General features: G+C 59.0%; 101 protein-coding genes, 1 pseudogene and 1 riboswitch (2 of these 103 only partly in view). Of the genes and pseudogenes, 51 read left to right on the top strand and 51 right to left on the bottom strand.

Annotated features, from left to right (window positions below):
• From ABHT90_RS03005 to ABHT90_RS02990, 4 genes are all read right to left on the bottom strand, one after another.
• Positions 1–803: the 5' portion of an iron-containing alcohol dehydrogenase gene (locus ABHT90_RS03005; RefSeq protein ID WP_346981543.1), read on the bottom strand. The gene continues 361 nt to the left of window position 1, outside the view; the window shows 803 of its 1,164 coding nt (coding positions 1–803); it begins with the start codon at positions 801–803; its stop codon lies beyond the left edge, outside the window.
• 44 nt (positions 804–847) lie between these two features.
• Positions 848–1,699 carry an aldo/keto reductase gene (locus ABHT90_RS03000; protein WP_346981541.1) on the bottom strand — a complete coding sequence of 284 codons (852 nt, stop codon included), beginning with the start codon at positions 1,697–1,699 and terminating at the stop codon, positions 848–850.
• Between the two features lie 105 nt (positions 1,700–1,804).
• The gene (locus ABHT90_RS02995; RefSeq protein ID WP_346981540.1) at positions 1,805–1,939 is read right to left on the bottom strand and encodes a flavodoxin; all 135 of its coding nucleotides are present in this window, start codon (positions 1,937–1,939) and stop codon (positions 1,805–1,807) included.
• Positions 1,940–2,010: 71 nt separating this feature from the next.
• Positions 2,011–2,859 (bottom strand): aldo/keto reductase, encoded by an 849-nt coding sequence (locus ABHT90_RS02990; RefSeq protein WP_346981539.1) that lies wholly within the window; start codon positions 2,857–2,859, stop codon positions 2,011–2,013.
• Positions 2,860–2,988: 129 nt separating this feature from the next.
• Here ABHT90_RS02990 and ABHT90_RS02985 point away from each other — a divergent pair, with 129 nt between their 5' ends.
• Complete coding sequence (locus ABHT90_RS02985) at positions 2,989–3,888, top strand: LysR family transcriptional regulator (protein ID WP_346981538.1); 900 nt, start codon at positions 2,989–2,991, stop codon at positions 3,886–3,888.
• 231 nt (positions 3,889–4,119) lie between these two features.
• Here ABHT90_RS02985 and ABHT90_RS02980 read toward each other — a convergent pair whose 3' ends face one another.
• A complete protein-coding gene (locus tag ABHT90_RS02980) occupies positions 4,120–4,560 on the bottom strand; it encodes a MerR family transcriptional regulator (protein ID WP_346981537.1) in 441 nt (146 codons plus the stop codon).
• A gap of 276 nt (positions 4,561–4,836) precedes the next feature.
• Here ABHT90_RS02980 and ABHT90_RS02975 point away from each other — a divergent pair, with 276 nt between their 5' ends.
• From ABHT90_RS02975 to ABHT90_RS02965, 3 genes are all read left to right on the top strand, one after another.
• Entirely contained in the window at positions 4,837–5,601 is a 765-nt protein-coding gene (locus ABHT90_RS02975; protein ID WP_346981536.1) for a carboxymuconolactone decarboxylase family protein, read from the top strand.
• 2 nt (positions 5,602–5,603) lie between these two features.
• Complete coding sequence (locus ABHT90_RS02970; protein WP_346981535.1) at positions 5,604–6,575, top strand: alpha/beta hydrolase; 972 nt, start codon at positions 5,604–5,606, stop codon at positions 6,573–6,575.
• Positions 6,576–6,720: 145 nt separating this feature from the next.
• A complete protein-coding gene (locus ABHT90_RS02965; protein ID WP_346981534.1) occupies positions 6,721–7,251 on the top strand; it encodes a flavodoxin family protein in 531 nt (176 codons plus the stop codon).
• Between the two features lie 108 nt (positions 7,252–7,359).
• On the opposite strand, the gene ABHT90_RS02960 is transcribed toward ABHT90_RS02965, so the two are convergent.
• The 5 genes from ABHT90_RS02960 to ABHT90_RS02940 form a co-directional block, all read right to left on the bottom strand.
• On the bottom strand, positions 7,360–8,454 hold the full coding sequence (locus ABHT90_RS02960) for a P-loop NTPase family protein (RefSeq protein WP_161160552.1): 1,095 nt from the start codon (positions 8,452–8,454) through the stop codon (positions 7,360–7,362).
• A gap of 247 nt (positions 8,455–8,701) precedes the next feature.
• A complete protein-coding gene (locus ABHT90_RS02955) occupies positions 8,702–10,942 on the bottom strand; it encodes a DNA gyrase subunit A (RefSeq protein WP_346981533.1) in 2,241 nt (746 codons plus the stop codon).
• A gap of 45 nt (positions 10,943–10,987) precedes the next feature.
• Positions 10,988–12,985, bottom strand: coding sequence for a DNA gyrase/topoisomerase IV subunit B (locus ABHT90_RS02950; RefSeq protein WP_055309971.1), 1,998 nt, complete (start codon positions 12,983–12,985; stop codon positions 10,988–10,990).
• Between the two features lie 391 nt (positions 12,986–13,376).
• Positions 13,377–17,744, bottom strand: coding sequence for a hypothetical protein (locus ABHT90_RS02945; RefSeq protein ID WP_346981531.1), 4,368 nt, complete (start codon positions 17,742–17,744; stop codon positions 13,377–13,379).
• A 155-nt stretch (positions 17,745–17,899) separates the two neighbouring features.
• Positions 17,900–18,904, bottom strand: a complete 1,005-nt coding sequence (locus tag ABHT90_RS02940; protein WP_346981530.1) for a helix-turn-helix domain-containing protein — start codon at positions 18,902–18,904, stop codon at positions 17,900–17,902.
• Positions 18,905–19,013: 109 nt separating this feature from the next.
• Between ABHT90_RS02940 and ABHT90_RS02935 the strand changes: the two are divergent.
• Positions 19,014–19,079: pseudogene (locus ABHT90_RS02935) on the top strand (hypothetical protein); the annotation flags it as partial.
• Positions 19,080–19,152: 73 nt separating this feature from the next.
• Here ABHT90_RS02935 and ABHT90_RS02930 read toward each other — a convergent pair.
• Both ABHT90_RS02930 and ABHT90_RS02925 read right to left on the bottom strand, forming a co-directional pair.
• Positions 19,153–20,304 (bottom strand): sensor histidine kinase, encoded by a 1,152-nt coding sequence (locus tag ABHT90_RS02930; RefSeq protein WP_346981529.1) that lies wholly within the window; start codon positions 20,302–20,304, stop codon positions 19,153–19,155.
• Positions 20,301–20,993 carry a response regulator transcription factor gene (locus ABHT90_RS02925; protein WP_430393360.1) on the bottom strand — a complete coding sequence of 231 codons (693 nt, stop codon included), beginning with the start codon at positions 20,991–20,993 and terminating at the stop codon, positions 20,301–20,303. The genes ABHT90_RS02930 and ABHT90_RS02925 overlap by 4 nt, the downstream gene beginning before the upstream one ends.
• 129 nt (positions 20,994–21,122) lie before the next feature.
• Between ABHT90_RS02925 and ABHT90_RS09985 the strand changes: the two genes are divergently transcribed.
• The 4 genes from ABHT90_RS09985 (at position 21,123) to ABHT90_RS02905 (ending at position 26,580) form a co-directional block, all read left to right on the top strand.
• Entirely contained in the window at positions 21,123–21,212 is a 90-nt protein-coding gene (locus ABHT90_RS09985) for a CD1871A family CXXC motif-containing protein (RefSeq protein ID WP_022094046.1), read from the top strand.
• Positions 21,205–22,107: a 4Fe-4S binding protein gene (locus ABHT90_RS02915; protein ID WP_138341636.1), complete on the top strand. Its 903-nt coding sequence runs from the start codon at positions 21,205–21,207 to the stop codon at positions 22,105–22,107. Before ABHT90_RS09985 ends, ABHT90_RS02915 begins: the two co-directional genes overlap by 8 nt.
• A gap of 29 nt (positions 22,108–22,136) precedes the next feature.
• Entirely contained in the window at positions 22,137–23,108 is a 972-nt protein-coding gene (locus ABHT90_RS02910) for a TlpA family protein disulfide reductase (protein WP_346981527.1), read from the top strand.
• Positions 23,109–23,325: 217 nt separating this feature from the next.
• Positions 23,326–26,580, top strand: coding sequence for an ABC transporter ATP-binding protein/permease (locus ABHT90_RS02905; protein WP_346981526.1), 3,255 nt, complete (start codon positions 23,326–23,328; stop codon positions 26,578–26,580).
• Positions 26,581–26,623: 43 nt separating this feature from the next.
• Here the strand turns inward: ABHT90_RS02905 and ABHT90_RS02900 are convergent, their stop codons facing one another.
• Positions 26,624–27,757 (bottom strand): hypothetical protein, encoded by a 1,134-nt coding sequence (locus ABHT90_RS02900; protein WP_346981524.1) that lies wholly within the window; start codon positions 27,755–27,757, stop codon positions 26,624–26,626.
• 251 nt (positions 27,758–28,008) lie between these two features.
• Between ABHT90_RS02900 and ABHT90_RS02895 the strand changes: the two genes are divergently transcribed.
• Positions 28,009–28,968, top strand: coding sequence for a tRNA dihydrouridine synthase (locus tag ABHT90_RS02895; protein WP_346981523.1), 960 nt, complete (start codon positions 28,009–28,011; stop codon positions 28,966–28,968).
• Between the two features lie 80 nt (positions 28,969–29,048).
• Here the strand turns inward: ABHT90_RS02895 and ABHT90_RS02890 are convergent, their stop codons facing one another.
• The 3 genes from ABHT90_RS02890 to ABHT90_RS02880 all read right to left on the bottom strand — a co-directional run bounded on the left by ABHT90_RS02890 (position 29,049) and on the right by ABHT90_RS02880 (position 31,134).
• On the bottom strand, positions 29,049–29,933 hold the full coding sequence (locus ABHT90_RS02890) for an SIR2 family NAD-dependent protein deacylase (protein ID WP_346981522.1): 885 nt from the start codon (positions 29,931–29,933) through the stop codon (positions 29,049–29,051).
• Positions 29,875–30,660, bottom strand: a complete 786-nt coding sequence (locus ABHT90_RS02885; RefSeq protein ID WP_346981521.1) for a protein-ADP-ribose hydrolase — start codon at positions 30,658–30,660, stop codon at positions 29,875–29,877. Before ABHT90_RS02885 ends, ABHT90_RS02890 begins: the two co-directional genes overlap by 59 nt.
• Before the next feature lie 141 nt (positions 30,661–30,801).
• Positions 30,802–31,134, bottom strand: a complete 333-nt coding sequence (locus tag ABHT90_RS02880; protein ID WP_117862845.1) for a winged helix-turn-helix transcriptional regulator — start codon at positions 31,132–31,134, stop codon at positions 30,802–30,804.
• A 198-nt stretch (positions 31,135–31,332) separates the two neighbouring features.
• Between ABHT90_RS02880 and ABHT90_RS02875 the strand changes: the two genes are divergently transcribed.
• The 3 genes from ABHT90_RS02875 to acgM are packed head-to-tail and all read left to right on the top strand — an operon-like array spanning position 31,333 to position 33,315.
• A complete protein-coding gene (locus ABHT90_RS02875) occupies positions 31,333–31,578 on the top strand; it encodes a hypothetical protein (RefSeq protein WP_346981520.1) in 246 nt (81 codons plus the stop codon).
• 24 nt (positions 31,579–31,602) lie between these two features.
• Positions 31,603–32,223 carry a 4Fe-4S binding protein gene (locus ABHT90_RS02870; RefSeq protein WP_346981519.1) on the top strand — a complete coding sequence of 207 codons (621 nt, stop codon included), beginning with the start codon at positions 31,603–31,605 and terminating at the stop codon, positions 32,221–32,223.
• A 45-nt stretch (positions 32,224–32,268) separates the two neighbouring features.
• Positions 32,269–33,315: a radical SAM/SPASM domain protein, ACGX system gene (gene acgM / locus ABHT90_RS02865; protein ID WP_346981518.1), complete on the top strand. Its 1,047-nt coding sequence runs from the start codon at positions 32,269–32,271 to the stop codon at positions 33,313–33,315.
• 215 nt (positions 33,316–33,530) lie between these two features.
• Here the strand turns inward: acgM and ABHT90_RS02860 are convergent, their stop codons facing one another.
• From ABHT90_RS02860 to ABHT90_RS02845, 4 genes are all read right to left on the bottom strand, one after another.
• On the bottom strand, positions 33,531–33,797 hold the full coding sequence (locus ABHT90_RS02860) for a ribbon-helix-helix protein, CopG family (protein ID WP_346981517.1): 267 nt from the start codon (positions 33,795–33,797) through the stop codon (positions 33,531–33,533).
• A gap of 332 nt (positions 33,798–34,129) precedes the next feature.
• Complete coding sequence (locus ABHT90_RS02855) at positions 34,130–35,416, bottom strand: hypothetical protein (RefSeq protein ID WP_346981516.1); 1,287 nt, start codon at positions 35,414–35,416, stop codon at positions 34,130–34,132.
• A gap of 317 nt (positions 35,417–35,733) precedes the next feature.
• Positions 35,734–35,979, bottom strand: coding sequence for a glutaredoxin family protein (locus tag ABHT90_RS02850; RefSeq protein WP_346981515.1), 246 nt, complete (start codon positions 35,977–35,979; stop codon positions 35,734–35,736).
• 52 nt (positions 35,980–36,031) lie between these two features.
• The gene (locus ABHT90_RS02845; protein ID WP_117757265.1) at positions 36,032–36,859 is read right to left on the bottom strand and encodes a TipAS antibiotic-recognition domain-containing protein; all 828 of its coding nucleotides are present in this window, start codon (positions 36,857–36,859) and stop codon (positions 36,032–36,034) included.
• 140 nt (positions 36,860–36,999) lie between these two features.
• Between ABHT90_RS02845 and ABHT90_RS02840 the strand changes: the two genes are divergently transcribed.
• Both ABHT90_RS02840 and ABHT90_RS02835 read left to right on the top strand, forming a co-directional pair.
• The gene (locus ABHT90_RS02840) at positions 37,000–37,737 is read left to right on the top strand and encodes a tRNA (N6-threonylcarbamoyladenosine(37)-N6)-methyltransferase TrmO (protein WP_233524950.1); all 738 of its coding nucleotides are present in this window, start codon (positions 37,000–37,002) and stop codon (positions 37,735–37,737) included.
• 112 nt (positions 37,738–37,849) lie between these two features.
• The gene (locus tag ABHT90_RS02835) at positions 37,850–39,061 is read left to right on the top strand and encodes a MalY/PatB family protein (protein ID WP_346981514.1); all 1,212 of its coding nucleotides are present in this window, start codon (positions 37,850–37,852) and stop codon (positions 39,059–39,061) included.
• Positions 39,062–39,158: 97 nt separating this feature from the next.
• On the opposite strand, the gene ABHT90_RS02830 is transcribed toward ABHT90_RS02835, so the two are convergent.
• The gene (locus tag ABHT90_RS02830; protein WP_346981513.1) at positions 39,159–39,638 is read right to left on the bottom strand and encodes a pyridoxamine 5'-phosphate oxidase family protein; all 480 of its coding nucleotides are present in this window, start codon (positions 39,636–39,638) and stop codon (positions 39,159–39,161) included.
• A 41-nt stretch (positions 39,639–39,679) separates the two neighbouring features.
• Positions 39,680–42,484, bottom strand: coding sequence for an ATP-binding protein (locus ABHT90_RS02825; RefSeq protein WP_346981512.1), 2,805 nt, complete (start codon positions 42,482–42,484; stop codon positions 39,680–39,682).
• 213 nt (positions 42,485–42,697) lie between these two features.
• Between ABHT90_RS02825 and ABHT90_RS02820 the strand changes: the two genes are divergently transcribed.
• The 3 genes from ABHT90_RS02820 (at position 42,698) to ABHT90_RS02810 (ending at position 45,117) form a co-directional block, all read left to right on the top strand.
• Complete coding sequence (locus tag ABHT90_RS02820) at positions 42,698–43,123, top strand: potassium channel family protein (protein WP_055252221.1); 426 nt, start codon at positions 42,698–42,700, stop codon at positions 43,121–43,123.
• Between the two features lie 36 nt (positions 43,124–43,159).
• Complete coding sequence (locus tag ABHT90_RS02815; protein ID WP_346981511.1) at positions 43,160–43,693, top strand: LOG family protein; 534 nt, start codon at positions 43,160–43,162, stop codon at positions 43,691–43,693.
• 125 nt (positions 43,694–43,818) lie between these two features.
• Positions 43,819–45,117: a chloride channel protein gene (locus tag ABHT90_RS02810; protein ID WP_346981510.1), complete on the top strand. Its 1,299-nt coding sequence runs from the start codon at positions 43,819–43,821 to the stop codon at positions 45,115–45,117.
• Between the two features lie 82 nt (positions 45,118–45,199).
• Here ABHT90_RS02810 and ABHT90_RS02805 read toward each other — a convergent pair whose 3' ends face one another.
• From ABHT90_RS02805 to ABHT90_RS02790, 4 genes are all read right to left on the bottom strand, one after another.
• The gene (locus tag ABHT90_RS02805) at positions 45,200–45,937 is read right to left on the bottom strand and encodes an SAM-dependent methyltransferase (protein WP_346981509.1); all 738 of its coding nucleotides are present in this window, start codon (positions 45,935–45,937) and stop codon (positions 45,200–45,202) included.
• Positions 45,938–46,215: 278 nt separating this feature from the next.
• Positions 46,216–46,914 (bottom strand): ABC-2 transporter permease, encoded by a 699-nt coding sequence (locus ABHT90_RS02800; protein ID WP_346981508.1) that lies wholly within the window; start codon positions 46,912–46,914, stop codon positions 46,216–46,218.
• Entirely contained in the window at positions 46,911–47,792 is an 882-nt protein-coding gene (locus ABHT90_RS02795; RefSeq protein WP_118333974.1) for an ABC transporter ATP-binding protein, read from the bottom strand. Before ABHT90_RS02795 ends, ABHT90_RS02800 begins: the two co-directional genes overlap by 4 nt.
• 23 nt (positions 47,793–47,815) lie before the next feature.
• Complete coding sequence (locus tag ABHT90_RS02790) at positions 47,816–48,196, bottom strand: GntR family transcriptional regulator (RefSeq protein WP_346981507.1); 381 nt, start codon at positions 48,194–48,196, stop codon at positions 47,816–47,818.
• A gap of 215 nt (positions 48,197–48,411) precedes the next feature.
• Here ABHT90_RS02790 and ABHT90_RS02785 point away from each other — a divergent pair, with 215 nt between their 5' ends.
• The 3 genes from ABHT90_RS02785 (at position 48,412) to ABHT90_RS02775 (ending at position 51,594) form a co-directional block, all read left to right on the top strand.
• The gene (locus tag ABHT90_RS02785) at positions 48,412–50,025 is read left to right on the top strand and encodes a peptide chain release factor 3 (RefSeq protein ID WP_117820856.1); all 1,614 of its coding nucleotides are present in this window, start codon (positions 48,412–48,414) and stop codon (positions 50,023–50,025) included.
• 156 nt (positions 50,026–50,181) lie between these two features.
• Positions 50,182–50,904 (top strand): VUT family protein, encoded by a 723-nt coding sequence (locus ABHT90_RS02780; RefSeq protein ID WP_346981506.1) that lies wholly within the window; start codon positions 50,182–50,184, stop codon positions 50,902–50,904.
• Positions 50,905–50,913: 9 nt separating this feature from the next.
• Positions 50,914–51,594 (top strand): SDR family NAD(P)-dependent oxidoreductase, encoded by a 681-nt coding sequence (locus ABHT90_RS02775; protein ID WP_346981505.1) that lies wholly within the window; start codon positions 50,914–50,916, stop codon positions 51,592–51,594.
• A 55-nt stretch (positions 51,595–51,649) separates the two neighbouring features.
• Here ABHT90_RS02775 and ABHT90_RS02770 read toward each other — a convergent pair whose 3' ends face one another.
• Both ABHT90_RS02770 and ABHT90_RS02765 read right to left on the bottom strand, forming a co-directional pair.
• Complete coding sequence (locus ABHT90_RS02770) at positions 51,650–52,375, bottom strand: uracil-DNA glycosylase (RefSeq protein ID WP_346981504.1); 726 nt, start codon at positions 52,373–52,375, stop codon at positions 51,650–51,652.
• An 88-nt stretch (positions 52,376–52,463) separates the two neighbouring features.
• Positions 52,464–53,372, bottom strand: coding sequence for a DMT family transporter (locus ABHT90_RS02765; RefSeq protein WP_346981503.1), 909 nt, complete (start codon positions 53,370–53,372; stop codon positions 52,464–52,466).
• Between the two features lie 158 nt (positions 53,373–53,530).
• Here ABHT90_RS02765 and ABHT90_RS02760 point away from each other — a divergent pair, with 158 nt between their 5' ends.
• Positions 53,531–54,397, top strand: a complete 867-nt coding sequence (locus ABHT90_RS02760; protein ID WP_346981502.1) for a LysR family transcriptional regulator — start codon at positions 53,531–53,533, stop codon at positions 54,395–54,397.
• 27 nt (positions 54,398–54,424) lie between these two features.
• Here ABHT90_RS02760 and ABHT90_RS02755 read toward each other — a convergent pair whose 3' ends face one another.
• Positions 54,425–55,807, bottom strand: coding sequence for an MATE family efflux transporter (locus ABHT90_RS02755; protein ID WP_346981501.1), 1,383 nt, complete (start codon positions 55,805–55,807; stop codon positions 54,425–54,427).
• 178 nt (positions 55,808–55,985) lie between these two features.
• Between ABHT90_RS02755 and ABHT90_RS02750 the strand changes: the two genes are divergently transcribed.
• Entirely contained in the window at positions 55,986–56,801 is an 816-nt protein-coding gene (locus ABHT90_RS02750) for a putative RNA methyltransferase (protein ID WP_271737594.1), read from the top strand.
• Positions 56,802–56,929: 128 nt separating this feature from the next.
• Here the strand turns inward: ABHT90_RS02750 and ABHT90_RS02745 are convergent, their stop codons facing one another.
• Positions 56,930–57,331 carry a hypothetical protein gene (locus tag ABHT90_RS02745; RefSeq protein ID WP_055286664.1) on the bottom strand — a complete coding sequence of 134 codons (402 nt, stop codon included), beginning with the start codon at positions 57,329–57,331 and terminating at the stop codon, positions 56,930–56,932.
• A gap of 434 nt (positions 57,332–57,765) precedes the next feature.
• On the opposite strand from ABHT90_RS02745, the gene ABHT90_RS02740 reads away from it, so the two are divergent.
• Positions 57,766–58,470 (top strand): class I SAM-dependent methyltransferase, encoded by a 705-nt coding sequence (locus tag ABHT90_RS02740; RefSeq protein WP_346981500.1) that lies wholly within the window; start codon positions 57,766–57,768, stop codon positions 58,468–58,470.
• 48 nt (positions 58,471–58,518) lie between these two features.
• Here the strand turns inward: ABHT90_RS02740 and ABHT90_RS02735 are convergent, their stop codons facing one another.
• Positions 58,519–58,836 carry a hypothetical protein gene (locus tag ABHT90_RS02735; protein WP_346981499.1) on the bottom strand — a complete coding sequence of 106 codons (318 nt, stop codon included), beginning with the start codon at positions 58,834–58,836 and terminating at the stop codon, positions 58,519–58,521.
• 56 nt (positions 58,837–58,892) lie between these two features.
• On the opposite strand from ABHT90_RS02735, the gene ABHT90_RS02730 reads away from it, so the two are divergent.
• From ABHT90_RS02730 to ABHT90_RS02715, 4 genes are all read left to right on the top strand, one after another.
• A complete protein-coding gene (locus ABHT90_RS02730) occupies positions 58,893–59,381 on the top strand; it encodes a GNAT family acetyltransferase (protein ID WP_022093963.1) in 489 nt (162 codons plus the stop codon).
• A 255-nt stretch (positions 59,382–59,636) separates the two neighbouring features.
• Positions 59,637–61,640: a GTP-binding protein gene (locus ABHT90_RS02725; protein WP_346981498.1), complete on the top strand. Its 2,004-nt coding sequence runs from the start codon at positions 59,637–59,639 to the stop codon at positions 61,638–61,640.
• 93 nt (positions 61,641–61,733) lie between these two features.
• Positions 61,734–62,852: an AAA family ATPase gene (locus tag ABHT90_RS02720; RefSeq protein WP_346981497.1), complete on the top strand. Its 1,119-nt coding sequence runs from the start codon at positions 61,734–61,736 to the stop codon at positions 62,850–62,852.
• Complete coding sequence (locus ABHT90_RS02715) at positions 62,845–65,358, top strand: excinuclease ABC subunit UvrA (protein WP_430393359.1); 2,514 nt, start codon at positions 62,845–62,847, stop codon at positions 65,356–65,358. Before ABHT90_RS02720 ends, ABHT90_RS02715 begins: the two co-directional genes overlap by 8 nt.
• 29 nt (positions 65,359–65,387) lie before the next feature.
• Here ABHT90_RS02715 and ABHT90_RS02710 read toward each other — a convergent pair whose 3' ends face one another.
• The 6 genes from ABHT90_RS02710 to ABHT90_RS02685 form a co-directional block, all read right to left on the bottom strand.
• Entirely contained in the window at positions 65,388–65,987 is a 600-nt protein-coding gene (locus tag ABHT90_RS02710; RefSeq protein WP_195404294.1) for a tRNA (cytidine(34)-2'-O)-methyltransferase, read from the bottom strand.
• A gap of 101 nt (positions 65,988–66,088) precedes the next feature.
• Positions 66,089–67,219 carry a GTP-binding protein gene (locus tag ABHT90_RS02705; protein WP_117797701.1) on the bottom strand — a complete coding sequence of 377 codons (1,131 nt, stop codon included), beginning with the start codon at positions 67,217–67,219 and terminating at the stop codon, positions 66,089–66,091.
• Between the two features lie 86 nt (positions 67,220–67,305).
• Positions 67,306–67,647, bottom strand: coding sequence for an arsenate reductase family protein (locus tag ABHT90_RS02700; protein ID WP_022093957.1), 342 nt, complete (start codon positions 67,645–67,647; stop codon positions 67,306–67,308).
• A gap of 11 nt (positions 67,648–67,658) precedes the next feature.
• Complete coding sequence (locus tag ABHT90_RS02695; RefSeq protein ID WP_346981495.1) at positions 67,659–68,282, bottom strand: flavodoxin family protein; 624 nt, start codon at positions 68,280–68,282, stop codon at positions 67,659–67,661.
• 111 nt (positions 68,283–68,393) lie between these two features.
• Entirely contained in the window at positions 68,394–69,923 is a 1,530-nt protein-coding gene (locus ABHT90_RS02690) for a diguanylate cyclase domain-containing protein (protein ID WP_346981494.1), read from the bottom strand.
• Between the two features lie 127 nt (positions 69,924–70,050).
• Complete coding sequence (locus tag ABHT90_RS02685) at positions 70,051–72,768, bottom strand: bifunctional diguanylate cyclase/phosphodiesterase (protein WP_346981493.1); 2,718 nt, start codon at positions 72,766–72,768, stop codon at positions 70,051–70,053.
• Positions 72,769–73,087: 319 nt separating this feature from the next.
• Here ABHT90_RS02685 and ABHT90_RS02680 point away from each other — a divergent pair, with 319 nt between their 5' ends.
• Positions 73,088–73,957, top strand: a complete 870-nt coding sequence (locus ABHT90_RS02680) for a patatin-like phospholipase family protein (protein ID WP_346981492.1) — start codon at positions 73,088–73,090, stop codon at positions 73,955–73,957.
• Positions 73,958–74,058: 101 nt separating this feature from the next.
• Here ABHT90_RS02680 and ABHT90_RS02675 read toward each other — a convergent pair whose 3' ends face one another.
• Genes ABHT90_RS02675 through thiM form a run of 3 tightly spaced genes read right to left on the bottom strand, consistent with a single transcriptional unit; the run spans position 74,059 to position 75,935 of the window.
• A complete protein-coding gene (locus ABHT90_RS02675; protein ID WP_006234517.1) occupies positions 74,059–74,754 on the bottom strand; it encodes a thiamine phosphate synthase in 696 nt (231 codons plus the stop codon).
• Positions 74,751–75,092 carry a thiamine-binding protein gene (locus ABHT90_RS02670; RefSeq protein ID WP_346981491.1) on the bottom strand — a complete coding sequence of 114 codons (342 nt, stop codon included), beginning with the start codon at positions 75,090–75,092 and terminating at the stop codon, positions 74,751–74,753. The genes ABHT90_RS02675 and ABHT90_RS02670 overlap by 4 nt, the downstream gene beginning before the upstream one ends.
• Positions 75,093–75,095: 3 nt before the next feature.
• The gene (thiM, locus tag ABHT90_RS02665) at positions 75,096–75,935 is read right to left on the bottom strand and encodes a hydroxyethylthiazole kinase (RefSeq protein ID WP_346981490.1); all 840 of its coding nucleotides are present in this window, start codon (positions 75,933–75,935) and stop codon (positions 75,096–75,098) included.
• Between the two features lie 51 nt (positions 75,936–75,986).
• Positions 75,987–76,097: riboswitch (TPP riboswitch) on the bottom strand.
• A gap of 163 nt (positions 76,098–76,260) precedes the next feature.
• On the opposite strand from thiM, the gene ABHT90_RS02660 reads away from it, so the two are divergent.
• The 4 genes from ABHT90_RS02660 to ABHT90_RS02645 all read left to right on the top strand — a co-directional run bounded on the left by ABHT90_RS02660 (position 76,261) and on the right by ABHT90_RS02645 (position 80,823).
• Positions 76,261–77,169, top strand: a complete 909-nt coding sequence (locus ABHT90_RS02660) for an HAD-IIB family hydrolase (RefSeq protein WP_346981489.1) — start codon at positions 76,261–76,263, stop codon at positions 77,167–77,169.
• Positions 77,170–77,179: 10 nt separating this feature from the next.
• Complete coding sequence (locus ABHT90_RS02655; RefSeq protein ID WP_346981488.1) at positions 77,180–78,076, top strand: LysR family transcriptional regulator; 897 nt, start codon at positions 77,180–77,182, stop codon at positions 78,074–78,076.
• Between the two features lie 155 nt (positions 78,077–78,231).
• Positions 78,232–79,365, top strand: a complete 1,134-nt coding sequence (locus tag ABHT90_RS02650) for a 5-methyltetrahydropteroyltriglutamate--homocysteine S-methyltransferase (RefSeq protein ID WP_346981487.1) — start codon at positions 78,232–78,234, stop codon at positions 79,363–79,365.
• A gap of 123 nt (positions 79,366–79,488) precedes the next feature.
• Positions 79,489–80,823, top strand: a complete 1,335-nt coding sequence (locus ABHT90_RS02645) for a uracil-xanthine permease family protein (RefSeq protein WP_346981486.1) — start codon at positions 79,489–79,491, stop codon at positions 80,821–80,823.
• A gap of 60 nt (positions 80,824–80,883) precedes the next feature.
• Here ABHT90_RS02645 and ABHT90_RS02640 read toward each other — a convergent pair whose 3' ends face one another.
• Both ABHT90_RS02640 and ABHT90_RS02635 read right to left on the bottom strand, forming a co-directional pair.
• Positions 80,884–81,549, bottom strand: a complete 666-nt coding sequence (locus ABHT90_RS02640) for an alpha/beta hydrolase (RefSeq protein ID WP_346981485.1) — start codon at positions 81,547–81,549, stop codon at positions 80,884–80,886.
• Positions 81,550–81,686: 137 nt separating this feature from the next.
• The gene (locus tag ABHT90_RS02635) at positions 81,687–83,000 is read right to left on the bottom strand and encodes an NCS2 family permease (RefSeq protein WP_346981484.1); all 1,314 of its coding nucleotides are present in this window, start codon (positions 82,998–83,000) and stop codon (positions 81,687–81,689) included.
• A 193-nt stretch (positions 83,001–83,193) separates the two neighbouring features.
• Here ABHT90_RS02635 and ABHT90_RS02630 point away from each other — a divergent pair, with 193 nt between their 5' ends.
• From ABHT90_RS02630 to ABHT90_RS02620, 3 genes are all read left to right on the top strand, one after another.
• Entirely contained in the window at positions 83,194–83,613 is a 420-nt protein-coding gene (locus ABHT90_RS02630; protein WP_346981483.1) for a peptide deformylase, read from the top strand.
• A 131-nt stretch (positions 83,614–83,744) separates the two neighbouring features.
• Positions 83,745–84,710 carry a choloylglycine hydrolase gene (gene bsh, locus ABHT90_RS02625; RefSeq protein WP_099431374.1) on the top strand — a complete coding sequence of 322 codons (966 nt, stop codon included), beginning with the start codon at positions 83,745–83,747 and terminating at the stop codon, positions 84,708–84,710.
• A gap of 351 nt (positions 84,711–85,061) precedes the next feature.
• Positions 85,062–86,612 (top strand): hypothetical protein, encoded by a 1,551-nt coding sequence (locus ABHT90_RS02620; RefSeq protein WP_346981482.1) that lies wholly within the window; start codon positions 85,062–85,064, stop codon positions 86,610–86,612.
• A 211-nt stretch (positions 86,613–86,823) separates the two neighbouring features.
• Here ABHT90_RS02620 and ABHT90_RS02615 read toward each other — a convergent pair whose 3' ends face one another.
• Both ABHT90_RS02615 and ABHT90_RS02610 read right to left on the bottom strand, forming a co-directional pair.
• On the bottom strand, positions 86,824–89,073 hold the full coding sequence (locus ABHT90_RS02615) for a KUP/HAK/KT family potassium transporter (protein WP_346981481.1): 2,250 nt from the start codon (positions 89,071–89,073) through the stop codon (positions 86,824–86,826).
• A 139-nt stretch (positions 89,074–89,212) separates the two neighbouring features.
• A complete protein-coding gene (locus ABHT90_RS02610) occupies positions 89,213–90,124 on the bottom strand; it encodes a DMT family transporter (protein ID WP_346981480.1) in 912 nt (303 codons plus the stop codon).
• A gap of 118 nt (positions 90,125–90,242) precedes the next feature.
• Here ABHT90_RS02610 and ABHT90_RS02605 point away from each other — a divergent pair, with 118 nt between their 5' ends.
• From ABHT90_RS02605 to ABHT90_RS02580, 6 genes are all read left to right on the top strand, one after another.
• Positions 90,243–91,100 carry a LysR family transcriptional regulator gene (locus ABHT90_RS02605; protein ID WP_117757314.1) on the top strand — a complete coding sequence of 286 codons (858 nt, stop codon included), beginning with the start codon at positions 90,243–90,245 and terminating at the stop codon, positions 91,098–91,100.
• A gap of 202 nt (positions 91,101–91,302) precedes the next feature.
• Entirely contained in the window at positions 91,303–92,784 is a 1,482-nt protein-coding gene (locus ABHT90_RS02600; RefSeq protein ID WP_117757320.1) for an aminotransferase class I/II-fold pyridoxal phosphate-dependent enzyme, read from the top strand.
• 227 nt (positions 92,785–93,011) lie between these two features.
• Positions 93,012–94,046: an amidohydrolase family protein gene (locus ABHT90_RS02595; RefSeq protein WP_346981479.1), complete on the top strand. Its 1,035-nt coding sequence runs from the start codon at positions 93,012–93,014 to the stop codon at positions 94,044–94,046.
• Positions 94,047–94,071: 25 nt separating this feature from the next.
• Positions 94,072–95,319, top strand: a complete 1,248-nt coding sequence (locus ABHT90_RS02590) for a hypothetical protein (RefSeq protein ID WP_147343545.1) — start codon at positions 94,072–94,074, stop codon at positions 95,317–95,319.
• Between the two features lie 18 nt (positions 95,320–95,337).
• Positions 95,338–96,456 carry a neutral/alkaline non-lysosomal ceramidase N-terminal domain-containing protein gene (locus ABHT90_RS02585; RefSeq protein WP_117647440.1) on the top strand — a complete coding sequence of 373 codons (1,119 nt, stop codon included), beginning with the start codon at positions 95,338–95,340 and terminating at the stop codon, positions 96,454–96,456.
• 193 nt (positions 96,457–96,649) lie between these two features.
• The gene (locus ABHT90_RS02580) at positions 96,650–98,092 is read left to right on the top strand and encodes a PTS transporter subunit EIIC (RefSeq protein ID WP_346981478.1); all 1,443 of its coding nucleotides are present in this window, start codon (positions 96,650–96,652) and stop codon (positions 98,090–98,092) included.
• Positions 98,093–98,215: 123 nt separating this feature from the next.
• Here ABHT90_RS02580 and ABHT90_RS02575 read toward each other — a convergent pair whose 3' ends face one another.
• From ABHT90_RS02575 to ABHT90_RS02565, 3 genes are read right to left on the bottom strand one after another with little or no spacing between them, the layout of a single operon-like run.
• Complete coding sequence (locus ABHT90_RS02575) at positions 98,216–98,641, bottom strand: LysR family transcriptional regulator substrate-binding protein (protein ID WP_346981477.1); 426 nt, start codon at positions 98,639–98,641, stop codon at positions 98,216–98,218.
• The gene (locus tag ABHT90_RS02570) at positions 98,536–99,138 is read right to left on the bottom strand and encodes a LysR family transcriptional regulator (protein ID WP_346981476.1); all 603 of its coding nucleotides are present in this window, start codon (positions 99,136–99,138) and stop codon (positions 98,536–98,538) included. The genes ABHT90_RS02575 and ABHT90_RS02570 overlap by 106 nt, the downstream gene beginning before the upstream one ends.
• Positions 99,139–99,174: 36 nt before the next feature.
• Positions 99,175–99,585 (bottom strand): peptide deformylase, encoded by a 411-nt coding sequence (locus tag ABHT90_RS02565; RefSeq protein ID WP_346981475.1) that lies wholly within the window; start codon positions 99,583–99,585, stop codon positions 99,175–99,177.
• A 270-nt stretch (positions 99,586–99,855) separates the two neighbouring features.
• Here ABHT90_RS02565 and ABHT90_RS02560 point away from each other — a divergent pair, with 270 nt between their 5' ends.
• Positions 99,856–101,205 (top strand): MFS transporter, encoded by a 1,350-nt coding sequence (locus ABHT90_RS02560; RefSeq protein ID WP_346981474.1) that lies wholly within the window; start codon positions 99,856–99,858, stop codon positions 101,203–101,205.
• A gap of 152 nt (positions 101,206–101,357) precedes the next feature.
• A complete protein-coding gene (locus tag ABHT90_RS02555) occupies positions 101,358–102,269 on the top strand; it encodes a hypothetical protein (RefSeq protein ID WP_346981473.1) in 912 nt (303 codons plus the stop codon).
• A 388-nt stretch (positions 102,270–102,657) separates the two neighbouring features.
• On the opposite strand, the gene pdxT is transcribed toward ABHT90_RS02555, so the two are convergent.
• A complete protein-coding gene (gene pdxT, locus ABHT90_RS02550; protein ID WP_117736778.1) occupies positions 102,658–103,245 on the bottom strand; it encodes a pyridoxal 5'-phosphate synthase glutaminase subunit PdxT in 588 nt (195 codons plus the stop codon).
• 20 nt (positions 103,246–103,265) lie between these two features.
• Positions 103,266–104,156 (bottom strand): pyridoxal 5'-phosphate synthase lyase subunit PdxS, encoded by an 891-nt coding sequence (gene pdxS / locus ABHT90_RS02545; RefSeq protein ID WP_346981472.1) that lies wholly within the window; start codon positions 104,154–104,156, stop codon positions 103,266–103,268.
• Between the two features lie 145 nt (positions 104,157–104,301).
• On the opposite strand from pdxS, the gene pdxR reads away from it, so the two are divergent.
• Positions 104,302–105,717: a MocR-like pyridoxine biosynthesis transcription factor PdxR gene (pdxR, locus tag ABHT90_RS02540; protein WP_346981471.1), complete on the top strand. Its 1,416-nt coding sequence runs from the start codon at positions 104,302–104,304 to the stop codon at positions 105,715–105,717.
• A gap of 72 nt (positions 105,718–105,789) precedes the next feature.
• Here pdxR and ABHT90_RS02535 read toward each other — a convergent pair whose 3' ends face one another.
• On the bottom strand, positions 105,790–106,350 hold the full coding sequence (locus tag ABHT90_RS02535; RefSeq protein WP_022094328.1) for a ferritin family protein: 561 nt from the start codon (positions 106,348–106,350) through the stop codon (positions 105,790–105,792).
• 256 nt (positions 106,351–106,606) lie between these two features.
• Here ABHT90_RS02535 and ABHT90_RS02530 point away from each other — a divergent pair, with 256 nt between their 5' ends.
• From ABHT90_RS02530 to ABHT90_RS02505, 6 genes are all read left to right on the top strand, one after another.
• The gene (locus ABHT90_RS02530; RefSeq protein WP_346981470.1) at positions 106,607–107,827 is read left to right on the top strand and encodes an iron-containing alcohol dehydrogenase; all 1,221 of its coding nucleotides are present in this window, start codon (positions 106,607–106,609) and stop codon (positions 107,825–107,827) included.
• An 8-nt stretch (positions 107,828–107,835) separates the two neighbouring features.
• Positions 107,836–109,215: an aldehyde dehydrogenase gene (locus tag ABHT90_RS02525; protein ID WP_346981469.1), complete on the top strand. Its 1,380-nt coding sequence runs from the start codon at positions 107,836–107,838 to the stop codon at positions 109,213–109,215.
• Between the two features lie 264 nt (positions 109,216–109,479).
• Positions 109,480–109,659 carry a hypothetical protein gene (locus ABHT90_RS02520; protein ID WP_117799919.1) on the top strand — a complete coding sequence of 60 codons (180 nt, stop codon included), beginning with the start codon at positions 109,480–109,482 and terminating at the stop codon, positions 109,657–109,659.
• Positions 109,660–109,725: 66 nt separating this feature from the next.
• Positions 109,726–110,271 (top strand): metallophosphoesterase, encoded by a 546-nt coding sequence (locus tag ABHT90_RS02515; RefSeq protein WP_346981468.1) that lies wholly within the window; start codon positions 109,726–109,728, stop codon positions 110,269–110,271.
• 64 nt (positions 110,272–110,335) lie between these two features.
• Positions 110,336–111,100, top strand: coding sequence for a ChbG/HpnK family deacetylase (locus ABHT90_RS02510; RefSeq protein ID WP_346981467.1), 765 nt, complete (start codon positions 110,336–110,338; stop codon positions 111,098–111,100).
• Between the two features lie 139 nt (positions 111,101–111,239).
• Entirely contained in the window at positions 111,240–112,997 is a 1,758-nt protein-coding gene (locus ABHT90_RS02505; protein WP_346981466.1) for a DUF2130 domain-containing protein, read from the top strand.
• 79 nt (positions 112,998–113,076) lie between these two features.
• On the opposite strand, the gene ABHT90_RS02500 is transcribed toward ABHT90_RS02505, so the two are convergent.
• Positions 113,077–115,343, bottom strand: partial view of a DEAD/DEAH box helicase gene (locus ABHT90_RS02500; RefSeq protein WP_346981465.1) — the 3' portion only. It continues 415 nt past the right edge of the window; 2,267 of the gene's 2,682 nt are visible here — the last part of the coding sequence; its start codon lies beyond the right edge, outside the window; the stop codon is at positions 113,077–113,079.

The raw sequence follows: 115,343 nt of genomic DNA, 5'->3' as shown, positions 1-115,343 counted from the left end.
ATGTGCGCCTGGAAGTCCGTTGACTTGCCGATCTTGAGCACGCCGTTCTCGGCCATGGCGGAGTCGTATACGAGCTCGCTTCTGGCATCGAGGTTCTGGTCGTCGTCCGCGATAATCCGCATGTTGCGGATGACGTTACGCTGGATGGCGAGGTTGATGTCGTCGGTGACATTGCACCCGCGCGGGCTTCCGAAATAGCTCTCCATGCAGTGCGAGAGCGTGTCGAACGCGCCGCTCATGAACTGCGCGTGCGGTACGGTGAGCGTGAGTGCCGGGTCGAGCGCCGCCCACATGGGCATCGCCCCCAGATAGGCGCCCTTCACGTGCGTCTCCTCGTTGGTGATGACGGCGCCGTTGTTCTGCTCGGCACCCGTGCCGGAGAGCGTAACGATGCAGCCCATGGGGATGAACGAGCTCGGCATCTTGCCGTCGACGTGCTCGAACGTCTCGATGTCGTCGTCAAGCATCGCCTGCGCGGAGACCACCTTGCAGCAGTCGAAGACCGACCCGCCGCCGACGGCGAGAATGAAGTCGACCTGCTCCTCGCGTGCGAGCGCGGCGCCTTCCTGGCACTTCTCGTAGGTCGGGTTGGGCATGATGCCGCCGAAGTCCACCACGCGCTCGCCCACGCTCGTGAGCTTATCGACCACGTGGCCGTAGACGCCGGTTCGTTTGACCGAGCCTCCGCCGTAGGCGAGCATCACTGTCTTGCCCATGGCACCCATCTCGGCGTCGAGCGCCTGGTCCATGGCCCCCTCGCCGAAGTAGTTCCTGACCGGGTAGTCGTACGTGAATGAGTTCATGGCAATTCCTCCTAGTAAGTTATCAGTGCGGTCTGACCGCTCGGCTACACGTTGCGCACGAGCCCGGACATCCATTCGATGGTGGCGGGGTCGTGGTGGTCGAAGAACGCGCTGCGCCCGGTGTCGAGCGCGGCGATGGCGACCATCTCGTCGTCGCCCAGCGCGAAGTCGAAGACGTCGAAGTTTTGCTCCATGCGATCGCGGTGCGTGCTCTTAGGGATACAGACCACACCGCGCTGCAGCAGCCAGCGCAACACGACCTGGGCGACCGTCTTGCCGTGCGCCTCGCCGATGCGAGCGAGGACCTCGTTGCGGAAGAGGTCGTTTCTGCCCTCCGCAAAGGGCGCCCAGCCCTCCATGGCTACCTCCTTGCCGACCATGTACTCCTGCGCCTCGCGCTGCTGGAAGAACACGTTGCACTCGACTTGGTTCACGGCGGGGGCGATGCGGTTGAACGAGATGAGGTTTGCGAGATGATCGGGGTAGAAGTTAGCTGTGCCTATGGCGCGGATAACGCCCTGCTCGTAGAGCTCCTCCATGGCGCGCCACGCGCCGAAGACGTCGCCGAACGGCTGGTGGATGAGGTAGAGGTCGACGTAGTCGAGCCCCAGCCGCTTGAGCGACGCGTCGAAGCCGCGCTTGGCCCCCTCGTAGCTCACATCCGACATCCACAGCTTGGTCGTCACGAACACCTCGTCGCGCGGCAGGCCGCTCGCACGAATGGCGGCCCCGACCGCCTCTTCGTTGCCGTAGCTCGCGGCCGTGTCGAGCAGCCGGTAGCCGACCGAGAGCGCGTCCTCCACGGCGCGCTGACATTCCGCGGCGTCCGGGATCTGGTACACGCCGAAGCCGAGCTGCGGCATCCTGACGCCGTTGTTCAAGGTGATGTAGTTCATGGTGCCTTCCTTTCTCGCAACTTGACGTATCCACCATACGAGGGGAGCCGCGTCGGCGGAAGTTTCCGTTGGTGAGGGTTCTATAACGCTGGGGTGCGCACGGTGTTATAACCCGCGGGTTCTAAGTGTCACCTCAAAGAGATCGGCGCCGAGCTCGTCGGCGATGGCCTGAGCTACGACAGCGGTGTGGCCCTGTGCCGAGTAGTAGGCCACGAGGACGTTGCCGTCTGCAGCGGGCACTGCGGCGGGCTCGTCCTCGACAGCCGACTGGTCCTCGGCGGCGGCTTGGTTGGTCCGTTATCGTCTGAGCGCTACTCCTGCGCGTCGAAATCGGGGCGCATGGCCAGGTAGCCCTCGAGTGCTTCCTCAGTGGCGGTGTAGTAGGTCATGGTCCCGTCGAGCTTGGCAATCTCGGCCATCTCGTCTTCGGTGAGGGAGAAGTCGAAGATGTTCGCGTTGTCGGCGATGTGGGCGGGGTTCTTGGAGCCGGGGATGATGGAGGTGCCCATCTGCACGTGCCAGCGCAGGATCACCTGGGCCGGGGTCTTGCCGTGCTTCTCGGCGAGAGCGACGAAGACGGGCTCCTCCAGAAGACCTTTGTCGCCGTGGCCGAGCGGGTACCACGCCTCGATCACCGTGCCGTACGGCGCGAGGTAGGCGCGCGGGCCGCGCTGGGCGTGGTAGGGGTGGCACTCAACGGTCACGAGCTGCGGCTTGATGTCGGCGACCTCGATGACCTCGGCGATCTTGTCTTGCGGGAAGTTGGAGAGGCCGAGGGCGCGCACCTTGCCTGCGCGGTACGCCTCTTCCATCGTGCGCCACGCGGCCAGGTAGTCGCCTACCGGCTGGTGCAGGATGAGCATGTCGACGTAGTCGAGCCCCAGGCGCTGGAGCGTGGCGTCCACCGCCGACATGCCCGCGTCGTAGACGCTCGGCCAAAGCTTGGTGGAGACGAAGATCTTGTCGCGCGCGACGCCGCTCTTGGCGATGGCACGGCCTACGGCGCGCTCGTTCATGTAGGCGTTGGCGGTGTCGATGTGCTCGTAGCCAGCCGTGAGCGCGGCGGTTGCGGCCGCCTCGGCCTCGGCCGGGGTCATGAGGAAGGTGCCCAAACCCTCGATGGGCATCTCTACGTCGTTGTTGAGCTTCAGATACTCCATGGTCTCCTCCTTAATGGTGACTTTTCGAATACAAGGCTACGGCGTTTACTGACGTGCGAGAAGTTCACGTTGGAATGATGGATATAACCATGGGGTATATACGGCACATAATGCGTGACAGGAGGATCGATGTACAACCCACAGCTTGACACTTTCATCCGCGTGGCGGAGGCGGGCAGCTTCTCCAAGGCGGCACAAGAGTCCTTCATCACGCCCACGGCCGTCATCAAGCAGATGAACCTGCTGGAGTCGCGGCTAGGCCTTACGCTGTTCCACCGATCGCATCAGGGGCTTTCGCTTACGCGAGCAGGCAGGTCGCTGCTCGCCGACGCCCGCCATATCGTGCAGTACTCTCAAGAATCAATCGCACGCGCCCGCGTCGCCGAGCGTGGAGAAAAGCGCATCATCCGCGTGGGAGTGTCGCTCATGACGCCCAGCACGCCGCTCACGAAGCTGTGGCCGAAGGTGAAGGAACGTTGCCCTGGCATGAGCCTTCAGGTGGTCACGTTTGAAAACACACCCTCGGCGGCGCGCGGTTTGGCGAACCTCGGGCAAGACATGGATATCGTGGCGGGGATTTTCGACGATGCCTTTCTTAAAGAGCGCGGGTGCCTGGGCCTCGAGCTTTCGCGCGAGCCGCTCTGGTGCGCCGTTCCCGTCGACAGCGAACTCGCCAAACGCGACATCGTCACATTCGACGACCTCCACAATCACAGTCTTATGCTTATACGCCGGGGCTGGAACGCCGAAATCGACCGCGTGCGCGACGAGATACTCTTGCATCATCCTCAAATCGCGCTCGTAGACTTCCCGCAATATCGGGCGGAGGTGTTCAATCGCGGCGCGAACGAGGACCTCGCGCTTGCGACGCTGCCGTTGTGGGCCAACGTCCACCCCATGCTCAAAACCGTCCCTACCGATTGGGACTGTCTCGTGTCTTACGGGCTACTTCATTCGTCGCACCCCGCAGACCATGTGCGGGAGTTCCTCGATGCGGTGTCTGCCGTGCTCGAGACAGAGCATCGATAGGCAATCGCGAACAGATGCGCTTATGCCTATGGGAATAACGGGAACTGGCTTCTGAACTCGCGTTTTGATACCGTCGAGTACCGCCTGATGCTGTTTCGGCGTCGCCATAGAGCAAAGCCATCAGCGAAATAACGGGAATAACGGCCTCCGAACCTTCTGGTTCGGAGGCTTTCTTTTTGCATGTCTGCCTAAAACGACTCCTTGCCAAAGCCCCTTGAGCATCGGGCGGCATTATTGAGTGTGGGCGTTATCGTAGGTATCTTTGATTTCTTCCGGCAAATTGTCGGGAATCAGCGCCTTCACTCTATCCTCGTTGCCATCTTGGATCGCCTGCTCGTAGTACCAGCATTTGAACTTCAACATATCCAGCGCACGGTTCATGTTCGCGATCTCCGATTCCATGTGGGCCTTCCGCTCCTCGAACATGGCCTTGCGCTTGGGATATGTCGATGGGCCCTCCGCGCACCATTCCATGAACAGCCGGATGTCCTTGATCTCCACCCCAGCCTTCTTCAGGCATTCGATGACCCGAAGCGCCTCGAGTTCCGTATCGCCGAATCGGCGAATGCCGGACGTTCGCTCCAATTCCGGGAACAATCCCTGCTTGTCGTAATAACGCAGCGTGGAAACGGGCAGATCGAACATCTCCGCCACCTGTCCGATTGTGTACATGGTCCCTCCGGACAAATCTCGAATTTACTCCTTGACCTAAAGTTAGGTTTAGGTATTACCTTTATTTTCGTCAATACAAATCGGGAGCGCAAGGGATTTTCGCCAAAGGCGCACGCTTGCCGGAACGGTATTCGCCGGCGGCTTGAACGGCGTGGGCGAAATCGGCGGGCATCCCGCTCTTGAGCAGGCGCGACGAATGGGCACAGGAGTCTAGGCGCGGCTTAGCTGGACGGAAGCAGTTTTGCACTCAAAACCATCGACAGGAGGAAATCGATCATGGCAATCAAACAGACAGCGGGCAGAGATGCCCTGGGGGACTTTGCTCCCAAATTCGCACAGCTCAATGACGATGTGCTGTTCGGCGAGGTATGGAGTCGAGAAGACGGGCTTTCCCTTCGAGATCGCAGCATAGTGACGGTGGTTGCCCTAATGGCGCAGGGCCTGACGGACTCTTCGTTTCAATATCATCTGATGTCCGCAAAGAACAATGGCGTGACCAGGGCTGAGATAGCGGAAATCCTTACGCATGCGGCGTTTTATGCGGGATGGCCCAAGGCGTGGGCGGCCTTTCGCATGGCGAAGGAGGTCTGGGCGGATGACAATGCCGCTGATGCAAGAGCTAAGCATCAAAACGAGATGGCCTTTCCCATCGGTGCCCCCAACGACGCATTTGCGAAGTACTTTATCGGGCAAAGCTACCTCGCGCCCCTTTCCACCGAGCAGGTCGGCATTTACAACGTTACGTTTGAGCCCGGCTGCCGCAACAACTGGCACACACATCACGCCAAAAGCGGTGGCGGACAGATCCTCGTCTGCGTGGCTGGTCGAGGGCTTTATCAGGAATGGGGCAAACCGGCACAGGAGCTGTGCCCTGGCGATGTAGTAAATATTCCAGCGGGCGTAAAGCACTGGCACGGTGCGGCGCCCGACAGCTGGTTCTCCCATCTCGTGATGGAGGTTCCGGGCGAGGAGGCCTCCAACGAGTGGTTGGAGCCCGTGGATGACGAGCAGTACCTTAAAGCGACTGACAAGGAGGCTTAGGCATGGAGCAGTTGAAACTGACGCAGGAATGGGACAAGGTGTTCCCCAAAAACGACAAGGTTGAGCACAGCAAGGCGACCTTCAACAACCGATACGGCATCACGCTGGCTGCTGACGTGTACGTGCCTAAGAACGCGGATGGCAAGCTGCCCGCCATCGCTGTTAGCGGCCCGTTTGGCGCTGTGAAGGAGCAGTCCTCCGGTCTGTACGCGCAGAAAATGGCGGAGCTGGGCTTTTTTGCAATTGCCTTTGACCCGTCCTATACCGGCGAGAGCGGCGGCACGCCCCGCTATGTAGCATCGCCGGACATCAACACCGAGGACTTCTGCGCAGCGGTGGATTTCCTCTCTGTGCAGGAAAGCGTTGACCCGGAGCGTATCGGCATCATCGGTATCTGCGGTTGGGGCGGCATGGCGGTCAATGCGGCGGCCATCGACACCCGTATCAAAGCTACCGCGGCTATGACCATGTACGACATGACCCGTGTGACCGCCAACGGCTATTTTGACGCCGAGGATTCCGAGCAGGCGCGCTTTGAAAAGCGGAAAGCGCTGAATGAGCAGCGCACCGAGGACTATAAAAACGGCAGCTATGCGCTGGCGGGCGGCGTGGTCGATCCGCTACCGGAGGATGCGCCGCAGTTTGTAGCGGACTATTACGCCTACTACAAAACTCCGCGAGGCTATCATCCCCGCAGCCTGAACTCCAACGGTGGCTGGAATGCGACGTCTTCGCTGTCATTTTTGAATATGCCGATTTTGCAATACAGCAGCGAAATCCGCTCTGCTGTGTTGCTGGTGCATGGCGAGAAGGCGCACTCCCGCTATTTCAGCGAAGCCGCGTACGGCAAGCTGACGGGGGACAACAAGGAATTGCTCATTATCCCTCGTGCCAGCCACACCGACCTTTACGATCAGATGGACATCATCCCGTTTGGAAAGCTGAAGGCATTCTTTGAGGAATATCTGAAATAAGGCGTGCCTTGATTCAATACCAAGTTTCCAGCGACGATTCTTCTAAAGAGTGGGAGTAGCTGAAACGAGGCGATTGATTAACTCCATTCGTTTTGGCTACAAGAAAACATGCCGTGCGCCTGCGGCATGAAGGAGGGAGATTTCTATGAATATCGTTGTATTGAGTGGTAGCCCGCGCAAGGGTGCCAATACCGACACCATGGTCGAGGCGTTTGCCGAGACCGCGCGTGAGGGCGGCAATACGGTCGAGGTCGTTCGCGTTGCCAGCAAGAAGATCGCTGGTTGCCTGGGGTGTCAGTATTGCTTCGCCCACGAGGGCACCTGTGTGCAGAAGGACGACATGGCCGACGTGATCGAGTCACTGAAAGACGCCGATATGGTTGTCTTCGCTTCGCCTATCTACTGGTTTGATATCACTGCGCAGGAGAAGGCCGCCATCGACCGCCTGTACGCCTTCGGTGCCACGGGATTCCCGTTCACCAAGACGGCACTTTTGCTCGATAGTCACAGTGAGGGCGTCTATGATGCGGCGATCGCTATGTACAAGTCGGCCTGTGCGTACTGCAAGTGGGAGGACCAAGGCATTGTCACCATCAGCGGTATGACCGAGCGCGACAGCATGGTATCGTCGCCCAAGTTGGAAGAGGTGCGAGAGCTCGCTCGCAAGCTCGCCTAAGGGCAAGAAGAACGCATGGCAACCAGCGTTATTTGAAGCACTTGCCGTCCTTGCCAGGTGAATCGTTGATTGCCGTGCGCCGTTGCCCTTGCGGACAATCTTGGCGTGCTAAAACGCCTTCTCGTTCAAGAATTCCCTGAACGCGGGAATGTCAAAGCCAACGAGGCCACGCCCGCGCTCTCCAATGACGCCGTCCTCCAGGAGGCGGCGTTTGTATTGGCTTGCGTAGTTGCTGGCGACGCCCATGCGTTTGGCTATCTCCGAGACCCTGCTGGGGCCAGAATCGGGTAGCATCGCGAGCAAAAACTCAATGTCTTTATCGGAAAGCTCCCGATAGGTCGTTTCGAGAATTCGATCGCGCAGCTCCATGCGGGCAAGCAGAGAACCCTGCTGTACATCAGGTGCACTGATTTTGGGCGAGTTCTCCGAAACATCCCATGTGCGATATCCGACGAGCTGCATCATATAGGGAAATCCGTCGACGGCCTTCACGGCATCCTCGAGCGCTTCTGGCGTGATTGAGCGGCCTCCGGCCTCAACGGTTTTGCGGAATGCGTTTGCAATTTCAACGTCAGTGATTCGTCCCAACTGATGATATTGGGAACGCCTGAGGAACGAGACGGAATCGTTACGCAGCAACGCCGATACTTTGTAGGGCAGTCCTGCCATGAGTAGGGCAACTTTTTTACCTTCGCGTACAAAGTGCTGGTAAACAGAGGCAAATTGAAGCATTTCTTCGAGATCGACGGTGACTTCATCGATGGTGATGAGAAGTCCGATGTCATGTTTTTCGAGTTGCTTAAAGATGCCATTCATGCGCGTGCGCCAGTTGCCCTGAGCCTCTTGAGCATATGTCCAATCGATGCCCACTGGGCCAATTTGAACACCGTTTATGCGCGCGTGAGGCTGTGAGAGGTAGCTATCTGCGGCTTCTTTGGTTCGCTCGATAATATCTTCGAGCATGCCTGGCATGGCGGAGACATTTGCTGCGATCCAGCCGTGTTCAAGCGCCGTTTCTGAAAGGAGCGAGAGAAGCGCCGTCTTGCCCGTTCCCCTTGCGCCAGTAAAAATGGTTGACAGGTTGGGATCTCCCGGGCCGTTGATAAAGCCACGGTTGATGTCACGCAGGATATGCTCGCGACCCGCTAGAAAGGGAGGGACGCTTCCGAACGTCGGGGTAAAGGGGTTCTTGCTGTACTCCATGGTAGCTCCTTTGCAAGTTTTGCTAATTTTTGCAAGTTTTGCTAACTTTTGCAAGTTTTGCTAACGACTGACCAAAGGGCATCGAAGCAGTGGCGCTGACATTTTTTACGCAGAAAAATAAGCAGAAATCAATTTATCTGCGTTAAGAAATAGTTGAGAAGAAAAACGACGAGTCCCGGGCGCAATGCCGTTGCGCTCCGGGCCTCGTTGCTTTGCGAAGTATCTAACGGTCTCGTTGCCGTGGTACCTAGTCAAACAAACTCGGCATGTCGTTTTCTTTCATGAGGGCACCGGCAGAGGGTAGGCTCTGCGCGGTGAACTTCTCGGCCGAGACGCCGGCGCCAAGGATCTCCTCGGTCGTGCCGACGGTGGTGACCGAGCGGCCCTTCTTGGCCGTGAAAGCCTGGACGCCCTGCGTGTTGGTGGTCGTCTTGGTCTTGAGCAGCGACGTGTTGAAGTTCATCAGGCGGTAGTCGCTCGAGACCAGTGCGATGTCGCGATCTTCCTTGAGCACCTGCGCATATAGCAGCTTGCTGCCGCCGTAGATGGCGTTCTTGAGGCGCTTGCGGTTGGTCTTGGTGACGTATCCGGCAAGTGCGACGCGCACCACGCGGCCGTTCTCAAAGACGAACAACACGTCGGCCTTGTAGTCCTCGGGGTCGATGACCCAGATGACGCTCTCGTCGGGTTCCATCTCAAGATCGGTCGGCAGGTACGAGCCCAGCTGGGCCGACTTGGTGTCCTCAAACGCGGCAACCTTGCACTTGTACACCTGGCTCTTGTTGGTAAACACGAGCAGCTCGTGCGCGTTGGAGGACGGGAACTCGATAAAGGGTTTGTCACCGTCCTTGTACTTGAGCGTGGTCGCCTTCTTGAGCACGCGGTCCGTCATCTTCTTAAGGTAGCCATCGCGCGAGAGCATGATGGTGACCGGGTACTCCTCGACCTCGGGCTCCAAGCTTACCTCAATAACCTCGTGGGGCTCAATCCTGCCCGTGCGGCGCGGCATCACGTGCTTCTTGTTGACCGCGGCCAGCTCGTCGCTGATGACCTTCTTGATGTTCTCCTCGCTGGAGAGGATCTCCTCAAGCTCGGCAATCTCGCCCTCAAGCTTGGCAATGTCCTTGGTGCGGTTGAGGATGTACTCCTCGTTGATGTTGCGGAGCTTAAGCTCGGCAACAAACTCGGCCTGGGTCTCGTCGATGTCGAAGCCGCGCATAAGGTTGGGCACGACCTCGGCCTCGAGCTTGGTGCCACGGATGATGGCGATCGCCTTGTCGATGTCGAGCAAGATCGCCTCGAGGCCGTGCAGCAGGTGCAGGCGCTCGGACTTTTTGCCCAGGTCAAAGTTAATGCGGCGACGCGTGGACTCAATACGCCACTTGACCCACTCGTGCAGGATCTGGCGCACGCCCATGACACGGGGATAGCCGTCGACGAGCACGTTAAAGTTGCACGAGAACGAATCCTGCAGCGTGGTCGAGCGATAGAGCTTGGCCATGAGCTTGTCGGGGTCGACGCCGCGCTTAAGGTCGATGGCGATGCGCAGGCCCGAGAGGTCGGTTTCGTCGCGGATATCGGCGATCTCCTTGACCTTGCCCTCCTTGGAGAGCTTGACGATGCGCTCGATGATGACATCGGTCTTGGTGGTGTAGGGGATCTCGTAGACCTCGATGATGCGCTCTTCGGGAATCCAACGCCAGCGGGAGCGGATCTGGAAGCTGCCCAGGCCGGTCTCAATAATCTTCTCCATCTCCTCGCGGTGGTAGATGATCTCGCCGCCGGTCGAGAAGTCGGGCATGGGCATGTACTCGAGCAGGTCGCAGTCGGGATCCTGCAGGTAGTGCATCGTTGCGGTACAGACCTCGTTGAGGTTGAAGCCGCAGATGTCGGACGCCATAGCGACGCCGATGCCCTTGTTGGCCGAGACGAGGATATTGGGGAACGTGGTGGGCAGCAGGCGCGGTTCCTTCATGGCGCCGTCGTAGCTGTCGACGAAGTCGACCGGGTCCTTGTCGATGTCCTTGAAGATCTCGGCGCTGATGGGGGAGAGCTTGGCCTCGGTATAACGTGAGGCGGCGTAGCTCAGGTCGCCCGAATAGTACTTGCCAAAGTTGCCCTTCGACTCCACGAAGGGGGCAAGCAGCGCTTCGTTGCCCGTCGCCAGACGCACCATCGTCTCGTAGATCGCGGCGTCACCGTGCGGGTTGAGCTTCATGGTCTGACCCACAATGTTGGCGCTCTTCTGGCGCTCGCCCTTGAGCAGACCCATCTTGTACATGGTGTAGAGCAGCTTGCGGTGCGAGGGCTTAAAGCCGTCGATCTCGGGGAAAGCACGCGAGACGTTGACGCTCATTGCGTAGGGCATGTAGTTGACCTCGAGCGTCTGTGTGATCGGCTGGTCGGTGACCTCGGAGTGCAGGCCGATGACGTTCTCGGCGTTGACCTGCTTTTTCTTTGGCTGGTTCTTCGTCTTCTTCTTTGCCACGATTTCCTCTTGAACTTCTTATGGGCCGTCGTTATCGATTTGCTGCTATTGCAGGTCCAGCTGGTCCAGGTATTCCTTGCCATGCTCGGAGATATGGCGCTTGCGGCCCGCCTCGTCGTTGCCCAGCAACAGGTTGAACATGGTCTCCATCTTGGTGACGTCCTCGGGCTCCACCTTGATCAGGCGACGCGTCTCGGGGTTCATGGTGGTGAGCCACATCATGTCCGGATCGTTCTCACCAAGACCCTTGGAGCGGTTGATGGAGCACTTTTGGTCACCAATCTCCTTGAGGATGCCGTTCTTCTCGAGCTCGGTGTAGGCAAAGTAGGTCTTCTCTTTGCAGTTGATCTCGTAGAGCGGCGACTCGGCGATATACACGTAGCCTTCGTCGATAAGCGTGGGCACCAGGCGGTAGAGCATGGTGAGCACGAGCGTGCGGATGTGATAACCGTCGACATCGGCGTCCGTACAGATGATGACCTTGTTCCAGTTGAGGTTGTCCAGGTCAAAGGCGCCGAGGTTCTTGATGCGCTTGTCTTTGATCTCCACGCCGCAGCCCAGCACGCGCATGAGGTCCATGATGATGTCGGACTTAAAGATGCGCGGGTAGTCCTCCTTCAGGCAGTTGAGGATCTTGCCGCGGACGGGCATAACGCCCTGGAACTCGGCATCGCGCGAGGTGCGAATGGCACCTGCTGCCGAGTCGCCCTCTACGATGTAGATTTCGCGGCGGCTCTTGTCCTTGGAGCGGCAGTCGATGAACTTCTGCACGCGGTTGGCCATGTCGGTCTTCTGCTGCAGGTTGGTCTTGATGCTCTGGCGCGTCTTCTCGGCATTCTCGCGTGAGCGCTTGTTGATGAGCACCTGCTCCATGATCTTGTTGGCGGCGTCTTTGTTCTCGATCAAGTAGGTCGAGAGGCGTTCCTTAAAGAATGCCGTCATGGCCTGCTGGATAAAGCGGTTATTGATGGCCTTCTTAGTCTGGTTTTCGTAGGACGTCTGGGTGGAGAAGCAGTTGGTCACCAGCACCAGACAGTCCTGGACGTCCTGCCATTTGATGCCGCTCTCGTTTTTGTTGTACTTGCCCTGTTGCTTAATGTAAGCATCGATGGCGCTGGTCAGAGCGCTACGGGCCGCCTTCTCGGGTGAGCCGCCGTTCTCGAGCCACGATGAGTTGTGGTAGTACTCCTGCATCATGAAAGTGCGCGAGAAGCACATGCACGCGGTGATTTTTACGTTGTAGTCGGGCAGGTCCTCGCGGTCGCGACCGCGACGGTCGGCCTCGATAAAGAAGGGCTCGGTAAGGTAGTCGGTACCGACCTTCTCGAGCACATAGTCCTCGATGCCCTTGGGATAGCAAAAATCCTCTTCGGAAAACTCGCCATCGTCGCCCTCGATACGCAGGCGGAAGGTCACGTTGGCGTTGACCACGGCCTGACGGCGCATGGTCTCGCGATACCAATCGTGGGGAATACTGATGGAGGTAAAGACCTCAAGATCGGGACGCCACTTGATGGTGGTACCGGTGCGGTTCTCGTCGCTGGGCTCAATCTCGAGCGCCTTCTTTTTGGCGCCGACGACCTTGCCCTTCTTAAAGTGCAGGGAGTACTTGTTGCCGTCGCGCCAAACCGTGACGTCCATGTACTCGGAGGCGTACTGGGTCGCGCAGGAGCCCAGGCCGTTGGTGCCGAGCGAGAAGTCGTAGTCGCCGCCCTGGTTGTTGTTATACTTGCCGCCGGCATAGAGCTCGCAAAAGACAAGTTCCCAGTTAAAGCGTTTCTCGGAGGGGTTCCAGTCGAGCGGGCAGCCGCGGCCGTTGTCCTCTACCTGAATGGAGCCATCGCGAAAGGCGGTAAGGGTGATGAGCTTGCCGTAGCCCTGGCGCGCCTCGTCAACGGCGTTGGACAGAATCTCGAAGGCAGCGTGTGCACAGCCATCGAGTCCGTCCGAGCCAAAGATAACGGCAGGGCGCAGGCGTACGCGCTCCTCGTCCTTGAGCTGGCGGATACTGTCGTTACCATAGTTTGCGGTGTTTTTTGCCATACTCGCTCTCTCGGTGCTCCCTTGCTGCGTTTAAGTCATATAGATAGTCAAGGTAGCATAGCCCAGCCCACAGACGATTCCAACCAACACGAAATCCATCGAACAATCGTTCGAACTTAGGCTGAAAAGAGCTCACTCGCACAAAACCGAGTCGGTTTTGTCCGAGTAAGTTTGAAGACGGCCGAATGTGTCTTGCTGCGTTTGCGGTTGGATACGTTGTCGAAGACGTGTCGTGCGGATTGTTGGCGAAAAGACGGCGTGCCAAGCTCGAGGCAGAACTCGACTCCACTGACGATATCTAATGCGTAATGGGCTGGCTCTGGGTATCCAGAACCAGCCCATTTGATGTTCGATGAGCCGAGTCGGCGTCTCTCACAAAAGTAACTAGGAGCTAGCGAGGCTTATCCGAATTGACCTCATCGGTGGTGTCTTTTTCGAGCGCCGTGCGGCGGGCGCTGTAGGCGACGAGGCCTGCGCCTGCCGCGGCGAGTGCTGCAGCGGCTGCCGTAAGGGGAGCGCTGGCATCGCCCGTGCCTGCAAGCGCGCCCGCTTTTCCGGAGCGCTTGTTATTGCCGTGATCCTTGCCGCTGCCGGAGCGGCTTCCGCCGGAGCCGCCGCCCTCGTCGGTACCGCCGCCACTCGAGCCGCCACCGCCGTCCGCCGTCATCGGTGCATCGTGAAGCCCCGTCGTATCCGCTTTGTCGCATACGCCGACCTGAACTTCTGAGCGTTCGCATGCCGCGTCGGGCACATGAAGCTCGTGCAGTACGGCACCCAGCGCCGAGTTTGCGCCCGGTCGAATTTCCTCGAGCGTTACGGGATCGAGCGCCACCAGATTACGCGCCTTCGCATACAGCGTTACGCGTTTGCCCACTTCGTCGCTCCAACTCTCGGGGATAGCGAAGCTCATGCGGAACTGTGCCGTGCAACCCGGTGCCAGCACGGCGTTGCCGCTGTCGGCTACCAGCGGGTGCGTTGCAAAACGTGCGTCCAGCGTCTCGAGCGCGTACTTCACGTGTGCCATGTCGTTGGCCGAAGCATCCTCGGCAAGCTCCGGATCGTAGATCGAAGCCATGCGTGCGTTTGCTCCGAACCCGATGGATGCGCTGGAGAACGGCTGGCTGGAGCCCTCTCGGTACAGATCAATCGTGCCGGCGGTCAGCAAGGTGTTACCGTCGTTTCGCACCGTGACCATGAAGGATTCGCCTGCTGCTCCGGGCACCACCGCGCCCGAGGTAGCGACTGCGCCCGTCGGAGTGGCACACGCCACCAAGGGCACTTCGATGCCGTGTAGTTCTGCCTCGCTCTTCTCCGCGCTCACAATGTGCGTGGCGAGCGCGGAGAGCATGCCCCCCGACGTCAAAAATGTCGTTATCTGATCGATGGGATGGTCCAGCTCGCACATCACGAACGGCTCCGTGAACAGATCGCCTGCCAAGGTGCTGGCGAAGATGCGGAAGTGCTTGCCCATCACTGCTACCGGGTTGCCTTCTTCGTCGTAGGTTTGTCCCACCTTGCCATCGGTGTTCTCTACATAGAGCACGCACCTGCCGTTGTTGCTTACGCTAAACGATGCCGGGCCACAGCCTGCGGCACCCACGGGCTGCGTTGCAAATGCCGATGCGCCTCGTGCCCAAGTAATATGCTGCAGCTGCTCGTTGACGGTAGCCAAAAAGCCCGTGTGCTGCGGCCACGGCACCGCGTGGGGTACTGTGGCATCTGGCGACATAACGCCCCAGCCCGCAATGGACTGGCCGATCACGGCGTACGATGCGCAGCCGCAACCGTCTGCGGTCTCGTACGCAACGGGCACCACCATTTTGCCGTTGATATTCTCGGGCTCGCTCAGCTCGATACTCGACGGTGCCTGCGGAAAGCGAAGAACTTGGCGGAACGTCAGGCTGTCGCCCAAATCATCCGACCACAGGGTAAAGCATTCCAGCGCAACCTCGGCCTCGCTGCCGAGCGCCTTCTCTGCGGTGGTTCCGCGGCGGTGGAGGTAGGCACCCGACAGGCGTCCGTCGACCAGCGTCTTGCCTACCGTGATGCGCGGGCACTGCAGGCAATGGTAGCCATCCTCCTGAAGGCGGCCGCGCGAGATGCTGCGCCACGACGTGTGCGATATCACGCGAACTCCGTCGTTGCTTATGCGCAGGCGCACAACGGACAGTATGCCGGATGTGCTCGCCGTATCGAAAAGGGTGTTGTCGCCGGCGGGGCGCTCGCCCGAGACCAGCAGCACGTAGGCGTCCTGGTTTCCTCTTCCGTCCGTATATTCCACCACGTCGAAGTCGTAATCGAATATGCCGTCGCGCTCCACGTCGCCCTCGCCAAACCCAAGGGGAAAGTCCACGGGCGTGGGAGCGGACCACGTGCCGTTTGCCTTTGTGTGCACCACCAGGCGCGAGCGGCCATTGTCGCCGTAGCGCACCGAGGCGATACGGAACAGGCATTCTACGCCGGCAATCATCGTTAGCTTCATGTGGGCTTCGCTGAGCACGCCGGAAAACAGCACGTTGTCGCTCGAGGGTTTTATGCCGCCACGCTCGTCCTCCGACACGCCGGCAGAATTGGCGTTCGGGTCCGCAACGGCGTTCGTTGCCTGACCGATGTAGGTGTACTCATACATCGGCGCGGCATTTTCGTCGTTCTCCATCAGCGCGTGGACGAAATGTTCGACCTGTCCCGTGTCGTCGCTCTCCGCGTTCGTCTTGAGCTCAATGCGCGTGACCGCTTGATCCCAATCGCGCACGACAGGCGCGGCGTTTACGGCAGTGGCCTTAACCTCGGCGCGTGCGAGCAGCTCGGCGTTGGTGACGATGGTGGCCGATGCGATAAACTGCGGCACACCACCTGCCTCGGCGTTGCCGGCCGAGCCGAAGCAGGCATCCAGCGTATAAGGCGTATCTCCACCCAATGCCAGCTCAGAGCGTTGGAGCACATACTGGTCGCCATTGTTCACCGACATATTCCACGAATCGATGAGTGTGGGCCACGACCCCGACCAAGCCTTGGTGGTCCACTTGAACATTACGAACTGGAGTATCACATCGACATCGACGTCTGCACCTACGCGCAGCCGCGGAAGCTGGTGTCCATCTGCCTTCTCGTACCCAATGAACAGCGTGAGGGATGCGGCACCGCGCACGGCAGACGAAGCGACGCCTGCAACGCCGGCTCCAAAGGTGACGGCAAGCCCGATCTGGATGGTGAACGAGCCCGACGTGTTGGAATAGCCGAGCGAAATGTTCTTGAAAAACGCCGCGCCGCTGCCGTGCGTGTGGGCACCCACAGCGAGCGCCAGCTTCGCCAGCACCCAAGGGTTGACGTTTAGGAAAAATGGCACCGGTCCTAGGGTAAACTGCTCGGTCCAATTGAGGTCGGTTCTTACCTGGAAGAGGGCCTTAATATTGCCGTATGCGGGGTCGTTGTTGTTACCCCAGGTTTTGCCCACCCAATCGTAGGCAAGCGAGCCGTACAGCTGTGTGGCGATATCCATCGTGAACAGCGGCGTGCAATGGTGGCGAAGGAGCTTGGTGTTTCTTGGATCGGTGCCCGAACCGGCACTCATACTCTTGTACTGATTCCACTTCCCCTCCATCTCGTCGAGGTAGCGGTTTGCCTGCTTGGCGCCCGACTCGCGCGGCGATTTCTTCCAGTATTCCGGATCAGGGTTGCCCGAATCGTTCATATAGCTGGCTGGTTTGTATCCTCCACCAAACAGCACGTATCCAGCAAACGAGAAATCGAAGAGGATCGGAAATGTGGGCATCCAGCACGTGAACTTATTACCACCGATGCCGGGAAACGATGCGGGGAAATCAAACGGAGTGATCTCTTGGTCCATAGTGGTGGGGACGATAGTGGTCGATCCGGATTCCGCCTTTGCCGCCGGCGCGGTAACAACGGCCATGGGGGAGGAGAGCGTGTAAGTTTTGCCCTGGTAGTCGAGGACAAAGCGCAGCTTGCATCCTTCTTCCAGAAGGCTCGACGCTGCATCGAGGAACTTGTCTTCGAGTGTGAACGTCGCCAGATTATCCGCGCCCGATGCGCTGGCCTTGATCTGACCAATCTGCGTGACGGTTTCGGTTGAGTTGCCCGCAGCGGGCATTACCTTGTTGATGTGCAGCGTTGCCTGTCCACCCTGTGGCAGATGTGCCTGTACAATAAAGGCATGCGTGTCGGGTTGGTCGTTTGCCGCGTCGTCCTTCGGCAATGCCATGAACGTGGCATCAGCGTACTGGATGTCCCATTCGTCGAATGTGAGCTGGCGGAAGTACGGCTCGCCGTCGGACAGCGGACGCGTGGGCGCGGTTATGGCGGTGCCGCCCTGGATACGCGCAAGGGGAATCTCGACATCGCGGTAGCCCGCCATGCTAATGGAGATGCCGCCGTTAAAGTCGTACGCGTCGAGAAGCGTTGCCTCGTCCACGTAGTCTTCCGAAAGAGGGGCGACCTCAAAGATGGCCGTGCCTTCGTCATCGGTCGTGGCGGTGAGCTGCTTGCCTACGGCATAGCGCGATGTGAGCGTGACCTGGGCACCTGCGATGGGCGTATTCTTGTTGGCGACGTCGACCACGACCACACCAAACATGGTGCGCGAGAGAACGAGCACCTTGAAGGGATCTTCTTCGTCGGCATAGGCCGCGGTGGGCGCGAGCGGCAGCAGGAAGGCATTTTCGCTTCCCGGCACGCGAGGCAACATAATGCTCGCCAGCGAGGACGCTCCAGCAACAAGTAACGAACGGCGATCAAGCATCTTGGGCTCCCATCCCGCAAATATCGGTGGAAATAATCCAATTTTGCGAGAAGACGCTTCGTGGCGGTAGTGCCGTTCAAGGGTCAAAATGTCCAAATTGATCGAGCGAAGCGCCGGGTTCCGGAACGCGTTCGATGCGCTTGGCAGCCCGGTCGCTAACGCAACATGTGCGCGACCAGCTCGGCGCGTGTGCCGATGCCAAGCTTTGCGTATACGCCGGATAGGCGGTTTTTGACGGTGCCCGGCGATACTCCCATATGGCGTGCGATTTCGGCGTTGGTCCATCCGCGGCAGGCGAGCATGGCCATGGTGAACTCTGTGGTCGTTAAATCGTCGGCAACGTCCTCGCCCGAATCGGGGTTGTGGATGCGCCGCCAGCCGTAGCTGAAGCGGTACGTGATCTCGATGATGCGTGCGAAGTCGTCAGGGTATTGCGTTTTTAGGCATGCCTCGATGAGCCCCTGCAAAAGGCCGTGGTGCTCGCCGATGAGCTCGATAAGGCCGTCGGGACGCGCAATGTTCCAAGCAGCTCCGAAATGCGTTCTTGCGGCGTCGACGTCTTTGAGACTCATGCAGGCCATGGAAGCTGCCAGGTGCAGGAACAGTTCCGAGATGGGATAGCTTCCCTGTTTCATGATCAGGGCGTTTTCCGCCATGCCCAGACTGCGGCCATATTCGCCGCGCAGGTACAGGGCATGCGCCATCACGTAGCTGGCGAACAGGCGCAGGCCTTCGGGCAGATGCGCCGCAAGCGGATAAAACTCTTCGGCGGAATACGGGGAAGGCAAGTGCAGCAGGACGCTCGCGGCCGAGGCGAACAGGATATGCGTGGCGTGGACGGCGGGTGATTCCTCGTCGGCCGGCGTATCGAGGATGCCAGCAAGGCAACGGCGGGCATCGGCGATACGGTTGAGCGACAGACTGGCATATCCGCAGATAAAGCATGAGGAATAGCGCAGTGCGGGGTCGGTGGCGTCAAGATAGGGGCGTGCTGTCTTGGCGGCGAGTGCGGCCTGTCCGCGAAAGTACAGCGCTTCTGCCGTGGCGATGGCGCGTGAATCGGGGTCGGAAATGCCTGCAACCGCAGCGTCAATCTGCCCCGGCACAAAGGCGGTGCACATCAACGGCATGGGAACGCATGGGTAGCCATCGCAGTCCATCTTCCATCTCCCAACAGCTGGCAACACTAGCAGCAATTGTACTCTTGTTGCTCGGGACTGGAATTTGTGGGTATCGCCTACGATTGTGCCGAACGTATAAAGGGAGGTCCCCGGTATCTGCCGCGTGTGCTACGACCTCACGCCTAAGCCTGTCGGCACGGTCGAGTGGGAGTAAACTTCTACTCTTTTGGGCGAATTGCATTGACGGAGAGGGGTCCCGCGCAAACGTGTGCGGGACCCCTTTCGTTTTACTGTTCGGTTAATGCTGCGGATCGTTTTGGAAGGCTTGCGAGCATAGTGGTCCCGTCCTCGGAACTTTCTTCGACCTCTACGGCGCCACCGTGAAGCGCTGCAATCTCCCAAACGAGCGCTAGCCCGAGTCCTGCGCCGCCGTATGCCCTGCTGCGGGATTTATCCAGGCGAAAGAACGGCTGGAAGATGCTCTCTCGGTACTGCTTGGGTATTCCCGGGCCCTGGTCCTCGACTCGCAGGAACACGTGGCTGTCGTTGTCGCAGATGGAGACGTTGACAGTCGAGCCGGGGCGGCTGTAATGGATGGCATTTTCGACCAGGTTAAACACCAGCCGATAGAGGAGCGTGTCGCTCCCGATTACTAAAGCGTCTCCAGCACAATTGAGGGCTATGCCCTTATTTTCGGCAAGTGGCGCAAGGTCGGTGAGGACCTCTTCGGACAAGGGACCAAGTTCCACATCGTCCTCGCAAGGAACGCTGCGCAGCTCACTCATCTCGAGCAACACCTTGGTCATCCGCGACATGCGCTCGGTTTGTTCTTGTAGCAGGCCGAGCAGCTCGGCTGTTTCGGGTTGCAAACCGGAGCGCTCGGAAATGAATAGTTCAATCTGTGCTTGCATAAGGGCGAGTGGGGTGCGCAGCTCGTGTGCGGCGTTGCCGGTAAACTGACGCTGTGCAGAGAACCCTTCGCCAAGACGAGCGATCATGTCGTTGAAAGAGGCGCTGCATCGTTGTAGCTCGGTGGGCACATCTTCATTGAGTCTGATTTCGCTTAGGTTGTCAGGTTGCACACGCTCAACCTGAGCTGCAAAAGCCCGTAGCGGTTTGAGTGCACGGCCGCTCACAAAGTATGCCAGCGCGCCGCCAAGGAGTGTGACTCCAGCCGTGATGTACCAGGCTGTCGTGCCAAAAGACTCTTGTGCGTCGTTTACGACGATCGTGACCTTGTCATCGAGGGCTGCTTTCGTTGGGTCGAACGCCTGGAGCGAATCTTCGCCGGTTGCGTTAAAGGCCGAGATGTCGCTGCCGATGGCATCCATGTAGCGCATGCCCGTATAGCCGACCAGGCAGTTCGTCAGCACGCATGCCGCACACGTGAGCAGTGCCGTCATAATCGTTATGCGCCATTGCAGAGAAAGCCCTTTCATTCTCCATCCTCCATAACGTAGCCCTCTCCAATCCGATTGCGAATCGGGTCGTATCCCAAAGCGCTGCGTAGCTTTTTGCGGAGCGACGAGATATGAACGCGGGTTGCGTTGCTAAAGCTGTTCACGCTGCTATCCCAAACGTGCTCGATAAGCTCCTCTTGACTTACCGGACGCCCCTGATTAAGCATCAGGTATTCCAAGATTCCCGTTTCCTTGCGCGTAAGAGATAAAGCCTCGCTGTCCACGGAAGCGATGCGCGCCTTGGTGTCAAAGTTGAGCTTTCCGCAGGTTAATACTATGTCGCTTTGTGCGAAGCGCCTGAGGGTAAGGCTGCGGATCCTTGCCGCAAGTTCGTCCAGATGAAACGGCTTGGTAAGGTAATCGTTGGCGCCGGCATCGAGTCCGGCGACTTTATCGGATACTTCGCCACGTGCGGACAGAATCAGTACCTTGGTCTCGCAGTCGGTTTTCCTAAGTTCCCTGAGCACGGTCATGCCGTCGATACGGGGGAGATTGAGGTCGAGCACCACGAGGTCAAAGACTTCGACGCCCAGCAGGTCGAGCGCCTCCTGTCCATCGTGACAGCAGTCGACGCTGTACGCCAAGTTTCGCAAGCTGCGCGCGATTGCATCGCACAGTGCTCGCTCGTCTTCGACGATCAAAATACGCATAACAGTCTCCTTGCACATTCCATATCGCGCTTAACACGGATTTTATAGCCGATATGGTCCAATGGTCGCGTAACGAAAGGAGTGGTCGTGTTGTTCAAAGCGGTAAAACCCGTGGTACAGGTCGCTTTGTTGATCGTCGGAATTACCATGGTGTGCTTTGGTGTTATGCGTGGCGAGGCGGATGCCGTGCTGGCCAAAGCGATTAGGCTGTGCTTGGAGTGTATCGGAATTGGATAAAAGAGAAAACACTGCGTCGCATGTTTTGGCCCGATTTCGCGGATTCATTCAGGCGGCGGCGACGCTGGTCACCAATATTCACCTGCCAAACTTTGCCAAAGGCGGCATCTATCAGGGCGCGGGAAAAACAGTCTGCGTACCTGGGCTTAATTGCTATTCGTGCCCCGCGGCATCGGGTGCGTGCCCCATCGGGTCGTTCCAGTCGGTGGTAGGTTCATCCAAGTTCAACTTTTCTTACTATGTTACCGGTACGCTCATTTTGCTCGGCGTGCTGCTGGGACGCTTTGTATGCGGCTTTCTGTGCCCGTTTGGCTGGCTGCAGGAGCTGCTTCATAAGATTCCCGGCAAAAAGTTCTCCACGAAAAAGCTCAAGCCGCTCACGTACATCAAGTACGTTGTGCTGCTGTTTGCCGTGGTGCTGCTGCCCGTCTTGGTGGTTAACGACGTGGGCATGGGCGACCCGTTCTTTTGTAAGTACATCTGTCCGCAGGGTGTGCTCGAGGGCGCCATTCCGCTGGCCATTGCCAATGCCGGCATTCGATCTGCGTTGGGACATCTCTTTACTTGGAAACTTGCCGTTCTCATTGCCGTGGTAGTGCTGAGCGTTTTGTTCTACCGCCCCTTCTGCAAATGGATTTGTCCACTCGGCGCATTCTATGCGCTCATGAATAGGGTGTCCTTGCTGGGGATTCAGGTTGACGCGTGCAAATGCGTCTCGTGCGGCAAGTGCTCAAAGGTTTGTCAGATGGACGTTGATGTGGTCCGCGCGCCCAATCATGCCGAATGCATCCGGTGCGGAAAGTGCATCGGGGCCTGTCCTGTCGATGCCATCAGCTATCGCTATGGCCTGGATGTGTCGGCGGAAAAACTTCCCTTGACCGCCGATAAAAAGTAAACAAGCTTCGACAAAACGGAGGAATGACTATGAAGCTTTCTAAGATTGCGGCCCTGTTTATGGTGCCGGTATTGGCCTTGTGCCTTGTGGCATGTTCGGCGCCCGGTGGCAATGTGAGCGAATCTGCGAGCTCCGATCCTAAGATCGCAGAACTCACTGCGCAGAAGCCGGCCAATGCCGACGAGGCCGCCGAGCTGTATGCGAAGCTCATGCAGAAGGAGAACGAGATCTTTTCGAGTGATAACGCGCTGTGGGAAAAGGTATTCAATGCGGCAAATAAAGACTCGGCAATGATTGAGGACGGCAGCAATTACGGCGATTTCCTGCTCAAGACCATCGACGGCGCCAAGGATGAGTTCACGGCGGATGAGCTTAAGACACTCAAGGTCGGTGCACAGCAGATCAAGGAGATCGAGGACAAGCTCGAGAGCCTGGAGAAGGAGTTCCCCGGCTGTGGAAGCACGCCGAGTGCAGGCGAGAGCGTCGACGCTTCGACCGCTGGCATGACGGCTGGTGCCAATGCTTCGAGCGAGGCGACGAAGTTCCCCAGCTTTACGGGCAAGGACCTGGATGGCAACGACGTGAACAGTGACGAGCTGTTCTCTAAGAACAAGGTCACCGTCATGAACTTCTGGTTCACTACTTGCAAGCCGTGCGTGGGCGAGCTGGGCGATCTGGAGAAGCTCAACAAGGAGCTTGCCGAGAAGGGCGGCCAGGTCGTGGGCGTCAATTCCTTTACGCTCGATGGCAACAAAGACGAGGTGGCAGACGCCAAGGACGTACTTTCCAAGAAGGGCGTGACGTACAAGAACATCTGGTTCAAGTCGGATAGCGAGGCCGGCAAGTTCACCTCCAACTTGTACTCGTTCCCGACCACCTACGTGATCGACCAGAACGGCAACATCGTGGGAGAGCCAATCATGGGCGGCATCAACTCCGCCGAGCAGCGAGAGGCGCTCAACAAGCTGATCGATCAGGCGCTTGCTAAGAGCGAGCAGTAAGTCCGAATGTGACAAAGGGACATTCCCTTTGTCACATCGTCGATGTTATGTGCGGGATGGTGCGCCACATGGCGTGCCGTCCCGTTCGTTATTTGGGGCGGTTCGTTACATTTCTCACTGGTACCGGCAGAAAACGGGGATAGAGTAGGACAAACGCGTCGAATACGAACGGCGGGGGAGAGCGGGCAGGGTGCCTGCGCAGGAGAGGTTGCCGTCCATGCTGGAGCTCAAAGGAATTTGCAAAAGGTACGTCACGCAGTCGTTTACGCAGGTGGCGCTCGACAACGTAAGCCTGTCTTTTCGCGATAACGAGTTCGTGGCCATTCTGGGTCCCTCGGGCTCGGGTAAAACTACGATGCTCAACGTTATCGGCGGACTCGACCACTTTGACTCGGGCGACCTGCTGATCGACGGTATTTCGACCAAGGATTTTCACGATCGCGATTGGGATGCCTACCGCAACAACCGCATCGGCTTTGTGTTCCAAAGCTATAACCTCATTCCGCATCAGACCATTTTGGAAAACGTGGAGCTGGCGCTCACGCTCACGGGTGTGGGGCATGCCGAGCGCCGCCAGCGTGCGCGCGAGGCGTTGGAGAAAGTCGGCCTGGGCGAGCACGTGAACAAGCGCCCGAGCCAGCTTTCGGGTGGACAGATGCAGCGCGTGGCCATCGCCCGCGCTCTGATCAACGATCCCGAGATCGTGTTGGCAGACGAGCCGACCGGCGCCTTGGATTCCACAACGTCCGTGCAGGTCATGGATTTGCTCAAAGACGTTGCGCGCGACCGTCTGGTCATCATGGTCACGCACAATCCCGAGCTGGCGTACCAATACGCTACGCGCATCGTCAACCTGGCGGACGGCAAGATTACCGACGATTCCGACCCTTTTGATGTTGCCAAGGCCGCGCGTCGCGAGGCTAAGCCTACGCGCAAAACCTCGATGAGTTTTGTGACGGCGCTGGGGCTTTCTGCTCGAAATCTCATGACCAAGAAGGGCCGTACGGCCATGACTGCCTTTGCGGGCTCGATTGGCATTATCGGTATCGCGGCGATTCTGGCGCTGTCCAATGGCGTAAACGGCTACATCAAAAAGGTCGAGGAGGATACGCTCTCGAGCTACCCGCTCACCATTTCCAAGCAGGATTACGACCTGTCGTCCATGATGGGCGGGCAGGGGGCTGCGGATGATGACTCGCCTGAAAACGTGGATTCGTCCGACGACAGTGCCGGCGGCAAGGCTAAGGGAACCGATAAGATTCCTGTGGTCACGGCCGTAAAGGATATGTTTGCGAGCGTTAAGTCCAACGACATGACGAGCTTTAAGGCATGGCTCGATGCCGGTGGCGACGGCATCGATGAAGAGGTCAACGCCATTCAGTACGGCTACGGTGTATCGCCGGTTGTCTATCGTGCCGGCAAGGGCGATGAGAAGCCTGTCCGGCTGGTGCCCAACGCCATGACCGAGGCCATGAGCGGAGGCGCGAGCTCGGCAGCAACGGTGAGCATGGAATCCATGGGAACCTCGGTCTTTAGCGAGATGATTGACGACCAGAGCCTGCTCGACAGCCAGTACGATGTCGTCGCCGGTCATTGGCCCACGTCTGCCAACGAAGCCGTGATGGTGCTTTCGAGTCGTGGCACGGTGGGCGACTATACGCTCTACAGCATCGGTGCGCTGGATATCAATGAGCTCAACGACCTGGTTAACAGCGCTATGACGGCTGACGGTGGCGTCGAAGCGCCCGAGACCGGTACCGACTTTACCTACGACGATGCGCTGTCCACGACGTTTAAGGTGCTGTCGCCGGCCGATGCGTATCGCAAAAACGAAGAGACCGGCATGTGGACTGACATGTCTGGCGACGCCGACTTTATGACGGCCAAGGTTGCCGACGGTATTGACGTGCGTATTGTGGGCGTGGTGCGACCGAACGAGACGGCCAACGCGAGCGCGTTGTCCCCGGGTATTGCCTATACGCACGCGCTGACTCGCCAGCTTATGGAGCGCGCCGCCAATTCGCAGATCGTAAAAGAGCAACTTGCTCATCCCGAGACGGATGTCTTTACGGGCAAAACCTTCGACGAACTGCAAGGCGAGGCCAAACAAGGAGTGGATCTGGGCAGCATGTTCAGTGTGGACGAGGCGGCGCTCAGGAGCGCGTTCTCGTTTGATACCTCCGCGCTCTCGGGTGTCGCCGGCGGTATGGACCTGTCGGGTCTTGACTTGTCCGGGTTGGATATCGACCTTTCGGGCGTTGGGAAGGACATCGACTTTAGTGACATCATGGCCAAAGCGCCAACCCCAGATTTTTCGGGTATCTTTGACGGTCTGGAACTTGCGCCCGAGCAAATGAAGCAGGTGGGAACACTAGCCAACCAGCTGTTTGAGGGCTTTTTGCGGTCTGATCAGTTTAAGGAGCTGACACCCGATGATCTTAAGGACGCGTCAAAGCTTGCCGCCGCGTTCTCGACGTATCTTGAGAACGATACGGCAGCTCAGCAAATCCTGGCCCAGCTCAAAGCGCTCGGCGGCGATGCCCTGGCCGAGCACCTGCGGCAGGCGATGACCGACTATGTGCAAAAGCAACTGGCTCCGTATCTGCAGCAGGCTATGGATCAGGTGATGAAGGCAATCAGCGAGCAGATAGCGTCGACGGTATCGTCCCAGATCAAGGCGGGCGCGGCAGGGCTCATGGACCAGATGGCGACGCAGATGTCTTCGAGTTTTGCCAACCTGGCGAGCGCCATGCACGTGGATGCGAGTGCCTTTGCTCATGCTATCCACTTCAACATGGACGCCGAGGACCTGAGTTCGCTCATGATGAGCTATGCCAAGGCGTCGAAGCTCACCTACGATAACAATCTGACCACGCTGGGCTATGCGGATGAGGCAGACCCCATCTCGGTTAAGATTTTCCCGCGCGACTTTGAGGCCAAGGAGCGCGTGCTCGATCACATCGATGCGTACAACAAGCAGGTCAAAGCTGCCGGCCACGATGAACAGGCAATCTCGTACACCGACTACATGGGTATCATCATGGGTTCGGTGACCGACATCGTGAACACCATCAGCTTGGTGCTCATCGCATTCGTGAGCATCAGCCTGGTCGTGAGCTCCATCATGATCGGCATCATCACCTACATCAGCGTACTGGAGCGCAAAAAGGAGATTGGCATCCTGCGCGCGATCGGCGCGTCAAAGCGCAACGTGGCCAACGTATTCAATGCCGAGACCTTTATCGAGGGCCTCATTGCCGGCGTCTTTGCCATTGTCGTTGTGGTGCTCGTGAGTTTTCCGGTTAATGCCTGGGCGCTTGCTGCCAAACAGGTGCCCAATCTGATGAGCCTGCCCGTGCAGGATGCGCTGGTGCTCATCGCGATTTCGGTGTTGCTAACGGTCGTTGCCGGCCTGCTGCCTGCTCGCAGCGCATCCAAAAAAGACCCCGTAGAAGCCCTGCGCTCCGAATAATGTGACAAAGGGACAGTCCTTTGTCACATTCATCTCCCTACACCTAGTTCGTTTTGCTCATCAGCGTAATGCGGATGGTTGGATGGGTGTACTCGTCAAACTCGTCCTTAGGATCCGTATCAAACGAGTAATACGCTTTAATGGGGTCGTCACTCGTCCTGATAGAGATTCTCTCGTAGAGCGAGCCGTTCAAAAAAGCCTGCCTAAACTCTTCGGGGAGCTTCTGCGCTGCTAGGAGCTCGGGGCTTGTGGTCTTGACGTCTATGGTTTGGACGGCAGAGGAAAGCTCGTCAAGGTCGAGTTCGATACGGGTAAGGTTGTCCTCGAGGCTCGCGCCGGGGTCGACTTCTGCCGCGTAGCTCACTTCCGCGAGCGTCCCCTTGTTGTCAAAATCCAGGTACGTATAGGTCTTCTGGGCATCGGAGTCGCCGTCGTGCAGATAGCCGCGGACGTGATAGCCGTAGTCTTGATATCGCTCGTAGGGGTCATCGGCGGACACATACTCGCATGAGGGCTCGAGCGCCTTGCGAGCGATGGCGATCTGCTCGGCCGCGGCCGCGGCGTTTTCTTGCATCTCGATGTTTCCCTGCGCCAGCTGTGGGATATAGGCGCCGCACACGATTGCGAGGGGCAGCGCCACAAGCGCGACGATCCACTTTTTTGCATGGGGGATAGGTACGCCACAGGCCTCTGCCATGGCCTTCGCGTTGGCAAAGCTTTCGGCAAGCACGTCTGCTGCGGTGGCGACGGCGCCTACAGCAGCGGCGACTTCTGCCGCGCCGCCCAGGTTGCGTGCAGCCTCGTTGTCGCTGTTCTTGAGCAGGTGTGCGGCGGCCTGTGTGCCAACAACGCCTGCGATTTGTGCCGAGCGGTCTTTCTCGTTCTGCTCGACGGCGAGCCGGTACTGCATTTCCTTCCATTGCTTGCCACGCATGCCAAAGCGCGGGGCGAGAGCGCAATAGCAGAATATGACGAGCTTGATGGCGGTGAGCACCAAGGCGGTCATCATGCCCGTCTCTTGAAAGCCTTCGTGATGGAAGACGATGTCGTCGATCATTTCGAAGGGAATGATCGATAAGGGCAGCACGAATGCCATGGCAAGCGCCGCTCCGGCAACCTTGGGGCAGATGCAGTATCGCTGGATGCGCTTACGTTCTTGTTCGGAGAGTGCTGCCATGGCTGGTCCTTGGTGTCGTGGCGGTCGTTGTGGCGCGATGCCGTCATATGTGACTCAGTATAGAGAATCCCGCCATCGGTGAGCGCAGGTCATACGGCAAAAGTGCCACGACAGCCCTGGTTTAGAGCGGCTGCTCCTGTGCCCACGCGATGATGCCGCCCGATACGTATGTGTGCCAAAATAAACAGCCGAATGATGATTTGCAAATGTGACAAAGGGACAGTCCCTTTGTCACATTGATGTGAGAATGGATGTCGATGTATTTATCGCTGGCCCCTATGGAGGGGATTACCGGGCATGTGTTCCGTTGCGTGCATGCGGAGTGTTTCGGTGCGCTCGATTGTTATTACACGCCGTTTTTGCCTCCGCCACGGGTGGGCAACCGCTTTGGCGGCAAGGCGTTTAAAGAGGTCGATCCCGCCAATAACCAGGGGCTTAACGTGGTGCCTCAGCTGATGTCCAAAAACGCGGACGAGTTTGTGTGGGCGGCGCAGGTGCTCGCCGACATGGGTTACCGCGAGGTCAATCTCAACCTTGGCTGCCCCTCGGGCACGGTTGTCGCCAAGGGGAAGGGTTCGGGCTTTCTGCGCAACTTGGATGAGCTCGAGGTGTTCTTGAGCGACGTGTGCGAGCGCTCGCCACTGCCCGTCTCGGTCAAGACCAGGCTGGGACTGGAGAACGACGAGGAGTACGAGCGCGTGCTCGACCTCTATTGCCGCATGCCGCTGGCGGAGCTGATCGTGCATCCGCGCGTGCAAAAGGACCGCTATGCGGGTTCGCCGCGCAAAGAGTTTTACGGCGAGACGCTGGAGCGGGCGCCGTTCCCGGTGGCCTACAACGGCGACATCTTTGATCTTGAGGACATGGATGCGCTGGTGGAGGCCTATCCCGGAACGCGCCACGTAATGTTGGGACGCGGCCTGCTTGCGAACCCCGCGCTGGCTCGCATGGTTGCCGGCGGCCCTGCTGCTACGGCAGCTGAGCTGCAGCGCTTCCACGACACACTGTTTGCGGCCTATGCGGACGAGATTGGCGGCAACGCGGTTTTTCGCATGAAGGAGTGGTGGTTCTACGCCAAATGCGCCTTCGCCGATCCCGCCACCGTCCACAAGATCGTGCGCAAGACCAAAAAGGTCGACGAATACCGCGCCGCCGTCGAGCGCGTCTTTCGCGAACAGCCACTTGCGCTCATAGCCCGCTTTCACGGCTAAATGTAGCCGTTGGGGACGTTCTTAAACGGCTAGTCATTCAAGAACGTCCCCAACGGCTATGTGAGACAGCATCGCCTTTGCTATCTGACGGCTTGGACGGCAAGTGCATCCAATACGCGCTCTGCGTCGGCGTCGATTAGAATGCTGCGATCGGCGATTTCTGCCGGAGCGACTGCCTCGCCAAAATTGACGCATGCGTACGTTGCGCGCTCGTTTTTGGCGGTCATCTGCCAAAACGGGTACTTGATGATGACGGGCGTGTTGCTGCCTACGCCAAGCTCCAAGAACAGGATGCGCATATTGTTGTGGCGGCGCAGGAAATCTTGGTAACGGTCGGCTGCGGCATACCAGCCCTTATCCTGCACAAACGTATCGTCGGCGCGCAGGTTCATCGTGAGCGGAGAGCCACAATGGGGACAACGAGGCACTAGCGCAGACGGAATGCGCAGGTCTTCTTGGGCGGCGGCCATGTAATGTACGAGCTCTTCGTTGTCCCAAGTTTCCTGACAGCAGGGCTTACTGCACTGGAATAGACCATAGTCGCCCTGCGTGTAAAAGAGTCGCTTTTTATCGAAACCGGCGCGTTGGAAGCAATGGTCTACGTTTGTGGTCAGCACAAAGTAATCTCGGTCGCGCAGCAGGCCCAAAAGCTGCCCATAGGTCGGCTTGGGTATGGGGTCATATCGGTTGCACTTGATATAGCGGCTCCAAAACGCCCAGTATTCCTCGAGCGAGTCATAGGGGTAGAACCCGCCGGAGTACATGTCAGTAAAGCCGTAGCGTGCGGCGAAGTCGCCAAAAAGTTTCTCGAAGCGCTCTCCCGCGTAGGCGTAGCCAGCCGCGGTGGAAAGACCCGCGCCGGCGCCGATTATCACGGCGTCGGATGCATCGAGTGCGGCTCGGAGCTTAGCGATCTGCTTGGAGAAGGTCGCGGTAGATTGACTCGTCAGACGCGAGAAAAACATTGAAGATCACCTTAAGGTTGGGGTCGTTATGGTCTAGATGATGACGAACGGCATCGATGGCAACGCGCGCGGCGGCTTGTTGGGGATAGCCAAAGACGCCAGTCGAAATGCAGCAGAAGGCAAGCGTGTCGAGCTTTCGACGTGTCGCTTCTTCCAGGCAGCTGGTGTAGCAACGGCGTAGCAGTAATTCCTCGCGCGGGCCAGGCTTATGGCTGGGCACGATGGGACCGACGGTGTGGAAGATATGGCTGCTCGGCAGGTTAAACGCTGGCGTGACCTTAACGCGTGCGGTCGGTTCCTCGTGTCCTTGTTTGCACATGAGGCCGGCGCATATTAGGCGCAGCTGCATGCCGGCGTATGTGTGGATGGCATTGTCGATGCAGCGGTGTCCCGGCACAAAGCAGCCGAGCATTTGGCTGTTGGCGGCGTTGACGATGGCGTCGGCCTTAAGCAGCGTGATGTCGCCACGCCAGACGGCAATGCGATTGCGGTAGGGGAGCGTGCTGGCGTCGGTCGCTCCACCGCGCTCAACAAGCCGCTGCTGCAGGTAGGCATCCTGGACGTTGAGCACCTCTGTCGCGAGCGCTTCGGGCGACCGCACGTTCATAAGGGCCCTGAGTAAATCACGCTGCTCGCCGGCTCCGGCGGGAACGGCAATGCCGCGTCCGTCCGCTCGCTCGTTGAGCAATGCATTGATAAGCCGAATACGACGCTCGGCTTGATTCATGGCTGACCTCCTGTCCAATTGAGTTGGGCGTGTTTGACAGCAGTGTGCAACCCGGACCGCTTCTTCAAAAGAAGGCACAAAAAGGTAAGCGCCGTGGAGCGGTATGCCCCACGGCGCTCAATTTGCAAAAGCCCGTAGCTGCTAGGAGCTTCGCACAAGCTGCTGGTAGTCGGTGCCCCATTCCACAAGAGAATCGATGATGGGCATAAGGCTTTGACCCAGCTCGCTCAGCGCGTATTCGGTACGGATGGGCGTTTCGGGAATGACGGTGCGCGTGATAAGTCCCGCGGCATCCATTTCCTTTAGGTTTGACGAGAGCACCTTTTGACTGATGCCGGGAATAGAGCGATGTAGCGCGTTGAAGCCCAGGGGCTGCTCAATGAGCTGCTGGATGATATAGATTTTCCACTTGTTGCCAAAGAGCTGAAAACACGTAGCGACGGGGCAGGGAGGCAGTTCTTCTTTGGTGAGCATGGTAACCTCGCAATCGGGTAGGTTGCTTGCATTATCGCAGCTGCTGGCACCCGCGGCTACAACTTACTTTTTGGTAACTGGCTAATAGATTAGTGCCTTCTTTTGGGTGGGGTGCATTCCTCGCATGATGTGCTTAGGCGCAAAAGCGTCTACGTCCGGGCGGCTTCGCCCAGCCGCCCCCAATCGAAAGGAATTGCCATGTCCGAGAATCTCGAGAACGTTGCCGCCTTCGCTTCTTGCGGTACCTCCGATCCCGCGCCCGCCTGCGGCTCCGCCGATCCCAAGGCCGCGCCGGCCTGTGGCACCGCCTGCGGCTCCGCCGATCCCGCGGCTGCTCCTGCTTGCGGCTCCGTCGATCCTGCTGCCGCTCCTGCCTGCGGCTCTGCCGATCCCAAGGCTGCTCCGGCCTGTGGTACCGCTTGCGGCGCTGCGGACGCTCAGTAAGCAATCGCTAGAAAGGGACTCGTAATGGATGCTCAGACTTGCCTCAAAAAGATGCAGCTTGCCGGGACGCTCTCGCTGGCAACTGTGGACGAAAATGGCGCGCCGCAAATTCGCTGCGTGAGCGCTGTACATTACGAGTCCCGCGCCATCTACTTCCTCACGGCGCGCGGCAAGGAGATGGCCCGCCAGCTTATGGCCGATGGGCGCGTCCAAACGCTCGTCCACACGCGGTTTAACGAAATGATCCGCATGTCCGGCGTTGCCACTCCCGCCTTGGATTCCGAGCAAGTTTACTGGCGTGACGTTATTTATGCCGAGCAGCCGTATCTTGCCAACGTTTATCCCGGTGATACGCGTGATATCAACATTATCTTTAAGGTCGAAAACATCGTGCTCGACTACTTTAACCTGGGGGTTCGTCCTATTGAGCGCGCTGTCTTTACCCTAGACGAGGACATGGCGTCCGCGCCTGTTAAGGGTTTTCGTATTGATTCCGATGCGTGTATCGGTTGCGGTACCTGTCTTGAGCACAGTCCGCAGAAGTGCATCGAGCCGGGTGACTCGTATCGCATAGAGCCTGAGCACTGCTTGCACTGTGGCGCCTGTGAAGAGAATTGCCCCGTCGGCGCCGTTGAGCGCCTGTAGCCCAATATCGTCATCAATTTGAACATCGACCAAGGGAGTCCCACGATGCAAAAGCCCGCGTTTGCCTTCCAGTGGCATATTACGGATGAATGCGATCAGCGTTGCAAACATTGCTATATCTTCGCCAACGGTGCCTGCGCTGGTTTTAAGCGCATGCCGTGGGAGCAGATGGTCGAGGTCGTCGATCAGGCCCAGGCCCTCTGCGAACGCATCGGTCGTCAGCCGTACTTTTACGTTACGGGCGGTGACCCCATACTCCATCCCGATTTTTGGCGCCTTGCCAAGCTTTTGCACGAGCGGGGTTTTATGTGGTGCGTGATGGGCAATCCGTTCCATCTGACCGACGAGGTCTGCGCCCGCATGAAAGAGTTGGGATGCCGCAAATACCAGCTCTCGCTCGATGGACTCGAGAAAACGCACGATTACTTCCGTAAGCCCGGCTCGTTTGTCGAGACCTTGCGTGCGATTGGGTGCCTTAAGCGCGCGGGTATCTGGGTTGCCGTTATGAACACGGTTTCGAGTATGAATGCCGCCGAGCTGCCGCAGCTCATTGACCTTGTGGCAAGCCTCGAAGTCGACGTGTTCGCTTTTGGACGATACTGCCCCACCTCGGGCCAAAAGCGTGATGAGTTCCATCTGGAGCCGCTGGAATATCGCGACGTGCTGCTGGCCGCGCAAGAGCGTATGGAGTTTCACCAGGCTGCGGGCTGCAAAACGTTCTTCCAGCTCAAAGATCACCTGTGGACGCTTCTTTTGTGGGAGCAGGGCAAATTCACCATCCCCATGAGCGCCAAGCCTGGCATGATCTATGACGGCTGCCATTGCGGTACGGGCCATATGACGGTGCTGCCTACGGGCGACGTCTATGCATGTCGCCGCATGGAGAGCAAGGTGGGCAACGTTGCCGAGAACACGCTCGAGGAGCTGTTCTTTTCGCCGCAGATGGAGGCAAAGCGCGACTTTAAAAAGTTCAAGAAGTGCTCCAAATGCGAGCTTTTCGGCTGGTGCCGAGGCTGCCCCGCTGTGGCGTATGGTTACACAGGCGATATGTACGAAGCCGATCCTCAGTGCTGGAAAGAGATCGAGAAATAGGGTAGTCACTGGGGACGCACTTAAATGAGTGGTCATTCAAGGGTAGTCGTTGGGGACGTTCTTAAACGGCTAGTCATTCAAGAACGTTCCCAACGGCTGTGTTGTTGAAGAACGCCCCCAACGACTATGTTGCAAAAAGCTGTACGCCAGCATCCGAAGATGTCGAAAAATGTCGACTTTGGATGCTGACGTACACGTTTGGGTTCGGCGGGGGACTAGGCAATCATTGCATCGAGCGTAATGAGCTCTCTGAGTCGCTCCGTGCGTGTTTGTCCATGACGCTTCGCCTTTGCGTCAAACGCTTCAAGAACCGATTCACCCACACGTGCCGACAAAACAACGCTTGGCTCATCGGAGATCGGCGGCCTTCCCAACTTGATGGTGCGACCCTTTGGCCACTCATCTTTTTCGTATGCCTCCGAGGCCTTTTCCAGCTCTCCGGGAGCAAACCCCATCATCTTCTCGAGCTGCTTAGCGTCCATAGCGCCTCCTATCGATCGATCCCGATTTCTCTGAGCACCTTGCGCGTAGGAGGGACAAGGGCGTGGTAAATGATGTAACCATCTCGATCGGGGCAACATCGAGCGACGAGCTCCATGAGACGACTTCTTCTATCAAGTCCAACGAGAACGTAATCGATGCCTCCATTTTCAAGATCACGCCTGAACCATGCGAAAGCGGAGTTCCAGGCGCATCTAATATCCGTCTCCGTCAGCCCGTGTTTGAGGGCATGGGGGTGGATCGCAATGAGCTCCATAAGGGCCTCTCTTTTTGTATACAGTTTTGTAGACAAAAATGCAAGCAGTTAATACTGCTAAGCAGCCTGTTTTGATTGAACTTTTCGATGTATGGTCGTCATCGGAGGTTCCAGCGCTTTTTCACTTTTCAGCTCGGAATGTGAGCGTCCGTTGAACTCCCAGAGGGGAGCGTCTTCATAGACTATTGTGAGGAGCTTGGAGACCTTGATTATCTTCGCTTGTTCGTAAAAATCGGGTCGTACGACGATCAATAAAAATTCGGCATCTTCGATTGTTTGTTGTGCTGTCGGCATGCCATTGAGACCAATAGAGCGCAAGAGCTTTGCCATGATGAAATCAAACTCGTCCTCTCTTGCGTGAAGGCTTGCGGCGCTCAGTTTGGAATCTTTCAAGATATACAGTTTGAGATATTCAACTGCCCGTGTGTAACTGACATATCCGCAAACGACGTCCTCATAATCGAGCAGTTTAATCGAATGCTGCTTATGGCCAGCGAATATAGCCGTCTTTCTGCCCTGAACACGTCGTTCGCGCAGTGAACGCATTTCCTTGGTGTACTCGCTATGGCGTTCGTATCTTCGATAAGAATATCCGTAGTCGTCGTAGTAATAAGGGTTATCTTCGATCGTGTCGTCTAGTTCTGGCGCTATGAGGTATAGCTCTCCGTCCTTGGATAACATACAGGGGTTGTCGATGCGTCCCGATTCATCTTTGATTTTCCAAACGGTTTCATTTACTTCGAATATCGAGACTGGTTTGGGAGCGTATGAATTGTAGAGTTCAACAAACTTCTCGAGCGAAATGATTCCGCAGGCATCCGTATAAGCGCGGGCAAAGCGCCAAACTTCTTGGTTCGATTCGAGCTCGCGGAATTCCCTGTTGCTGGGAGCATCTTGCGGACTCTGGTATCTGGCGTGAAGCGCGATGTGCGATGAGGACCACCTGTTGTCGGCCGCGACGTTCATGAGCTCTAGGCGCAGGTGCTCGTTTGCGACGCGAGCGAGCGACTCATAGTGAGTTAGGTCAAGCTCTGATCGAAAAGGAGCGCCTTTGGGAACAGCGCGAGCGAGCTTAATGCAGCGTGTGAGATAGGATTGTCCTAGGCGGGGGCCATAGTGCTTGTGTAGATGAGCGCCGACGGGGGAGAGCAGTCCTTTGAGATTGGTAACGGGATATCCAGCAGTCTCTTGTTCGAGACGGCGCCCGATGAGCAATGCCCCCTCAAGCGAAGTCTCATGATCGATGCCCTTTTGATTGAGACTCTTGGCTTCAACGATTCTGCTGATATCTGAGCGGGCGCTTGAAACGGTGTCGGACGTAAAGGTGGGGATCTTTTTAGCCATAACAATGCACTCCTGTGTGACTCACGGATAACGGAAACGTTTGATTGTGAGTGCCGTTCTTTGATGGCGACGGCGAACAGGAGCGCAGCCTGTCTGAGATGGACGAGTGCGGTAACCACCGATCTTACTTACCGAGCTCGCTCCAGCGTGTCATTGGGGACCTCCGCGGGAGCTCTCGACCAGCCTCATGCCTTGAGGCGAGTATAGCATATAAGCAAACGTATGTTCTATAAACTGAGAAACTGAATTCCTACCTACTCATTTAAGTACGTCCCCAATGAGTGAAACTACTCATTTAAGTGCGTCCCCAATGAGTGCTAGAGCAGGTTCTCCTGTACCCATGCGATGATGTCGCTCGACTCGTAGAGTGGCTTGCCGTCGATGAACAGGCAGGGAACCTGGCGTTTTCCGCCGACGGCGATGAGCGTCTGCTCGGCATCGGAGTCGATCGAGATGTTGCGCTCAGGGATGGTCACGCCGTTATCGGCCAAAAAGCGCTTGACCTTTATGCAATACGGGCAGCCAGTCATAACGTAGAGCGCGAGTTCATGATCAGTAGCCATGGTGTCTCCAATCGGTTGCGGTTTTGATTGAAATACCCAAAGCCGCCGCAATCTATGCGCGGGCCAGCGACGACTCGATGGCCTGTACCAGAAACGCCGTAGCTCCGGTGCCGCAGGGCTTGTCGTAGTAGTCAACAAAGCGCTGATCGGCAAGATAGCCGTGGGCGAGGCCCAGGTATGCTTCGTCTTGGGGTTCGTGTCCCCAGTTAAGGCCAATCCATCGACGGTGCATTGCGACAAGCTTGCGCGCCTCGCTTCCATCCGGTTCGCCGTCGCCCATGGCGATCGAGAGCTGGCCCAGAATAGCGCGTTCAAGTTCCTTCATGTCGTTCCATGTCTCGGGGTCCATGTCCAGCAGTGCCTCGTTTGCTGCATCGACGGCCTCGTCGCCATAGCGCGCCCGCGCCTCGGCACCGTAGCGCTCCTCGTTTTCCTGCACGGTGCGCCAGCGCTCCAATTGCGGCAGCACGGCGCCCATGAGCGAGACGGCTTCGTCGAGCGACATACCGGTGTTTTGTGCCAGGCGCGGGGCGCAATCCTCAATCATGGCCTCCATCGTGGTCTCGTAGGTGTACTTGCCGTGGTCGTAGCACCACTTGCAGTAATGGTCGGTCGTTGCGCCGTGAGCATCGGTGCCGCAGTCGTCGGGCGTGAGTATCATGCCGCAGCTCTGGCAATAGTGCTCGGGCATTTCGAGCAGGTGGGACAGCGGTTCTCCGGTTATGGCGGCAATGAGCTTCATCATGTCGATGCCCGGCGTGACTTCGCCGCGTTCCCAACGGCTGACGGCTTGGCGTGTGACGAAGAGCTTGGCGGCGAGTTGCTCTTGGGTGAGATTGTTGTCGCGGCGGATGGCGATGAGCTTTTCTGCAAAGGCCATGACGGCTCCTTTCTGCTGTTTGTTGCTTTAAGCATACGCGGCGGCCGGCACCCTTCCAAGCAACCGTTGGTTGCACGACGGGGACCGCGGCGAAGAATTGCGCGCAACACCCCACGCCTCCATGCCGTACAATGACCGGCATGGAACCTATTGCACACATACATACCGACCTGCCGCAGAAGTTCGGCATCCCACGCAACAGCTTTTTGGCGCCCCATCTGCAGGGACGCATCGTCTTTGAGCCGGAATTTGCCTCCAACGCTGCAGTTGAGGGTCTGGACTCCTTCTCTCACCTATGGCTGCTATGGTGCTTCGAAAACGGAACGCCCGGCGGCACGGCTAAGGACATAGCCGCCGATGCCAAAACGCAGGACAGGTCCGGCACCAACGCAAAATGGTCGAAAACCGTGCGCCCACCGCGTCTGGGTGGAGCCGAACGCGTGGGCGTGTTTGCCACGCGCAGTCCGTTTCGCCCTAATCCCATCGGGCTCACCTGCGTCAAGCTTGATCGTGTCGAGCTCACCGACGATGGTCCCATCATCCATGTGCTGGGGGCCGACCTGCGCGACGGTACGCCCATCTACGACATTAAGCCTTACATTCCGTTTGCGGACTGTCACCCGGATGCGACGGGCGGCTGGATTGAGGACGCGCCATGGCAAGAGCTCGATGTCGAGCTCCCGCAAGCGCTGCGGGACATGGTCCCGGACACAAAGCTCCCCGGCTTGATCGAGGTGCTCCGCCAAGATCCGCGCCGTGCGGGCAGCAAACACGAGCCAAACCGCGTTTACCATTTGGCTTACGCTGGGCTTGACATATCGTTTACGGTCGACGGAACCAGGTTGACGATAACCGCCATCAACGACGCGCGAGACTAACCAGCCATTCGTCCGCACCCGTCAAATTAAGCGCCAAACTCCGCTCCAAAACCGCCCACGCTGGTGGACAATAACGCCTACCGAAACAATCCGCTTTGCACGGGAGCTCAGCATGAAATACGACTTTACCTCGCTTATCGACCGCCACGGTATGGACGCCATCGCCGTTGACTCCTGGGGAGAAATTCCCGACATGGCTCCGAACGCACCCGACGAGGGCTTCGACCGCATCCCCATGTGGGTGGCGGATATGAATTTTGCCACGGTGCCCACGGTTCAGGAACGCATCATTCAGCGCGCCCAGCATCCCATGTTTGGCTATTTCAATCCGCGTGACGAGTACTTCGACCGCATCATCGAATGGCAAAGCCGTCGCAACGGCGTTGAGGGCTTGGCGCCGGAGCATATCGGCTACGAAAACGGCGTGCTGGGCGGTGTCGTGTCGACGCTGCGCGCATATGTCCAGCCGGGCGATGCGGTACTGGTCCACAGTCCCACCTACATCGGCTTTACCAAGTCTATCGAAGCCGCGGGCTATCGCATTGTCCACAGCCCGCTTAAGCTCGACGATCGGGGCGTGTGGCGCATGGACTTTGAGGACATGGAGCGAAAGCTCGCCCAAAACCACATCCATGCCGCGGTGTTCTGCTCGCCGCACAATCCCTGCGGCCGCGTATGGGGGCGCGACGAGATCGAACGTGCCATGGACATCTATCGTCAGCACGATTGCGTGGTGATCTCGGATGAGATTTGGTCCGATATCATCCTGTCGGGTCACAAGCATATCCCGACGCAGTCGGTGAGCGAGGACGCCCACATGCGCACGGTTGCCCTCTACGCGCCCAGCAAGACGTTTAACCTGGCGGGCCTGGTCGGCAGCTACCACATCATCTATAACGAGACGCTGCGCGACCGCGTGTGCGCCGTGTCCAACAAGACCCACTACAACGAGATGAACGTCCTTTCGATGCACGCGCTTATCGGTGCCTACCAGCCGCAAGGCTACGAGTGGGTTGATGAGCTCAATGAGGTCATCGAGGGCAACGTCGACTATTTCTGCAATTACGTGGACAAGCATTTTGCGGGCGTGTCCTATTCGCGTCCGCAGGGCACCTACATGGTGTTTCTGGACTGCACCGAGTGGTGCCGCGAGCATGGCCGCGATATTCAGTGGCTGCTCGACGAGGGCGCTCGTGTGGGCGTGGGGTATCAGGACGGCCGCCCGTTCCACGGGCCCTGCCACATTCGCGTGAATCTGGCACTGCCCCTTTCGCGGGTAAAGGAGGCGTGTGAGCGCCTGGACCGCTACGTTTTTGGGGTATAGGGGGGCGCTCGATTCGAGTGCTGCCCCATGCGCCCACGCCGTCAAAATGCGTGGGCGCATGGGGCGCAGAGGGTAGCGAGCGCGTTTTTCGCATTCGCTACTTTTCCTGAATCTGCTTGCCGCAAAGATGCTCAATTGAAATCTCGTAGAGTTGGACGCCCTTGATGTCTTTGGCGATTTCTTCCTCGACTTCTTCGGCAGAAGGGTAGTACTTAAGCGCGAGCTGGCGGACTTTGTCCTCGATAAACGCAGGCGCTTCATCTACCAGGCGGCAACGGCCAAAGACCACAGTGCTCATGACGTAAGGAGCCCAGTCGCCGTCCTTGTACCACTCGTTGCCGTAAACGGTAAAGCAGACTTTATCATCATGCCTGAGTGAATCGACCTTGTGGCCGGCCTTGGCGCCATGGAAATAAATCTTGTCGTGCTCGGCGTCAAAGAAGTAGTTGACGGGAATGGCGTACGGGTAGCCATCATCGCCGTTGACGGCAAAGACCCCGCGCTTGCAGGTAGCGAGCAGTTCGCGCGCTTCCTCGTCGGTGATGGCGCGTTTCTTTCGACGCAAGGGCCTAAACATCGTTGGCTTCCTTTCTACTGCGCATGGTGGTTGAGCACAAACTATAGCGAAACAGCCCCGTTTTTCTTGATACAGGCGAGTATGTTTTTGAGCTTGTTAAAGTCGAGCGGTTTGGGCAGATGGGCGTTCATGCCGGCGTCGTGTGCCGCCTTGGCGTCTTCGGCAAAGGCGTTGGCGGTGAGCGCGATGATGGGGATGTCGGCCGCATCGGCCTTTTCGCTCAGGCGGATCGCGCGGGTTGCCTCGTAGCCGTCCATGCCCGGCATCATGATGTCCATTAGAATCGCATCGAAGCTACCCGCGGGACGGCCAACGTATAGGTCGACCGCTTCGTTGCCGTCGGCGGCGCGAGTTACGACGATGCCCTCGCTTTCGAGCAGAGCCTGGGCAATCTCGGCATTGAGCTCGTTATCTTCTGCCAAAAGAACGTTCATGTCTGCAAGCGAGCAACTGTATGTCTGCTTGGACGCACGTTCTTTTGCCTGAGGGTTCTTGTCGATATCGAGCGGTATCTGGACGTTGAACGTGCTTCCCACGCCAACCTCACTCGAAATCTCAATCGTGCCGCCCATCATATCGATGAGCGATTTGACGATAGACATGCCAATGCCGGTTCCTTGGAACTTGCTGCGCGCATCGTCGCCTTCCTGGGCAAACGGCTCGTAAATGTGTGCCAAAAACTCGGATGTCATACCAATGCCGGTATCCGAGACGCTAAAGCAAAACACGGCGTGCTCGTCGTCGACCGGTTTGATGGTCGATGAGAACGTGACGGTGCCTCCGTGCTTGTTGTACTTGATGCTGTTGTCGAGCAGGTTGACAAGGATCTGCCGAATATGGGTGGGGCTGCCGATCATATATTGGTCGACAGCGTAGGGATCGCTGGTGTCGAGCATGGTTATGCCGCGGTCCGATGCGCGGAGCTTGCACAGTACGAGCGCATTGTCGCACAGCTCTTTAAGGTTGAATGATTCGTGCTCGAGCGTCACTTTGCACTCCTCGATCCTGCCCATCTCGAGGATGTCGTTAATCAGTGACAGCAGGTGATTGGCGGCAACGCGCGCCTTGGCGCGGCTTTCGCGGGCGACCTGCATGTCGCCTTCTCTCAATTCCTCAATTTCGATAAGGCCCAGGATGCCGTTGAGCGGCGTGCGGATGTCGTGGCTCATGCGCGTGAGGAAAGCGGTTTTGGCGGTGTTGGCGGCATCAGCTTTCTGCCGTTCCTCCTGTGCGCGGTAAAGCGACCAGACAAGGATGGCGATGCTGGTGAGCAAGATGCAGATGATAACAGTCGCAATGGCGGTGCGGTTGCGATAGAAAAACTGGAACGTGTCCGATTCTTGCGCCGAGTACGATGTGGGGAAATAGCTGTTTGCAGAGAGCGATTCACCTGCATTGACGATGCCCTTATTGATGATTCCCAGCAGCTCGGGCTTGCCGCGCGAAATTAAACACGATAGCTGCGCCGTGTTGGTGAGTTCCTGTGTTTCGAAATCCTCGATGTCGTAGGTGTCGCGGAGAGTTTCCAGGCGCGTGCTGGGGACAATGATGCAACGTGCCTTCCCCTCATTGAGGGCTTTGAGCACCTCGCCGTCATTCGAGTACTCGGTTACTGTTGCGTTCGGGAAGAGACTTTCGAGCTCAAAACGGTTAACGATTGTGCTCTTTGTACAAGCGATGTTCTTAAGGTCGCTGTTCAGGTTTTTGCCACTGTGAATGGCGGTCAGCGAAACCGTTCCCATCGAGTTTGACTGGATGACCCCTGTCTGCTCGGCGAGCCAGTAGTCGCGAAACAATGGCAGGGCGACATCGATGGTTCCGTTGGAAAGGGCTTTGATCATTTGCCTGTTGTTCGAGAGTGCGATTGTTTTGACCGTAATACCAAACTTGTCGTGCAACGTCGTTGCAAGCGAGGCGAGCGATCCTTCCATCTCGCCGTCGTCATTTTGCGTGCAGTAGGGAAGTTGGTTTTTAAGATAGCCGAGCGTGATGGTATTGCCGTTTGCTTTGAGCCAGGTGGTCTCGGGGCCGGTGAGCGATGACGAGCCACTGTTTTGGGTCGAGTAACTCGATTTGACTTCCTCGTTATAGCGCGGGTTATCGCGGGCGATGGTCGTCATGGCGGCGTTGATGTCGTTCATCAGATCGGGGCGGCTTTTGGGAACGGCAAAATAGTAGTCGCTCGAGCCTACGTAGAACATGGGTGACGCATCGGGCGACGAAATGGTATCGTTCATGATGACGGCGTCGACCTCGCCGTCTGCAAGCGCCTCAAAGAGGGCACTGCCGGTGTCGATTTCTTTATAGGTGCAGGTGACGCCTTCGTCGGCGAGCCACTGCTGGCCGACGATAGTTTGCATAACGCCAGAGTTGCAGCCGATGGTGAGGCCTTGGAGCGCCTGGGGGTCACCCTTGGCCAGATCGTCTCGGTCGGGCCTGGCGTAGATGTAGTAGCGCTCGGTGCCCTCGGGGTTCGAGGAAAAGAGCAGCTTCTGCTCGCGCTCTGCCGAATACGAGATGTTGGGCATGAGGTCGATTTCGCCTGCTTCGAGCATGTCCATAAGCTCGGAGAAGGTGCCGCTAACGTATTCGTATTGCCAGCCCTTTGTGTAATACGAGAGGGTCTGGAGGTACTCGTAGCCCCATCCCGAGAGTCGCTCGCCCGGTATGCCTTCCTGGAAGCCTTTGTTGTTGACGAGCCAGCCAACGCGGACCGTCTTGACCTGCTGGTCGGAGTCGGCGGCAAAGGCGGGGGCGGGCATGACGGCGCTCAGTACGGCGAGCGCGGCAAGCGCGACGGCCAGGGTGCGATATAGAGTCAAACGAAGGACGGCGGAAGGTTTCACATGAAATCCTATCGAGTCGAGACAGTTTCGCATAAGGATACCAGCTCAGCCTGCCCACTCAGCCGCCGCACCGCTAAACGGTTAGGTAGTCATTGGGGACGTTCTTAACTGACTAGTCGTTTAAGAACGTCCCCAATGACTAGTTCCGTTTGCGGGGGAGGCGTGGGACAATACCGAGCGAATGTGATTGGGCGTCTGGGAAAAGGGGTCGCGATGAACAAGTTGAGGACGCTTGCCGACGTGTTGCGCCAGGCTGGCTTTGCGCGCATCACGGGCCTGTTTCTCGTCTTCTATCTGCTGTGCTCGACGGCCGTCTGGTTGTCCGAGCCCACGACCCTTACGTTTGGCGACGGCCTCTGGTTTAGCTTTGAGACCGTATCGACGATCGGCTTCGGTGATATCCCGGCCGAGACGCCGGTTGCCCGCGCTATCACCGTCGTTTTGAGCGTCATCAGCATCTTCTACATCGCCATGCTCACGGGCGTGGCGGTGAACTACTGCAACACGCTCATCAAGATGCGCCAAAAGGACACCATGGCGCGCTTTATGGATGATCTGGAGCATTTGGAAGAGCTCGATCGTGACGAGCTTGCCGACCTATCGCGCCGTGTGCGCGAATATCGCCGACGCCAACGCTAGAGGGGGCGCCGCGCGTCACGACGAGGGGGACTGAATATGAATATCACGGTATACCTGGGCGCCAGCGTCGGCAACGACCCAGCATTTCTGCCTGCGGTGCAAGAGCTGGGCAACTGGATTGGCTCCAACGGGCACGCGCTGGTATACGGCGGGTCCAAATCGGGCCTGATGGGTGCGCTCGCCGATAGCGTACTCGATGCTGGTGGACACGTGACGGGTGTTGAACCGAGCTTTTTTATCGAGGCCGAGTTTCAACATGACGGTATCGACGACCTCATCGTGACGAGCGACATGGCCGAGCGCAAGGCCAAGATGATCGAGCTTGGTGATGCCTTCATTGCCTTTCCCGGCGGGACGGGTACGCTCGAGGAGATTGCCGAGGTCATGTCGGCCGTGTCGCTGGGGCATCTGAGCGCGCCGTGCATCCTGTATAACCTGGACGGTTACTACAACGATCTCAAGGCGCTGCTCGGACACATGATTGATAAGGGGCTTTCGAGCCCGAGGCGGCAGCACGGCATCTACTTTGCCGACGATTTGCGCGAGATTGCCTCGATTATTAACGGATAAGTCTTGAGCCTGCCCCACTATGACTCCCAATGGTGCCGTTTGCGGCGCAGACGGTTGGCTCGTTCGGGCAACGCTCGCTCTACAATAAAACGTATCTTTGTCGATTTTGACCACGGGAGGTCCCGATGGACAACCTTGCAAAACCCAAAAACCGTGCGCTGTTTTTAGTGAGCGTGGCTGTGACCGGTGCGTTTGCAGGCGCCGCGGTCTGGCTGTTCTTCTTTGCGATGGAGCACGGTATCGACTATTTATGGACCGAGATTCCGCACGCGCTGGGCGTCGATTCGCCTGAGCTCGCGAGCGGCCCGTTCGGTTTTCTGCCGTACCCGTTTTTTGTCTGCTTGCTGGGCGGCCTGCTGATCGGTCTGTACGAAAAGATTACGGGCACCAAGACCGATGACCTCAACCAGGTGATGGCCAAGGTTAAACAAGACGGTCGCTACCCGTACGACAACCTCGGCAAGCTTTCGCTTGCGGCATTGCTGCCGCTGCTGTTTGGCGGAAGTATTGGACCGGAGGCCGGCCTGACCGGCGTTATCGCGGGTCTGTGCAGCTGGGTCGGCGACCGCATGCGTCGCTTTGGCGCCGAGTTTAGGGAGCTCACGCTGCTGGGCACCCAGGCTGCCCTGACGGCGCTCTTTACCGCGCCCGTGTTTGGCTTTGTGGCGCCGCTCGCCGGTAGCGCCGACGGCCAGGGCGCTGGCGAGGACTCCGCGTCCGATGAGATCACCATCAAGCTGCCCAAGGCGCAAAAGACTGTGGTCTACGGTATTGCGATTGCCGGCGGTCTGGGTGCCTACCTGCTGCTCGGCCAGCTCATGGGCGGCGGCATGGGCATGCCCAGGTTCGAGTCCGCTCAGGTGGGCAACCTGGAACTTGTCTGGCTCATTCCGCTGGCGTTGGTCGGCACCGTATGCGGCTGGCTGTACTTTGTCTCTGAGCATGCAAGCGAGGCACTGTCCCATGCCATAGGGGAGCGCCCTGTCGTCAAGGCCATGCTAGCCGGTCTGGCGCTCGCCATCTGTGGCACGGTCCTGCCCTACACCATGTTTGCCGGCGAGACCCAAGCCGACGTGCTCATGGAGACCTATCTGACCATTCCCGCCGGCGTGCTTATCGCGACCGGTCTTGTTAAGGCTATGCTGACGCCCGCCCTCATCAACCTTGGTTGGCGCGGCGGCCACTTCTTCCCGGTTATCTTCTCGGGTGTGAGCCTGGGCTATGGCCTTGCCATCCTCACCGGCGCCGATCCGGTCTTCTGCGTCGCCGTCTGCACGGCATCGACGATGGGTGCGGTCATGCGTCAGCCGGTCATGGTCGTGGGCCTGCTGCTCATGTGCTTCCCGCTCAAGGGTATCGTCTGCATGATCATCGCCGCAGTCATTGCGGCAGGCATTCCGCTGCCCAAGCCGCTGCGCAAGTAGCGTATTGCGCTTTGCGTTTGTTCAGGACTCGTTTTAAAGAAGCCGCGTGAGGCCGCATGCAAGCGGCCTCACGCGTTGCTGTTTAGAGCTTCCTCAGCACAATGGCGATGGTGTTGAGGTATTCGAGCGCGCCGGCTTCAACGGCAGCGCGGTCGCCTGCTGCGTACTCGTTGTCGCAGGCGAGCCAGTCTTCCCACGCTTCGTCCGTGCAGAGCATAGGCTGCATCGAGACAATCTCGACGCCGGGGGTCGGCTCGATCATGGCGCGCCACCAGGCTATGTCGTGCATATAGTCGAGCTGCTCGGGTGTCCAGGATTTGAGCAGGCAGGTGGGCAGGTTGTCGTGGCAGTCGCGAACCATGCCGGGGATGCTTAAGTAGAGCATCCCGCCTTGCTTTACGTAGGGGAGTAGGTGCTCGTCCAGATAGTGCGGGTCCCGGCCGTAGTAGTTGTACGAGTCGATGGTCACGACCGCATCAAAATAGCCGTGCTCAAATGGTAGGCCCTGTGAGGCGTCCGCCTGAACGGGATGAATCGTGTCGCGCGAGATACCGAGCGAATCAAAGAATGTGCGGTTCTCGACGGGGTCGCTCCACAGATCGACGGCGTAGGTGTCAAACCCGTATTCGCGGGCGAGCAGGGCGCTGGTAATGCCGGTGCCCGACCCAAGGTCGCAGACGCGGGCGCCGCGGGGAATGCTCGCATCGCAAAGGAGCTCTTCGCAAAGCTTGAGGGGGTTCGGCCCCATAATCTTAGAGCGTACGAGCGCCGCGTCGAAGCTGGTGGCTTTTGGGAAGGATTGAGATTTCGCAGAGTTCATTGTTCTTTCCTGTCAGGTGCATATGTGGCAGATGACGGAGGCGGAACGGCGCAACAAACCACGGCCGCAAGACGGCCGTTTTCAATTTGTATGCGATTGACCGTTCCCTAAAGAACAATGACCAAAAAGACATCCCCTTGGATGATCGAAATTGGGCCGAGGCCCGTGACGCTTTGATTATAGAACGTTGCGCACGGGCCGGGGACATGCCATTTGTCACGGATTTGAGGGGCGCGATTGTGGCCGATTACGACCTGCGTGGGTCGAGATTCGCTTGCCTACAGGTCTCGTGCCCGATAGACCTTGGTGCTGACGGTGCAGCTGATTGCACATAGCGCGAGGGCCAGTACGGCAATTCCTGCGCACAGGCAGCCGAGGACGGCAGGATCGGGATTCGCCCCAGCAATCGACATGAGCCAGTTGCTGATGGGGTTGGAGGAGCTCAGCGTGGCCATGGCAAGGCATCCGAGCAGGGCAAACAGGCCGACGGAAAGGCGCAGCGCCTCCATGTGTCCAAATCGAAAGAACAGCGGCTGTGCCAGAAACACCATCATAAGGGAGATGAGCATCGATGCGGCGGAGGCTATTGTGGTCTCAAAGACGATCTGTCCCGTCGAGGGCATGCCCGTGTGATCGAAGAACGGAAGAGTGATGGTGCTCAAAAGCACGGTCGCGCACGCCATGATGGCCGAGAAGGCAACAATGCAGAGGTAACGTGCGCAGATGATGTCTTTGCGCGAGAGGGGCAGCGTTGCCCGATAGCGCTCCCATCCGTTTTGATTGTCGTAGCCGGCCAGCGAGTTCATGACCACGATGGGCGACATGGCACTGACCGCGCAGGCGCCGGCGCTCATACTGGCATCGCCATCCGATGCGTTGGCGAGGGTCAGTACGACGAAGATGAACAGGCCGACGCCCGCGATGCTCGGGACAAGCGTGCGGACGATGGCGAGCTCAGACATAAAGGCGCGTTTCATTTCGAAGCCCCTTTCAGTATGAGGCGAAGATAGTCATCAATGGTTGCCCGGTCGCAGGGAATCTCGGGGAAGGCCTCGAGCGCCTCGCGACGGTTGGGTACGAGCACGTCCACGCTATAGGCGTGGTGGGCGGCACGGGCGCCTTCGACGCAAGCCATAAGCTCTGCGGCCTGTGCTTGGGTGCAGTGGGCGATGCCGGCTCGGTCGGTAATGTCCTCGCGCGGCAGGTCAAACACAATCGAGCCGTTATCGATGCAGATGACGCGGTCGGCAGTGCGATCGAGGTCGGATGTAATGTGGCTCGAGAGCAGCACGCTGTGCTGGCCGTCGGCGACAAAGGCAAGCAACTCGTCGAGCAGTTCCTCGCGCGCCATGGGATCGAGGCCCGCGGTGGCTTCGTCCAAAACGAGCAGCTTGGCATTGTGGCTGAGCGCACAGGCGAGCTGCAGCTTCATGCCCATGCCGCGGGAGAGGTCCTTGACCTTCGTCTTGGGATCGAGGCCAAATCGGTCGATGAATCCGGCGAACGTTTCGCAGCTCCACGTGGGGTATGCCGGGCCTACGAGCTTCTCGACCTGGCCCACCTTGAGCGTGGAGGGGAAGGGACACGTGTCCAGGACAAGCCCGATGCGGGAGCGCAGGTGGCGCTGCGTCTCGTCGGGCGCGTTGGCGTCGCAGCGCTGTCCAAGCAGATGCACCTCGCCGGCATCGGGCTTTATAAGCCCGAGCGCGGCGCGAATGGTCGTCGTCTTGCCGGCGCCATTTGCGCCCACAAAGCCAACGATCTGGCCGGGCTCCACGGCAAGCGTGACGTCGCGCAGTGAAAAGCGGTCGCTCACGCGGCGCGATACACCTTTGAGTTCTAGCAACTTTTGCATGGTATAGCCTTTCTTGCAGATGGCTACTGCATGGTTTCGGGGGCTACGAGGTCGAGCATCTCGTGCAGCTTGTCGCGCGTGACGCCCAAGGCTTCGGCTTGGCTCGCCGCTTTCGCAAGCAGCTCTTCGATATGGCAGAGCTGATTTTCGCGCAAGAGTTCTTGGTTGCCCTCGGCGACAAAACAGCCCTTGCCCCGCACGGTGCAGATAAAGCCGAGTTGCTCCAGGTCGGCGTAGGCGCGCTTGGTGGTGATGACACTCACGCCAAGATCGCTCGCGAGTGCACGGATGCTGGGGAGTTTGGCTCCCGCAGCGAGCGCGCCCGAAAGGATCTGAGCTTTGACTTGCGAGGCTATTTGCTCGTAGATGGGCTTGTCGCTCGAATTGGATAGGATGATGTCCACAGCGGCTCCTTAGCTGTTGGGCTACACGTGTATATAACCGGTAAGCACAGTATATATACACTATGCACAGTTCTGCAAGAGGCAAATGCGGATTGGGCCGGTTGCCTAGGCCCCAACTGATGAATTTGTCCTGATAGGTGCCCTAGAGCGGGATTTCGCGGCTACAATAATGCGGTTACAACGACGTAATGCACTCAATGCAAGAAAGGATCCGCATGGCAAGCCTGTCGGATGAAATCTCGTCGCGCCGCACATTCGCGATCATCAGCCACCCGGACGCCGGTAAGACCACGCTTACCGAGAAGCTGCTGCTCTATACCGGCAGCATCCAGACCGCCGGCTCGGTCAAGGGCAAGAGCTCGGCCAAGCATGCCGTTTCGGACTGGATGGACATCGAGAAGGAGCGCGGCATTTCCGTTACCTCCTCGGTGCTGCAGTTCACCTACAACGGCGCCTGCGTCAACATCCTCGATACCCCCGGCCACCAGGACTTCTCGGAGGATACCTACCGTACCCTTATGGCCGCCGACGCCGCGGTCATGGTCATCGACGGCGCCAAGGGCGTCGAGGCCCAGACCAAAAAGCTCTTTAAGGTCTGCACGCTGCGCCACATTCCCATCTTTACCTTTGTGAACAAGCTCGACCACGAGGCTCGCGACCCGTTTGAGCTCATGGAAGAGATCGAGAACGTCCTGGGCATCAATACGTATCCCATGAACTGGCCGATCGGCAGCGGCCGCAACTTCCGCGGCGTGTTCGATCGTCAGACGCGCCGCGTTATCGCCTTTGAGGGCGACGGCCACGCCAATGCTACCAAGAAGGTCGCCGAGGTCGAGGCCGAGTTGGGCGATCCTTCCATGGATGAGCTCATCGGCGAGGAAAACCATAAGAACTTGATGGACGACATCGAGCTGCTCGATGGCGCCGGTGATGAGCTCGACTTGGATGCCGTGGCCTGCGGCAAGCTGAGCCCGGCGTTTTTTGGCTCGGCGCTCACCAACTTTGGCGTGGAGCCCTTCCTCAAGGAGTTCCTGCGTCTGGCCCCGACGCCGCGTGCCTATACCGATACGCTCACCAGCGAGCCGGTCGATCCCTGCCGCGACGACTTTAGCGGCTTTGTGTTTAAGATCCAGGCCAATATGGACAAGAACCACCGAGACCGCATCGCCTTTGTGCGCATTTGCTCGGGCAAGTTCGAGCGCGGCATGGATGCCTTCCACGTGCAGGGCAACCGCAAACTCAAGCTTGCCACGGGCACGTCGATGATGGCCGATGACCGCGCGATTGTTGACGAGGCGTACGCGGGCGATATCGTGGGCCTGTTCGACCCGGGTATCTTTAGCATCGGTGACACCGTGTGCTCTGGCAAGCGCCACGTGCAGTATCCGCAGATTCCGACGTTTGCCCCCGAGATGTTCGCTCGCATTACGCAGGTTGACACGCTCAAGCGCAAGCAGTTCGTCAAGGGCATGGAGGAGCTTGCCCAGGAGGGCGCCATCCAGATCTTCCGCGAGCTGGGTGCCGGCATGGAGAGCGTCATCGTGGGCGTGGTCGGCGTGCTGCAGTTTGAGGTGCTCGAGCGCCGCCTCAAGGCCGAGTACCGTGTCGAGGTTCGTCGCCAGCCGCTGCCCTATACGGACATTCGTTGGATCCAGAATGACCCCGATACCATCGATATCCCGGCTCTTTCGCTCACGCGCGACACGCTGCGCGTCGAGGACATGCGCGGCGGTAAGCTGCTGCTGTTCACGAGCCCGTGGAACGTGGATTGGGCAACTGACCACAACCCCGACCTTATCCTGTCGGAGTTTGGCAACGTGGCCTTTTAACGCATCGGCGCGGTGGCCCTGCGGGGCTGCCGCGCCGTTTGCTTGCCTTATGCCGTGTGAGCGGCTATTATACCCACCGTCGTCTCAAGACCGGGGCGTCCGAGCAGTTCGGGTCCGATATCCTGCTCGTTAAACCTAAAACCAAAGGAGTACATAATGATCAAGAAGGTCATGGAGGACTACAAGGTCCTGTTGCGGAGCATTCCCGCGGCAACGGTTTCGCTGTTTTTCGTGAGCGTCATCATGATGAACCTGCTGGCCAACAAAGAGCTCATCAGCCTGCCGTATCTGGCGCTCGACTGTGGCTTTGTGGTGAGCTGGGTTTCGTTTTTGTGCCAGGACATGATCTGCAAGCGCTTTGGCGCCAAGGCATCCATCAAAATCTCTATCCTCGCGCTGCTGGTCAACCTGGCCGTGAGTCTGTGCTTTTGGGCATGCTCGCTCACGCCCGGCATGTGGGGTGCCTACTACGACACGGGCATGATCGAGGTCAACAACGCCCTTAACGCCACCATCGGCGGCACCTGGTACGTGGTGCTGGGCTCTTCGCTGGCAATGCTCGTTTCTGCCGTGGTTAACTCCACGCTCAACCAGTCGCTCGGTCGTATGCTCAAAAAGAATAACTTTGCGAGCTTTGCCTTCCGCTCCTATGTGTCCACGGGTGTTGGCCAGTTCATCGACAACCTGGTCTTTGCCATCGTGGTGAGCCACACGTTCTTTGGTTGGACCTGGGTGCAGGTCCTTATGTGCTCGCTGACCGGCGCTGTTGCCGAGCTGCTGTGCGAGGTCTTCCTGAGCCCCGTGGGCTACAAGGTCGTGCGCGGCTGGGAGCGCGAGAATGTGGGCTCCGAGTACCTCGAGCGCCACGCAACCGCCTAAGGAGCAAGTATGCGGGTTTTGATCACGGGTGCTTCGGGCGGTATCGGAGCCGCATGCGTGCAGCGCTTTTTGGACGAGGGCCACGAGGTCGTGGGCTTTGATCTGCTGCCGGCGGCGATCGAACACGAGCGCTACCGCCATCTGATTGTTGATGTCCGCGAGCCGGGCTCGTTTCTAGGCGACCTTGAACCCCAAGTGATCGTGAACGTTGCCGGTACGCAGGATTCGGCCGACGATATCGCCGCCAACCTGTGTGGCACCATCAACGTGACCGAGCGCTATGCCTTTGTGGGGGAGGGGCTCGCCGCCAAGCCTGCGCCGGCTATCAAATCCGTGGTCAATGTGGGGTCGGCGAGCGGGCATACTGGATCGGAGTTTCCCGCCTATGCCGCCAGCAAGGGCGGCGTTATCGCCTACACCAAGAACCTTGCAAACCGCTTGGCACCGCAGGCCATCGCCAACAGTGTGGACCCGGGCGGCGTTATCACGCCGCTCAACCGTTGCGTGATGGAAGACGAGCACCTGTGGAACCAGATTATGGAGCTCACGCCGCTTAAGCGCTGGGCCACCGCCCAAGAAATCGCCGAGTGGATCTACTTTGTGGGCGTGACCAACCGGTTTATGACCGGACAGAGTCTGCTGATCGATGGTGGCGAGGCCGGCCGCACCCAGTTTATCTGGCCCGAGTAACAAAACGCGCCCGATGGCAAGATTGCCGTCGGGCGCGTTTTTGATGTATCGATTTTTAGCCGAGGCAAGTCCAGTTGACGGGGGTCGAGCCGTGCTGTTCGAGTAGCCGATTGGCTGCCGAGAAGGGGCGCGACCCCATAAAGGCGGGGAGTTCTGCCGTGGCACGGTTAGCCGAAAGCGGTGAGGGGTGCGTGGAGGCCAGGCAGAACTTGCCGGTCGCCTTGCCCGCGTCGGTCACGGCGAGCTTGCCTTCGACCATCTGCTGGGCAAAGCGGCCCCATGCCAAAAAGACTACCGGCTGGGGCAGCTGGCAGCAGCGTTCGATAACGTAGTCGGTGAGCGCGCTCCAGCCCAGCTTGGCGTGCGAGTTCGCGGCATGCTCGCGCACGGTGAGCGTGGTGTTGAGGAGCAGGACGCCCTGTTGTGCCCATGGGGTTAGGTCTCCCGTGGCGGGAATGGGGCAACCCAGATCGGCTTTGAGCTCCTTATAGATGTTGCGCAGGCTCGGCGGCAACTTGGTTTGCGTCGCAGGGACCGAGAACGACAGCCCCATGGCCTGGTTGGGCCCGTGATAGGGGTCTTGACCCAGGATGACAACCTTGACCTGGTCGGCCGGCGTATAGGCGAGGGCATTGAGGATGTCGTCTTGTGCCGGGTAGATGGTTTGCTCGGCACGCAAAAGGGCGATGCGCTCGAGCAGCTGGTTCGTAGTGTCACGTACCGGCTGCGGCGCATCGCCCAACCAAGTTGCTATGTTGCGGTCGCGGGTTGCGGTGTCCATGGGGCTCCTTTATGGCAGATGCTCTGTTGGCATCTATTGTAAAGGCGCACCGGTTGCCTTTATGCCACGGCTGTATGAAGAGTGGGGTCTACGAGACTTGCTCGGGCGTTCCTGCCATGTGGGCGTGGTCGTGAGCGTGCGCATGAAGTCGCGGAAGCTGCACGGTTGCCACTATGACGCCGGTGAGGATGAGAGCGGCGCCAAAGAAGGCGATGGGGCTCAGGACCTCGCCGACCAAGAAGAACGAAAAGACGGCGGAGCAGACCGGCTCGAGCGAGAAGGCGAAGCCGGTGGTCTCAGCGGGCACGTGGGGCTGCACGAGCGTTTGGGTGATAAAGCCATAGGCAGAGCAGATGAGTGCGAGGGCAACGACAACCACGATCTCGCTGGGCGTACTGGGAAGGGTGAAACCGCCAAAGACGCATGCGGCAATGCCCGAGAACAGGCCGCCAAAGCCCAGCTGCCAAACGCCCAGAGCAAGCGGATCGACTTCTTCGACAAAGCGCTTGGCCACGATAATGTGGCTGGCATAGATAAAGGCCGAGAGCAGCATAATGATCGCGCCGGGATTCAGGCTGGTAAAGTCTGCGCCCGAGAGCAGCAACATGCCGCAGGTGACGATGGCGGTGCCGATGAGCACTTTGCGCTCGGGGGCGCGGCGCAGCAGGGCGGCGTTGGCAAACGGCACGATCACGACCGTCAGGCTCTGCAAAAAGCCGGCAGTGGAGGCAGAGGTGAGGCTGGAGCCCAGGCACATGCAGGTGAGCTCGGTTGCCATGATGGCGCCGATGATGGCGGCGCGAACCATAAGGTCGCGGTTGATGCGCAACGCGCGCTTGTGGAAGAGCAGCAGGCAGACCACAAAGGCGATGATGCAGCGTAGCGCGACGATGCTCGTGGCGTTCATGCTGTCCATGCCGATCTTCATGAGAGGGTACGAAAAGCCCCATGCGACGGGAACGGAAAATGAGAGCGCGATTGCTTTTTTGCGATCCATGGGACTCCTTTTGTTACAGAACGGTTTCGCACAAAGGATTCTGCTCCCAGATGTGGGTGTAGTAAAGCGAATGTATCTTCAGTATGATTAAGAAATGCTAATGTTGGCGAGAAAAGCCCTGGCAAAACGTTTTACGGCTGCATTGATGTGGAGGCACGATGGCATCGCGGTATCAGATTGTTTGTATGGTGGTCGATTGCGGCAGCCTGAAACGTGCGGCCGATGAGCTGGGCTATACGCAAAGTGCGGTGAGCCAGGCCGTCAAAGCGCTCGAGCGCGAGCTGGGTACCACGCTTATCGAGCGCGGAAAGCAGGGCGTTACGCTTACGCGCGACGGTAAACAATATCTGCCGTACCTGCGCCAGATCGTGACTGCCGAGGCCGAGCTCGAGGGCAAGCGCCAGGAGCTGCTGGGGCTTTCGTCGACCGATATTCGCATTGCGACGTTTACCAACGTGAGTCGAACCGTGTTGCCGCGCGTGATCCGCGACTTTGGGGCCCTGCATCCGGGCGTGCACTTTACCCTCAAGCAGGGCGATTACACGCGCAACGCCCAGTGGGTGCACGATGGCGTGGTCGATTTTTGCTTTACGGCACGCGGTTTTACCGCTGGCCTCGAGAAGCGCGTGGTCTATCACGACGAGTTGGTGGCACTGTTGCCTGTCGCGCATCCGCTGGCGGCAAAGGAAAAGGTGACACTCGCCGACCTGGCTTCCGAGCCGTTTGTGCTTCTGGATGAGGGCGAACAGAGCCTGGTGCTCGATGCATTCGCGGCGCATGGCCTGTCGCCGCACGTGACGAGCGAGGTCACCGACGACTACACCATCATGGCGATGGTGGAGGAGGGCCTAGGCGTGAGCATGCTCTACCGTCGTACTGTGGAGGGCATGCGAGCCGATATTCGTGTGCGGCCCATCGTGCATGCCCCCTCGCGCGACGTGGTGGCGGCCTGGCGCAGCTGGGACACCATGCCTATCGCCACGAGGCGCTTTATCGACTATATGAGCTCGCATATTGTCAACTAATGACTGGCGTGGCGTTGAGTGCGGTGTTTAGCGGGCTGTCGCTTTGGCTTGGGTGGCGCGATAGGTGCGTGCCGGGTGGCAAAGTAGTACCGCCACGACCATAAAGAACGCCGTGGTGCCCAGGCTGATGGGGTAGACCATCATGATGTTCGCAAAGGTGCGGAAGTGCGGGAACACGCAGAACACCCAATAGAAGCGGATGCCGCAGACGCAGATCATGGTGATGAGGGCGGGTGTGAGCGAGATGCCAAAGCCGCGCAGGTAGCCTGACATGTTTTCGTAGAACATGCTAAAGGCGTACGCCGGGAAGATCGAACATACGCGGATATAGCCGATCGAGACGATGTTGGGATCGCTGTTGAACAGCGACAAGATCTCGCGCCCCAGGCCAACAATAACGATAATTGTGGTGAGCGCGACGATACCGCCTTCGACTAGGCAGACCTTGAGCGTCTTGGTGCAACGGTCGATCTGGCGGGCACCGTGGTTTTGTCCCACAAAGGTGGTGCAAGCCTGGCTAAAGCTGTTGAGCAGGTTGTAGCACACGTACTCCAGGCTCATGGCGGCGCTCGAGGCCGCCATGACTTCGGTGCCAAGGCTGTTGATGGCAGACTGGATGATGATGTTGGCGACGGCAAAGACGGCGCTTTGGATGCCGGCGGGCAGGCCGATCTTGACGATGCGCTTGAGGGCGACGGGGTCGATAGCCAGGTCGCGTAGGGTGACGCGGACGACGGAGTCGGTCTTGAGCAGGCGGATAAAGAGCGTAGCGGCACTGACGGTGTAGGCGATGGCGGTGGCGATGGCGACGCCCGCGACGCCCCAGTGGAGTACGGGGACAAAGATGAGGTCCAGGCCAATGTTGAGGATGGTGGACACGGCAAGCGCCTGCAGCGGCATGCGGGTGATGCCGACGGAGCGGAAGATCGCGGCCTCAAAGTTGTAAAGCAAGATCGAGGGCAGGCTGAGCAAAAAGACGCGTAGGTAGAGCGAAGCGAGCGGCATGGTTTCGGCGGGAACGTTGAGCGCGGCGAGCATGGGCTCGGCAAAGATCTCACCCAGCGCGATGACGACAAAGCCCACGAGCGCCATTATAATCGAGGTATGGACGGCGCGTTTGACCATGTTCTGATCGTTGCGGCCGATAGCGTTGGCGATGACCACGTTGGAGCCAAGCGACATGCCAATAAACAGGTTGAGCATAAGACTGGTAAGCGGAACATTGGAGCCGACCGCCGCCATGGCGAGGGTTCCCTGGTCGCCCGAGAAGTTACCGATAATGACCGTGGCGATGAGGTTCGACAGCTGCTCCAAGATGCTCGTGGCGGCCACGGGGAAGGCGAACAGGGGAATATTGCGCCACAGCGAGCCGGTGGTCATGTCAATGTGCTTAGATGCGGTATCAGCCATACGCTCTCAATCTCTAACATGCTATTTTGCGCTCATTTGCGCAGACGATGATACTCCTAATCGACTAGTCATTGGGGACGTTCTTGAATGACTAGTCGTTTAAGAACGTCCCCAATGACTAGGTGAGGAAGGCGTGCGACAATGGTGTGCGTTGTGTTGTTCGCGCTAAGGAGTTGCCATGTTGTTGTGTCCCGTTTGCCATGAACCGTTGGTGGACGATGAGCGTGGGGCCGCATGCGCGGGCGGACACCGGTTTGACCGTGCGCGCGAGGGTTATCTATATCTACTGCGCTCGTCCAAGAGCGGCGACTCCATGGGCGATCCCAAGTCGCAGGCGCGCAGCCGTCGTGACTTTTTGAACCGTGGATACTACGCGCCGTTGCGCGATGCGATGGTCGAGCTGGTGCGCAAGCAGGTGTCTGGGCGCGCCACGTCTGCGAACGGCCCCATGACGCTGCTCGATATTTGCTGTGGCGAGGGCTATTACACCAGTGCCATGGGCGCGGTGCCGGGCGTAGATGCTTACGGTTTTGACCTGGGCAAGGAGATGGTGCGCCTGGCCGCCAAGCGCGGCGATGCGACCTACTTCGTGGCCAACATGAAGGACATCCCCGTGGCCGATGGCGCCTTCGATATGGTGACCGAGCTCTTTGCCCCCTTTAACGAGCGCGAGTTTGCCCGCGTGCTGGCGCCGGAGGGTTCGCTCTACACCGTGGTGCCGGGTGCTCGTCACCTCTTTGGGCTCAAGGAGGTACTCTACGACACGCCGTACCTTAACGATGAGAAGCTGCCGAAGACCACCGAGCTCGAGTTGGTCGGAACGCAGCGGGTGTCTGCGAATATTACGCTTCAGACCCAGGCGGACATCGAGGCGGTGTTCCAGATGACGCCGTACTACTACCGCACGCGCCCCGCCGACAAAGAGCGCCTGGCAAATTTGGATACCCTTCAGACCGACATCGACTTCATCATCGCCGAGTACCGCCACAGCTAACAACCTGCCAAAAAGGGACAGGTTTATTTTGGTAGGTTTTATCTGGGCAAACGTAAAGGGCCGACCGCGGAGATGCGCGATCGGCCCTTTTTAGTTGCTTGGCTGCAGAGGTTATGAGAAGCGAGCGCTTATAGGCGGTCCTTGTTCTCGGCCTTAACGGCGTGTGCCTGCTGAACAAAGAACAGGTCGTACACCACGATGACAAAGGCGCCAAAGTTGATGGCGTCGCCGCCAAACGCGGGAAGCGTGAGCACCGCTTGGGCAAGCGTGGCGACCGCGGCAACAATACCGAGCTTAAACGCGCCGTCCACCTGCGAAGGCTTGTTGGCGCCCTTGATACCGGCGACGCCTGCGGCAAGGTCGACGAGACCCTTGGCGATAAGCACGACCGCTGCGAGCGTGGCGTACGAACCGTACGTGGAATCGAGACCGCCCGTGGCGATACCGACGCCGGCGGTGACGAGGCTGGCGATGCCCAAAACGAAGTAGATGAGAGCAAGGATTTTGAGAGTCTTGCGAGTGAAGCTCATGGCTGGTCCTTTCGATACGAGTACGCCAACTTGGCGCACCCAATGTACTGCACATATGGTGAAGCACATTGTAGTTCAACGCGGCGATGCATGCGTTTGAAAGCGTCTCTTGCCCGCACGGTCCAACCTTTCAAAAAAGAAAGCTGGGCGTAAGTCAAATCGATGGCAGCGTATGCGCGGCGCTGCGATGATGGGGCCATGGTAAGAGCTGGACCGAAGGAGAAGCCATGATGTACGGAGCAGGGCAAGTGCGTGAGCCGCGGTCGTTGGGAAGGCGCATGAGTGATTCCGTGATCGCTGCCGTGTGCACGGGATTGATGGCGGTGCTTTGCATTGGGATGCTGTGGGCCATGTCACATGTGGGACAATAGCGGACGGTTGGGTGTCGTCATGAACGGCGCCCACGTATTCGTTTTGCTTGCTAAGGAGTACCCATGGGCGTCGTCGATCCCTTTTCTGTTGCTCGGGCCGCGGGGCTTGAGCTGACCGGGAAGCCCGAGGGCCTCACGCTCACCGACGGCACGATGGAGCTGCGTGCCGATTTTGGCCGCATGCTGCCGCGACTCAAGCAGGGCCGTCTGCAGCAAGAGCTGTTGGTGAAGGCTGCGCGCACAAAGGGCATCGAGCGACCATGGGCGATTGACGCTACGGCAGGCTTTGGCGAGGATTCGCTGCTGTTGGCGGCCGCGGGCTTTGCCGTCGATCTGTATGAGCGGGATTGCGTGATCGCGGCGCTCCTCAAGGATGCCCTGGATCGCGCGGCAGATGATCCGGCGCTTGCGGCTGCCGTGTTACGCATGCGCTTACATGCGGGCGAGGACAGCATTGCCGGCCTTCGCCATGTAGCTGAGCTGATCGGTCAGGGCGAGCTTGCCGCTCCCGACGTGGTGTATCTGGACCCCATGTTTCCCGGGCGCACCAAGAGCGCGGCGGTCAAAAAGAAGTTCCAGCTCCTACATCATCTGGAACAGCCGTGCGCCGATGAGGAGTCGCTGGTCGAAGCTGCGCTTGCGGTTCACCCGCGCAAGGTGGTTATCAAGCGGCCGGTGAAGGGGCCACTGCTTGCCGGCGTTAAGCCGAGCTATCAACTTGCGGGCAAGGCCGTTCGCTACGATGTTTTGGTTCCGCCGCGCCCGTAGCTTACGTGCGATGGTTGGCGCTCCGTCAGTGCCGTGCCGATGCGGAGTCTATTTCCAAGGATGCGACGTCAGATGCCAGCCGCCGCAGTACTCGCATTTGTAGCAGGCCAAACCACGTCGCCCGCGGTTTTCGCAGTCGGCCATAACGGCCTCGGCCTCGGCGCGCGTGTCGTAACGGTTTTTTCGCTCGCACGACTTGTAGCGCCAGGCCTCATCTCGCTCGGCGTCCAGGGCGTCGCGGCGCTCATCCTCGCGCGCAAACAGGTCGCTCATATCGCCGCCCGTAGCAGTGCCCAAAAACTCGCTTTTGGCCTTTGACCAGGCGGCTCGCTTTTTGCTCCCCATCTGCTTCGTGCCCTTCTCCAAACGTTGGTATCATTGCTCAATCAAAGTGATACCAATAAACGTGAGGTCGCCGCGTGATGATCAGAAAAACCCTCGATACCGACATTCCCGCCGTCATGGCTATCTATGACGCGGCCCGCGCCTTTATGCGTGCGCATGGCAACGCCACGCAGTGGCCCGAGGGCACGCCTTCTGCCGAGCAGCTGGCTGCCGATATCGCCGCCGGTGGCAGCTATGTGTGCGAAGTCGACGGCCGCGTGGTGGCGACGTTTGCCTTTTTACCGGGCCCGGACGAGTGCTATGACGTCATTGAGGACGGTCAATGGCGTAGCGACACTCCGTACGCCGTGCTGCACCGTGTGGCATCCGACGGCACCGTGCACGGTATCGCGGCTGCGATGTTTGCCTTTGCCAAAGAACGTGCCGATCACCTGCGCATCGACACGCATCAGGATAACCTGCCCATGCAGGGTGCCATCATAAAGGCCGGCTTTGAGCGCGCTGGTATCGTCTATGTGTCCGACGGCACGGCGCGTGTCGCGTTCGATTGGCTGCGCGAGGCGTAAGAGCAGGGGCGCGTACCAGTCCTTAATTCGAATGAAAAATGGCTCCGGGTGGGGCCATTTTCGATTACTGCGCTGTTTTGAAAGCCGGCTTTCGCAAGGCGCGAACCTACGAAAATCGCCGCGCGGCAACGCGGGACGATGAGCTCGGTCGGGGGATAGGGCCCGCTTCGCCCGCCGGCTCGTAAATTGTATCATCCAGTGTGGAACGAGGACGCCCGTTGCCGCGTGCGATGGGCTTGCAATAAGAGGAGAGCCATGTCGAAGCAAGCGGTCGTTGGAATCTTGGCGCATGTCGATGCCGGCAAGACCACGTTGGCCGAGGCCATGCTGTTCAACGCGGGCCGCATTCGCAAGCGCGGCCGCGTGGACGATGGCGATTCGCATCTGGACACTAACGCGATCGAGCGCGAGCGTGGCATTACGATCTTCTCGTCGCAGGCTGTACTCGACCACGGCGATACCCACGTCATGCTCGTGGATGCGCCCGGCCACGTTGATTTTTCGGCCGAGGCGGAGCGCACGCTGCGCGCACTCGACTATGCGATTTTGGTTGTGGGCGCCAACGACGGCGTGCAGGGGCACACCGAAACCCTGTGGCGCCTGCTTGCACGTTATGACATCCCGACATTCATCTTCATCAACAAGATCGATTTGGAGAATCCCGGCCGCGATGTTTTGCTGACACAACTTGGGCAACGTCTCTCCGAGGGCTGCTTGGATGCCAACGAACTGTTGGCGGGCGGGGCCGTTCAGGAGGACGCTGCCGCGTTAGACGAAGAAGCGCTCGAGGAGTTTTTTGAGGCGGGTGAGCTTTCCGTCGCGACGCTGTCACGCATGGTTGCCGAGCGCAAGCTCTTTCCCTGCTTTGCCGGCTCGGCGCTTAAGGACCAAGGCGTGGACGAGCTGCTGGATGGCATATGCGCGCTGATGCGTGAACAGGCGTGGCTCCCGGAGTTTGCCGCGCGCGTTTATCGTGTCAGCCGCGGGGATCGCGGCGAGCGCTTGGCTTGGGTTAAAGTGACCGGCGGCACGCTGCATGCCAAGCAGGTGATTGGCGGACGTTCCGGTGCCGAGGCATGGGAGCAAAAGATCGACCAGGTGCGCATCTATAACGGCGAAAAGTATGAGCTTGCCCAAGAAGTTGCCGCTGGCGGTATTTGTGCCGTGACGGGTCTTGCGCACGTTCGCCCGGGGGACGCCCTGGGCGCGGAGCCTGCGGGCGATGCACCTGTCATTGCGCCGGTCCTCACCTATACGGTGCTTCCGGGCGAACACGATGTCCATGCGGTGTTCAAAGCGCTGACTGAGTTGGCGGACGAAGATCCCATGCTCGGCGTAAGCTGGAATACGCATCTGGAGCAGATTCACCTGCAGCTGATGGGCGCCGTGCAGCTCGAGGTCGTGCAGCGGGTGTTGGCAGATCGCTTTGGCCTTTCGATTGATTTTGAGTCTGGCGGCATTCTCTATAAGGAGACTATTTCGCAGCCGGTCGAGGGCGTGGGGCACTTTGAGCCACTGCGCCATTATGCCGAGGTGCATCTGAGCCTGGAGCCGTTGCCAGCGGGTTCGGGCGTGCAGTTTGGCACCGTGACCTCGACCGACGAGCTCGATCTTAACTGGCAGCGTCTGGCACTTACTAACGCCATGGAGCGCGATCACCTGGGCGTGCTGACCGGCTCGCCCATCACCGATGTACGCATTACGCTCACAGGTGGCCGTGCGCATGCCAAACACACCGAGGGCGGCGATTTTCGCCAGGCTACGTACCGTGCGATTCGCCAGGGACTCATGCAGGCACGTGAGGCCGGCGCGGCGGTACTATTGGAGCCGTGGTACCACTTTGAGCTCGAGGTGCCGGGGGAGTGCGTGGGCCGGGCGCTCTCGGATGCCACGCGCATGGGTGCCGAGTACGAGCCGCCGACGATGGCGGGCGACCGGGCGAAGCTTGTGGGTCGCGTACCGGTATCCGAGGTGCAGGATTACGCGCTGGAGGTGGCTGCCTACACGAGCGGTCGCGGACATCTGTACCTGGAGTTCGCCGGTTATGCGGCTTGCCATGATGCCGAGCGCGTAATCGAGACGGCCGCCTATGAGCCCGAGGCCGATCTGCCCAACACGCCCGACTCGGTCTTTTGCTCTCACGGCACCGGCTACACGGTCAAATGGTACGACGTACCCGCCGCAGCTCATGTAAAGGTCGATCCCGCCACCTTCCGCCCCTGGCGAGCGGCGGACGCCGAGTTTTTCGGCCATAGGTGATAGAGGGTCAGTCTCTTTGCCGCATCCTGTTGGTATAACTCGGTATAAGTTGGTATAACTGTTACCAGGGTTTGCCAATCTGAGGAGGCCGACATGAATCCAAATCCCTTTAAGCCCACGGCTGGCAAGCGGCCTCCGATACTCATCGGTCGCGAGTCGGTCATCGAGGATTTTGAGGAAGGGCTCGATAACGGCGCCGGAGCGCCGGGTAGGCTCATGCTCATTACGGGAAATCGCGGCTGCGGCAAGACGGTTCTCCTGCGGGAGCTGCAACGTCTAGCCAATGAGCGCGGATGGGCGGTTGTCTCCGATTCCGCTTCGCTTGGCTTATGCGACCGATTGGCCGACGCGCTTCGCTCGAATAAGCCCGTTGTGACGTCAATGGAGTTCGGTCCGTCGTTTGGCCGGATGTCGGTCGAGGCGGCGCGGGCAAAGGGCGAAACGTTGCGAGGGCTGGTCAACGAGCGCCTCAAGAAGCTCGGTCCAGGCAAGGGCGTCTTGTTTGCGATTGACGAGGCACAATCGGTGTCTATCGAGGAACTGGCGGCTCTTGCCGTCCTCTATCAGCAGGTGCTCGGAGACCAGGATGCCACGGGCTTGCCCGATAGCGACCAGCGCGGTCTTGCGCTGGCGTTCGCCGGCTTGCCCAGTATGGTTGACGATCTGCTCGAAGAGCCGAGCGTGACGTTTTTGCGGCGTGCCCAGCAGCGTACGTTGGGGGCAATATCTTTGCCCAAAGTGCGCGATTCGTATATCCAGACGGTCAAAGACGCTGGTCTTTACGTTGACGCGGAGACGGCGGACCTTGCGGCGCGCAAGAGCATGGGGCATCCCTATATGGTTCAGCTGGTGGGCTATTACATGTGGCGGTCTGCTGTCCGGCGTGGCTCGCAGGTCATCGAAAGGCGCGATGTCGAGAATGGCCATGCGGATGCCGTCTCCGAGTTCTACGAAGCGGTTGACGCACCTCTGTATTACGGTCTGCGCAGCCCTCAGCGCCTCTTTATCGAGGCTATGGCGGTTGACGAGGACAAGCCGACGCGCACGGCGGATATCATTGAGCGCTGCGACCGTACCCAGAGCTGGGCGAGTAAATATCGCGCAAGCCTGATTCGCGAGCGCGTCATCGAGGCCGCCGGATACGGCCTCGTCCGGTTTACCGTGCCCATGCTGGGCGAGTATATCCGCGACCGCGTTTTATGGCATGAGTAGGGTGATAAAGGTGACGGAACAGAAGATGAGCCCGCAGGCTATCGAGGTGCGCGGTGCACGTGTCCACAATCTCAAGGACATCGATATCGATATTCCGCTGGGGAGGCTCGTGGGCATTGCCGGCGTGTCGGGCTCGGGCAAGAGCTCGCTGGCGCTGGGAGTTCTTTATGCCGAGGGCTCGCGCCGTTACCTGGAGGCGCTCAGCACCTATACTCGACGTCGCCTGACGCAGGCCGAGCACGCCCAGGTGGACGAGGTATTGCACGTACCGGCGGCACTCGCGTTGCATCAGCGTCCCAGTGTGCCAGGCGTGCGCTCGACCTTTGGTACCATGACCGAGCTCAACAACAGTCTGCGTTTGCTCTTTAGCCGCTGTGCCCATCACGTGTGCCCACATTGCGGGGCGCGTGTGGAGCCGAGCCTTAACGTGGCTGCGGGCCTGTCGCTCACGTGCCCCGCATGCGGCCGCGAGTTCTACGCGCCGAGTGCCGAGGACCTTGCCTTTAACAGCGGCGGTGCGTGCCCTACCTGCGGCGGCACCGGTGTCATGCGCGAGGTGGACGAAGCGAGCCTGGTGCCCGACGAGTCAAAGACCATCAACGAAGGCGCGGTGCTTCCCTGGGGTACGCTCATGTGGGATCTGATGAAGCAGGTAGCCGGCGAGATGGGCGTGCGCACCGACGTGCCGTTTAACCAGCTCACGCCTCAAGAGCGCGACATCGTGTTCCACGGTCCGGCGGTTAAAAAGCACATTCTCTACGTTCCCAAAAACGGCGAGGGCGCCACGCCGCTCGATTTTACCTATTACAACGCTGTCTATACCGTCGAGAATGCGCTCGCCAAGGTTAAGGACGACAAGGGCCTCAAGCGCGTGGCGCGCTTTTTGCGCGAGGGGCCATGCCGTGACTGTGGCGGCACGCGTCTCTCCGAGGCCGCACGCCATCCCCAGGTGCGCGGTATCAATCTGGCGCAGGCCGCGGCCATGACATTGGGCGAGGCGATTGAGTGGGTGCGCGGGGTGCCCGCATCCTTGCCGGCCGAGATGCAGCCCATGGCAGCAGATATCTGCGATTCGTTTTTGAGCACGGCCCGTCGCCTGGTCGACCTGGGGCTCGATTACCTCTCGCTCGACCGCGCCGGTGCCACGCTCTCCACGGGCGAGCGCCAGCGTGTACAGCTCGCCCGCGTGGTGCGCAACCGATCGACGGGCGTGTTGTATGTGCTCGACGAGCCCTCGATCGGTCTGCATCCTGCCAATGTCGACGGCTTGGTAGGCGTGATGCGCGATTTGGTAGATGACGGCAACACCGTGGTCGTTGTCGATCACGATACGCGCGTGCTGGCAGAAGCCGACTATCTGGTCGAGATGGGCCCCATTGCCGGAGCAGGCGGCGGTAATGTGATTGCCGCTGGCACGGTGGACGAGGTCGAACAATCGCAGGGCAGCCGCATCGCGCCGTTTTTGAGATCGGACTCCAAGCGTTTGCGTCCGCAGGTGACTGACGACGAAATGTTCGACCAGGGACATATCCGCATGGCAACCGATGCCATCCATACCGTCAAGCCGCTCGAAGTCGATATCCCGCGCGGCCGCCTTGTCGCGGTGACGGGCGTTTCGGGTTCGGGTAAGACGACGTTGGTGCTCGAGACGCTCATTCCGGCGCTCAAGGCGCAGGCGGCCGGCGAGCGCCTGCCAAAACATGTGCGTTGGGTCGATGCCGAAGGCATTGCCCGCGCAAACCTGATTGACGCTACGCCTATCGGCGCCAACGTGCGCTCGACGGTGGCGACTTATGCCGACATCCATGACGAGCTGCGTCGCGCCTTCGCCCGTACGCCCGAGGCCAAGGCAGCCGGCTACAAGGCGGGCGCCTTTAGCTACAACACTGGCGCTTTGCGCTGCCCTACGTGCGATGGCACGGGCTCGATATCGCTCGACGTGCAGTTTTTGCCCGACGTCGAGATCGTCTGTCCGGCATGTCGCGGCTCACGTTATGCAGACGCGGCTTCGCATATCCATCGCGAGGGCAAGGACGGGAGCTTACTGACGTTGCCGCAGCTCATGGACATGAGTGTGGACGAGGCCCTCGACGCCACGCTGGGACTCAAAAAGGTACAGGCGCGCTTGCAGACCTTGCACGACCTGGGCTTGGGTTATCTCACGCTCGGTGAGCCCACGCCGGCGCTTTCGGGCGGCGAGGCGCAGCGTCTTAAGCTTGCGAGCGAGATGGGCCGCGTGCAGGACGATGCCGTATTCGTATTTGACGAGCCCACGATCGGCCTGCATACGCTCGATGTTCAGGTGTTGCTGGGTGTGTTTGACGGCCTCGTCGCCAAGGGCGCCACAGTTGTCGTGATCGAACACGATCTCGACCTTATCCGTAATGCCGATTATGTGATCGATATGGGCCCGGGCGGTGGCGATGCGGGCGGGCGAGTCGTCTGCGCCGGCACGCCGGGCGACATCGCGGCCTGCTCCAAGAGCATCACCGGTCGCTACCTCTAACCGAATGTGACAAAGGGACAGTTCCTTGGTCACATTCCCGGAAAGCCTGTTTGGCGCAGGGCCTCGTAGAGGACGATAGCAGCGCTGTTGGAGAGGTTGAGTGCGCTGATGCGGTAGTCGTCCGGGTCGACGAAGTTGCCGCAGATATCCTGTTGAAGGATGGCTTTGTGGCTGTCCTCGGTATGTCCGAGCGATTCCTCGTGGGCTTCCCAGGCCTCGGCGTTGTCAAGCGAATCGCAATCGCGCAACATGGGGATGCGTTCGCAGCGCTCGGGCGCCGCGGCAAGCAGCGGCTCGGGAATGCCCGAGCTCTCGCTGCCAAAGACCAAGTAGTCGCCATCGCGGTAGGTACTCTGCGCATAGGTGCGGCGTGCCTTTTTGGTCAGCAGATGCAGGCGCTCGTCGGCGGGGGAGAGGCCGCTGCGTGCAAGGAAATCCTCCCAGCCGGCATAGGTCGCCACGTCCAAGTTTTGCCAGTAGCCCAGGCCGGCGCGACGTACCGTCTTGTCATCGAGCGAAAAGCCCAGCGGCTCCACCAGATGTAGGCGGGCGCCGGTGACCACGCAGGTACGGCCGATATTGCCCGTATTGGCCGGAATCTCGGGCGCATACAGCACAATGTTGAACATGAATCTCCTTGGCTCAGAACGAAAAACCACCACGAAGGGGACAGGCACCTTCGTGGTGGTTTGGCGGTTACGTAGGCGGAAAAATGCCCGCTTGGATAAACCTAGGCGCGGTGCCAGTCGGTCAGGCAGGCATCGAGGGAGGCGATGAGCGCATCCTTGTCCATGTGACGGCCGATGATGCACAGGCTCGTCATGCGGTCGCCCGTCTCGTCGTCCCAAATCTGCATGATCTCGGGGTTCTCGTCGATGATCTTCTGCTTCTCGCCCTCGGGCGCCGAGTCGACAAACAGGCCGTTCTCCATCAGACGCATCTGGTGGCCGGCCTGCTCAAACATGTAGCACATGTCCGGATCGCCGGTCTGCCACAGCGGACCCTTGACGCGGATGACCTCGTCGGGCCACTCCTGCTCAACAAAATCGGTGAACTTCTGCAGGTCAAACGGCTTGCGGCGCGAGTACACAAAGGTCTCGATGTCGTACTCGAGCACCTCGGGGTCGTCGTGCTCCTCGGGATGCTCCATGGCCTCGATCCAGGCGGCGGAGTTGTAGGCGCGCATAAAGTCGAAGCGGTCGGTGTCGAGCAGCTCCTCCATGGGGACCTCGCCGTTTTGGGCCTCGACAATCACGGCGTCCTTCTGCAAGCTGCGCACGATAGCCTTGAGCTCGGCGATCTGCTCAGGCGTCACGGTGTCGGTCTTGTTGAGGATCAGCGTGGAGCAGAACTCGATCTGCTGGATGAGCAGGCTCTCGATGTCGTCCTCGTCGATATCCTCTGCCAGCAGGTCGCGGCCGCCGTTGAACTCGTCGTACATGCGGGCGCAGTCGACCACGGCCACGATGTTGTCGAGCGCAAGCTTGGGCTCGCCGCCCACCTTGGCCTCGTCGCAGAAGCTCGAGATGGTGTAGGCGATGGGGATGGGCTCGCAGATCCCCGAGGCCTCGATGATGATGTAATCGAAGTTGCCCGAATCGGCGATGCCCTGCAGCTGGTTGGCAAGGTCATCCGAAAGCGTGCAGCAGATGCAGCCGTTGGTGAGCGGGATGAGGTCGTCGGTCTCGGAAAGGCCGCCGTCGGCGATGAGGCTGGCGTCAACGTTGATCTCGCCGATATCGTTGACGATCACGGCGGCGCGGATGCCGCCGTCGTTAGCGAGGATGTGGTTGAGCAGCGTGGTCTTGCCGGCACCGAGGTATCCGGTAAGCATGATGATCTTCACGGGTTTGTTGGGCATGTGCCCTCCTTTGTTAGACATGGCTTACAGTTGAATCTTATGCCAAACGCCTGCTCTTATACCCACGCGCCGGCAAATAACACAGGCTACTCCCAGGCTCCCCATACATCGGGGCAATAACCGACGGTAGCCTTTTTGCCGTTGCGCACGATGGGCTCGGCTAGAACCTGCTGGTTTTCGAGCAACTTGTCGAAGCGCTGGCTAGGGGTGAGGTGCTGGATGAGCGCGAGCGTCTCCTCGTCCTTGGCCTTGGGATTGAGCAGCTTGTCGATGCCGCCGACCGCCTGCATCACGCTCGTGAGCTCGCCTTTGCTCATCTCCTTTTCCTTCAGGTCGATAAACTGCACCTTAATGCGGCGCTCCTTAAAATAGCGCTGGGCCTTCTTGGTATCGAAGGACTTCTTGGTGCCAAAAATCTGGATATTCATGTTCCGCCGTTCTAACGAATGAAGTTGGTGCGCTCGCGATCGGCTTCGGGGGCTTCGATGCCGGCAGCCTGCCCTGCCTCGATACAATGCAGGAGCCAAGCCATGTTCTTGCCGATGTTGCGCATGGTGGCCAGGCCCTCGGCGTCCTGGGCGGCCTCGCCCGGCATGGCACCAAAGACGTTGTTCCAGTATGTGGAGGCGACCACGGGCATCTGGTTGATGGTGAAGTACTTGTTGAGTACGTCGAACGTGGTCGACGTGCCGCCGCGGCGGGCAACGGCGACAGCGGCGCCCGGCTTGTGCGCAAAGGCCTTGCTGCCAGCATAAAACGCGCGGTCGAGGGCAGAGAGGATGCGGCCGCTGGGGTGTGCGTAGTAGACGGGGGAGCCAAAGACAAAGCCGTCGGCCTGCTCGGCGGTGGCAATGAGCTCGTTTACCACGTCGTCATCAAAGGTGCATCGACCGCCAAGCTTGGCGCACTGACCGCAGCCGATGCAGTCGCGGATGGGCTTGGCGCCCAGCTGGAACACCTCGGTATCGATGCCCTCGGCATGCAATTGCTCGGCGACCTCGGCGAGCGCGCGGGCGGTGTTGCCGTTTGCCTTGGGGCTGCCATTGACCAAAAGAACCTTCATCACAAACTCCCTCTGCTTTTGGTGACTTCTGCGGAGGATTATCGCACGAGAGAGCAGATGGCGTGGGGCGCGATGCGAAACGGCTTGTGTTTCACATCGCGCCCCACGACGCTAGTCCAGTTTGGTGCCCGGTACCTGCGGCGCTTCTTCAAGTAGCGCTTTGAGCTCATTCAGAATGGAAACGGGCTGTCGGTCGACGGCGTCCAGATGAAGCGTAGCCACACGAAGGGGCGGCTGATATTCAAATGAGCCAAAGAGCACGGGAGAGCCCAGGAACCGCTCGATTTCCTCTGCGATCGCGTCGGTCTCTTCGGGATCGAATTCGTCGAAAAGCGCCACGAACATCGGTCCCGTCGAACGGAACAGACGACCCTTGCCGCGCGAACAATCCATGAGGCAGGCAGCGCTCTCCGCCAAAACGCGGTCGCCTGCATCAAAGCCAAAGCGGGCATTGACCTGAGCGATATCGTCGATTTTAATGGCGACCAAGCCCGCCTTGCGCGCGACGCGACGCATTTCGCCAATGGCGTTGACCAGGGCGTGGATGTCGCCCAGGCCGGTCACGGAATCGGTCGTATCTGCCAAGCTGCGGTTGATAATCATGCCCACGTACATGTTGGGCTCGGTATCGGTGCCGTCCAAGCGGTAGCCCGTGCAGTCGCAAAGCACGTATGCTTCGGTGGCATCCATCACGCGATACTGCATGTAGTGGAAGTGCCACGCACCGTTTATCACCATATCGAGCTCGGCGCGTACGTTGTCGCGGTCCTCGGGGTGAACGCGGGCAAGCCACAAGTCGAGTGAGTTAAAAGGATGCTGGGAGGGCAGGTCAAAATCGCGTACGGCATTAACCGACCATTGCGATTCGCCCGTATCGAGATTGAGGATAAACGGATAGCGCGTCTCGGAGCTCATGGAGATCGCTTGGAACACCCGGTCGTTGCACGGAAGCTGCTCGGCAATTGGGTGTGGCGGCGCGTCATTGTCTTTCGGTTGCTGCACACGATGCATAAGCTTATAGCGATACATCTTGCGATCGGCATCCATCGTCATCTGGCGACGCGTGTCGCCGGCAAGTGGATTGACGCGCGAGCAGCCAAAGCTAAAGCTAGCGATCATGGGCGCCTTGCCGTCTGATGTTGCCTCGACAAGATTGGTGCGTGTCCGCTCCAAGCGCTGCTCGAGTTCGGCTTCGCCTGTCGTGGGGGACACGAGTACAAATTCATCTCCACCGATACGGAACAGCACTTCATCGTACTCCATTGCCTCGGTGAGCGCGCGGCAGATGCCCAGAATATAGCGATTGCCTTCGGCGTGGCCGAACCTATCATTGCAATGCTTGAGATGGTCGATGTCAATATAGGCGCAGGTGAAGGGGTCGCCTTTGCGCCAGAGCTGCTCGACGTGACGGTCGAGTCCGCCGCGGTTGCCCAAGTTGGTGAGCTGATCGATATAGGCGTTGCACTCAAGCAGCTGGCGCTCTTGTTGCAGGATGGCATGCGTCTTTTGCAGTTGCTCACCAACGGCGCGTAGCTCAGCAGGCAGCGCGGAAACATCGAGTTCGGCGGTCGAGACACCATTCGCAAGTCGCTGAAGATAGGCAATAATCGATTGCTCGCCCAAGCGGTATGACTCGTTCATGATGAATAACCTCCTTGGGCAGAACAACGGTTTGTATCATATCCCCAATCCGGTTTGAATTGGGGATATAAGTTAGCTAATGGAGACAAATGCCCCCTTCGGCGGTGGCGTTTTGCGCGCGAGCGTATCAGTTGTTATTGCCACCATCGAGCAATGTCTCAAAATCATTCGCCGGCATGGGGCGGTAGTAGAGGAAGCCCTGAGCGTAGCGGGCGCCCATCTGTCGTAGCATGTTCGCCTGCTCATTTGTCTCGACGCCTTCGACCACGACGGGCAGATGGAGCGACTGCGCCATATCGAGCATTGATGTAATGATTTGCGCGCTGCGGCCTTGATCTCCGTCGGCGGGAACAAACGTGCGGTCAAGCTTGATAACGTCGACGTTGACGTTCTTGAGCATCGCGAGCGTGGACTGGCCGGTGCCAAAGTCGTCCATATAGGTTGAGAAGCCGCGGGTGTGCAGGTCGGCAGTCAGTTTATCCACGGCCTCGGATTCTCCCGTATAGGCTGTCTCGGTGATCTCGATGCGCATGAGTTCGGGCGGTAGGTTGTATTGGGCGGCAAGTGCTCCCATATGTTCGGCAACGTCGCAGGCAAGGATATCCACGCGCGACACATTGAGCGAGATCGGAACCACGCGAAGCCCCCGGTCGATGCGCTCGCGCAGCCACGAGGCGACGCCCTGCCAAATGTACTTGTCGAGCGTCACTACAAAGCCGCTTTCCTCGAGTGCGGGGATAAACGTTACAGGCGAAATGAGGGAACCGTCCTTGCCAATCCAGCGCGTGAGCGCCTCGGCGCCAACGATCTCGCCAGTTTCCATGTCGACCTGGGGCTGCAGGTAGTAGGTAATGCGGCCGTTTGAGAACGCATACTGGAATTCGGTCAGCGTGCGGTGGAACGCGGTTTCGCGCTCGTACTCCTCGGGGCGGAAAATGGCGACGCGCTCCTTAAAGTCGTTTTTTGCGCGCCGATTGGTAAACATGGCCTTGGCCTGCGCGTCGATGGTGATTTCCTCGTTGGGATCGATGGGGCAAACGCCCATGGACGGCCAGAAACCCACGCCGTCATCATGCTTGGCCACGGCGGCGCGAACGCGGTTATAGATTTGATGGACGGTGTCGTGCTCAAAGGGGATGAGAATGCAAAAGTCGTCTTGGCCCCAGTATCCTGCGACGCCCATCTCGGCATTCTCGATGTCTTTGAGGACCGTGCCCACATCGGCGAGCACGCGGTCGCCCTCGGCCTGTCCGTGCCATTCGTTAAACAGTCGCATATGACCCATGTCGACGGTGGCGATACACCAAGCGCCGTCGCGCCCTGTCCTCAGAAATGCGTTGGCACGCCGCATAAACTCGCTGGGTCGATAGAGGCCCGTGAGCGTATCGATGCGTTCGGCGACGGCGCTTTTACGCTCAATCTCGGGTATGGGGAGGCTGTCGTTGGGGGCAAGCCCGCCGGCGGCGCGAAGACGACGGTCGAGTTCGCCTAAAACAGCGGTCGCTTGATTGATTAAGCGTTCGTAAAAGGCCGGGATGACAAGACAGACGGGGGTAATGGTGTCGTTCGCGATTCGAACAGGAGCGAAAACGGCCTCTTTAAGATGATGGGTCAGTTGCTCGAATGCCTCGTGGTCCAGATCGTTGCTGAGCACGACGAACTGGGCGTTTCGCGAGCGGAAGACGCGACTTCTGCCGCGGGTGATCGATAACATGCGGCCTGCGTATTCGGCGAGCATGTTGTCGACAGCCTCGGCCCCGTAGAGCTCGTTGAACTTTGCCGTACCACAAACGCGGACCGCTATAAGCCCCGTCTCGCAACGGTCGCGACGGCAGGCATCGATAGCGTTGATCAGCATGCGCTGCGTTCCGAGGCCCGTGGCGGCGTCGACGGTCTCGGCGAGTGAGTGGTTAACAAGTTCGCCGACATAGAGCGAGGGGGTATTTCCGTCGCCGTCGATACGAAACCCGCGAGCGCGGCAGAGGACATAGTCGCCCGCGGCATTGCGCATGCGGTACTGCATGACGCGGCGGTGTTTGGAGCCATTATAGATTTGGTCGATGTCGTTGATGTAGGCCTCAAGGTCATCGGGGTGGACGCGCGTTTTCCAGTAATCGTGGCAGTTGTCTACATGCTCAGAAGGAAGACCGAGATCGCGCAGGGCGCCTTGTGACCATAGGGTGCGATGTTTGTCCAAGTTCTCGATAAAGCAATAACGGCCTTCGTTGAGCATCGAAAAGGCGTCAAAAACGCGATCGCTTATTTCGAAGTCGTCGGTGTGGACTTGCGCGATATTGCGTCGATCAAGATGCATGGCATGGCGTAGCTTGTAGTCGTACATGCGATGGTCGGCATCGAGTGTCATGCGATTGGAGACTTCACCCAGGGCGGGGTCGGCGTGCGACACTCCGTAGCTAAACGAGTGAGGCATCTCGGAATCGTTGTTTTTGAGTAGGACCGTTCGGCAGTGTTCCAGGCGCTCGGCGAGGTCGTCCTCGGTCGCAATCGTAGACAGGATGGCAAACTCGTCGCCGCCTATGCGAAACGCCGCCTCGTCCACTTTCATATACAGCTTGAGATAGAGACTTACCTGCAAGATATAGCGGTTGCCCTCGTCATGCCCAAAGACGTCGTTGCAGTGCTTAAGGTTATCGATGTCGATAAACGCCATGGTCACGGGCAGTTCCTGCTCCCAGATTTCCTCTAGGGAATGGGCAAAGCCGCCGCGGTTGCCAAGTCCGGTGAGCTGGTCGGTAAAGGCCGTCCTAATCAGATCATCCTGACGATCGAGAAGGTCACGGACGGTCTTTTCGAGCGTTTCGGTGTAATTGCTGGCGGTGTCCATGTTGTAAGCGGCTTTCTGAGGTCGGGGCGGATGGCGTCGGGCGAGCTCGTAGTGTACACGCGTCGTTGCTCGGCGCCTTGCGTGTATCCAGGCCCCCGCCTTGCTGCGTTGTTGAGTTACTTTGCCGGCTAATGTTCGCTGTTGATAACAGCTGAGTAGTATAGACAACAGTGCACAATTATATATGGGCGCACATGCTGTGGGCGGCTATTATTCGCCAAACGGCAACGCCTGGGTGCGCATGAAAAATGCGACTGAGTCGATATATGTTGACGGGTATACTTGTCCCGTTTTAAAACGCAGGAACGGAGATGGTCACATGGCACAGCCGGATACGACGCGCACGGTGGGGCTTGCGCTCGAGGGAGGCGGCTACCGCGGTATGTATACGGCGGGCGTGCTCGACGTTTGGATGGAGCGCGGTTTGACCTGCGACCATATGGTGGGTGTCTCGGCGGGCGCGGCGTTTGGCTACAACTTTAAATCGCGCCAGATCGGCCGTGCCATTCGTTACAACAAGGCTTATTGCGCCGACAAGCGCTATGCGAGCGTGACCAGCTGGCTGCGAACCGGCGATATGTTCAATGCCGATTTTGCCTATCACGAGGTGCCTATCGAGCGCGATCCCATCGACTTGGGGGCGTATCGCGCCTGCCCCATGCGATTTACGTGCGTGTGTACCGATATCGAGACGGGCAAGGCCGTCTACCACGATCTACCGTATGGCGACGAGCGCGATATCGAGTGGATCCGGGCGTCGTCTGCCATTCCTGTGGCGACGCGTCCCGTTGCTATTGACGGGCATAAGTATCTGGATGGTGGCGTGGCTGATTCTATTCCCAGCGCATGGCTGTTTGCGCAGGGGTATGACCGCAATATCGTGGTACTCACGCAGCCGGCGGGCTTTGTGAAGCAGCCCAACAGCGTGATGCCCATGCTGCGGCGCGTGTTCCGTCACTATCCGGAGTTTGTTGCAGCGCTTGAGCATCGGCATGAGGTCTACAATGCCACGCTCGATGACCTGGCACGTCGAGAGGCTGCCGGGGAAATCTTTGTGGTGCGGCCGAGCGAATCGGTGAAGGTGCCGTCGCTGTGCCGCGAACCGGATGAGCTCGAGCGCATCTACCAGGTCGGCCGCCACGATGCAGAGGCGACTTTGCCGGCGTTGGAAGCGTATCTGGCGGGGTAAGGGTCGCATACGGAAAGCGCATCCCGGAATGGACGTTCGAACCGGGATGCGCTTTCCACTATTGAAGATATGAGGTTGCGAATCAGCTGCTCGGCCTATGCCTATGCCTGCTGCCAGGTGTCGACAAGCTCCTTGGCCGCGGCGTAGGGATCGTCGGCGCTGCAGACGGCGCTCACCACAAAGAAGCCGTCGACGCCGGTTGCCTTAAGCTGCGGCAAGTCGGCCGTCTTAACGCCGCCGCCCACCACGATGGGCACGGGGCTTGCCGCGTGGAGTGCGGCCAGGTCCTCAAAGCTCTTGGTGATGATGGAGCCATCGGCTGCGCGTCCGCAGTCGCGCTTGGTCTCGGTCTCGTGGAGCGGGCCGATGCCCAGGTAGTCGACCAGACTCATGTCGGCGGTCTTGACGTACTCGAGCATTTCCTCGCAACGGGCCGAAAGGCCCACGATGGCGTCGGGGCCCAGCAGCTTGCGACAGACCTCGACGGGAATATCGCTCTGGCCCACGTGCACGCCGTCGACCGCAATGCCCTGCTCGCGTGCGGCGAGTACGCAGTCAAGGCGGTCATCGATCAGCAAGGCGACCTGACCGGTCTTGCCGGCCTGTGCGATTGCCTGCGCGGCGTCGCCGGTCAGCGCAATGATCTCGCGGGCGCTTGCCACCTTGGAGCGCACCTGAATGCAGGTAAAGCCGGCGTCGAGCGCCTGGGCCACCACATCGCCCACGGGGCGTCCGAGGGTGTTTTCGGGGCCGAGCACCAGATAGGCCGAGATATCAAGGTTGTCGCGGATGCTCATCGTGCTTCCTCCTGCTTTTTGATCTGCGCTTCCATGCGCTCGAGTTTGCCGGTCATGGTGTCGGTAAATCCAGGTCGAATATCGGCTTTGAGCACGACTTCGGTTCGGATGCCCTTGCTCGCTAACACAAAGGTCGCGTCGCGCACGACCTGCATGACCTCGTCCCAGTCGCCCTCGATCTCGGTGAACATCGAGGTGGTGCGGTTGGGAAGGCCGCTCTCGCGAATGACGCGCACGACTTCGGCGACCTCGGCGGACAGTTCATCGCCGGTGCCGCACGGGGCGATGGCCACAGCGACGAGCGTGTTCATGCCGGCATTGGTTTCGGGCTCGGACATGACTTATGCCTCCTCGAGCTCGAGTCGGTTATCGGCGATGTCTTGGGCGGTCGCGCGGTAGAGCTCGTCGATAAAGGCGACCTTAAAGCTTGCCGGGGCATCGGCGACAGCGGCGGCACGCGTGCCGGCAACGTTGTAGACGGCAGTGCCGCAGACTGCCGCCGTAAACGGATCGGCAGCACAGGCGTATACGGCCAGCACGCCGCCCTGCGAGCAGCCACAACCGGTGATCTTGGACATGAGCGGGCTGCCGCCGTGGGATTTGGCCACGGTCGTGCCGTCGGTAATCAGGTCGACTTCGCCCGAGACGACCACGGCGCCGCCGGTGTAGCGGGCGAGCGCCACGGCGGCATCGCGGGCGGCGTCGACCGTGTCGGTGGTATCGACACCGCGCACGCGGCTCAGATCAGCCGCCTCGCCCTCAAGACCCCACAGGCCGGCGAGTGCAATGATCTCGGAGGCATTGCCGCGCACGATGGCGGGCTTGTACTGCTTGAGTTCGTTTACCAGCTGGGTGCGCAGGCTGCCGATGCCCAGGCCCACCGGGTCGAGCACCCAGGGCTTGCCGGCGTCGTGTGCCGCCTTGGCCGCGCGGGGAATCGTCTGCTCGTAGATGGGGAAGAGCGTGCCCATGTTGAGATAGATGGCACCGCCGCCGGCAACGAGTGCCTCGCCCTCGTCGGGCAGATAGACCATGGCGGCCGATCCGCCCACGGCGAGCTGTGCGTTGGCGACAAAGTCGATCGTCACCGTGTTGGTGATGGAACCGGCCATCGGATTGGTGGCGCGAATCTCCTCCACGGCCTTGACCACGTTTTGCTTAAGCTGTTCCGAATCAATCACTGCACATGCCTCCTTGGCATAGAAAAGGGGCGCTGTGCATAGACAGCGCCCCTGTAAAGGCGGCATGCTCCCTACGCCAGCATTAACTGACAGGTTCAAAGGATTGGGCCCCATGCCCTCTCAGCCTTGTGGTTTGCACCGCCGGCACTCCCGCATCGAATCTGTTGTTCCCTATACTAGCGCACCTGCCAAAAAGGGACAGGTTTATTTTGGCAGGTAACAACTGGGACTTTGCGTTTTCCCAGATAAAACCTGCCAAAATAAACCTGTCCCTTTTTGGCAGGTCGGTACAATAGATGGGATTAAGAATGACCGAGGGGACCTTATGATTAAACTTGTGCTGACCGATATGGACGATACGCTGATTCCTGCTGGACACGATGGCGCCAGCGACTGCGCCATCGAGGGCATTCATGTCATGCAGGCGGCGGGCCTGCATTTTGGCCCGGTTTCGGGTCGCCAGCCGTCCGCGATGAGCTGGATGTTCCGCAATCGCTCCGAGTGCTTCTCGACCGGTGCGTTTTGCAACGGCCAGGTGATGTTTGTCGATGGCGAGGCGGTTGCCTCGCGCGCAACTGATAACGATGCCCTTATGCACCTGGCCGACTACCTGGAGCAAGAGACCGACGATACCTATTTGAAGGTCTACCGTCTGGGTGATGACTTTTGGGACAACGACGCCTATTGCGTGACAAGCGATCCCGAGCGTGTGCGTCGCGCCATGGAGTCAGGCGGCAACGCGTGGCTCAAGGGCGAAGAGGCTCCCTGTCGCCCTGTCGTTGACGATGCCCCGGTATACAAGGCGAATATCTGGAGTGCCCGTTCGCGCGAGGAGCTCGCCGAGCTGCGCGAGCGTGTTGCCGCCGAGGTGCCGGAGCTCTCGCTCGTGTTTCCCAACAACCGCGTGCGCCTGTTCGACGTTCTTCCGACCGGCTGGGACAAGGGCTGTGCTGCGCTGGAGCTGGCGCGCGCTTTGGGCCTGACGCCCGACGAGGTGGCCGTATTCGGCGATTCCGATAACGATTTGCCCATGATCGATGCCGTTCCCAATTCCGTTGCAGTCGCCAATGCCAACGAGGCCGTCACGGCTGCCGCGCGCTGGCATATCGGCGCTGCGGCAGATGATGCGGTTGCCGGGGCTCTGCATCAGATTGCCGCCTGCGCCGCGACGGGGGAGATGCCGCCGTTTATGCGTCAGATGGACGCGACGGGTTTCGACGTCACGAACGTCTAGGGAGAAAGCCATGAAGCTCCAGCAGCTCAGATATGTCGTCAAAGTTGCCGAATGCGGCAGCATCACCGAGGCCTCGCGCCGGCTCTTTGTGTCGCAGCCTTCGATTACCGCGTCAATTCGCGATCTCGAAAACGAGATGGGTGTACACATCTTTGAGCGCACCAACAAGGGCGTCATTGTGTCCGAGGAAGGCGAGACCTTCTTGGGCTACGCGCGCCAGGTGCTCGACCAGGCCGACCTGCTCGAGGGCAAGTACAAGGGCACATCCGAGCAGGTGTCGCACTTTAGCGTGAGCTGCCAGCATTATTCCTTTGCCGTTAACGCGTTTGTTGACGTGATCCGCGAGTTCGATGCCGCGCGTTACGACTTCACCCTGCGCGAGGAGCAGACTCACGAGATTATCGAGGATGTCGCGCATATGAAAAGCGAACTGGGCATCCTGTACTTATCCGAGCATAACCGCGAGGTTATCGAGCGCATGCTTGCCGCCAACGAGCTCGTATTCGAGGGGCTCTTCTGCGCCACGCCGCATGTCTTCGTGTGCGCAGACCATCCACTGGCGGGTCGCTCGAGTGTGACGCTCGAGGACTTGGAAGACTACCCGTTCCTGTCCTATGAGCAGGGCAGCTACAACTCGTTTTACTATTCCGAGGAGCTGACCTCGACCTTTGAGCGCCGCAAGAATATCCGCGTGCGCGACCGTGCGACGCTGTTCAACCTAGCTATGGGCCTTAACGGTTACACGGTGTGTTCGGGCGTGATCAGCCATGAACTTAACGGCCCCGGTATTATCTCGATTCCGCTCGATGTAGACGAGTACATGGAGATTGGCATCATCACGCGCAAGAACACGACGCTCACGCGCTATGGACAGGCCTATATCGACGCGATCCGTCAGCACATCTAGATTGCTGCGTTCTGCACGGGTCAAATCTCTTTGCGGCAGTCTCATTTGATATAGGAAGCATCTATATCAAACTGTTATAAACGTATATTTTACGATAGCCATATGAGCGCTCATACTCTGTCCCAGTAAAGCAACCAATGCAAAGGGAGATATCTATGAGCACCTTGATTCAACCGAACGCGCCGTTTCGCGCCGATATCGTCGGCAGCTTTCTTCGTCCCCAGGCTGTTAAGGATGCGCGTGCCGCCTATGCCGCGGGCACGCTCGACGCCGCCGGCCTTAAGGCCGTCGAGGATGAGGCCATTTGCGATTTGGTGGCCAAGCAGAAGGCAGCCGGCTTACAGGTAATTACCGATGGCGAATACCGCCGCAGCTACTGGCACCTCGATTTTATGTGGGGCCTTAACGGCATTGAGCGCCGCACCTCACGCACGGGTTATATGTTCCATGACGAGGAGACGACGGCCAACACCGCTGTGGTTACCGGTCCCATTAGCGGCGAGAATCATCCGTTCGTCGAGCATTTTAAGTTTGTCAAGGCGCTCGAGGGCAAGGGCCAGGTCGCGCGCCAGACTATTCCGGCACCGATCCAGACGTTCTCCGAAGTCACGCTCGACCGCTGCGATGGCCAGCAGGAGAGTCTGCACGCCGTCTACAAGACCGACGAAGAGCTCGCCGACGCCATCGCGGCTGCATACCGCACCGTGATTGCCGACCTGTATGCCGCAGGCTGCCGCAACATCCAATTTGATGACTGCACCTGGGGCATCTACTGCGATACCGACTTTGTGTCCAAGACCGGCATGAGTCCGGTCGACCTGCAAAAGGTAAGCGAGTTGGGCGTGGCGCTCAACAACGCCGCCATCGAGGACAAGCCCGACGATCTGGTCATCAACACGCATGTATGCCGCGGCAACTACCACTCCACCTACGCTTTTGAAGGCGGCTACGATCCCATCGCGCCGTACCTGTTTGCGCATGAGGGCGTCGACGCTTTCTATCTGGAGTTCGACACGCCGCGCGCCGGCGGTTTTGAGCCGCTCAAGTACGTTGCCCCGGGCAAGAAGGTCGTGCTGGGCTTGGTAACCACCAAGGCGGCAGAGCTCGAGAACGAGGATGTTATCGTCGAGCGCATCCGCGAAGCCGCAAAGTACGTGCCGCTCGAGAACCTGTACCTGTCGCCCCAGTGCGGTTTTGCCAGCTGCGAGATTGGCAACAAGCTGACCGAGGACGAACAGTGGGCAAAGATCGCGCTGGTCAAGCGCATTGCTGAGCGCGTTTGGAAGTAGCGTTACCGTTTGCAGGTGACGGCGGGTGCGAGACATGGCGTATCACGTACAATGGTTCGGATCGTATCGTTCGGGCAGGTTATCCGATATGCCTGATCGCCCTTCCATCATGAAAGGACTTCCATGTCCCAATCCTCGACGCCCGCCGTCACCGATGCCATCTACGATGCATCGTCGCTCGGCCGCCCGCGCATGTTTGTGTTGGGTTTGCAACACATGTTTGCGATGTTCGGAGCCACGGTGCTCGTGCCTGTGCTCACCGGCCTTTCCGTTTCGACGACGCTTCTGTTCGCCGGCATCGGCACGCTGCTGTTTCATTTTCTATCGCGCGGTAAGGTGCCCGCGTTCCTGGGCTCGTCGTTTGCCTTTATCGCGGGTTATGCCGCCATTGCGCCCAACGGCGAGGCCGAGCTTTTGCCCTACGCTTGCTTGGGCGTAGCTTGTGCCGGCCTGCTCTATCCGGTGCTTGCGGCCTTGTTCCGCGCCTTTGGCGCCAAGCGTGTCATGCGTTTCTTCCCGCCGGTGGTGACTGGCCCCATCGTCATTTCCATCGGCTTGATCCTGGCAAGCTCTGCCATTGCCAACTGCCAGACCAACTGGCTTGTCGCCGTTATCGCTGTGGCCGTGATCGTCATCTGCAATATTTGGGGCCGCGGCATGGTCAAGATCGTGCCGATCCTGCTGGGCGTCGTGGTGAGCTATGCCGTTGCGACTGCGCTGGGCGAGGTTGATTTTTCGGGGGTTGCCGCCGCGCCGTGGGTCGGTCTACCTGTCGTGTGGGACAACACCGTGTTCGCGCTCTTTGGACCGCAGTTCGATAGCAGTCTTGCCACGACGGCCATTATCACCATCATGCCACTGGCCTTTGCGACCATGATTGAGCACATTGGAGATATTTCCGCCATTGGCTCTACCTGCGAACGCAATTACATTGCCGATCCCGGTCTGCACCGTACCCTGCTCGGCGATGGCCTGGCGACTATCTTGGCATCGCTCTTTGGCGCCCCTGCCAATACGACGTATGGCGAGAACACCGGTGTGCTTGCCCTGACGCGCGTGTTCGACCCGCGCGTGATTCGCATTGCCGCCTGCTGTGCCATTGTGCTTTCGTTCTGCCCCAAGTTTGCCGCTGTGATCGCTGCTATGCCGGCATGCGTTATCGGTGGCGTGTCGCTTGTGCTCTACGGCATGATCAGTGCCGTGGGCGTTCGCAACCTTATCGAGAACCAGGTTGATTTCCAGAACAACCGCAACGTGCTGGTGGCGGCTCTGGTGCTCGTGCTTTCGCTCGGCATTGCCTACAGTACCACCGGTGCCATCGTGCTGGAGCTGGGCGGCGTGACCATTTCGCTTTCCGGCCTTGCCGTGGGCTCGCTGGTGGGCATTGTGCTCAACGCCATCCTGCCCGGTAACGACTTTGAGTTCGATACTTCCGAGCTTGAGGAGACTGCTGAATAGTAGCTGCGTTCAGCCAAATTAAAAATGGCGTCCATGCGTATGTACGCGTGGACGCCATTTTTAATGCGTCAGTATCCAGTGGATGCCGCGTGCCATGCGCAGGTCAGTTTGGGCAAAGTGGTTGCCGGGGTTGAGCTCCAGCGTCGCGGGAATACCACGTTCGCCGAGCAGTTTTTCCATGGCGCGTGTGTCTTCGAGGACGTGCCTCATCATGCGGTTGGGTGTCTTGGTCTCCTTTTTGCCGAGTGACAGATAGACGGCATCGGGCGCGTTCGACATCGTGTACTCGTGCGCGTAGTCGATAAAGCCAGGAAACCACAGGGAGCCCGATGCGCTTGCGGAGCGGTCAAAGACATCGGTCTGCCAGAGGGCCCAAAGCGAAAAGAGGCCCGCCAGCGAATAACCGGCAATGCCACGCCAAACAGGTGGCTGTGGGAGCGATGATTCGACCTTTGGGATTATTCGGTTCAGCAGTTCATCGAGAAACTCGGACGCCTGTCCACCAAAGGGCTCGGCATCGCGTACGGTTCCTTCGCATTCCCAAGGGCTCAGCTCGCGATTCCAATCGAGCCCGCCAATGGCGACAAGGGTGAAGGGTGGGCAGTCGAGCTCTCGGCAGCGCTCGTAGACTCCACTACCGTCGCCCATAACCACGGGGAGGTAAATGACGGGCGCGCCTTCCGTACACTCTGAATAAACGGTTATCTGCTTATGATGCGCTTCCAAGGCAGGCTTCTCTCGGTGTTGTGATATTGACAGCCTCAATTGTCGCACGCTGGCACGGGGGCAGACGCTAAAAGAAAGGCGCGGAGCCGTTCGATGCGACTCCGCGCCTTGTTGTTTTGTTTTAGCAGACTATGCCGTTACGCCACGAAGAAGTAGACGAGGAAGGCAAGGGCTGCGATCCACATGAGCGGCTTGATCTTGGAGGCCTCGCCCTTAAAGAGCGCGACGATCACGTAGGCGATAAAGCCCAGACCGATGCCGGCAGAGATGGAGTAGGTGAAGGGCACGCCGGCGACAATCATGAACGCCGGGAAACCCTGCGACACGTCGGACCAGTCGATCTCGGAGGCCTCGCTCATCATGAGGTAGCCGACGTAGACCAGAGCACCGCAGGTGGCGGCGCTGGAAACGATGGTGACGATGGGGGAGAAGAACGCGGCGAGAATGAACAGCACGCCGGTGGTGACGGAGGTGAGGCCCGTGCGGCCACCGTCGGCAGCGCCAGAGGTGGACTCGACGAAGGTGGTGATGGAGGAGACGCCCATAAAGCCACCGGCAGCAGTGGCCACGGAGTCAACGACCAGGATGGGGCGGATGTCCTCGACATTGCCGTCCTCGGTTAAGAACTCGCCCTGCTTGGCGACGGCCATGGCGGTGCCCATGGTGTCGAAGAAGTCGCTCATGAGCAGCGAGAAGGCCACGACGAGCAGCATCGGGTCGGTCAGGACCTTCACGATGGCCATGTTGCCATCGGCGGTGCTGGCAAACGGGGCGCCAAAGGTCGAGAAGTCGAGCGGGGCGATAAGGCCCGCGGGCGCATGGGTGACGCCCAGCGGGATACCGGCGATAACGGCGACGATGATGCCGATGAGCAGCGAGCCCGGCACGTTGCGGGAAGCCAGGGCAACCGTCACGATGATGGAGATGATGCCGACGATAAAGGTGGGGGAGGCGATGTCGCCCAGGCCGACGAGCGTACCGGCGCCAGCGGTGATGATGCCGGCGTCGCACAGGCCGATCATGGCGATAAACAGACCCAGACCCACCGAGATGGCGTGGCGCAGGACCACGGGGATGGCGTCCATGATGGCCTCGCGCAGGCCGCACAGGACGAGCAGCAAGATGACGATACCCTCGAGGAAGATAACGCTCATGGCCACGTGCCAGTCGCCGCCGCACATGGTGGTGGCGATGCCCGCGATCATGGCGTTGATGCCCAGACCCGACGCGCAGGCGAGCGGGCGGTTGGCGAAGATGCCCATGCAGATGGTCATGATGCCGGCGCCCAGGCAAGTGGCGCAGGCGAGCGCTCCCGCATCGATGCCGGCGCCCGAGAGCACCGCGGGGTTGACGGCAATGATGTAGGCCATTGCCAGGAACGTTGTCAGTCCAGCGCGAAGTTCGGTCCCGATTGTGGACTTGCGCTCGCTGACGTGAAATAGTTCGTCCATGCATACCCTTTCCTTGTTCGGCCCCGAGTTTAGGCCGATTGACACGAACTCACTCACTATATCGCCTTTACAACCTTGCTGTTCCTCACATGTTGATGTTCGGCGCTTTGTAGCGGACGGGCGGTATTTTCCGTATGAAAATGTGTGGGTACCGTATACTTAAGCAGTTACAACGACCCCTATGGAGGAACGTATGATTAAAGAGCTCTGCCACGACGAGGCTATTCTGTCCCAGCGTTGCGAGGTCGCGACCGTCGAGGACGAGTCGGTGGCACAGGACCTGATCGATACCATCAAGTCGCTCGACGATGCCGGCTGCCTTGCCGCTAACCAGATTGGCGTTACCAAGAAGGTCTGCGTCTATCTGGACGACGCCGGCGAGCCCCACGTGCTCTACAACCCCCGTCTGGTGTTTGGCCTGGGCGCCAGCAAGATGGAGGAGAGCTGCCTGACGCACGAGGAGGTCACCAAGTCCACGCGCTATATCAAGTGCAAGGTCGCTTATGACGTGATCGTCGACGGCAAGATGCGCGAGTGCAAGCAGGACTTCGTCGGCTTCGAGGCACAGATGGTCCAGCATATGATCGATCACTGCCAAGGTAAACTTGTCTAGGGTGACTACAGCACCGCACTTCGTCTCTTTTGGTCCGGGCGTGACATTGTTGTCATGTCCGGGCTTTTGTGTTTAGCGCCTTTTTGTTTGGTGACAATAACCTTAGCAAGAACGTAAAGCTAGGAGGCGCTATGTGCACGAGCATTCGATTTACCGATAATTCTGGCCACATGTATCTGGGCCGCAACCTCGACTGGAGCTTTGACTACGGCCAACAGGTTCGCGTGATGCCGCGCGGGTTCCACATTCCGTATTCGTTTATCGACGATGCGTCGGCGGCACACGCGGTAATCGGCATGTGCATCGATTACAAGAACTACCCTATGTTCTTCGACTGCGGCAACGATGCGGGCCTCGCCGTGGCGGGTCTCAATTTCCCGGGTTATGCCGAGTATGCCGAGGACCCTGTTGACGGCAAGACCAATATCGCGGCCTATGAGTTTCCCCTGTGGGTGGCAGCGACGTTCTCGACGGTCGACGAGGTCGAGGCTGCGCTGCGCGATACGGTGATTGTCGCCAAATCTGCGGGAGAGGGGCTGGGCGTGTCGCTGCTCCATTGGATTATCGGCGACAACCAGCGTAGCATCGTGGTCGAGATGATGGCTGACGGCCTGCATGTATACGACGATCCGGTCGACACCCTTGCCAACCAGCCGACCTTCCCGTGGCACATGGAAAACCTGCGCACCTATATCACTGCCACAAGCGATTTTCCGCAGACGGCGACATGGCGTGGCGCCGAGCTCAAGCCCTATGGTGCGGGTGCCGGCATGCGCGGTATTCCGGGTGATTGCTATTCGCCGAGCCGTTTTGTAAAGGCGGCGTACCTCAATGCCAATTACCCGCAAAAGGAGAGCGAGACCGAAAACGTCGTCCGCATGTTCCGTTCACTCGAGGGCGTGGTGATGATTGAGGGGGCGTCCAGGATGGGCGATGGCAAGTTCGAGAAGACTATCTATACCGGATGCTTTAGCGCGCGCACGGGCAATTATTACTACGCGATGTATGGGGATCCGTCGATTCGCTACGTGAGCCTGATGGATGCCGAGGGCGCGAGCCCCGATAGGCTCGTGGTTCCCGAGCCGCGTCGTTCGTAGCCGTTAGCTTTACTGCAATGCAAAGCGGCCCTGCGTCTCTCGTGAGGCGCAGGGCCGCTTGGTAGATCAGAAGTTGAAGGCAAACATGATGCCGATGACTTTGTCAAGATATATTAAACAAACGGTAGCTTCAATTCATCTTTGGAATAATAGCCGTTCAAAAGCGAATCGATTGGCTCATTTAGATTATATAAAATTTCTTTAGTTTTACTTCCGAGCGGCGCGCCGGGCATCTGGCATCAACGGATTCCCTGTTTTGGCGCTTCGAAGGCACGGACTCCGTTTCGTTAATTTCTGATTAGAAATGCTGAAAATCCAGTCAGAAGCGGGCTGGGGAACGGGGCAATAAAAATGGCTTTCGAAATGAGTCGGCGAAGCTTTTTAACGGCCGGTGGGGCCACAATGCTGGCGGGCACCGCCTCTATGCTTGTTGGCTGCGCGTCTGGAAGCGAAAGCGGCGCGGGAAGCGTGGCTGCCGGCAAGGATGATGCACTGAAGGTTGATAGCGACGGCAAATCGGGTGGCACGGATAGCGACGTTAGCGAATTCTACGAGCACGTTATCTCTGTTTCTGCACTTGCGAAAACATATGCAATCGGAGAGAAGATTGTCGGCGTGGCGATTGAATACGACGTGGATGTCGATGCGTCTTCGGTTGATCCCGGACATGGCGGCATCGGTCAACAGGCTCAGGAAAAGGGGCTGGGATCTTTCTCGGTTTTGGGACGCTCGATTGTCACTGCCTATGTAAACGACAAAGCCGAGCTGAGTGATGAAGGGGGCAAAAGCAAGGGAACGTACGTCATCGTCGAGCTCGATCCAGCAGATGCGGGCGCACAGACGTTGATGTTTCAGATGACGCGTGGGTGCGTAGGCTCAAACGGTCCCGTATCCCTTGATAGCGGTTGCGTCAAAATCGCCCAAATAAAGGATCTCAAGGATTCTGCAGGTAAAAAGCTTACAGGCGACGAGACATCCTCCCGATATCTCGTGGCTTCGACTGTTCTCAACTCCGAGGCAGACAAGTTTGTTGCAGGGACCTACGATGACCCCAAAACTGGATTCCATGCTTCGTTTGCCTTGGCACAGCCTGACGACTACGACAAGGCAAAGAAATACCCCATCACGCTCTTCCTGCCGGATGCGGGGGTAACCACCTGCGATGTGAGGGTGAATCTTCGTCAAGGTCTGGGAGCCCTTGCCTGGGCTGATGGGTCACAATTTGTGCTGACGATCGCTGGAACTTGTTGCGATATCGAGACTTGCCTGCATGTAATCGAGGACCTGATCGACCAGGGTTACTCAATCGATCCGGATCGCATTTACGGGACGGGCGAATCTGCCGGGTGCATGGCCCTCATCGAATATGCCTCCAAGCATCCCGATGACAATTCCTTTGCAGCGCTTATGCTCGTTGCCGGGCAAGGCAACATGACTCCGATTGCCAAGACGCCCATGGTGATATTCGTTTCTGAAGACGATTCCAATTCCTATGGCGGCATGACGGATCCCGAGAAGGGTGTCGCGAGTATCGGAATTCCTTATGTTGAGAAGCAGCTGAATTGCGCCTATAACTATGACGGCGAAGGACATACGAGTGGCCTGTGGGTTGATTACGACGCAACGGGAGAGAAAAACCCTTCGGGTAACCAGGAAGGAGCCAAGGCGGCTAGCAGCCAGAAGACGCTCGATGAGCTTATGGTCGAGCTCTCGGATGTCTGCTCCTCGGCCTGTAAACAAGCGGTGACCGATGGGGCGCATGTCGTTTTCCTTCATGTAGAGAAGGGAACTCTCGATAGCACCGACAAGACGGTCCAGGGTGGAAACACTCATAACTTTACCTGGCAATACGCTTATGCGATTCCCGAACTCATCGAGTGGGTGAGAGACCAGTCTCTATAGCCTGCTTCTTTTTCGATAGCATTTCAATGTGGGCTAGGGTTATATGACCGATTGGGGCCAGGCGGTTGTCTAGCCCCGGAAATGCCGAATAGCAGTCTACGATTACGTCCAGGTAAAGCCTCAAAGGTGTTTTACCTGGCCAAAAACGCAGACAAAAGCGGCCCTGGCAGATCGTGAGACGCAGGGCCGCTGTCGTTGATTTATGGCGCCGCTAGAAGTTGGCGTCGTTGAGTTGTTCGTTCTCGAGGCCGTCGAGCTGTTGCTGTTCGGGCGTATCGGCGACGCTCTCGAGCAACTCGGTGGGATCGACGTTCATGTCCTTACCGGCTTCGTTGCCGTTGACCAAGTCGTCCGAGAAGATGTCGACCTCCATTTCCTCGGCCTCTTCGATCTGAACCTCGAGCGGCACCTGGGTGCGCACAAGTTTGACGGCCGGGCGCATGCGGGCAAAGAGCGGTACGTACTCAATGATGATGGCCGAGTTCTCGAGACCGTACCAGCGTGCCGGGCTTCCGCAGGCGCGGCGGACGGCGTACTTGATGGCCATCACGCGGTGGTCATTGCGGTTGATGTCCGTTTCGGGGGCAAGCATCTTGCGCAGCATGCAAAAGCGGAAGTCACCTACGTTGCCGCGCGTCTCGTAGATGGAGTAGGTGTGATGTTGCGGCGGCAGCTCGCCCGATGCCATCAAGTCGCCGACGATCTGACGCAGATAGGCGTTGACGCGCTGGTTGACCTTAAAGCCCAGGTCCAGGCGCACGCGGAACAAAAAGTCCGTGCCAAAGGTCTCGACGGAATACTCGTGCGTATAGGGTTCGTCGGTAACGTGCACGTTGATGAACCAATATGCCTTGGCGCGCTTGGGGTGCTTGTCCAGGATGGAATAGAGCACGTCGCGGTCGAGTGTGAGCGGGTCGGGGCTGTTGGTGAGAAATACCAGATTGTCGGCGAGCACGGGATAGGTCTCGTCATTGCGCAGGCGATTGAGCTGGTCGATGTACTTGGAGACGGGCAGCAGAATCGTCTGCGTGCGCTCGATGGCGGTGCCGCGACGCCACACATACATAAGGCCAAACAGCAGTGCGGCCAAGAAGATCATCACATAGCCGCCGTCAAAGAACATGGTGAGGCACGAGGCGAAAAAGCACAGCTCAATGGCGCCGAAGAGCAGGGCGAAGACGCAGGCGCCCAGCTTGTGCTTGAGAATGCCGGCGATATAGCTCGTCAAAAGCGTGGTGGTCATAAGCATGGTCACGGTAATGGCGAGGCCGTAGGCACTCTCCATGCGCTCGGAGTTTTGGAACAGCAGCACGATGAAGATGCAGCCGACCCACATGATGTTATTGACGAGCGGAATATAGAGCTGGCCCTTGGTGTCGCTGGGGTAGTGGATGCGCAGGTGCGGCATAAGGTTGAGGCGCGTTGCCTCGGATACCAGCGAGAACGAGCCGGTGATGAGCGCCTGTGAGGCGATGATGGCCGCCACGGCCGAAAGCACGATGGCAAAGGGGCGTAGGGGCTCGGGGAGCATCATATAGAACGGGTTGACGATATCCATCGCGAGCATCTGGGGGTTGGAGTTATTGGCGAGTAGCCAAGCTCCCTGACCCAGATAGTTGAGGATAAGGGCCGCCTTAACAAATGGCCAGGATGCATAGATGTTTGCCTTGCCCACGTGGCCCATGTCCGAGTAGAGTGCCTCGGCACCGGTTGTCGAGAGGAAGACAAAGCCGAGCACCATAATGCCCGAATGGTTGATGGGCGAGAACAGGAACATAATGCCGCGGATGGGGTTGAGCGCGCGCAAGATGGACAGGTTGCCGAGCATGTTGAACAGACCGGCGCCTGCCAGGAACAGGAACCACAGCGTCATGAGCGGGCCGAAGAGCTTGCCGATTGACGAGGTGCCGGCGCGCTGCATGGCAAATAGGCCGCAGATAATGATGATGGTGATGATGATGACGTTGGTCTGGCCGTCGCCCAGCAGCGCATGGCCCCATTCGATGGTGCGCAGACCCTCGATGGCTGTGGTGACCGTGACGGCGGGGGTGAGGATGCCGTCGGCGAGCAGCGCCGCGCCGCCGATCATGGCGGGCAGAATCAGCCATGGTGCCACCTTGCGTACGAGGCTGAACAGGGCGAAGATGCCGCCTTCGTTGTGGTTGTCGGCCTTCATGGCGATTACCACGTACTTGACCGTGGTCACGAGCGTCATGGTCCAGATGACGAGCGAAAGCGCGCCCAGGATCATGTCCTCGCTGACGGTACCGATGCCGCCGTTGTTGGCGACGATTGATTTCATGGTGTACATGGGGCTCGTGCCGATGTCGCCATAGACGACGCCGAGCGTTACGAGCAGCATGCCAGCGGAGAGGGGGATGGCTCCGTGCCCGCCTTGCCCGCGCTGGTCTTGGAGGTTTGCCTCCAGTTTGTTGTGTGCCACGAGGACTCCCTTAGACATCCGGTTATCTGTCTAGGACAAAAAACTTTATGCCGTCTTTATACATACAAGAGCAGTTTGGCACATCGGGTTATTTTAGACAATAATCCTCAGCTGGGGATTATTTATCTACGCAGGTAGCATTTCAAAGCAGGGGCTTTTAAGCACGTGCTGTCTGGGCGATGCCAGCCTTGGCGTTTGCGCGTTTGCCGGCGAGTTCGCAAAAAATCGCGCCGCCGATGATAAGCGCGGCGCCCATCAGGCGGACCGGTGTTATGGCTTCACCCAAAAGGGCGGCCGAGAACACGACCGCCGAAAGCGGCTCGAGGTAGCCGACGACGGCGACGGTCTGGACGGGCAGCTTGGCGACGGCGCTAAAGTAGAGCAGGCAACCAATGCCGGTGTTGACGACGCCGAGCATAGCGACGGCGCGCCAATCAATGCTGGCGGCGACGCCGGCGGACAGGAACGAGGGAGCGCCCTGCGTGATGAGCGTGAGGGCCAGTGCGGTCACAAAGGCGGCGCTCACTTGGAGTGCGGAGTTCTCGAGGCCCTCGATGTGCGGCGCACCCTTGCTGGCGATGACCATCAATGCATAGCAGAAGGCCGAGGCGATTCCACAGACGATGCCCGCAATGGGCATATTGCCGCCTAGACCTTGTGCCGCAATGAGAAAAGCACCGCAGGCGACGGCGATAAAGCCGGCGATTTTGCTGCCGGTCAGCTTTTCGCCAAAAATGAGCGGGGAGAGGGCCATAACGATGATGGGGCCACAGTAATACAACAGCGAGGAGATACCAACGCCGATCGTCTGATAGGCGCGGAACAGGAAAATCCAGCTGGCGCCCAGCGCGGCGCCCGAGACGATGAGCGCTGCGGCCTCGCGGGGGCGAGACGGAGCCTGCAGGTTATGGCGCTTGGTTATGAAGAGGATGGCGGCAAGGGTGAGAGCGCCCAAAAACGTGCGCAACAGTACGATATCGGAGCTCGGCAGCGCGATGGCAGCGGCGATGATGCCGTTGGAGCCAAACAATAGCAATGCTGCTAAGTACGTAAACAATCCGTTGTTCATGTGCTGACATCCCCTCTATATCCGAGCATGTTCACTATGGGTGAACTTGCTTTAGAAGAAAAGCGAATATAATGCATGGATAACATGACAAAAACTCATGTAAAGGTGGAGGGGTGCCGTGGAAACGAATATTCAAAAGATGCAGGTGCTGCTCGAGACGGTGCGTGCCGGCAGTTTTACGCGCGCCGCCGAGCGGCTGAGCTATTCGCAGTCGGGCGTGAGCCGCATGGTGGGCGACCTTGAGACCGATTGGGGTTTTAAGGTGCTCGACCGCAGCCGCGAGGGTGTGGTGCTTTCTGCCGATGGGCGGCAGATCATGCCGGCGGTTGAGGCGCTCTGCGAGGAGTTTGGCCGCCTGCAGCGACACGTGGACGAGATGCGTGGGCTCATGCGCGGCAAGATCTGCATTGGTACGTTTTCGAGTGTGGCGACCCACGTGCTGCCACCGGTCATTGCGCGTTTTCGCGCCGATCACCCGGACGTCGATTATGAGTTGCTGATGGGCGATTACTCAGAGATTGAACAATGGGTGGCGGAGGGGCGCTGCGACCTGGGCTTTATCCCGCGTGAGCCCCGAGAAAACGGCATGGCATCACGGTCTTTAGTGTGTGATGAGCTGATGGCGGTGGTGCCGACAGATTCGTTGCTTGCCACGGCGGAGTTCGTCTCTCTTACCGATTTGGCAAGAGAGCAGTTTATTCTGCTGGAACGGGGTACCGATGATGAGATTACGCCGCTATTCCGTCGGGCGGGGCTGGCGGTGCGCTCAAAACTGTCGACTTGGGATGACTATGCGATTATGGCTATGGTCGAGGATGGTCTGGGCGTGAGCATTCTTCCCGCGCTCATCTTGCGTCGCTGCCAGTTCGATGTTGCTGTGCGTCCGCTCGAGGGGCATCCCCATCGGCAGATCAACGCCATATATCGAACGGCCGATGTTTCGCTTGCCGCCGCTCGTTTCCTCGAATACCTCTAAATGCGTGCACGTCGTTATCGCCTTGGGATAAATCTCGAGGTCTTGCTCATTTTATTTTTGAAATTGAACTTTTCGAAATAGCACGGCGTTATACTGCTGCCTAAATTGAACTCAGGTTCAATTCGTGTTGTATAAATTGAACTTTGCCAGCAAGGAGGTTCTAGTGGCCCAAGAGACGTTTAGCGATCGTCTGCGACATGCTATGTCCGATCGCGACGTTCGCCAGTCGGACGTGATCCGCGCATCGGAGATGCTCGGCAAAAAACTCGGCAAGAGTCAGATGAGCCAATATGTGAGCGGCAAGACGATTCCGCGGCGCGATGTGGCTGAGCTGCTCGCCCGTATTTTGGAGGTCGATGTTACCTGGCTGCTTGCCGGCGACGCCGATCAAGGCGAGGCATCATCACCCCGCAACGATTCCAAGCCCGAACCCCATCCCTCAGCTCAAATTGCAAGGAGCACCACCATGCGTACTTTTTCTAAATCCACCAAGCTCGATAACGTCCTGTATGACGTGCGCGGTCCCGTCGTCGACGAGGCCGCCCGTATGGAGGACGAGGGCGAGCGCATCCTCAAGCTCAATATCGGCAACCCGGCGCCCTTCGGTTTCCGCACGCCCGATGAGGTCATCAAGGACATGCGCCAGCAGCTGCCCGACTGCGAAGGCTATTCCAACTCGCGTGGCCTGTTCTCCGCGCGCAAGGCAATCATGCAGTATTCGCAGATCAAGGGCTTGCCCAACGTTCAGATGGAGCATATCTACACGGGCAACGGCGTGTCCGAGCTCATTCAGCTTTCGATGAACGCGCTGCTCGACAATGGCGACGAGATTCTGATCCCCAGCCCCGACTATCCGCTCTGGACGGCGTGCGCAACCCTTGCCGGCGGTCATCCTGTGCACTATCTGTGCGATGAGCAGGCGGATTGGTATCCCGACCTGGAGGATATGGAGTCCAAGATCACGAGCGCGACCAAAGCCCTCGTTATCATCAACCCCAACAACCCCACGGGCTCGGTCTACCCGCGCGAGGTGCTCGAGGGCATCGTCGAGGTTGCACGCAGGCATCAGCTGATGATCTTTGCCGATGAGATCTACGACCGCCTGTGCATGGACGGCTACGAGCACGTCTCGATTGCCTCGCTCGCTCCCGATCTGCCCTGCGTCACCTTTAGCGGTCTGTCCAAGTCGCACATGATCGCGGGCTATCGTATTGGCTGGATGGTGCTTTCGGGCAACCAGCGCTGCATGAGCGACTTCATCATGGGCATCAACATGCTCTCCAACATGCGCCTGTGCTCCAACGTGCCGGCTCAGTCGATCGTTCAGACGGCGCTCGGTGGCCATCAGTCCGTCAACGACTACATCCGCCCCGGCGGCCGTGTCTACGAGCAGCGCAACTTTGTGTATGAGGCGCTCAACAAGATTGACGGCATCTCGGTGGTTAAGCCGCGTGCGGCGTTCTACATCTTCCCCAAGATGGATGTGAAGAAGTTCAACATTACCGATGACGAGCAGTTCGCCCTTGACCTGCTGCACGAGAAGAAGATTCTGATCACGCGCGGCGGCGGCTTCAACTGGGCTGAGCCCGACCACTTCCGTATCGTGTACCTGCCGCGCATGGAAGTGCTCAAAGAGTCCCTCGAAGATCTCGCCGACTTCTTCGATCACTACCGCCAGTCGTAACGACAAAGGTAGCCTGTACTAAAACGGCCGGCCCGCAACGGATGCGGGCCGGCCGTTTTCTGTCTAAGCCCGTGCTGCTAACGCTTTGTCTCTTTGAGCGAGCAAGGTTCGCGTGTGAGCGGTAAGTTCTATTCCAAAATGGAATACAGTAGGCTTAAGCTGGAATTGATGCCCGGGTACCCGCTTTTCTAGAATGTTCTCAACAAGATGAAAGGCGGTTCCAACCAATGATTATCGATGCAAATTCCTACTGGTTCGACGAGCGCATCTTTCATGACGAGACGCTCTGCGAACAGTTTTTGGCCGAGGTGCCCCGCGCCTACGACACCGAAGGCTATCTGACCGTGAATTCCGTCGGCAAGCGACAGATCGTGATCGAGATGCCCGCCGGTTCTCCGGGCCTTAATTACATCGAGGGCGACTACACCCTCGAGAAGCGCTTGGCCGATATGGATGAGGCGGGGGTCGACAAGGCGATCCTCAAGCTCCCCGGCTGCCACGAGTGGATGTCGCTCGAGATGTGTCGGCGCTTCAACGACGGTATGGCCGCTGACGCGAAGGCGTCAAATGGCCGCCTGATTCCGCTTGTCGCTGTGCCACCCTTTGGCACCAAGGCAAATTTAGAGGAGCTCGACCGCAGGCTCGACGATGGTTTTGCGGGTGTGCAGCTCTGCGCTCACTACGGCAAGCGCTATCTCGACGACCGGGTTTTCTCGAGCTTCTTCGAGCACCTGAACGAGCGCAACGTCACCGTTTACGTCCACCATGTTCCCGTACCGGTCGAGAACGAGTCGCTTCTCGCGTACGACAACCTTCGCCGCTCTTATGGTCGCTGCGTCGACCAAACTACGGCGATCGGCCGCGAGATCTTTGGTGATTTCTTCGAGCGCTATCCTAATATCAAGATGGTCCACTCCATGCTCGGTGGCGCATACTTTGCGTTCAAGGAGATGCTGCTGCCTCACGGCCCCAAGCGCCCTGATGCCTCTGGACGTTTTCAGGTCGATACCGAGACCGTTTCCAAGCGCCTCGAGAACAACATCTATTTCGACATGTCCCATGCCCAGCCTTGGGGCAAGACACTCCTCGCCTGCGCGGTTAACGTGTTGGGTGCAGACCATATTGTTTTTGGCACGAGCTATCCGGTTAAACGCGAGTGGCTCACCGATGGTGTCGCCTGCGTTCGTGCCGCGAGTCTGAGCAATGCAGACACAGATCTTGTGCTTGGCGGCACGGCGCAGCGACTGTACGGTGTCGAGTGAGCGGCAATCAGAGGGGGTGTCTGCCATGGACAAAGGAGAGATGAGGGCTGGGGCCGCCCGTGCGGCCATCGATCTTGGGGGCGTATTGCCGTTTGACGGTTTCGACGAACTCCGCCATGAGGTCTTTGCCCGTGCTCTTGTCATCGAGGGGGCGGGGCGACGCGCCTGCATTCTTTCGCTTGAGGTCACATCGATTGCTCCGGCTCTGCTCGCCGATCTGCGTGAGGTCGTCGAGGATGCCGCCGGCTGCAGTGGCGCTTACTCTTGGGTGGTTCCTACCCACACGTTTTCCATGCCTCACGTTCGCACTCCCGGGCATCTTGCCGATGCTGCTGCCCGCGATCGCAACGAGCGCTATCGCGCAGCGCTCATCGCCGCCGCCCGCACGGCTGTCGAGCGGGCTGTTGCGGGCATTCGCTCCGTCACACTCGCCACGGCGGAGGGCGACTGCCCCGTGAACGTTAATCGCGACATCGAGACGCCGGCCGGCTGGTGGTTGGGCTCGAATCCCGAGGGGTTTGCCGACCACGCGATGCCCGTGCTCGCCATGAGGGATGCCGGGGGCGAGTACGTTGCCGTACTTGCGGCGGCGGACGTCCAGTCCTCCGTGCTCGACGGGTCGCGCGACTCCGAGGGGAGACGCGTGGCGAGCGGAGATCTCTTTGGTTTTGCCGCCATGTCACTCGAGCGTGAGCTGGGCGGCGTTGCCCTGTTGCTGCCGGGCGCCGCGGGCGACCAAGGTCCGGCGGAGCGCGCCATGAACGTCACGTTCGATGCCGCCGGCGTGAAGCGGACGGTCGATGCCCATGAGGACGGATACCGCATGCTGCACCAGCAGGGGCAGGTCTTGGGCGATGCTTTGATTGAGGCCGCTCGCATGGCACGTGAGGATAGCGCTGCCGGCATCGATGCTCGCACGGTCGACGTCCTCCTGCCCGCTCAGACACGCGCCGATTTTTACTCTTTGGCTCCGCATCGAACGTATGAGTTTCATGCTGCCGGTGAGCAGCACACGAGGGTCTATCTGCTTCGGCTGGGAAACGTCGAGCTTGTCGGCGTGCAGCCCGAGGTCTCGAGTACATTCGGCGCCACCGTGCGCGTCGCCCGGTCCGGCTCTGTGCTCTTTGCCACGCTCGTCAACGGCGGACAGAAATACCTACCGGCCCCCGACGCGTACGAAAAGATCACCTATGAGGCCATGAACTCCGGTTTTGCCGCCGGCTCCCATGAGCGCCTCGTCGATATCATCATTGCCGCCTTGAATGCGGCGTAACACAGAAGGAGAACGTGCATGAACATTGGACACGCGCGCCGCAAAATCACCCCACAGGGCGACATCTACCTGATTGGCTATCGCAATCTTCCCAACCGCCTGGAGCCTGCGACGGGCATCCATGACGACGTCTACGCCAACGCCATTCTCTTCCAGCAAGGCGAACGCGAGGTGTTTCTCTTTAATGCCGATGTCCTCGAGTTCGAGGAAAGCATGGCCGAGGAAGTCAAGACAATGCTCGCCGAGCGCTACGGCATTGACCGTGATTGCGTCCTGCTCTCGGCGACGCACGACCATACTTCAATCGTCGCTTACCACCGCAGCTGGTGGACGGGAAAATTCGACGAGAACTACTATCGCTGGCTCCTCGATACCATTTGCCAATGCTTTGAGGAGTGCCGCGCCAATGCGCAGCCCGCGATTTGCCGCCTGGGCAAGCAGGTCGTCACCGGTTTCTATGACAACCGCATCATCCCAGGCGAACTCGCCGACAATGAGGTCATTGTCGTTTCGTTCTTCGATACCGAAGGCAAGCCATTTGCGGGCTTTGTGAACTGGGCGGTGCATTCCGCTTGCGTCGGGCCCGATTGTACGGAGCTCACGAGTGAGCTTGCCGGCCTTACCGGTAAAAAGCTCGCCCCGAGCCTCGGGTACTATCCTGCCATGGTCGTGGGCGCTGCTGGCGACTGCAGCGATCGCAATTTTCGCCAAGGTCGTGGCATCCCCGAGGTCGAGCGCGTGTCGACTGGTCTTGCCGAGGCGATTTCCCAAATCAAGCTCGATCGCGAGGTTAAACTCGACCGTATCGAGCCCCAGACGTTCTATCACACCGTCGCCCATGACGATTTTTCGCTCACGCTCAAGTGCGCCGTTATCAGCTTGGGTGGTATGCACCTCTTTGTGTTTCCGAGCGAGCTCGGCAGCGACCTTGGCGTTCGCATGAAGCGCGAATGTCCGGTTGAGGGGATTGTCTGCGGTTATACCAACGGCTATTACGAGTACTTCCTTCCGGCGCGTGAATACGGCCTCTCCTTTGAGACCGAACGTACCCAGATTCCCCAAGGCGAACCGGAGCGCCTATGCGATAAGTTCTGTCAAACCGCGCGCCTTCTCGGCGCGCCAGATTCGCGCCTGTAGTTTTGCCGCCACGGCATGGGACCCATGAGGGTCGCGGCCGTGTGATCGGCGTTCTTATTTCCCTTGTTATCTCCCATCCCGGACGTATATGCGCCCGCGGATTTTAAATGGGAGGCGGGTTCTGTGGCTCCCCACGTCGACTACGGGGGTCTGGAATCAATGCCATGCCCCGCTCAGAAAAAGGAGGAATACCATGAAATACCAGCAGCTTTGCGATGGAATCATCGCAAAGGTCGGTGGCCGAGACAATGTGCTGGACGTGAGTCACTGCATTACGCGTCTCCGCTTTCACCTCAAGGACGAATCGCTCGCCCAGACCGATGAGCTCAAGGCCATGAAGGGTGTCGTTGACGTCATCCAGGCCGGTGGACAGTATCAGGTCGTAATCGGTGCCACCGTCGAGTCCGTCTACAATGAACTCGTTCAGATCGGCGGGTTCGACGCCAAGCCCGCGCTTGATATCGATGAGGGCGACAATGTCAAGAAGGGCGATCCGTTCTCGCGCCTACTCGCCATCATTTCCGAGATCCTGCAACCGGTTCTTGGCGTGCTTATGGCCGGTGGCTTCATCAAGTCGATGCTCGCCCTCTGCACGGTTGCCGGTTGGCTCGCCAAGGACAGCAATACCTATGTGACGCTCTCGGCAATCGGAGATTCGGTCTTCTATTACTTCCCGCTTATCATCGGCTGGACGGCTGCCAAGAAGTTCGGACTTAAGCCCGTTATGGGTATGGCCCTCGGCGGCATCCTCGTCTACCCGACGCTCGTTGCCCTTATGGGTGGAGACCCGCTTTACACGCTCGGCACCGGTACGGTCCTTGAGTCCAATGTCTACGGTGATATCTTTGGCATCCCGTTGATTATGCAGAACTATTCATCGACGATTCTGCCTGCGATTTTCATCGTCTGGATCGCCTCGAAGGTGCACAAATTCCTTTCTGGCGCACTGCCCGCGCTTGTGAGCTCGTTCTTCTCCAACATTTTGACGCTTCTCATTTGCGGCATCCTGGGCCTGCTTGTGGTCGGTCCGGTCATGACGGTCCTCTCCAACATCGTTGCCCAAATCATCCTGGCGCTCATCAACTTCCAGCCCGCCATCGCCGGTTTTGTCATCGGCACGTTCTGGAGCCTGCTCGTCATGTTCGGTCTGCACTGGGGCGTCATTCCGCTGTGGTTCATCGATGTCGCAACCTACGGCTATGACCTCATCAACCCTCTCGTATACGCAGGCGGGTGCGCCATCGCCGGTGCCGTGCTCGGCATGATCATTCGAACCAAGGATTCCGAGGAAAACGCTGTCATCAACATCCCTGCTCTCGTCTCGTCGATCTTCGGCGTCAACGAGTCCGCGCTTTACGCCATCCTGCTGCCGCGTAAGCGTCTCATGTGGGCGACCTTCATTTCCGCCGGTGTCGGCGGCGCCATTGCCGGCCTTATGGGTGCCAAGCTCTATGCCTTCGGTGCCTCCGGTCCGCTCGGCTTCCCGAGCTTTATCAACCCCGCTGGCATCGATTCGGGCTTTATCGGTCTTGTCATCTCCGGTCTGGTCGCCTTTATTTTGGCGCTTATCGCCGCTATGGTGATCGGCACCAAGAAGGACGAGGGCGGTCAGACCCTCAACATCTCGGTGGGCTAGTCCATCTACCCGCTTTGATTTAAAAGGCCTCGGACGGCAGCCGTGCTGTCCGGGGCCTTTTGCGTTTTGTACCGTTGCCGGTTGGTTTGTGGGGCATCTCAAAAGTGGCGGTGTGTGCTGGGATTACGACGACTGCGGCGCTTCGGAGGTCATGCGGCCGCCCTGTAGAAGCTGGCGATAGGGGAGAAAGCCGATAAACGAGACGACGGCTTGCGAGTACGCAGCGCTCCGTTTGAGGTAGAGCCTGACCTCGGAGGTCGTTGCAGGCTCGAGCGGCACGAGGGCCACCTTGCCGCCGGCGAGTGATTCGGCAGGCTTGCACATGAGCAGCGAGACGCCGGCATCGCGCGCGACAAGCGAGATGATGTTTTCTGCCCGTTTGCCGGTAAACGTGACACGTGGGCTGAATCCTGCCTTGCGGCAAAGGGAGAGGGTGAGTTCGCTCACGAACGAGCCTTGGGGAAGCATAAGGAAATTCTCATCGATAAGGTCGTCGATCTCGATGGCGTTGCGCTTGGCGAGTGGATGGTCGAGCGGGATAACGGCCACGAGCCGGTCGGTTGTAAAGGGGATTTTTTAAACTCCGGCTCGATGGCGCCGCCGTCGCGGATGAAGGCGAGGTCGATGTCCTCGCGCAAGAGCATCTGCTTGAGTGCGCTGCCTTCGCCCTCGATGAGCTCAACGGAATACGAGGGGTTCGCCTGCTGGAAATCGATGACGGCGTCCGTGATTCCATAGGGAGCCATGATGGGGATGGAGCCCACGGTGATGCGTTCGAGTGGTTCATCTGCGGCTATCTGGATGGCAGCGAGATAGCGATGCTGGAGCGTCGCTATCTTTTGTGCATAGGGGAGGAGCGCTTCGCCTTGCGCGGTGAGCGTAACGTGGCGTTGACTCCGATCGATGAGATTACAGCCGAGCTCGCGCTCCATTGCCATAATGTGCTTGGAGAGAGTCGACTGCGACATGAAGAGCAGCTCCGCCGCATCGAGAAACGTACGCGACTGCGCCAAGATAGCGAACTCACCAAAACGGCTGATATCCATAGGGTAGCCTCCGGTTCCCTCATGTCGGCAAGTGACCTAGATCACGATTCCTTGGCAGTGGTCGATTTCGTGTTGGATGATCTCGGCGGTGTAGCCCGAGAAGTTTTTGATGCGGTGGACGAAATTCTCGTCCAAATACTCAACCTTAATGCGGCGATAGCGAGTACAGGGGCGCTCGCCGGAAAGCGAGAGACATCCTTCGCTCGTCTGATAGGAATTGACCTGCTCAAGAATTTGAGGGTTGTACATCAGCAGCGCCCTGTTGCCGTCCTTTACGCAGATGATGCGTTTGCGCACGCCGATCATATTGGCGGCGAGGCCCACGCACTCGTGCTCATGCTCATGGAGCGTATCCAGGAGGTCCTGCCCGGTCACGGCGTCATCGGGGCCCGCGTCTTCGGAAGGCAGGCGTAAAAAGAACTCGGATTTCATGATGGGTTTGATCATGGCGGGCTCCTCATGTCTCGTGCTTTCGTGGACTTTTAATAATAGCGCGGAAGGAAAGCTGCGCGTCAGCGTTACAATCTTTCGACGTTGGACCATGTTGTCAGATCCGTTGCGTGCGGCGTCTGACGTAAGTCTAGGGCTCATGCTCGCCCTGGACTGTTCCTCTGGGGCGATGTGACTGTTGTTCCAAGAGGAAGGAAATGCATGGGGAGCAAATCTCAGCAACAAGTTCAAGTAGCGCCATCGGCCACTGCGGCGTTTCTCGTCGTAATGTATATTGCAGCCTTTGTCGCCGCGTTTAACGAGAACATTATTAACGTGGCGTTGCACGACATCATGGCGGTCTTTTCGGTGAGCGCTACCACGGCGCAGTGGCTCGTTTCGGGATACATGATCGTGACGTCGATCTTTACGGCTATCATGGCCTTTCTGTCCGGTCGTTTCTCGACGCGCAAGCTGCTGTTTTTCGCATGCGGATGCATGGTCGCCGGAGAAGTCCTGTGCCTGGTCGCCCCGTCGTTTACCGTTTTGCTGCCAAGTCGTATTTTGCAGGCTGCGGGATCGGGCATCTTGTTTCCGCTCATGATGAATGTGGTGCTATCTTGTGCTCCGCGCGAGAAGCTCGGTCTGTATCTGAGCCTGGGCGGTGCCTGCATTACGCTAGGGCCGGCGTTTGGGCCCGTGATTAGTGGTCTTATGTGCACGTTGTTTGGCTGGAGGGCGGTGTTCGTAGTGCCGCTGGTGGGCGGTGTCGTGGTCGCCGCGGCGGCAGCAAAGCTCGTTCGGAATGTCGGAGAGCGCTCGAACACCACGCTTGATATTCTGTCGGTTGTTTTGCTCACTGCCGGCATTACGGCGTTCGTGTATTCCGTAGGCGAGTTCTCGACCAATGTGATGGCCGGTATCGCGACGCTTTTCGCCGCTGTTGTGGTGCTCGGCCTGTTTGCGGTTCGTCAGCTCAAGCTCAAGCATCCGGTGCTTAACGTGCGTCCCATGGCGAGCGTTCGTTTTTGGCCTGCATGCCTGCTTGTGGTGGTGTCGATGATGACGACGTTCTCGATGAGCGTTTTGTTGCCGCTCTATTTTGAGGGCGCATACGGCATGACCGCACTTGTCGCGGGTTTGCTCATTTTGCCGGCGATCGCCTGCAACGCCGTGACCTCGATTGTGGGCGGACGCGTGATGGATGCCCGTGGTGCGTGGCCGCTGCTGCCGGTCGGCTTTGCCCTGATCGCTGTGGGGCAGACGGCAATCTCGATGACCGCGGCAAGCATGAACATCGGCGTCGTCGTGCTGCTGACCGTTGTGGTGTATGCCGGCGTCGGTTTGGTACTGAGCCCCTCGCAGACCGCCGGTTTGGAGACGCTTCCCGCCGCTGAGCATCCTCACGGAACGGCATTGCTTAACACGTGGAACATGATTGCCGCGTCGTTTGGTCCGTCGCTGTTTATCGGCCTGCTTTCGAGTTCTGCGGTGGCTGCTGGCGCCGCAGGCGTTGCGTCGGACGTTGCCCAGGCGATAGGATTTGCAGCCGCCGTGCGCGTGGCGGCCGTGATTGCCGTTGTCGGGTTCGCGGTGTCGCTGGTGTACGCTCGCCGCGAGTCGCACATGTCGCATTAATGTGTGCACATAGATTCTGCAGCTAGATTGGATGGCGACACCATAAACTAATGGACGTTTTGCCGAGAGGCATGAATGTATAAAGCGCAAAGAGTGCGCGACGGGCCCCGCGAATGGGGCGATGATGCCCGAGAGGGCCAAGAAGGAGTCTCATGTCTGAGAACGAAGAGATCATGAACGAGACCGAGAACGAGACCATGGCTGCCGAGGTCGAGGCAGTCGAGACCGTGGAGACCGAAGCTGCTGAGGTTGAGGCTGCCGACGAGGTTTCCGCCGAGGAGGAGGCCGAGGTTGTCGAGGCCGCCGCTGATTACGATGACGAAGAGCTGATGGACAAGATGCAGAAGGCCGCTCGCCTGCTGCGTAGCCGTCGCTTTGCTATTTCCAAGGAGGAGGAGGCCAAGGCCGAGCGCATGGCGAACATCGAGCGCGCCATTAAGCTCCTTGACCTCAAGCCCAAGATGGAGCAGAAGGAAATGTCCGACCTGCTGGGCATGCGCCTTCGTGAGCTCGATGGTCTGATGGCCGAGGCCGAGGCTGCCGATCTGGTCGGCCGCATCGACGACGCCGAGGGCGATATGCGCAAGATCGTTGTCTTCGCTGCCGAGGATGCCGCTGAGGGCCTGGTCGAGCTTGCCAACAAGAAGGAGAAGCTCCTGCCCGAGCTTTCTTACGAGGAGGCCACCGAGCTGATGGCCGCTCTCGATAAGGTCATCGCTCCGCTCGTCGCCATGGGCCTGGACGAGGATCGCGGTCCTCGCGGCGGCCGTGACGAGCGCGGTGGCCGTGGCGGCGACCGTGGCGGTCGCGGCGGCTTTGGCGATCGCGGTGGCCGTGGCGGTGACCGCGGCGGTCGCGGTGGCGATCGCGGTGGCCGTGGCGGCTTTGGTGACCGTGGCGGCGACCGTGGCGGTCGCGGCGGCTTTGGTGGCAACCGTGGTGGCTATGGCGATCGCGGTGGCAACCGTGGCGGCTTTGGCGGCAACCGTGGTAACGACCGCGGCGGTCGCGGTGGCGACCGTAGCGGCCGTAACGGCGGCGGCTTCCGCGGCAACCGTTTCTAGGGGTTACGCGGTTCTACGAACCGCGTAACTAGTTGACGCTGCAAACCCGCCAGAACGGCAATCTGCCTTTCAACTTCGGCGGCATGATCAAAAGATCAATGCCGCCTCGTTTCAAGGCACCTTGCTCGCTCTGGCGGGTTTTCGCTGTCGGTACCAAGGCATCGGCGTTGCCTTGATCCAAACCTACCAAAAGGGGACAGGTTTATTTGGTCGGTTTTATCTGGACAAACGTGGTCGTCTATCGCAATATGGTCGTTGGACGTTCTTGTTTGACTAGTCGTTTAAGAACGTCCCCAACGACTACATAGCATGAGAGTGGATAATCTCCCGGTTTGAGTCTGCATTCAAGCTCAAAGTGGGAGATTATCCACTCTCGTTTTTGTTCTACCTACATTTGTAGGAACAGTTCGTGGAGGCGGGTGTCTTCATCGAGTTCGGGGTGGAAGGTTACGCCGAGCTGGTTGCCCTGGCGGGCGGCGACGATGCGGCCATCGACCTCTGCCAAGGCCTTGGCGTCGCCGTGGACCTCGACGATGCGGGGCGCGCGGATAAATGTCAGCGGCACTTCACCGTCGATGCCGTCTACCTGTCCCTTGGTGCGAAAACTGCCGAGCTGTCTGCCATAGGCATTGCGCTCAACGAGCACATCCATGGTTGCCAAACGCGGCGTGCCCTTATCGTCATGAGCGGCAAGGTCGTGAGCCAGCAGAATCAGGCCGGCGCAGGTGCCCAGGACGGGCATGCCTTCAGCGATACGGGTACGAAGCTCCTCGAGCATGCCCAACTCATCAAGCAGCTTCCCTTGAACGGTAGACTCGCCGCCGGGAAGTACCAGACGGTCAAAGTTCTGCTTCAAATCAGCCGCCTGCCTCAGCTCAATACAGCGTGCGCCCAGCTCAGATAGCCTTGCCTCATGCTCGGCAAAAGCGCCTTGGACCGCCAGCACGGCAACCGTTTGGTGTGCATAATCGCTCATGTGCGATCCTTTCTGCTGGACTAGCGCCCGCGCTCTTCCATGATAATCTCGATCTCGTCGGCGTTGATGCCCACCATAGCCTCGCCCAGGTCCTCCGAAAGCTCGGCGATGAGCTTGGCGTCGGTGAAGTTTGCCACGGCCTTGACGATGGCGGCGGCGCGCTTGGCGGGGTCGCCGCTCTTAAAGATGCCCGAGCCAACAAAGACGCCCTCGGCGCCCAGCTGCATCATCAGCGCGGCGTCGGCGGGGGTCGCGACTCCGCCGGCGGCAAAGTTTACGACGGGGAGCTTGCCCGTGGCATGGACCTCGCGCACCAGCTCGACCGGAACCTGCAGTTGCTTGGCTGCCTCAAAGAGCTCGTCGTCGCGCAGGGCAACAACGTCGCGGATCTGCTTTTGGATCTTGCGCATGTGGCGCACGGCCTGGACGACGTCGCCCGTGCCCGGCTCGCCCTTGGTGCGAATCATCGTGGCGCCCTCGGCAACACGGCGCAGCGCCTCGCCCAGATCGCGGGCGCCGCAGACAAATGGCACGTCAAACTGGGTCTTGTCGATGTGATAGACGTCATCGGCAGGGGAGAGGACCTCGGACTCATCGATGTAATCGATCTCGATGGCCTGCAGGACCTGCGCCTCGACAATGTGACCGATGCGACACTTGGCCATAACGGGGATGGAGACGGCCTCCTGGATGCCCTTGATCATCTTGGGGTCGCTCATGCGCGACACACCACCTGCGGCACGGATATCGGCCGGGATGCGCTCGAGTGCCATGACGGCGCAGGCGCCTGCCTCTTCGGCGGCGCGTGCTTGCTCGGGCGTGGTGACGTCCATGATGACGCCGCCCTTGAGCATCTGCGCGAGCTCGCGATTGAGTTTGACGCGATCGGCCTTGTTGGTCTGTTCTGCCATGGTTGCTCCCTTGGTTGGCATGTGCATTGTTTGACGGAACATCCTATCGGGGAGCTGGGTATGGCGAAATACTCAGTTTTCGAGATAATTACAAGGTCAGACTAATACCAGAATGAATGACTTAATAAGGTCAGGTGACAAACTCATGCTTGACTACAATTTGGAAAATCGCGGCGAAGCATCGCTTTATGAGTATGTTTACCAGCAAATTCGCGATGATATTGTTGCTGGCCGTATTGCGGCGGGGGAGCATCTTCCGTCTAAGCGCGCCTTTGCCAGTCATCTGGGAATCAGTGTCATTACCATCGAGAATGCATATAGCCAGTTGCTTGCCGAGGGCTATATTTGCTCAATGCCGCGTCGTGGCTACTACGCTTGCGAACTTCCGGATGCACCGGTTTTGGCTTTGGCTGCGGGGGATATCGACCGAGATGCTGTCCCTGTTGGTCCCAGCGCGCATGATGCCATGGGGCAGGCAGAGCGATTCGACGCACTTTCTCCTTCCGCTTTGGAGGCGGCGCGGCTTTGGCAAAGTGCGCTACGGGCGACGCTGACGTCCGAAGACGAACGTGAAATCTTTTCGCCCGCACCGGCGCAGGGCACCGCTCGACTGCGACGTGCGATTGCGCACCATCTGCGCGGGACAAGGGGCATGAATGTCAATCCCGACAATATCGTTATCGGTGCGGGCGCCCAGCTGCTCGATACCATGTTGGTTCAGTTGCTTGGCGCGGACAAGGTGTATGCCGTCGAGGATCCAGGCTATTTGCGCTTGACGCGCATCTATCAGGCCATGGGTTGCGAAGTGCGGCATGTCCCGTTGGATGCTGAGGGCGTGGACTTGAGCGCGCTGCAGAAAACCGGGACCGATGTCCTTCACCTGATGCCGTCTCATCAGTATCCGACCGGTCTTGTGACGAGCATTGCACGTCGCTATGCGTTGCTGAGCTGGGCCGCCGAGCGGCCAGGTCGGTATCTCATCGAAGACGACTTTGATTGTGAGTTTCGCCTTGCCGGCAAGCCGATTCCCGCGCTCGCGTCGATCGATGCCGCCCAGTCGGTTATCTACACCAACACGTTTTCGAAGAGCCTTTCATCGGCGTTACGTTTGGCGTACATGGTGCTGCCCGATGAACTAATGGAGAGGTTTAAACGCAACCTTGGTTTCTACGCCTCGTCGGTAAGTTCTGTTGATCAGGTTGCCTTGGCGCGTTTGCTGGAATCGGGTGATTACGAGCGACATGTGAACCGCGTGCGCGTTCGTGCTCGTGGGGCGCGTGATGGCCTGGCGGCGCTTGTACGGAAAACGTTTCCGGCAGGGGAGGTTTCGATCGATCATGCAGACGCGGGCCTTTACTGCACTGTTGCCCTGGCCGAGGACAAGGCAGGGGAGAGTTTCGCGAAGGCTCTCGCTGACGCTCGTATTTCCTATGTCAACATCGCCGATTGCCTGTGGACGGGTGATCGGGCATCGACTAAGAACGCTCCATCTCGCGTCCTCATACAATACGACGACCTGAGCTCTCAGTCGCTCAGTGTTCTTCAGGAGCAACTGCAATAAGCCAACGAAAAGGCCCGAACCAATACGGTCCGGGCCTTCTTCGAGCTAGAGATTATCTCTCAGGCTGCTGGCTTAGCCAAAGTAACGCTTGAGCAGGCCGGCGAAAGCCTTGCCGTGGCGAGCCTCGTCGCGAGCCATCTCGTGCACGGTGTCGTGGATGGCATCGAGGCCAGCGGCCTTGGCGCGCTTGGCAAGATCGGTCTTGCCGGCGGTGGCGCCGTTCTCGGCCTCAACGCGCATTTCGAGGTTCTTCTTGGTGGAGTCGGTCACGACCTCGCCCAGGAGCTCAGCGAACTTGGCGGCGTGCTCGGCCTCCTCGTGGGCAGCCTTCTCCCAGTACAGGCCGATCTCGGGATAGCCCTCGCGATGAGCGACGCGAGCCATGGCCAGGTACATGCCGACCTCAGAGCACTCGCCCTCAAAGTTGGCGCGCAGATCGGCAACGATGTCCTCGGAGACGCCCTCCATCTTGGCGACGCCCACGACGTGCTCGGCAGCCCACTCGAGCTGGCCCTCCTCCTGCTTTAGGAAGCGAGAGCCGGGAACGCCGCACTGGGGGCACTTGAAATCCTCGGGCAGCTGGTCGCCGTCGAACTCTTCCACATAACCGCAAACGGGGCAAACAAACTTCATGATTCGATCCTTTCGATCGATGGCGATGGTGCGCTCGTCCGGTCCCGTAAGGGCCCTCTCCGGACGTGCGTCTTGACGAGTTCTATTATCCATAAATGAGACCGAATGTGAAGCCTATTAGGAATGATTTTTAATAAAACAATTTAAGCATGTGTAGATGTTGATTGATTAACGATTGCTAGACCTCGTGCGACCTCCGATGAGTACAATCGGTCGAGCAAATGTTGACCAATCAACAAATGAAGGAGCTTCCTTTATGCATCTAGCCCGCCGCGCCTGGTGCCGAACGTATCAAACGGTTTTTCGCATCGCATTGCCGGTGCTGCCCTATACCGAGCCACGCATTTTAGAGCACGCTGAGGAAGTGCCCGCAGTGCTTCAAAAGCGTTCAATACACCATGTTCTTATCGTGACAGATCCCGGCATTGCCCGTCTGGGGCTCACGGCACCGCTCGAGACAGCGCTCGCGTCCAAGGGAATTAGCGCTGCGGTCTATGCCGAAACACGTGCGAACCCCACGGTCTCAAACGTGGAGGAAGCGGCATCTCTGTATCGAGAGAGCGCCTGCCAGGCCATTATCGGCTTTGGCGGCGGTTCGGCCATGGACTGCGCCAAGGGCGTGGGCGCGCGCATCGCGCAGCCAAAGAAGCCCATCAACAAGATGCGCGGCCTGTTGCGTATCCATCGTCGCCTGCCGCTGCTCATCGCCGTTCCCACCACGGCGGGCACGGGAAGCGAGGTCACGCTTGCAGCGGTAATTACCGACGACGAGACGCACTACAAGTATCCCATTAACGACTTTGTGCTGATCCCGCGCTTTGCGGTGCACGACCCCGAGTTTACGCGCGGCCTGCCCGCCTCCATTACGGGGCAAACGGGCATGGACGCCCTGACACATGCCGTCGAGGCCTTTATCGGGCGCAGCACCACGCCCTATACGCGCAAGATGGCGCGCCAGGCGGTGCAGCTCATCCACGACAATTTGCTCGAGGCCTATGAGTGCGGTGGCAACATGCGTGCGCGCCGCAATATGCTTTCGGCGGCGTATAAAGCGGGCGTTGCCTTTACGCGCTCTTATGTTGGATACGTCCATGCCATCGCGCACAGCCTGGGCGGGCGTTACGGGATTCCCCACGGCTTGGCCAACGCCATCATCCTGTCGCACATGCTTCGCGCCTATGGCGAAGCTGCTGCTCCCAAGCTCGCCGATCTCGCCCGCATGGCCGGCATTGCGCCGGCTAATGCGCTGGACAACGTGGCTGCTGAGGCCTTTATCGATTGGGTCGACCGCATGAACGCCGCCTTGGGCATACCCAAATATGTGACGGGCATTCGCCGCTCCGACATTCCTGAGATGGCGGCGCATGCCGATGCCGAGGCCAATCCCCTGTACCCCGTTCCGCTTTTAATGGACCGTTTGGAGCTCGAGCATATGTACGAGGTCGTTGCGGGTGGTATGTTTGAAGACGAGAACTAGGAGGGCCCATGAACACCGAGGAAATCGCGCGCATCGTTGCCGATCAGCGCGCCTATTTTAAGACGCACGCCACGTTTGATGTCGATGCTCGACGTCGTGCGCTCGTGAGTTTACGCGATGCGGTGCGGGCCCACGAGGCCGATATTGCCCATGCGCTCAAGACCGATTTGGGAAAGTCGCATGACGAGGCGTATATGTGCGAGATCGGCACCTCGCTTTCCGAGATTCGTTATCAGATTGCGCATGTGGCTCGATGGAGTCGCTCGCGCCTGCGTCCGTGTGACCTCGCCAACGCCGTGAGTGTGTGCAAGACGCAGTCCGTGCCCTATGGCGTCACACTCATCATGGCTCCGTGGAACTACCCGTTTTTACTGACGCTCGAGCCACTCGCCGGCGCCCTTGCCGCGGGCAATACCGTGGTCATCAAGCCGAGCGCCTATGCTCCGGCATCGAGCGCGGTGCTCAAGCAAATCTGTGAAGAGGCATTTGTTCCGCGCTTGGTGACGGTCGTCGAAGGCGGGCGTGCCGAAAACGAAGCGTTGCTCGATGAGTGCTGGGACAAGATCTTCTTTACCGGTAGCGTTCCGGTCGGCAAGCTCGTCATGGAGCGTGCAAGTAAAAACCTCACACCCGTGACGCTTGAGCTGGGCGGAAAGAGTCCCTGCATCGTGGATGCGACGGCTAACTTGAAGGTCGCGGCACGCCGTATCGCCTTTGGTAAATGGCTCAACGTGGGGCAGACCTGCGTGGCGCCCGACTACCTGCTGGTCGATGCGCGCGTGCACGACGAGCTGCTGGACCTCATCAAGGAGGAGGCCCGCCGCATGTTTGGCGAGCATCCGCTCGACAATGAGAATTACGGTCATATTGTCAACGCCAAGCATTTCGCGCGCGTACGCGGGCTGATCGACCCCGACAAGGTTGTGCTGGGAGGTACCGCGCGCGAGTCGTCGCTCAAGATTGAGCCGACGATTTTGGACGGCGTGGCGCCTGAGGACGCCGTAATGCAGGAGGAGATTTTCGGCCCCATCTTGCCGGTGCTGTCGTTTGAGAGCCTAGACGAGGCCGAGACGTTTATTACGGATCGTCCGACGCCGCTGGCCCTGTATATCTTTAGCCAAGACCGTGAGGTTCAGCAGCGCTTTGTGCGTTACGTGCCCTTTGGTGGTGGCTGTGTTAATGACACCATTATGCATTTGGCCACGAGCCATATGGGCTTTGGCGGCATGGGGGCGAGCGGTATGGGACAGTACCATGGACGCGAGAGCTTCGATACGTTTAGCCACAAGAAGAGCATCGTGAACAAGGCAACGTGGCTGGACGTGCCATTCCGCTACGCCCCTTATGCAAGCTGGAAACACAAATTCGTGCGCATGTTTGTGCATTAGAATCAGATGACATAGGGATAAACAAAGTGGCCGCCCCCGCGTAAGCGAAGACGGCCATTTCTCACGATGAAAACGTGTATCGGAGTTGGCAAGACCCGCTGCCACGGGTGCCATCCGTGTTCCTATCTTATCTGCAAGCGTCCCGTCGCGCAAGCGTTGCGGCAAGCGATTGAAAGACACGGACGGGGTGAATTTGTGTCCGCACGAACCCGTAGACTTCTCAACTATGTGGTGGATACTCGCTAATCGGTGATGGAGGCGGTCATGTTTGATGACGATGACCTGTTCGATCTGGTAGGCGATCCGTTTGAGTGGGATTTGCTGCTCGATGACGATGAGTTGGAGCAGGACCGCAAAAAGCAAAAGGATAAGAACGCCCGGGGTAAAGGTTCGAATAAAAAGGACAAGCGTCGCCGAGGTCTGTTCGGCGGGCTCTTTGGGTGACTGTCTCATCGTCGCGTCTGTATACTAAACAGGTCTTATACGCGTTGCGAAATGAGGACAGAGACGATGATGTGGTTTACCGCCGACCTGCACCTGGGCGATACGAATATCTTGCACGACATGGATCGACCGTTTGACTCGGTCGAGGAGATGAACCGCCGTGTCATCGATGCCATCAACGAGTGCGTGGCTGTGGACGACCGCCTTTATGTCCTGGGAGACTTTACGTATCGATTGCCCCTGGCGGAAGCGGTTCGCCTGCGCGAGCGCATCGACTGCCAGAACATAACGCTCATCCGTGGTAACCATGACGGCGATTGGGAAGATCCGGACGCGCCGCACATTTGGGATGAGGTGCGCGATTATCTGGAGATCGCTCCCGGTTACGCGAAGGGCCATCGTCTGGTGATGAGCCATTACCCCATGCTCAGCTGGAATGGCAAGGCGCGCGGCGCCATCATGCTGCACGGGCACATTCACAGCAGGGGAGACCGCACCAACGTGCGCAATCGCGATCGCGAGCGCCCTATCTTTCGCTACGACGTTGGCCTCGATGCCAACAACTACAAGCCCGTAAGCCGCGACCAGATTCTCGGCTTCTTTGGACTGTAGCCCTCAAACCACCACAAAGGGGACAGGCACCTTTGTGGTGGTCCTTGCATAGATTGGAGTCGCTATGAAGCAATTGCTCATTCGTGCCGACGATATCGGTTATTCGTATGCCGTTAACCTGGGGATTGCCCGCAGTATCAATGAGGGCCTGGTGCGCTCGGCGGGACTTATGCCCAATATGCCCGAGGCCGAGCGTGGCTGGTCGCTCGTGGCGGACGCCGGCATTGCGGTGGGCCAGCATACCAACGTGTGCCTGGGCAAGCCGTGTGCAGACCCGGAGCTCATTCCGAGTATGCTCAACGAGAGCGGTGAGTTCCATAGCAGCCGTACCTTCCGCGAGCATTTTAAGCGCGGCGAAGAACTGATCGACTTTGATGAGGCCTGCATCGAGATCCGCGCGCAGCATGACCGCTTTGTAGAGATTGTGGGCCGCGAACCCGATTACTTTGAGGCCCATGCCGTCATGAGCAAAAACCTTAACCGAGCGATCTCGGCGGTTGCTCAGGAACTGGGCCTTAAGGAACAGAAGGCGAGCTTCGACCCCACGGCGGTTGTGCGATGCGGTGCCACCGACCTGCGCATGGTGATGCACTCGATGGAGCCGGGCTACGAACCCAAGGACTCGATTATGCGGACGGTTCGCGAGATAGCGGACGGCGAGACGGTCGTCTTTGTGTGCCATCCGGGCTATCTCGATCGTTTTATCTTGGAGAACAGCTCGCTTGCGACCGATCGCACCAAGGAAGTCGATGCGCTGATCGACCCCGAGCTTCGCGCTTGGCTTGAGTCTCAACCTGATCTTCGCCTGATCGACTACCGCGACCTGTAGGGACACAAGCCACCACAAAGGGGATAGGCACCCTCGCGGTGGATCTGGCGCCGTTGCCATTATGGCTGCGGCGCCTTATTTGTCCGCGTGGCGCGGTAGAGTGTAGAAGGTTGAAATTTGCGTCCATCGAGGAGCTGCTATGAACGAGATCAAGTGCCCGCATTGCGGCGAAGTTTTTAAGGTCGATGCGTCCGGTTATGCGGATATCGTCAAGCAGGTGCGCGATGCCGAGTTCTCGCGCGATCTTGATGAGCGTGTAAAGGCCGTCCAGCGTGAGGGGGAGCAGGCGTTGGAGCTTGAGCGCTCTCGTTCGACGGCCGCCCTGCAGGAGGTGGAGTCTCAGCGTAGCGCTCAACTTGCCGAGCAGAAAAACGCCGCGGCTCAGGAGCTGGCACAAGAGGTTGCCAAGCGTGATGCCGAGCTTGCCGAATTGCGTGCCAAGCTCGAGGGCGCTGCCGCAGAGCGCGAGAGTGCAAGCCAGCGCGCGGCGGTTGAGGCCCGTGCCGACGCTCAGAAGGAGAACGCCGAGCTCCAGCGCGAAATCGACAACTTGCGTGCGCAGCTGGGGCGCAAGGATGATGAAGCCAAGCTTGCCGAGGCTTCGGCGCGCAATGCTGCTCAAAACGATTTAGCCGCACGTGATGCCCAGATTGCCGAGCTGCAGGCCAGGCTTGCCGCAGCGGACAAGGCACGGGAGATGGCGCTTGCCGCTGCCGCGGCAGAGTCGCAGCGCGAGCTCGATGCCGCTCGCAGCGAGGCCGAGCGCGCGCTTACTGACTATCGCGCGAAGGTGCAAGAGAAGTTTTCCGCCGCAAAGGCTCAGTCCGAGCAGGAGGCCGAGGGCCTGCGTGCCCAGCTGCGCGAGCAGGAACTGATGGCAAAAATGAACCTGTCAGAGGCGGTCGCCGCGGCGGAGCGAGAGCGCGATGAGGCACGTGCCAAGCTGACGAGCGAGCTGGCGGTGCGCGATTCTCGCGAGGAGCAAGCCAAGGCGGCACACGAGCTCGAGCTCGCGCAGGCCAAGCGCGCGAGCGATGACCTGATTCGCTACAAGGATGAAGAGATCGAGCGCCTTAAGGACATGAAGGTTCGCCTGTCCACCAAGATGGTGGGCGAGTCGCTCGAGCAGCACTGCGAGACCGAGTTTAACCGTCTGCGCATGACGGCATTTCCCAACGCGTACTTCGAGAAGGATAACGATGCGTCCGAAGGCACCAAGGGCGACTTTATCTTCCGCGAGTGCGATGCGAGCGGCAACGAGGTCATTTCGATTATGTTCGAGATGAAAAACGAGAACGACGAAACCGCGACCAAACACAAGAACGAGGATTTCTTTAAGAAGCTCGATCACGATCGTCGCCAGAAAGGCTGCGAGTATGCGGTGCTCTGCACGCTGCTCGAGCCCGAGAGCGAGCTTTACAACGCGGGAATCGTGGACGTGAGCTATCGCTACGAGAAGATGTATGTGATCCGCCCGCAGTTCTTCATTCCCATCATTACGCTGCTGCGCAATGCCGCCATGGGTTCGCTTCGCTATAAGCAGGAGCTGGCGGAGTACAAGCAGCAGAATATCGATGTCACGAACTTCGAAGCCAAGATGGAGAAGTTCAAGAACGATTTCGGCCGCAACTACGAGATCGCGAGCCGCAAGTTCCAAACGGCAATCGATGAGATCGACAAGACGATTAGCCATCTGCAGAAAACCAAGGAGGCGTTGCTGTCCTCCGAGAACAATCTGCGCCTAGCCAACAAGAAGGCCGACGATCTTACCATTCGCAAGCTCACGTGGGGCAACAAGACCATGAAGGCGGCGTTTGACGAGGCGCGCGAGGCTGCGCCGGAGACAAGCGATGCGCCAGCCGAGGCGGATTCGTATGAGGTCGAGGATGCCGAATAGGGTATAGCGGATAGTGCAAAAGCGGGGCCGCTGGCGATGTTGCCAGCGGCCCCGCTTCGTTTCGTCCCATTCTGTTCGGCTAGTCCTCGAGCAGGTCCTCGATAAAGCCGACGCGGTAGTTTTTGAAAATGACCTCGCCGCCGTCTTGTGTGGCGTCCAGATCGACATCGCCCATGATGCCAAAATCGTGGTCGCCGTCCTCGTCGGCAAAAATCTGGTGCACGTGCCATACGTGCAGCGTCTTCTCGTCGGACTCATCGATGGAAAACATCGCGGCGCTGCGGGCGTCTCCGTCGGTGATGATTTCCTCGTGCTGATCATGGTAGGCATCGAGCGCCTTTTGCCAGCGGATCTCGCTCATGCCCCAGCCGTCGTCGAGCTCGCCCAGGTCGCGCACGTGCTCGCGGGCGGCAAGGGTCACGCGGCGGAAGAGCGCGTTGCGCACCAGCAGCGTGCAGCCGCGGCGGTCCGCCACGACCTCGTCGATGCCCTGCGGCGGCGCGGCGTCGAGGGCTGCCGGGTTGCCGGCGTTCTCCCACTCGTCCACCAGACTCGAGTCGACCGAGCGCACCACAAAGCCCAGCCACGAGATAATGTCGCGCAGGCGCTCGTCGCGCTTCTCGATGGGCACGGTGCGGTCGAGTGAACGATAGGCTTCTGCCAGGTAGCGCAGCAAAATGCCCTCGGAGCGGGCGATGCCGAGCTTTTGAATGTAGCCCTTAAAATCGCTCGCGCTTTCCAGCATATCGCGCAGGACGCTCTTGGGAGAGAGCTGGTAGTCGTTTGCCCAGGGTACTTCCTGGCAGTACTTGTCAAAGGCGGCGTCGAGCAAATCCTCGAGCGGCTTTTCGTACGTGACGTCTTGAATGCGCTCCAAGCGCTCCTCATATTCGATGCCGTCGGCCTTCATCTCGGCCATAGCGCGATCGCGTGCGGCGCGCTCCTGTGCGCGCAATACCTGCTTGGGGTCCTCGAGCGTAGCCTCGACCATCGAGATGAGGTCCATGGTATAGGTCTCGCTCTCGGGATCGAGCAACTCCAGCGCGGCAAGCAAAAACGGCGAGAGCGGCTGGTCGAGCGCAAAGTCCTCGGGCAGGTCGACCGTCAGCGCGTAGTCGATGCCCGGCACGGTGTCAGCCGGAGCATCGGGTGCGGGCGGCACCTCGGTGCGCACGACGACGCCGGAGTCGATGAGCGTGGCGAAGATCTCGTCGGCACGAACCTCGAGCTTTGCCTTTTCCTCGGGCGTTTGCAGGCTTGTCTCGATGAGGTCGTGCACGCGGGCACGGGCATCGCCGCCCTGCTCGACCACGCTAATCACCATGGAGTGCGTGATGCGCAGGCGCGGCTTGAGTGTCTCGGGCTGCGTCTCGATCAGGCGCTCAAAGGTCTGCTTGTTCCAGGAGACAAAGCCCTCGGGGGCCTTTTTCTTTTTAATCTTGCGGAGCTTTTTGGGGTCGTCGCCCGCCTTGGCCATAAGCTTGGCATTCTCGATCTCGTGCTCGGGCGCCTCGGCAATCACCATGCCCTCGGTATCGAAGCCCGAGCGGCCGGCGCGACCGGCAATCTGATGGAACTCGCGGGCGCGCAGACGACGCATCTTGTAGCCGTCAAACTTGGTGAGCGCGGTGAGCACCACGGTGTGGATGGGTACGTTGATGCCGACGCCGAGCGTATCGGTACCGCAGATGACGGGCAGCAGACCCTGCTGCGCCAAACGCTCGACCAGCAGGCGATAGCGTGGCAACATGCCAGCATGGTGCACGCCGACGCCGCATCCGAGCAAGCGCTTGAGAATCTTGCCAAAGGCCGTGGAGAAGCTCGTGCCCTTGGCGGCTTCCTTAATGGCCTCGCGCTGCTCCTTGCTGGCGATGCCAAAATTGGCGAGGGATTGCGCCGTCGCAAGGGCGGCATCCTGGCTAAAGTGCACGATATAGAGCGGGGCCTCGCCGCGGCGCATGGCGAGCTCGACCGTGCCCTCGAGGGAGGTCGTCACATAGTCGTAGCTCAGCGGAACGGGACGCGGGGCGTCGACAACCAAGTCGCAAGCAGCGCCGGTGTGCTCCTCGAGCGAGGCGGCGATGGCAGTGACATCGCCGAGCGTGGCGCTCATGAGCATGAATTGCGTGTGAGGCAGGGTGAGCAGCGGCACCTGCCAGGCCCAGCCGCGGTCGGGGTCGGCAAAGTAGTGGAACTCGTCCATGGCCACGCAGCCGACATCGGCATCTTCGCCCTCGCGCAGTGCGTCGTTGGCAAGGATTTCGGCCGTGCAGCAGATGACGGGCGCCATGGTGTTGATATGCGTGTCGCCGGTGATCATACCGACGTTATCGCGGCCGAGCACCT

Source organism: Collinsella aerofaciens (assembly GCF_039758815.1).
Classification (GTDB): domain Bacteria; phylum Actinomycetota; class Coriobacteriia; order Coriobacteriales; family Coriobacteriaceae; genus Collinsella; species Collinsella aerofaciens_BP.
This window is presented reverse-complemented; position numbering and strand designations above follow the sequence as displayed.

Coding starts and splice junctions, on each gene's coding strand:
- ABHT90_RS02780 (WP_346981506.1), top strand. CDS start 50,182: ATGATCAAGAAGGTCATGGAGGACTACAAGGTCCTGTTGCGGAGCATT.
- pdxR (WP_346981471.1), top strand. CDS start 104,302: ATGCTTGACTACAATTTGGAAAATCGCGGCGAAGCATCGCTTTATGAG.
- ABHT90_RS02630 (WP_346981483.1), top strand. CDS start 83,194: ATGATTAAAGAGCTCTGCCACGACGAGGCTATTCTGTCCCAGCGTTGC.
- ABHT90_RS02950 (WP_055309971.1), bottom strand. CDS start 12,985: ATGGCAAAAAACACCGCAAACTATGGTAACGACAGTATCCGCCAGCTC.
- pdxT (WP_117736778.1), bottom strand. CDS start 103,245: ATGAGCGATTATGCACACCAAACGGTTGCCGTGCTGGCGGTCCAAGGC.
- ABHT90_RS02975 (WP_346981536.1), top strand. CDS start 4,837: ATGGCAATCAAACAGACAGCGGGCAGAGATGCCCTGGGGGACTTTGCT.
- ABHT90_RS02520 (WP_117799919.1), top strand. CDS start 109,480: ATGTTTGATGACGATGACCTGTTCGATCTGGTAGGCGATCCGTTTGAG.
- ABHT90_RS02945 (WP_346981531.1), bottom strand. CDS start 17,744: ATGCTTGATCGCCGTTCGTTACTTGTTGCTGGAGCGTCCTCGCTGGCG.
- ABHT90_RS02555 (WP_346981473.1), top strand. CDS start 101,358: ATGTCTGAGAACGAAGAGATCATGAACGAGACCGAGAACGAGACCATG.
- ABHT90_RS02535 (WP_022094328.1), bottom strand. CDS start 106,350: ATGAAGTTTGTTTGCCCCGTTTGCGGTTATGTGGAAGAGTTCGACGGC.
- ABHT90_RS02645 (WP_346981486.1), top strand. CDS start 79,489: ATGTCCCAATCCTCGACGCCCGCCGTCACCGATGCCATCTACGATGCA.
- ABHT90_RS02905 (WP_346981526.1), top strand. CDS start 23,326: ATGCTGGAGCTCAAAGGAATTTGCAAAAGGTACGTCACGCAGTCGTTT.
- pdxS (WP_346981472.1), bottom strand. CDS start 104,156: ATGGCAGAACAGACCAACAAGGCCGATCGCGTCAAACTCAATCGCGAG.
- ABHT90_RS02685 (WP_346981493.1), bottom strand. CDS start 72,768: ATGGACACCGCCAGCAATTACACCGAAACGCTCGAAAAGACCGTCCGT.
- bsh (WP_099431374.1), top strand. CDS start 83,745: ATGTGCACGAGCATTCGATTTACCGATAATTCTGGCCACATGTATCTG.
- ABHT90_RS02880 (WP_117862845.1), bottom strand. CDS start 31,134: ATGCTCACCAAAGAAGAACTGCCTCCCTGCCCCGTCGCTACGTGTTTT.
- acgM (WP_346981518.1), top strand. CDS start 32,269: ATGCAAAAGCCCGCGTTTGCCTTCCAGTGGCATATTACGGATGAATGC.
- ABHT90_RS02775 (WP_346981505.1), top strand. CDS start 50,914: ATGCGGGTTTTGATCACGGGTGCTTCGGGCGGTATCGGAGCCGCATGC.
- ABHT90_RS02710 (WP_195404294.1), bottom strand. CDS start 65,987: ATGTTCAACATTGTGCTGTATGCGCCCGAGATTCCGGCCAATACGGGC.
- ABHT90_RS02695 (WP_346981495.1), bottom strand. CDS start 68,282: ATGAAGGTTCTTTTGGTCAATGGCAGCCCCAAGGCAAACGGCAACACC.
- ABHT90_RS02515 (WP_346981468.1), top strand. CDS start 109,726: ATGATGTGGTTTACCGCCGACCTGCACCTGGGCGATACGAATATCTTG.
- ABHT90_RS02870 (WP_346981519.1), top strand. CDS start 31,603: ATGGATGCTCAGACTTGCCTCAAAAAGATGCAGCTTGCCGGGACGCTC.
- ABHT90_RS02965 (WP_346981534.1), top strand. CDS start 6,721: ATGAATATCGTTGTATTGAGTGGTAGCCCGCGCAAGGGTGCCAATACC.
- ABHT90_RS02595 (WP_346981479.1), top strand. CDS start 93,012: ATGATTATCGATGCAAATTCCTACTGGTTCGACGAGCGCATCTTTCAT.
- ABHT90_RS02985 (WP_346981538.1), top strand. CDS start 2,989: ATGTACAACCCACAGCTTGACACTTTCATCCGCGTGGCGGAGGCGGGC.
- ABHT90_RS02635 (WP_346981484.1), bottom strand. CDS start 83,000: ATGGACGAACTATTTCACGTCAGCGAGCGCAAGTCCACAATCGGGACC.
- ABHT90_RS02560 (WP_346981474.1), top strand. CDS start 99,856: ATGTATATTGCAGCCTTTGTCGCCGCGTTTAACGAGAACATTATTAAC.
- ABHT90_RS02895 (WP_346981523.1), top strand. CDS start 28,009: ATGTCGATGTATTTATCGCTGGCCCCTATGGAGGGGATTACCGGGCAT.
- ABHT90_RS02720 (WP_346981497.1), top strand. CDS start 61,734: ATGAATCCAAATCCCTTTAAGCCCACGGCTGGCAAGCGGCCTCCGATA.
- ABHT90_RS02990 (WP_346981539.1), bottom strand. CDS start 2,859: ATGGAGTATCTGAAGCTCAACAACGACGTAGAGATGCCCATCGAGGGT.
- ABHT90_RS02900 (WP_346981524.1), bottom strand. CDS start 27,757: ATGGCAGCACTCTCCGAACAAGAACGTAAGCGCATCCAGCGATACTGC.
- ABHT90_RS02660 (WP_346981489.1), top strand. CDS start 76,261: ATGATTAAACTTGTGCTGACCGATATGGACGATACGCTGATTCCTGCT.
- ABHT90_RS02765 (WP_346981503.1), bottom strand. CDS start 53,372: ATGGATCGCAAAAAAGCAATCGCGCTCTCATTTTCCGTTCCCGTCGCA.
- ABHT90_RS02960 (WP_161160552.1), bottom strand. CDS start 8,454: ATGGAGTACAGCAAGAACCCCTTTACCCCGACGTTCGGAAGCGTCCCT.
- ABHT90_RS02890 (WP_346981522.1), bottom strand. CDS start 29,933: ATGTTTTTCTCGCGTCTGACGAGTCAATCTACCGCGACCTTCTCCAAG.
- ABHT90_RS02715 (WP_430393359.1), top strand. CDS start 62,845: ATGAGTAGGGTGATAAAGGTGACGGAACAGAAGATGAGCCCGCAGGCT.
- ABHT90_RS02510 (WP_346981467.1), top strand. CDS start 110,336: ATGAAGCAATTGCTCATTCGTGCCGACGATATCGGTTATTCGTATGCC.
- ABHT90_RS02930 (WP_346981529.1), bottom strand. CDS start 20,304: ATGAAAGGGCTTTCTCTGCAATGGCGCATAACGATTATGACGGCACTG.
- ABHT90_RS02750 (WP_271737594.1), top strand. CDS start 55,986: ATGTTGTTGTGTCCCGTTTGCCATGAACCGTTGGTGGACGATGAGCGT.
- ABHT90_RS02830 (WP_346981513.1), bottom strand. CDS start 39,638: ATGTTTAGGCCCTTGCGTCGAAAGAAACGCGCCATCACCGACGAGGAA.
- ABHT90_RS02705 (WP_117797701.1), bottom strand. CDS start 67,219: ATGCCCAACAAACCCGTGAAGATCATCATGCTTACCGGATACCTCGGT.
- ABHT90_RS02690 (WP_346981494.1), bottom strand. CDS start 69,923: ATGAACGAGTCATACCGCTTGGGCGAGCAATCGATTATTGCCTATCTT.
- ABHT90_RS02875 (WP_346981520.1), top strand. CDS start 31,333: ATGTCCGAGAATCTCGAGAACGTTGCCGCCTTCGCTTCTTGCGGTACC.
- ABHT90_RS02700 (WP_022093957.1), bottom strand. CDS start 67,647: ATGAATATCCAGATTTTTGGCACCAAGAAGTCCTTCGATACCAAGAAG.
- ABHT90_RS02755 (WP_346981501.1), bottom strand. CDS start 55,807: ATGGCTGATACCGCATCTAAGCACATTGACATGACCACCGGCTCGCTG.
- ABHT90_RS03000 (WP_346981541.1), bottom strand. CDS start 1,699: ATGAACTACATCACCTTGAACAACGGCGTCAGGATGCCGCAGCTCGGC.
- ABHT90_RS02845 (WP_117757265.1), bottom strand. CDS start 36,859: ATGGCCTTTGCAGAAAAGCTCATCGCCATCCGCCGCGACAACAATCTC.
- ABHT90_RS02835 (WP_346981514.1), top strand. CDS start 37,850: ATGAAATACGACTTTACCTCGCTTATCGACCGCCACGGTATGGACGCC.
- ABHT90_RS02730 (WP_022093963.1), top strand. CDS start 58,893: ATGATCAGAAAAACCCTCGATACCGACATTCCCGCCGTCATGGCTATC.
- ABHT90_RS02940 (WP_346981530.1), bottom strand. CDS start 18,904: ATGGACTGCGATGGCTACCCATGCGTTCCCATGCCGTTGATGTGCACC.
- ABHT90_RS02670 (WP_346981491.1), bottom strand. CDS start 75,092: ATGTCCGAGCCCGAAACCAATGCCGGCATGAACACGCTCGTCGCTGTG.
- ABHT90_RS02810 (WP_346981510.1), top strand. CDS start 43,819: ATGGACAACCTTGCAAAACCCAAAAACCGTGCGCTGTTTTTAGTGAGC.
- ABHT90_RS02815 (WP_346981511.1), top strand. CDS start 43,160: ATGAATATCACGGTATACCTGGGCGCCAGCGTCGGCAACGACCCAGCA.
- ABHT90_RS02580 (WP_346981478.1), top strand. CDS start 96,650: ATGAAATACCAGCAGCTTTGCGATGGAATCATCGCAAAGGTCGGTGGC.
- ABHT90_RS02615 (WP_346981481.1), bottom strand. CDS start 89,073: ATGTCTAAGGGAGTCCTCGTGGCACACAACAAACTGGAGGCAAACCTC.
- ABHT90_RS02505 (WP_346981466.1), top strand. CDS start 111,240: ATGAACGAGATCAAGTGCCCGCATTGCGGCGAAGTTTTTAAGGTCGAT.
- ABHT90_RS02650 (WP_346981487.1), top strand. CDS start 78,232: ATGAGCACCTTGATTCAACCGAACGCGCCGTTTCGCGCCGATATCGTC.
- ABHT90_RS02740 (WP_346981500.1), top strand. CDS start 57,766: ATGGGCGTCGTCGATCCCTTTTCTGTTGCTCGGGCCGCGGGGCTTGAG.
- ABHT90_RS02675 (WP_006234517.1), bottom strand. CDS start 74,754: ATGAGCATCCGCGACAACCTTGATATCTCGGCCTATCTGGTGCTCGGC.
- ABHT90_RS02770 (WP_346981504.1), bottom strand. CDS start 52,375: ATGGACACCGCAACCCGCGACCGCAACATAGCAACTTGGTTGGGCGAT.
- ABHT90_RS02590 (WP_147343545.1), top strand. CDS start 94,072: ATGGACAAAGGAGAGATGAGGGCTGGGGCCGCCCGTGCGGCCATCGAT.
- ABHT90_RS02745 (WP_055286664.1), bottom strand. CDS start 57,331: ATGAGCTTCACTCGCAAGACTCTCAAAATCCTTGCTCTCATCTACTTC.
- ABHT90_RS02820 (WP_055252221.1), top strand. CDS start 42,698: ATGAACAAGTTGAGGACGCTTGCCGACGTGTTGCGCCAGGCTGGCTTT.
- ABHT90_RS02610 (WP_346981480.1), bottom strand. CDS start 90,124: ATGAACAACGGATTGTTTACGTACTTAGCAGCATTGCTATTGTTTGGC.
- ABHT90_RS02980 (WP_346981537.1), bottom strand. CDS start 4,560: ATGTACACAATCGGACAGGTGGCGGAGATGTTCGATCTGCCCGTTTCC.
- ABHT90_RS02850 (WP_346981515.1), bottom strand. CDS start 35,979: ATGGCTACTGATCATGAACTCGCGCTCTACGTTATGACTGGCTGCCCG.
- ABHT90_RS02910 (WP_346981527.1), top strand. CDS start 22,137: ATGAAGCTTTCTAAGATTGCGGCCCTGTTTATGGTGCCGGTATTGGCC.
- ABHT90_RS02925 (WP_430393360.1), bottom strand. CDS start 20,993: ATGTGCAAGGAGACTGTTATGCGTATTTTGATCGTCGAAGACGAGCGA.
- ABHT90_RS02680 (WP_346981492.1), top strand. CDS start 73,088: ATGGCACAGCCGGATACGACGCGCACGGTGGGGCTTGCGCTCGAGGGA.
- ABHT90_RS02620 (WP_346981482.1), top strand. CDS start 85,062: ATGGCTTTCGAAATGAGTCGGCGAAGCTTTTTAACGGCCGGTGGGGCC.
- ABHT90_RS09985 (WP_022094046.1), top strand. CDS start 21,123: ATGGTGTGCTTTGGTGTTATGCGTGGCGAGGCGGATGCCGTGCTGGCC.
- ABHT90_RS02600 (WP_117757320.1), top strand. CDS start 91,303: ATGTCCGATCGCGACGTTCGCCAGTCGGACGTGATCCGCGCATCGGAG.
- ABHT90_RS02855 (WP_346981516.1), bottom strand. CDS start 35,416: ATGGCTAAAAAGATCCCCACCTTTACGTCCGACACCGTTTCAAGCGCC.
- ABHT90_RS02800 (WP_346981508.1), bottom strand. CDS start 46,914: ATGAAACGCGCCTTTATGTCTGAGCTCGCCATCGTCCGCACGCTTGTC.
- ABHT90_RS02795 (WP_118333974.1), bottom strand. CDS start 47,792: ATGCAAAAGTTGCTAGAACTCAAAGGTGTATCGCGCCGCGTGAGCGAC.
- ABHT90_RS02530 (WP_346981470.1), top strand. CDS start 106,607: ATGCATCTAGCCCGCCGCGCCTGGTGCCGAACGTATCAAACGGTTTTT.
- ABHT90_RS02970 (WP_346981535.1), top strand. CDS start 5,604: ATGGAGCAGTTGAAACTGACGCAGGAATGGGACAAGGTGTTCCCCAAA.
- ABHT90_RS02570 (WP_346981476.1), bottom strand. CDS start 99,138: ATGGATATCAGCCGTTTTGGTGAGTTCGCTATCTTGGCGCAGTCGCGT.
- ABHT90_RS02565 (WP_346981475.1), bottom strand. CDS start 99,585: ATGATCAAACCCATCATGAAATCCGAGTTCTTTTTACGCCTGCCTTCC.
- ABHT90_RS02655 (WP_346981488.1), top strand. CDS start 77,180: ATGAAGCTCCAGCAGCTCAGATATGTCGTCAAAGTTGCCGAATGCGGC.
- ABHT90_RS02760 (WP_346981502.1), top strand. CDS start 53,531: ATGGCATCGCGGTATCAGATTGTTTGTATGGTGGTCGATTGCGGCAGC.
- ABHT90_RS02885 (WP_346981521.1), bottom strand. CDS start 30,660: ATGAATCAAGCCGAGCGTCGTATTCGGCTTATCAATGCATTGCTCAAC.
- ABHT90_RS02785 (WP_117820856.1), top strand. CDS start 48,412: ATGGCAAGCCTGTCGGATGAAATCTCGTCGCGCCGCACATTCGCGATC.
- ABHT90_RS02585 (WP_117647440.1), top strand. CDS start 95,338: ATGAACATTGGACACGCGCGCCGCAAAATCACCCCACAGGGCGACATC.
- ABHT90_RS02525 (WP_346981469.1), top strand. CDS start 107,836: ATGAACACCGAGGAAATCGCGCGCATCGTTGCCGATCAGCGCGCCTAT.
- ABHT90_RS02840 (WP_233524950.1), top strand. CDS start 37,000: ATGGAACCTATTGCACACATACATACCGACCTGCCGCAGAAGTTCGGC.
- ABHT90_RS02860 (WP_346981517.1), bottom strand. CDS start 33,797: ATGGACGCTAAGCAGCTCGAGAAGATGATGGGGTTTGCTCCCGGAGAG.
- ABHT90_RS02725 (WP_346981498.1), top strand. CDS start 59,637: ATGTCGAAGCAAGCGGTCGTTGGAATCTTGGCGCATGTCGATGCCGGC.
- ABHT90_RS02805 (WP_346981509.1), bottom strand. CDS start 45,937: ATGAACTCTGCGAAATCTCAATCCTTCCCAAAAGCCACCAGCTTCGAC.